This is a genomic window from Streptomyces sp. NPDC058470, from assembly GCF_042721055.1.
Classification (GTDB): domain Bacteria; phylum Actinomycetota; class Actinomycetes; order Streptomycetales; family Streptomycetaceae; genus Streptomyces.
The window spans coordinates 136783-250845 of sequence record NZ_JBHXMF010000002.1 but is presented as its reverse complement, the minus strand read 5'-3'; the positions used below and the strand labels follow the sequence as shown (position 1 = coordinate 250845).

95 protein-coding genes and 5 pseudogenes are annotated in these 114063 nt (G+C 68.8%); 55 read left to right on the top strand and 45 right to left on the bottom strand.

Going from position 1 to position 114063, the window contains the following annotated elements:
• Positions 1-22: 22 nt before the first annotated feature.
• Both ACFWP7_RS02520 and ACFWP7_RS02515 read right to left on the bottom strand, forming a co-directional pair.
• Positions 23-196 carry a hypothetical protein gene (locus ACFWP7_RS02520; protein ID WP_384374730.1) on the bottom strand — a complete coding sequence of 58 codons (174 nt, stop codon included), beginning with the start codon at positions 194-196 and terminating at the stop codon, positions 23-25.
• Positions 193-960 carry an SDR family NAD(P)-dependent oxidoreductase gene (locus tag ACFWP7_RS02515; RefSeq protein ID WP_384374728.1) on the bottom strand — a complete coding sequence of 256 codons (768 nt, stop codon included), beginning with the start codon at positions 958-960 and terminating at the stop codon, positions 193-195. The genes ACFWP7_RS02520 and ACFWP7_RS02515 overlap by 4 nt, the downstream gene beginning before the upstream one ends.
• Before the next feature lie 163 nt (positions 961-1123).
• Between ACFWP7_RS02515 and ACFWP7_RS02510 the strand changes: the two genes are divergently transcribed.
• Complete coding sequence (locus ACFWP7_RS02510) at positions 1124-1558, top strand: ester cyclase (protein WP_384374725.1); 435 nt, start codon at positions 1124-1126, stop codon at positions 1556-1558.
• Between the two features lie 29 nt (positions 1559-1587).
• Here the strand turns inward: ACFWP7_RS02510 and ACFWP7_RS02505 are convergent, their stop codons facing one another.
• Entirely contained in the window at positions 1588-1923 is a 336-nt protein-coding gene (locus ACFWP7_RS02505) for a YnfA family protein (RefSeq protein ID WP_384374722.1), read from the bottom strand.
• Between the two features lie 151 nt (positions 1924-2074).
• Between ACFWP7_RS02505 and ACFWP7_RS02500 the strand changes: the two genes are divergently transcribed.
• Positions 2075-2554, top strand: coding sequence for a hypothetical protein (locus tag ACFWP7_RS02500; protein ID WP_384374846.1), 480 nt, complete (start codon positions 2075-2077; stop codon positions 2552-2554).
• Positions 2555-2930: 376 nt separating this feature from the next.
• Here the strand turns inward: ACFWP7_RS02500 and ACFWP7_RS02495 are convergent, their stop codons facing one another.
• A complete protein-coding gene (locus ACFWP7_RS02495) occupies positions 2931-3332 on the bottom strand; it encodes a winged helix-turn-helix transcriptional regulator (RefSeq protein WP_384374719.1) in 402 nt (133 codons plus the stop codon).
• Positions 3333-3469: 137 nt separating this feature from the next.
• On the opposite strand from ACFWP7_RS02495, the gene ACFWP7_RS02490 reads away from it, so the two are divergent.
• Complete coding sequence (locus ACFWP7_RS02490; protein WP_384374716.1) at positions 3470-4360, top strand: zinc-binding dehydrogenase; 891 nt, start codon at positions 3470-3472, stop codon at positions 4358-4360.
• Between the two features lie 19 nt (positions 4361-4379).
• Here the strand turns inward: ACFWP7_RS02490 and ACFWP7_RS02485 are convergent, their stop codons facing one another.
• Entirely contained in the window at positions 4380-5186 is an 807-nt protein-coding gene (locus tag ACFWP7_RS02485; protein ID WP_384374713.1) for a DUF6597 domain-containing transcriptional factor, read from the bottom strand.
• Between the two features lie 115 nt (positions 5187-5301).
• Here ACFWP7_RS02485 and ACFWP7_RS02480 point away from each other — a divergent pair, with 115 nt between their 5' ends.
• The 4 genes from ACFWP7_RS02480 (at position 5302) to ACFWP7_RS02465 (ending at position 9462) form a co-directional block, all read left to right on the top strand.
• The gene (locus ACFWP7_RS02480; protein WP_384374710.1) at positions 5302-6390 is read left to right on the top strand and encodes an LLM class flavin-dependent oxidoreductase; all 1089 of its coding nucleotides are present in this window, start codon (positions 5302-5304) and stop codon (positions 6388-6390) included.
• A complete protein-coding gene (locus tag ACFWP7_RS02475) occupies positions 6387-7034 on the top strand; it encodes an FMN reductase (protein ID WP_384374707.1) in 648 nt (215 codons plus the stop codon). Before ACFWP7_RS02480 ends, ACFWP7_RS02475 begins: the two co-directional genes overlap by 4 nt.
• 186 nt (positions 7035-7220) lie before the next feature.
• Positions 7221-7949: a response regulator transcription factor gene (locus ACFWP7_RS02470; protein ID WP_384374843.1), complete on the top strand. Its 729-nt coding sequence runs from the start codon at positions 7221-7223 to the stop codon at positions 7947-7949.
• 1 nt (position 7950) lies between these two features.
• Entirely contained in the window at positions 7951-9462 is a 1512-nt protein-coding gene (locus ACFWP7_RS02465) for an ATP-binding protein (RefSeq protein ID WP_384374704.1), read from the top strand.
• 17 nt (positions 9463-9479) lie between these two features.
• Here the strand turns inward: ACFWP7_RS02465 and ACFWP7_RS02460 are convergent, their stop codons facing one another.
• The gene (locus ACFWP7_RS02460) at positions 9480-11441 is read right to left on the bottom strand and encodes an amino acid transporter (RefSeq protein ID WP_384374701.1); all 1962 of its coding nucleotides are present in this window, start codon (positions 11439-11441) and stop codon (positions 9480-9482) included.
• A 309-nt stretch (positions 11442-11750) separates the two neighbouring features.
• On the opposite strand from ACFWP7_RS02460, the pseudogene ACFWP7_RS02455 reads away from it, so the two are divergent.
• Positions 11751-11846, top strand: a pseudogene (locus tag ACFWP7_RS02455) (hypothetical protein); the annotation flags it as partial.
• Positions 11847-12080: 234 nt separating this feature from the next.
• On the top strand, positions 12081-12431 hold the full coding sequence (locus ACFWP7_RS02450; RefSeq protein WP_384374849.1) for a hypothetical protein: 351 nt from the start codon (positions 12081-12083) through the stop codon (positions 12429-12431).
• A 657-nt stretch (positions 12432-13088) separates the two neighbouring features.
• On the opposite strand, the gene ACFWP7_RS02445 is transcribed toward ACFWP7_RS02450, so the two are convergent.
• Positions 13089-13526, bottom strand: a complete 438-nt coding sequence (locus tag ACFWP7_RS02445; protein WP_384374699.1) for an ATP-binding protein — start codon at positions 13524-13526, stop codon at positions 13089-13091.
• On the bottom strand, positions 13523-13960 hold the full coding sequence (locus ACFWP7_RS02440; RefSeq protein WP_384374696.1) for a DUF6415 family natural product biosynthesis protein: 438 nt from the start codon (positions 13958-13960) through the stop codon (positions 13523-13525). The genes ACFWP7_RS02445 and ACFWP7_RS02440 overlap by 4 nt, the downstream gene beginning before the upstream one ends.
• A 196-nt stretch (positions 13961-14156) precedes the next feature.
• On the opposite strand from ACFWP7_RS02440, the gene ACFWP7_RS02435 reads away from it, so the two are divergent.
• The 5 genes from ACFWP7_RS02435 (at position 14157) to ACFWP7_RS02415 (ending at position 18038) form a co-directional block, all read left to right on the top strand.
• Positions 14157-15470, top strand: coding sequence for a hypothetical protein (locus ACFWP7_RS02435; RefSeq protein WP_384374693.1), 1314 nt, complete (start codon positions 14157-14159; stop codon positions 15468-15470).
• Complete coding sequence (locus ACFWP7_RS02430; RefSeq protein ID WP_384374690.1) at positions 15467-16036, top strand: GNAT family N-acetyltransferase; 570 nt, start codon at positions 15467-15469, stop codon at positions 16034-16036. Before ACFWP7_RS02435 ends, ACFWP7_RS02430 begins: the two co-directional genes overlap by 4 nt.
• 76 nt (positions 16037-16112) lie before the next feature.
• A complete protein-coding gene (locus tag ACFWP7_RS02425) occupies positions 16113-16304 on the top strand; it encodes a DUF397 domain-containing protein (RefSeq protein ID WP_384374687.1) in 192 nt (63 codons plus the stop codon).
• Positions 16305-16548: 244 nt separating this feature from the next.
• Complete coding sequence (locus ACFWP7_RS02420) at positions 16549-17400, top strand: hypothetical protein (protein WP_384374684.1); 852 nt, start codon at positions 16549-16551, stop codon at positions 17398-17400.
• A 59-nt stretch (positions 17401-17459) separates the two neighbouring features.
• Positions 17460-18038: a Uma2 family endonuclease gene (locus ACFWP7_RS02415; protein WP_384374682.1), complete on the top strand. Its 579-nt coding sequence runs from the start codon at positions 17460-17462 to the stop codon at positions 18036-18038.
• 234 nt (positions 18039-18272) lie between these two features.
• On the opposite strand, the gene ACFWP7_RS02410 is transcribed toward ACFWP7_RS02415, so the two are convergent.
• On the bottom strand, positions 18273-18764 hold the full coding sequence (locus tag ACFWP7_RS02410) for a peptidylprolyl isomerase (RefSeq protein ID WP_384374679.1): 492 nt from the start codon (positions 18762-18764) through the stop codon (positions 18273-18275).
• A 45-nt stretch (positions 18765-18809) separates the two neighbouring features.
• Complete coding sequence (locus tag ACFWP7_RS02405; protein WP_384374676.1) at positions 18810-19373, bottom strand: hypothetical protein; 564 nt, start codon at positions 19371-19373, stop codon at positions 18810-18812.
• A 611-nt stretch (positions 19374-19984) separates the two neighbouring features.
• Between ACFWP7_RS02405 and kdpF the strand changes: the two genes are divergently transcribed.
• From kdpF to ACFWP7_RS02380, 5 genes are all read left to right on the top strand, one after another.
• On the top strand, positions 19985-20074 hold the full coding sequence (gene kdpF, locus ACFWP7_RS02400; protein WP_266456782.1) for a K(+)-transporting ATPase subunit F: 90 nt from the start codon (positions 19985-19987) through the stop codon (positions 20072-20074).
• 8 nt (positions 20075-20082) lie between these two features.
• Positions 20083-21783: a potassium-transporting ATPase subunit KdpA gene (gene kdpA / locus ACFWP7_RS02395; RefSeq protein ID WP_384374673.1), complete on the top strand. Its 1701-nt coding sequence runs from the start codon at positions 20083-20085 to the stop codon at positions 21781-21783.
• A 62-nt stretch (positions 21784-21845) separates the two neighbouring features.
• Positions 21846-23942: a potassium-transporting ATPase subunit KdpB gene (gene kdpB, locus ACFWP7_RS02390; protein ID WP_384374669.1), complete on the top strand. Its 2097-nt coding sequence runs from the start codon at positions 21846-21848 to the stop codon at positions 23940-23942.
• Positions 23943-23949: 7 nt separating this feature from the next.
• Positions 23950-24660 carry a potassium-transporting ATPase subunit C gene (locus tag ACFWP7_RS02385; protein WP_384374666.1) on the top strand — a complete coding sequence of 237 codons (711 nt, stop codon included), beginning with the start codon at positions 23950-23952 and terminating at the stop codon, positions 24658-24660.
• A gap of 118 nt (positions 24661-24778) precedes the next feature.
• A complete protein-coding gene (locus ACFWP7_RS02380; RefSeq protein ID WP_384374840.1) occupies positions 24779-25462 on the top strand; it encodes a response regulator in 684 nt (227 codons plus the stop codon).
• A 67-nt stretch (positions 25463-25529) separates the two neighbouring features.
• On the opposite strand, the gene ACFWP7_RS02375 is transcribed toward ACFWP7_RS02380, so the two are convergent.
• The 4 genes from ACFWP7_RS02375 to ACFWP7_RS02360 form a co-directional block, all read right to left on the bottom strand.
• Positions 25530-26612, bottom strand: coding sequence for a protein kinase family protein (locus tag ACFWP7_RS02375; protein WP_384374663.1), 1083 nt, complete (start codon positions 26610-26612; stop codon positions 25530-25532).
• A gap of 51 nt (positions 26613-26663) precedes the next feature.
• Complete coding sequence (locus ACFWP7_RS02370; RefSeq protein ID WP_384374660.1) at positions 26664-27986, bottom strand: acyltransferase family protein; 1323 nt, start codon at positions 27984-27986, stop codon at positions 26664-26666.
• A 74-nt stretch (positions 27987-28060) separates the two neighbouring features.
• A complete protein-coding gene (locus ACFWP7_RS02365; RefSeq protein WP_384374657.1) occupies positions 28061-29626 on the bottom strand; it encodes a sensor histidine kinase in 1566 nt (521 codons plus the stop codon).
• A gap of 8 nt (positions 29627-29634) precedes the next feature.
• Complete coding sequence (locus ACFWP7_RS02360) at positions 29635-30426, bottom strand: response regulator transcription factor (protein ID WP_384374654.1); 792 nt, start codon at positions 30424-30426, stop codon at positions 29635-29637.
• Positions 30427-30723: 297 nt separating this feature from the next.
• On the opposite strand from ACFWP7_RS02360, the gene ACFWP7_RS02355 reads away from it, so the two are divergent.
• Positions 30724-31254 (top strand): GNAT family N-acetyltransferase, encoded by a 531-nt coding sequence (locus ACFWP7_RS02355; protein WP_384374651.1) that lies wholly within the window; start codon positions 30724-30726, stop codon positions 31252-31254.
• Between the two features lie 40 nt (positions 31255-31294).
• Here the strand turns inward: ACFWP7_RS02355 and ACFWP7_RS02350 are convergent, their stop codons facing one another.
• Positions 31295-31672 (bottom strand): HGxxPAAW family protein, encoded by a 378-nt coding sequence (locus tag ACFWP7_RS02350; protein WP_384374648.1) that lies wholly within the window; start codon positions 31670-31672, stop codon positions 31295-31297.
• 106 nt (positions 31673-31778) lie between these two features.
• On the opposite strand from ACFWP7_RS02350, the gene ACFWP7_RS02345 reads away from it, so the two are divergent.
• Both ACFWP7_RS02345 and ACFWP7_RS02340 read left to right on the top strand, forming a co-directional pair.
• The gene (locus tag ACFWP7_RS02345) at positions 31779-32276 is read left to right on the top strand and encodes a MarR family transcriptional regulator (RefSeq protein ID WP_384374645.1); all 498 of its coding nucleotides are present in this window, start codon (positions 31779-31781) and stop codon (positions 32274-32276) included.
• Between the two features lie 297 nt (positions 32277-32573).
• Positions 32574-34394, top strand: coding sequence for an APC family permease (locus ACFWP7_RS02340; RefSeq protein ID WP_384374642.1), 1821 nt, complete (start codon positions 32574-32576; stop codon positions 34392-34394).
• A gap of 16 nt (positions 34395-34410) precedes the next feature.
• On the opposite strand, the pseudogene ACFWP7_RS02335 reads toward ACFWP7_RS02340, so the two are convergent.
• Positions 34411-35076 (bottom strand): annotated as a pseudogene (locus ACFWP7_RS02335) (diaminopimelate decarboxylase family protein); the annotation flags it as partial.
• A gap of 291 nt (positions 35077-35367) precedes the next feature.
• Between ACFWP7_RS02335 and ACFWP7_RS02330 the strand changes: the two are divergent.
• Positions 35368-36654, top strand: a complete 1287-nt coding sequence (locus ACFWP7_RS02330) for an acyltransferase (protein ID WP_384374639.1) — start codon at positions 35368-35370, stop codon at positions 36652-36654.
• Between the two features lie 124 nt (positions 36655-36778).
• On the opposite strand, the gene ACFWP7_RS02325 is transcribed toward ACFWP7_RS02330, so the two are convergent.
• Positions 36779-38206, bottom strand: a complete 1428-nt coding sequence (locus tag ACFWP7_RS02325; RefSeq protein WP_384374636.1) for a CitMHS family transporter — start codon at positions 38204-38206, stop codon at positions 36779-36781.
• Positions 38207-38549: 343 nt separating this feature from the next.
• On the opposite strand from ACFWP7_RS02325, the gene ACFWP7_RS02320 reads away from it, so the two are divergent.
• The 7 genes from ACFWP7_RS02320 (at position 38550) to ACFWP7_RS02290 (ending at position 45294) form a co-directional block, all read left to right on the top strand.
• Entirely contained in the window at positions 38550-39257 is a 708-nt protein-coding gene (locus tag ACFWP7_RS02320; protein ID WP_384374633.1) for a GntR family transcriptional regulator, read from the top strand.
• 68 nt (positions 39258-39325) lie between these two features.
• Positions 39326-40231, top strand: a complete 906-nt coding sequence (locus ACFWP7_RS02315) for an oxaloacetate decarboxylase (protein ID WP_384374630.1) — start codon at positions 39326-39328, stop codon at positions 40229-40231.
• A gap of 212 nt (positions 40232-40443) precedes the next feature.
• On the top strand, positions 40444-41886 hold the full coding sequence (locus ACFWP7_RS02310; RefSeq protein ID WP_384374627.1) for a bifunctional 2-methylcitrate dehydratase/aconitate hydratase: 1443 nt from the start codon (positions 40444-40446) through the stop codon (positions 41884-41886).
• Between the two features lie 426 nt (positions 41887-42312).
• Positions 42313-42867 carry an HPP family protein gene (locus ACFWP7_RS02305; protein WP_384374625.1) on the top strand — a complete coding sequence of 185 codons (555 nt, stop codon included), beginning with the start codon at positions 42313-42315 and terminating at the stop codon, positions 42865-42867.
• A gap of 510 nt (positions 42868-43377) precedes the next feature.
• On the top strand, positions 43378-44223 hold the full coding sequence (locus ACFWP7_RS02300; RefSeq protein ID WP_384374622.1) for a class I SAM-dependent methyltransferase: 846 nt from the start codon (positions 43378-43380) through the stop codon (positions 44221-44223).
• 304 nt (positions 44224-44527) lie between these two features.
• Positions 44528-45064, top strand: a complete 537-nt coding sequence (locus ACFWP7_RS02295) for a hypothetical protein (RefSeq protein WP_384374619.1) — start codon at positions 44528-44530, stop codon at positions 45062-45064.
• Between the two features lie 32 nt (positions 45065-45096).
• Positions 45097-45294, top strand: coding sequence for a hypothetical protein (locus ACFWP7_RS02290; protein WP_384374616.1), 198 nt, complete (start codon positions 45097-45099; stop codon positions 45292-45294).
• Positions 45295-45514: 220 nt separating this feature from the next.
• Here the strand turns inward: ACFWP7_RS02290 and ACFWP7_RS02285 are convergent, their stop codons facing one another.
• Positions 45515-46207, bottom strand: a complete 693-nt coding sequence (locus tag ACFWP7_RS02285) for a maleylpyruvate isomerase family mycothiol-dependent enzyme (RefSeq protein WP_384374613.1) — start codon at positions 46205-46207, stop codon at positions 45515-45517.
• Between the two features lie 9 nt (positions 46208-46216).
• Positions 46217-47404: a permease gene (locus tag ACFWP7_RS02280; RefSeq protein WP_384374610.1), complete on the bottom strand. Its 1188-nt coding sequence runs from the start codon at positions 47402-47404 to the stop codon at positions 46217-46219.
• Between the two features lie 206 nt (positions 47405-47610).
• Here ACFWP7_RS02280 and ACFWP7_RS02275 point away from each other — a divergent pair, with 206 nt between their 5' ends.
• Complete coding sequence (locus ACFWP7_RS02275) at positions 47611-48186, top strand: helix-turn-helix domain-containing protein (protein ID WP_384374607.1); 576 nt, start codon at positions 47611-47613, stop codon at positions 48184-48186.
• A gap of 102 nt (positions 48187-48288) precedes the next feature.
• Positions 48289-49365, top strand: coding sequence for a threonine aldolase family protein (locus ACFWP7_RS02270; protein ID WP_384374604.1), 1077 nt, complete (start codon positions 48289-48291; stop codon positions 49363-49365).
• A gap of 168 nt (positions 49366-49533) precedes the next feature.
• On the opposite strand, the gene ACFWP7_RS02265 is transcribed toward ACFWP7_RS02270, so the two are convergent.
• The 4 genes from ACFWP7_RS02265 to ACFWP7_RS02250 form a co-directional block, all read right to left on the bottom strand.
• Positions 49534-49800 carry a hypothetical protein gene (locus ACFWP7_RS02265; protein ID WP_384374602.1) on the bottom strand — a complete coding sequence of 89 codons (267 nt, stop codon included), beginning with the start codon at positions 49798-49800 and terminating at the stop codon, positions 49534-49536.
• A 107-nt stretch (positions 49801-49907) separates the two neighbouring features.
• Positions 49908-52703, bottom strand: a complete 2796-nt coding sequence (locus ACFWP7_RS02260; protein WP_384374599.1) for an RICIN domain-containing protein — start codon at positions 52701-52703, stop codon at positions 49908-49910.
• Positions 52704-54175: 1472 nt separating this feature from the next.
• Entirely contained in the window at positions 54176-56923 is a 2748-nt protein-coding gene (locus ACFWP7_RS02255; RefSeq protein WP_384374596.1) for a caspase family protein, read from the bottom strand.
• A 13-nt stretch (positions 56924-56936) separates the two neighbouring features.
• The gene (locus tag ACFWP7_RS02250) at positions 56937-57293 is read right to left on the bottom strand and encodes a hypothetical protein (protein ID WP_384374593.1); all 357 of its coding nucleotides are present in this window, start codon (positions 57291-57293) and stop codon (positions 56937-56939) included.
• A 477-nt stretch (positions 57294-57770) separates the two neighbouring features.
• On the opposite strand from ACFWP7_RS02250, the gene ACFWP7_RS02245 reads away from it, so the two are divergent.
• Both ACFWP7_RS02245 and ACFWP7_RS02240 read left to right on the top strand, forming a co-directional pair.
• Positions 57771-58124, top strand: coding sequence for a CU044_2847 family protein (locus tag ACFWP7_RS02245; RefSeq protein ID WP_384374590.1), 354 nt, complete (start codon positions 57771-57773; stop codon positions 58122-58124).
• Positions 58096-63324 (top strand): trypsin-like peptidase domain-containing protein, encoded by a 5229-nt coding sequence (locus tag ACFWP7_RS02240; protein WP_384374587.1) that lies wholly within the window; start codon positions 58096-58098, stop codon positions 63322-63324. The genes ACFWP7_RS02245 and ACFWP7_RS02240 overlap by 29 nt, the downstream gene beginning before the upstream one ends.
• 523 nt (positions 63325-63847) lie before the next feature.
• Here the strand turns inward: ACFWP7_RS02240 and ACFWP7_RS02235 are convergent.
• From ACFWP7_RS02235 to ACFWP7_RS02225, 3 genes are all read right to left on the bottom strand, one after another.
• Positions 63848-67279: an NACHT domain-containing protein gene (locus ACFWP7_RS02235; protein ID WP_384374584.1), complete on the bottom strand. Its 3432-nt coding sequence runs from the start codon at positions 67277-67279 to the stop codon at positions 63848-63850.
• Between the two features lie 99 nt (positions 67280-67378).
• Positions 67379-67918: a GNAT family N-acetyltransferase gene (locus ACFWP7_RS02230; RefSeq protein WP_384374581.1), complete on the bottom strand. Its 540-nt coding sequence runs from the start codon at positions 67916-67918 to the stop codon at positions 67379-67381.
• Positions 67915-69195, bottom strand: a complete 1281-nt coding sequence (locus ACFWP7_RS02225; RefSeq protein WP_384374578.1) for an XRE family transcriptional regulator — start codon at positions 69193-69195, stop codon at positions 67915-67917. The genes ACFWP7_RS02230 and ACFWP7_RS02225 overlap by 4 nt, the downstream gene beginning before the upstream one ends.
• A 241-nt stretch (positions 69196-69436) precedes the next feature.
• Between ACFWP7_RS02225 and ACFWP7_RS02220 the strand changes: the two are divergent.
• The 6 genes and pseudogenes from ACFWP7_RS02220 to ACFWP7_RS02195 all read left to right on the top strand — a co-directional run bounded on the left by ACFWP7_RS02220 (position 69437) and on the right by ACFWP7_RS02195 (position 78233).
• A pseudogene (locus ACFWP7_RS02220) lies at positions 69437-69882 on the top strand (ATP-binding protein).
• A gap of 420 nt (positions 69883-70302) precedes the next feature.
• A complete protein-coding gene (locus ACFWP7_RS02215) occupies positions 70303-70482 on the top strand; it encodes an FxLD family lanthipeptide (protein WP_384374575.1) in 180 nt (59 codons plus the stop codon).
• Positions 70483-70687: 205 nt separating this feature from the next.
• Positions 70688-73654 (top strand): lantibiotic dehydratase, encoded by a 2967-nt coding sequence (locus tag ACFWP7_RS02210; RefSeq protein WP_384374572.1) that lies wholly within the window; start codon positions 70688-70690, stop codon positions 73652-73654.
• Positions 73651-74928, top strand: coding sequence for a lanthionine synthetase C family protein (locus tag ACFWP7_RS02205; protein ID WP_384374569.1), 1278 nt, complete (start codon positions 73651-73653; stop codon positions 74926-74928). Before ACFWP7_RS02210 ends, ACFWP7_RS02205 begins: the two co-directional genes overlap by 4 nt.
• Before the next feature lie 22 nt (positions 74929-74950).
• Positions 74951-77032 carry a methyltransferase, FxLD system gene (gene fxlM / locus ACFWP7_RS02200; protein WP_384374566.1) on the top strand — a complete coding sequence of 694 codons (2082 nt, stop codon included), beginning with the start codon at positions 74951-74953 and terminating at the stop codon, positions 77030-77032.
• Between the two features lie 88 nt (positions 77033-77120).
• A complete protein-coding gene (locus ACFWP7_RS02195) occupies positions 77121-78233 on the top strand; it encodes a hypothetical protein (RefSeq protein WP_384374563.1) in 1113 nt (370 codons plus the stop codon).
• 120 nt (positions 78234-78353) lie between these two features.
• Here ACFWP7_RS02195 and ACFWP7_RS02190 read toward each other — a convergent pair whose 3' ends face one another.
• The 6 genes from ACFWP7_RS02190 to ACFWP7_RS02165 all read right to left on the bottom strand — a co-directional run bounded on the left by ACFWP7_RS02190 (position 78354) and on the right by ACFWP7_RS02165 (position 84810).
• Entirely contained in the window at positions 78354-79409 is a 1056-nt protein-coding gene (locus ACFWP7_RS02190; protein ID WP_384374560.1) for a hypothetical protein, read from the bottom strand.
• Between the two features lie 204 nt (positions 79410-79613).
• Positions 79614-81317, bottom strand: a complete 1704-nt coding sequence (locus ACFWP7_RS02185; RefSeq protein ID WP_384374557.1) for a relaxase/mobilization nuclease domain-containing protein — start codon at positions 81315-81317, stop codon at positions 79614-79616.
• Positions 81314-81958: a plasmid mobilization relaxosome protein MobC gene (gene mobC, locus ACFWP7_RS02180; protein WP_384374554.1), complete on the bottom strand. Its 645-nt coding sequence runs from the start codon at positions 81956-81958 to the stop codon at positions 81314-81316. The genes ACFWP7_RS02185 and mobC overlap by 4 nt, the downstream gene beginning before the upstream one ends.
• A gap of 175 nt (positions 81959-82133) precedes the next feature.
• Positions 82134-82949 carry a DUF2637 domain-containing protein gene (locus ACFWP7_RS02175; protein WP_384374551.1) on the bottom strand — a complete coding sequence of 272 codons (816 nt, stop codon included), beginning with the start codon at positions 82947-82949 and terminating at the stop codon, positions 82134-82136.
• 205 nt (positions 82950-83154) lie between these two features.
• The gene (locus ACFWP7_RS02170; RefSeq protein WP_384374548.1) at positions 83155-84432 is read right to left on the bottom strand and encodes a DUF3631 domain-containing protein; all 1278 of its coding nucleotides are present in this window, start codon (positions 84430-84432) and stop codon (positions 83155-83157) included.
• A gap of 135 nt (positions 84433-84567) precedes the next feature.
• Positions 84568-84810, bottom strand: coding sequence for a helix-turn-helix transcriptional regulator (locus tag ACFWP7_RS02165; RefSeq protein ID WP_384374545.1), 243 nt, complete (start codon positions 84808-84810; stop codon positions 84568-84570).
• Between the two features lie 465 nt (positions 84811-85275).
• On the opposite strand from ACFWP7_RS02165, the gene ACFWP7_RS02160 reads away from it, so the two are divergent.
• Positions 85276-85590, top strand: a complete 315-nt coding sequence (locus ACFWP7_RS02160; protein WP_384374542.1) for a helix-turn-helix domain-containing protein — start codon at positions 85276-85278, stop codon at positions 85588-85590.
• A gap of 1 nt (position 85591) precedes the next feature.
• Positions 85592-86923: pseudogene (locus ACFWP7_RS02155) on the top strand (tyrosine-type recombinase/integrase).
• 73 nt (positions 86924-86996) lie between these two features.
• Here the strand turns inward: ACFWP7_RS02155 and ACFWP7_RS02150 are convergent.
• From ACFWP7_RS02150 to ACFWP7_RS02120, 7 genes are all read right to left on the bottom strand, one after another.
• The gene (locus ACFWP7_RS02150; protein ID WP_384374540.1) at positions 86997-87542 is read right to left on the bottom strand and encodes a Pycsar system effector family protein; all 546 of its coding nucleotides are present in this window, start codon (positions 87540-87542) and stop codon (positions 86997-86999) included.
• A 54-nt stretch (positions 87543-87596) separates the two neighbouring features.
• Complete coding sequence (locus ACFWP7_RS02145) at positions 87597-87980, bottom strand: hypothetical protein (protein WP_384374537.1); 384 nt, start codon at positions 87978-87980, stop codon at positions 87597-87599.
• The gene (locus tag ACFWP7_RS02140) at positions 87977-88951 is read right to left on the bottom strand and encodes a hypothetical protein (protein ID WP_384374534.1); all 975 of its coding nucleotides are present in this window, start codon (positions 88949-88951) and stop codon (positions 87977-87979) included. The genes ACFWP7_RS02145 and ACFWP7_RS02140 overlap by 4 nt, the downstream gene beginning before the upstream one ends.
• A gap of 98 nt (positions 88952-89049) precedes the next feature.
• Positions 89050-91314, bottom strand: a complete 2265-nt coding sequence (locus ACFWP7_RS02135) for a hypothetical protein (RefSeq protein ID WP_384374531.1) — start codon at positions 91312-91314, stop codon at positions 89050-89052.
• Entirely contained in the window at positions 91311-92141 is an 831-nt protein-coding gene (locus tag ACFWP7_RS02130) for a hypothetical protein (RefSeq protein ID WP_384374528.1), read from the bottom strand. The genes ACFWP7_RS02135 and ACFWP7_RS02130 overlap by 4 nt, the downstream gene beginning before the upstream one ends.
• A 171-nt stretch (positions 92142-92312) precedes the next feature.
• Complete coding sequence (locus ACFWP7_RS02125) at positions 92313-93056, bottom strand: Crp/Fnr family transcriptional regulator (protein ID WP_384374526.1); 744 nt, start codon at positions 93054-93056, stop codon at positions 92313-92315.
• A 367-nt stretch (positions 93057-93423) separates the two neighbouring features.
• Positions 93424-94038: a hypothetical protein gene (locus tag ACFWP7_RS02120; protein WP_384374837.1), complete on the bottom strand. Its 615-nt coding sequence runs from the start codon at positions 94036-94038 to the stop codon at positions 93424-93426.
• Positions 94039-94446: 408 nt separating this feature from the next.
• Here ACFWP7_RS02120 and hemL point away from each other — a divergent pair, with 408 nt between their 5' ends.
• The 9 genes from hemL to ACFWP7_RS02075 all read left to right on the top strand — a co-directional run bounded on the left by hemL (position 94447) and on the right by ACFWP7_RS02075 (position 104150).
• A complete protein-coding gene (gene hemL / locus ACFWP7_RS02115; protein ID WP_384374523.1) occupies positions 94447-95766 on the top strand; it encodes a glutamate-1-semialdehyde 2,1-aminomutase in 1320 nt (439 codons plus the stop codon).
• 80 nt (positions 95767-95846) lie between these two features.
• The gene (locus tag ACFWP7_RS02110) at positions 95847-96494 is read left to right on the top strand and encodes a histidine phosphatase family protein (protein WP_384374835.1); all 648 of its coding nucleotides are present in this window, start codon (positions 95847-95849) and stop codon (positions 96492-96494) included.
• A gap of 200 nt (positions 96495-96694) precedes the next feature.
• Complete coding sequence (locus tag ACFWP7_RS02105) at positions 96695-97972, top strand: hypothetical protein (RefSeq protein WP_384374520.1); 1278 nt, start codon at positions 96695-96697, stop codon at positions 97970-97972.
• Positions 97973-98038: 66 nt separating this feature from the next.
• On the top strand, positions 98039-98662 hold the full coding sequence (locus ACFWP7_RS02100; RefSeq protein WP_384374517.1) for a TlpA family protein disulfide reductase: 624 nt from the start codon (positions 98039-98041) through the stop codon (positions 98660-98662).
• Positions 98663-98833: 171 nt separating this feature from the next.
• Entirely contained in the window at positions 98834-99520 is a 687-nt protein-coding gene (locus tag ACFWP7_RS02095; RefSeq protein WP_384374832.1) for a cytochrome c biogenesis CcdA family protein, read from the top strand.
• Positions 99521-99523: 3 nt separating this feature from the next.
• On the top strand, positions 99524-101422 hold the full coding sequence (locus tag ACFWP7_RS02090; protein WP_384374514.1) for a cytochrome c biogenesis protein ResB: 1899 nt from the start codon (positions 99524-99526) through the stop codon (positions 101420-101422).
• Positions 101419-102513: a c-type cytochrome biogenesis protein CcsB gene (ccsB, locus tag ACFWP7_RS02085; RefSeq protein WP_384374511.1), complete on the top strand. Its 1095-nt coding sequence runs from the start codon at positions 101419-101421 to the stop codon at positions 102511-102513. Before ACFWP7_RS02090 ends, ccsB begins: the two co-directional genes overlap by 4 nt.
• Positions 102514-102630: 117 nt before the next feature.
• Positions 102631-103233, top strand: coding sequence for an RNA polymerase sigma factor (locus tag ACFWP7_RS02080; RefSeq protein ID WP_384374829.1), 603 nt, complete (start codon positions 102631-102633; stop codon positions 103231-103233).
• The gene (locus tag ACFWP7_RS02075) at positions 103230-104150 is read left to right on the top strand and encodes a CU044_5270 family protein (protein WP_384374508.1); all 921 of its coding nucleotides are present in this window, start codon (positions 103230-103232) and stop codon (positions 104148-104150) included. The genes ACFWP7_RS02080 and ACFWP7_RS02075 overlap by 4 nt, the downstream gene beginning before the upstream one ends.
• A gap of 66 nt (positions 104151-104216) precedes the next feature.
• On the opposite strand, the gene ACFWP7_RS02070 is transcribed toward ACFWP7_RS02075, so the two are convergent.
• The 4 genes from ACFWP7_RS02070 to ACFWP7_RS02055 form a co-directional block, all read right to left on the bottom strand.
• Positions 104217-105761 (bottom strand): hypothetical protein, encoded by a 1545-nt coding sequence (locus ACFWP7_RS02070; protein ID WP_384374505.1) that lies wholly within the window; start codon positions 105759-105761, stop codon positions 104217-104219.
• 72 nt (positions 105762-105833) lie between these two features.
• Positions 105834-107942, bottom strand: a complete 2109-nt coding sequence (locus ACFWP7_RS02065) for a hypothetical protein (RefSeq protein WP_384374502.1) — start codon at positions 107940-107942, stop codon at positions 105834-105836.
• Positions 107943-108070: 128 nt separating this feature from the next.
• Positions 108071-109075, bottom strand: coding sequence for an isopenicillin N synthase family dioxygenase (locus tag ACFWP7_RS02060; RefSeq protein ID WP_384374499.1), 1005 nt, complete (start codon positions 109073-109075; stop codon positions 108071-108073).
• A complete protein-coding gene (locus tag ACFWP7_RS02055) occupies positions 109068-109517 on the bottom strand; it encodes a nucleoside deaminase (RefSeq protein WP_384374826.1) in 450 nt (149 codons plus the stop codon). Before ACFWP7_RS02055 ends, ACFWP7_RS02060 begins: the two co-directional genes overlap by 8 nt.
• Before the next feature lie 383 nt (positions 109518-109900).
• Between ACFWP7_RS02055 and ACFWP7_RS02050 the strand changes: the two genes are divergently transcribed.
• Together ACFWP7_RS02050 and ACFWP7_RS02045 are read left to right on the top strand one after the other, a co-directional pair.
• The gene (locus ACFWP7_RS02050; RefSeq protein WP_384374823.1) at positions 109901-110452 is read left to right on the top strand and encodes a YciI family protein; all 552 of its coding nucleotides are present in this window, start codon (positions 109901-109903) and stop codon (positions 110450-110452) included.
• A 60-nt stretch (positions 110453-110512) separates the two neighbouring features.
• A pseudogene (locus ACFWP7_RS02045) lies at positions 110513-110767 on the top strand (aldo/keto reductase); the annotation flags it as partial.
• 99 nt (positions 110768-110866) lie between these two features.
• Here the strand turns inward: ACFWP7_RS02045 and ACFWP7_RS02040 are convergent.
• The gene (locus ACFWP7_RS02040; protein WP_384374496.1) at positions 110867-111856 is read right to left on the bottom strand and encodes a zinc-binding alcohol dehydrogenase family protein; all 990 of its coding nucleotides are present in this window, start codon (positions 111854-111856) and stop codon (positions 110867-110869) included.
• 302 nt (positions 111857-112158) lie between these two features.
• Here ACFWP7_RS02040 and ACFWP7_RS02035 point away from each other — a divergent pair, with 302 nt between their 5' ends.
• Positions 112159-112425, top strand: coding sequence for an ArsR/SmtB family transcription factor (locus ACFWP7_RS02035; protein ID WP_384374493.1), 267 nt, complete (start codon positions 112159-112161; stop codon positions 112423-112425).
• A 54-nt stretch (positions 112426-112479) separates the two neighbouring features.
• Here the strand turns inward: ACFWP7_RS02035 and ACFWP7_RS02030 are convergent, their stop codons facing one another.
• A complete protein-coding gene (locus ACFWP7_RS02030) occupies positions 112480-113124 on the bottom strand; it encodes a hypothetical protein (protein ID WP_384374490.1) in 645 nt (214 codons plus the stop codon).
• Between the two features lie 111 nt (positions 113125-113235).
• Between ACFWP7_RS02030 and ACFWP7_RS02025 the strand changes: the two genes are divergently transcribed.
• Positions 113236-114063, top strand: an 828-nt coding sequence (locus ACFWP7_RS02025; protein WP_384374487.1) for a Scr1 family TA system antitoxin-like transcriptional regulator, incomplete at its 3' end; no start/stop codon positions are given.

Genomic DNA, 114063 nt, shown 5'->3' with positions numbered 1-114063 from the left:
GTCTGCGTAGGCAGGGAGTTCGTTACTTGGCGTGCATGACCGCGTAGATCATGACGAACGCCACGATGTGGATGCCGAAGAGGAAGTACGCGAGGTACCACCAGACGTAGCGCTCGTCCTTTGTCTCCTGGGCCAGGCGGCGTTGTTCCTGTTCTTGGTTCTGCTGGCGCTCCGTGGAGGGCTCTTCCGGTGTCATAGCTCCCGGTGGACCTTCGCGTTCGATGCCTGGGCGCGGGGGCGGACCACGAGGAGGTCGATGTTGACGTGGCTGGGGCGGGTGATCGCCCAGGTGATCGTGTCGGCCACGTCCTCGGCGGTGAGGGGCTCGGCGACGCCCGCGTACACCTTGGCGGCCTTCTCCTCGTCGCCGCCGAAGCGGGTCAGTGCGAACTCGTCCGTCTTGACCATGCCGGGGGCGACCTCGATGACGCGGACCGGGGTGCCGACGATCTCCAGGCGGAGGGTCTCCGCGAGCACGTGTTCGGCGTGCTTGGCAGCGACATAGCCGCCGCCGCCCTCGTACGTGCTGAACGCGGCCGTCGAGGAGAGTACGACCACCGTTCCGTCGCCGCTCGCGGTCAGGGCGGGGAGCAGGGCCTGGGTGACGTTCAGGGTGCCGATGACGTTCGTCTCGTACATCTGGCGCCAGTCGGCCGGGTCGCCCGTCGCGACGGGGTCGGCGCCCAGTGCGCCGCCGGCGTTGTTGACCAGGACGCCGATCGTCTTGAAGGCGCCGGCGAACTCGTCCACCGCCGCGCGGTCGGTGACGTCCAGGGCGTACGCCGTCGCCTGGTGGCCCGTCGCGGTCAGCTCCTTCGCGAGCGCCTCGATGCGGTCCTTGCGGCGGGCGGTCAGGACGACGCGGTAGCCCGCGGCCGCCAGCTGCCGGGCCGTCGCGGCGCCGATGCCGCTGCTGGCACCGGTGACGACGGCGATACGGGACGCGGCGGCGGGGCTCATGCGGCTTCTCCTCGGGGCGGGACCTGGCAGGCAGGGGCGATGGTGCTGCTCTGGCAAGGATAGGCGGGGTGGGTGCGCGGGAGGTTGCCGGACTGGTCCGGGTGGCTGGGAGGGCCGTGCGTGGGACGATGGAGTGGGTGATCCCCTGTACTGGAGGTGGATCATGGGACAGGCACGTGAGGTCATGGACCGGCTCACCGAGGCGCTCACCTCGACCCCGGATCTGAAGGCCATCGCCGAGCTGTACGCGGCGGATGCCGTTGCCGTCACGCCCGATGCCGGAGAGGTCCACGGGCGCGACAACATCGTCGACTACTGGCGTCAGATGACGGACGCGGTCACGGACGCCTCGTACGAGTCGGTGTACGCGGCCGAGGTCGGCGACACCGCCATCGACGAGGGTTTCTACAGCGGGACGAACACGGGTCCGCTGCCGTTGCCCTCCGGGGAGTCGCTGCCCGCGACCGGGAAGAGCGTCAGGATTCGTGGCTGCGATTTCGCGACCGTCGAGGACGGGCGGATCGTCAGCTATCGGCTCTACTTCGACCAGATGGATTTCTTGGGGCAGTTGGGGCTGCTGCCCGAGGAGGCGCCCTGAGGTGGGCCTGGGCGACCTGAGGGGTGCCCTTAGTTGTCTCGTGGCGCGTACATGATTACCGCCATGCCTGCGAGGCAGATCAGTGCGCCCGTGATGTCCCAGCGGTCCGGGCGGTAGCCGTCCGCGACCGTTCCCCAGACGAGGGAGCCGGCGACGAAGACGCCGCCGTACGCGGCGAGGATGCGGCCGAACTCGGCGTCCGGCTGGAGCGTGGCCACGAAGCCGTACACGCCGAGGGCCATCACGCCCGCGCCGATCCACAGCCAGCCGCGGTGCTCGCGTACGCCCTGCCAGACCAGCCAGGCGCCGCCGATCTCGAAGAGGGCGGCGAGGACGAAGAGAGCGGCGGAGCGGGCGATCAGCATGCGGTCACCTTTGCATGGGGGGTCGTGGAGGTTGGGACGTGTTGGGTGCGGTCCGCTGTCACCTGATGGACGGCGCCTGGCAGGGGCCAGGGGTGGGATACATCCCGTGAGGATGACCTGCCGGTCTAGCGAAGGAAATGACCTCATGGGGATGCGGACGCTGATGCGGGTGTGGTGTGCGGTGGTTGCCGGTGCGGGGTTGGTGGTGGGGGCGGGGTCGCCTGCCGGCGCCGGCGTTCCCCTCGCTCCCGAGGCCGATCTGGCCTATCACGGGTACGTGTCCATGGCCGACGGCCGTGTCGACGTACGGCTGACTCCGCGGAACCACGGTCCGAGCGCCGTCGCGGACGCGACCGTCCGGCTGCGTTGGTCGGTTCCCCTGGCGGACCGGCAGAGTCTGCCGGGCGGGTGCGCGCGGGCGGACGTGCGGGCGGTGGTGTGCCGGACGGGGGCGCTGGCGGCGGACGGGCTGGGGGAGGAGATCACGCTGGCGGTACGGCTGCGGGGGGCGCCGGCTGAGGTGATGCTGGAGTTCGAGACGGTGTGGGGTGGTGGGGCGGTGGATGGGAACCGGGCGAATGATCGGCAGCGGGTGTTGGTGCTGGATACGGGGGACTCGTATGTCTTCTAGGGGGCGCTGCTTGCGGGGGCCTTGGGCCCCGGTTCGGTGGTCCCGACCGGTCCGGTGGGTCCTGACGGTCCGGTGGTTCCGGCCGGTCCGGTGGTTCCGGCCGGTCGGTGGGGTCGGGGCCGGGGGCCGGTACATCCGCCCGTCGCCGACGGGCACTTTGGTCTGTTGTAGGGCTTGGGGGCGGTGTGACCACGTTGGCGACGGGCATTTGATGTACCGGCCCCCGGCCCCTTCCGCCGGTGGGCGGCTGCGGGCGGTCGGAGCCCCCGCGGTGGGCGGCTGTGAGTGGTCGGAGCTCCCGCGGTGGGCGGCTGCGGGTGGCTGTGGGCGGTCGGGGTCGCCGGTGCGTGGGTGTGGGGGGGCCGGATCGGACGGGTCAGGGTGACTCGGCGTCGTAGAGGGCCCGTGCCTTGTTGACCTGTTCGATGTGTAGTTCCGCCCAGTCCTTCACTGCGGCCAGGAGGCAGCTGAGGTTGGTGCCCAGGGGGGTTAGTGCGTAGTCGACGCGGACCGGTACGGACGGGGTGACCTTGCGGGAGACGATGCCGTCGCGTTCGAGTGAGCGGAGTGTCTGGGTCAGCATTTTGGGGCTGACGCCTGCGATCTTGCGGGCGAGATCGCTGTAGCGCATCGAGCCGGTGGTGAGGGCGCAGACGACGAGGCTGACCCATTTGTCGCTGATGCGGTCGAGGAGCTGGTTGGTGGGGCAGCCCTTGATGAAGGCGTCGTACTCGATGCGTGCTTGTTCGCGCCGCTGGGCCGCGGTCGTGGTCGCCATGGCTCACCTCCGGGTGACGTACGCACCTTCAAGTGCCTACTTACCGAAGGAGAGTAACTCTTCCTAGGGTTGTTGCTGCCGGGAAGATATCTGGGTCTTCTCGGGCGAATCGGTTTCTGACTGTGGGGAGAGTTGTTGTGCGTGCAGCAGTTGTTACGGAGTTCGGTGGGCCCGAGGTTGTGGAGGTCGTGGAGGTTGGGGTGCCTGAGCCGGGAGGCCGGCAGATACGGATCAAGGTGGCGGCCGCCGCGGTGAATCCGGTCGACGTCGGGGTGCGTGTGGGCGTTTTCGGGGGTGCGGGGGAGCGGCTCGGGCTCGGCTGGGATGTGGCCGGGACCGTCGACGCGGTGGGTGCCGCGGCGGGGTGGGCGGTGGGTGAGCAGGTGGTGGCGTTGCAGTACGGGACGGTCAAGTCCCTTGGTGCGTATGCCGATTACGTTGTCGTCGACGCGGACGCGGTGGCCGTCGCGCCCGTCTCCGTCGACGCTGCGCATGCGGCGACCGTGCCGTTGAACGCCCTGGCCGCCGCGCAGGCGCTCGAACTGCTGGCGCTGGAGGCGGGGCAGAGTCTGCTGGTCACCGGGGCGGCGGGGGCGCTCGGTGGGTACGCCGTCCAGCTCGCCGTTCGTCAGGGGCTGTCGGTCGTCGGGTTGGCCCGGGAGGCCGATGAGGAGCTCGTACGGTCGTTGGGGGCGGGCCGTTTCGTGTCGGGCGAGGTCGCGCCCCGGAGTGTGGACGCGGTCCTGGATGCGGCGATCGTCGGTGAGTCGGCGCTGGAGTGGGTCCGGGACGGGGGTGCGTTCGTGGCTGTCATCCCGCATACGGAGCCGGCGCCCGTGCGGGGTGTGCGGACCGCCGCCGTCGAGGTGAGTGCCGACGGGGCTCGGCTCGCGGAGTTGGTGGCTCTGGTGGATGAGGGGGTGCTGACCGCTCGGGTGGCTCAGACGTATGCGCTGGCTGATGTGGTGAAGGCGCATGTGCGGCTGGCGGAGGGTGGGGTGCGGGGGCGGCTGGTGCTTGTGCCCTAGGGGAATGTGACGGCAGGGCCTAGTGGACTGCCCGCGCGTATGCCGTCGGTGGTACGCCGACCGTCGTCGTGAAGTCCCGGACCAGGTGGGCCTGGTCGGCGTAGCCGAGGTCGGCGGCCAGGGCTGCCCAGTCCGGGGGGTGGGTGGCTTCCGCGTGCTCCAGGGCTTCGTGGATGCGGTAGCGCAGGATGATCCACTTCGGGCCCACGCCGACGTACGCGGCGAAGAGGCGTTGCAGGCTGCGTACGGTCATGCCCTGGGCGTGGGCGAAGTCGCCCACGTGGCGGATCGTGCGGTCGGTGCGGATGCGGTCGACGAGGGTCATGGCGAGGTCGGACTGGGGGTCCGGCCGGGGGTTCAGGTTCAGGAGGAAGGTGTCCAGGGCGGTGACGCGGGTGTCCTCGTCGTCAGGGGCGAGGATCGTCGTGGGGGCGTCGGTCGCGGGGAAGACCTCGGGGAGCGGGACGCGGTGGCCGGTCCAGTCGGTCACCGGGTGGGCCGGGGCGAAGGGGCGGAAGCCGCCGGGGCGGAACTGGATGCCGCAGACCCGGCCCCTGCCGGTCAGCTTCTGGGTGAAGAGGCCGAGTCCGATGCCGGCGACCTCGGCGAAGGGGTCCTGTCTCTCGTACTGCTGGAAGACGATGTTCACGGAGGGGTGCGGGACCACGTGGGAGGCGTACGGCTGGGGCAGGTCCCAGTCGATCAGCCAGTAGTGCTCCAGGTAGGGGCGCAGGGGTGGGGCGGGTTCGCGGCGTCGGAAGCGGACCCGGGTGAAGAGTTCTGTGGCGTCGACGATGCCTCGGGTGTCACGGCGTGGGGCGGCCATGCCGGGATCGTAAGGCCGGGGACCGACAGGCGCAGGTGGTGGGGGAATAGGGAGGCGGGTGGTCTCGTTTGCGGATATAGTTGAATCGTAAACAACCTGCGGAGGGTGAGCGACCATGCAGTTCGGGATCTTCAGCGTCGGCGATGTGACACCGGACCCGACGACCGGACGGGTGCCGAGCGAGCACGAGCGCATCAAGGCCATGGTCGCCATCGCGCAGAAGGCCGAGGAGGTCGGCCTGGACGTCTTCGCCGCCGGTGAGCACCACAACCCGCCGTTCGTGCCGTCGTCCCCGACCACCATGCTCGGCTATGTCGCGGCGAGGACCGAGAAGCTGATCCTCTCCACCTCCACCACCCTGATCACCACCAACGACCCGGTGAAGATCGCCGAGGACTTCGCGATGCTCCAGCACCTCGCGGACGGCCGTGTCGACCTGATGATGGGGCGCGGCAACACCGGCCCGGTCTACCCCTGGTTCGGGCAGGACATCCGCCAGGGCATCAACCTCGCCATCGAGAACTACGCGCTGCTGCACCGGCTCTGGCGTGAGGACGTGGTGACCTGGGAGGGCAAGTTCCGTACGCCGCTGCAGTCGTTCACGTCGACGCCGCGGCCGTTGGACGGCGTGCCGCCGTTCGTCTGGCACGGGTCCATCCGGTCGCCGGAGATCGCCGAGCAGGCCGCGTACTACGGCGACGGCTTCTTCCACAACAACATCTTCTGGCCGGCCGACCACACGAAGAAGATGGTCGAGCTGTACCGGGAGCGGTACGCGCACTACGGGCACGGGAGTGCCGAGCAGGCGATCGTCGGGCTCGGCGGGCAAGTGTTCATGCGGCACAACTCGCAGGACGCCGTACGGGAGTTCCGGCCGTACTTCGACAGCGCGCCGGTGTACGGGCACGGGCCGTCCCTCGAGGACTTCACCGACCAGACGCCGTTGACGGTCGGGTCGCCGCAGCAGGTGATCGAGAAGACGCTGGCCTTCCGGGAGTACGCCGGTGACTACCAGCGGCAGTTGTTCCTGGTGGACCACGCGGGGCTGCCGCTGAAGTCCGTGCTGGAGCAGCTCGACATGCTAGGCGAGGAGGTCGTGCCGGTGCTGCGCGCGGAGTTCGCGAAGGGCCGGCCGGCCGACGTGCCGGACGCGCCCACTCACGCGGCCCAGGTGGCCGCCGCCCAGGAGGTGACCGCCGTATGAAGGTCGTCGTCATTTCGGCCGGGCTGAGTGTTCCGTCGTCCACGCGGTTGCTCGCAGACCGGCTGGCTGCCGCCACGGTCCGGGAGACTTCGTCCGCCGACGTTCAGGTGGTCGAGCTGCGCGACCTGGCCGTCGAGATCGCCCACAACTTCACGAACGGGTTTCCCGGGCGGGCGCTGGCCTCCGCGTTCGACGCGGTGTCGGCGGCGGACGGGCTGATCGTCGTCACGCCCGTCTTCTCCGCCTCCTACAGCGGGCTGTTCAAGTCCTTCTTCGACGTGCTGAGCGTCAGCGACAAGGACGCGCTCGCCGGAAAGCCGGTGCTGGTCGCGGCGACGGGGGGTTCAGCGCGGCACTCGCTCGTACTGGAGCACGCGCTTCGTCCGCTCTTCGCCCATCTGCGGGCCGTGGTCGTACCGACCGGCGTGTACGCGGCCTCGGAGGACTGGGGAGCGGAGGGGCTCGCCTCGCGCATCGACAGGGCCGCGGGGGAACTGGCGGGGCTGATGGGCGGTGTGCGGCGAGGGGACGGAGAGGCGGCGGGTGAGTCCGGGGCTGTTCCGGCGGCTGTCCGTTCCTCCGGTGCTGACGGTGGTTTCGAAGTGGTTCCCTTCGAGCAGCAACTGGCCGCGCTGCGCGCGTAGTTGAGTGGCGTCAGCTCACCTTGCGGTGGATGAGGGCGGGGCCGGGTGCGCGTCCAGACCTGGTCGGCGAGGGGCGGGGAGCCTGGCACGGTTCGCGGTGAGAGAGGGGTAAGAAGGGTAGGCGGACCCTCGTTCACCAGGTGGTAGGCGGCTGGGGCCAGGCAGACTGGTGGGGTGCCCCAGAATGTGCTGCTTGCCGAGGACGACCGTGCCATTCGTCATGCGCTGGAGAGGGCGCTGGCGCTGGAGGGCTATGAGGTGACGGCCGTCGCCGACGGGGTGGCGGCGCTGGCCCAGGCCCATCGGACGCCGCCCGACGTGCTGGTTCTTGATGTGATGATGCCCGGCATCGACGGCCTGCAGGTGTGCCGGGTGCTGCGGGCGGAGGGGAACCGGACGCCGATCCTGATGCTCACCGCGCTGGTGGAGACCGCCGACAGGATCGCGGGGCTGGACGCGGGGGCCGACGACTACGTGGTCAAGCCGTTCGACGTGGAGGAGGTCTTCGCCCGGCTGCGGGCGCTGCTGCGTCGCACGGGTGGCGGAGACGGTGCCCCCGATGACGTGGTCGACGCGGTCGAGGTGAAGGCGTCCCGCGGGCTGCCTGTTCCTGCGGGGCAGGTCGCCGCGGCCGGGGTGCGGATGGACACCCAGGCCCGGCGGGTCTGGCGTGGGAAGCGCGAGGTGGAGCTGACGCGGACCGAGTTCGAGCTGCTCGAACTGCTCGTTCGTAACGCGGGCATCGTCCTTGACCACTCCACGATCTACGACCGGATCTGGGGGTACGACTTCGGCCCCGGGTCGAAGAATCTCGCCGTGTACGTGGGGTATCTGCGGCGCAAGCTCGACGAGCCGGGGGCGTCGGGGCTGATCCATACGGTGCGGGGTGTGGGGTACGTCCTGAGGGAGGACTGAGGTGCCTCCTAGACTCCCCGAGCGATTCCCCGAAGGGCTGTCCCGATTCCCCGGGCGATTCCTGAAACGGCTGTCCCGGGTTCGGCTTCGGCGGGTTTCCTCGCTGCGGGCCACCTTCACGGTGTCCTTCGCGGCCGTCGCCGCCGTGGTCACCGTTCTCGTCGGGTTTCTGAGCTACGACGCTGCCGCCCGGCTGGTACGTGTGGACCAGCAGACCGTCTTCGCCGGGGTGGTGGAGGATCTACGGGCCGAGGTGCGGCAGCAGCAGCTGGGTCCGGCGGACTTCACCTCGTCCGACACCGACCACGGCGGGGCGCTCGACAAGATCGTGCGGCCCAGTTCTACGGACGTGCAGGTACTTGGGCCCGATGGCGTGGTCCTCGGCCCCGGGCATCCTCCGCTGCCCGTCGTCGCCGCGGACCGGCAGGCCGCGGGCGCCTCGGCGGCGGGCAGGCTGGCGGAGCACAAGGAGGTCGAGGTCGGCGACAGCCGGTTCCGGGTGGCGACCGTCGCGCTCGGTGGCGGGCGCGGGGCGGTGCAGGTCGCGCAGGAGTTCAGCGACACGGAGGACCTGCTGAACGAGCTCCAGCAGCGGACCGTGCTGCTCGTCGGGGCCGTCGTCATCGCCTCGGGGCTGTTCGGCTGGTGGCTGGCCCGGCGGATCACCCGGCGGCTGGTACGCCTCGCGGGGGCCGCGGAGGACGTCGCGCGGACCGGGCGGCTCGGGATCCAGGTGCCGGTCGCGGGGTACGACGAGGTGGCCAGGCTCGGGCGGTCCTTCGACCGGATGCTCGGGCGCCTCGCGCAGTCCGAGGAGGACCAGCGGCGGCTCGTCCAGGACGCGGGGCACGAGCTGCGTACGCCGCTGACCTCGCTGCGTACGAACATCTCCATGCTCCGGCGCATCGACGAACTGCCGCCTGCCGTGCGCGAGGAACTCGTCGCCGACCTGGCGCTGGAGTCCCGCGAACTGACCGACCTCGTCAATGAGTTGGTGGCGCTCGCGGCGGGGCGGTCCGATACCGAGCCGGTGCGGCGCGTCGATCTGGGGGAGCTTGCGGAGGATGTCGCCATCGTTGCCCGGCGGCGCAGCGGGCGGGACATCGTCGTGCGGGTGAGTGGCGACACGGAGGTCGACGGGCGGCCCACCGCGCTGCAGCGGGCGGTGTCCAATCTGGTGGAGAACGCGGTCAAGTTCGACCGGGGCGGGGAGACGCTGATCGAGGTCGTCGTGACCGGGGCCGCGCCGGGTGGCCGGCCCGGGAGTGTGCGCGTCGAGGTGCTCGACCGGGGCCCCGGGATCGCCGACGGCGATCTGGAGCGGGCCTTCGACCGTTTCTACCGGGCCGCCGACGCGCGCAGTCTGCCCGGGTCGGGGCTCGGCCTGTCCATCGTGCGGGAGGTGGCCGTGGGGCACGGGGGCGCGCCGTTCGCCTACCGGCGGGACGGGGGCGGCGTGGTGATCGGGTTCACGGTGGGGGACGAGGAGGGGGCGGAGGAGGGCGGGCGTTAGGCCGTCGTCGGCACGTTCTAGCCGACGTGCACCCGGGGGCGGCGTGCGCGGTCGGGTTCCGCCTCGCGGAGGACCTCGCGGGTCACCGGGGCCACCTCGCCCTGGCCGAAGAGGAAGAAGCGGAGGAAGTTGGTGAAGGGGTTGCCCTCGGTCCACTCGAAGTAGATGTGGGGGGTCTGGTTGGTGGTGTCGCGGACGTACAGGAGGAGGGCCGCGAGGGCGTTGGGGATGGAGGAGGACTCCAGGGTCAGGACGCGGTAGCGGCCGTGCATGACCTCGCCGCGTACGGTCACACTCGCCTCGAACTCCGAGGCGTCCAGGACGGTGACCTCGACGAAGACGAAGTCCTCCTGGACGGGGACGTCGTTGTCGGCGCGGATCTGCTCGATCTTCTCGCGGTACTCGGTGATGTCGCGGTGGTCGGGCTCGTTGGCGATGAAGCGGGCCCGACGGCTCGCGATGTCCCGTACGAACCGCTCCGCCAGGGGGTCCATGGTCAGGCTGGTGACGCGCAGCTCGAAGGCGCGGGCGAGCCGGGACAGGAGCGAGACGAGGATGATCGCGGCGATGAAGCAGGCGCCGATCTTGACGCCGTCGGGGCGCTCGATGACGTTCACGACGGTCGTGTAGAGGAACACCGCCGAGATGACGGCGAAGGCGATGGTCCAGTTGCGCTGGCCCGCCTTGCGTGCGGCGATGGTGACCGCGATGGCGGCGGAGCTGATGAGGACGAGGACACCGGTGGCGTACGCGCCGCCCTGGGAGTCGACGTCGGCGTCGAAGATCCAGGTCACCAGGAACGCGACCAGGATGAAGACGATCACCATGGGGCGGACGGCGCGGGCCCAGTGCGGGGCCATGCCGTAGCGGGGGAGGTAGCGGGGCATCAGGTTGAGCAGGCCGGCCATGGCGGAGGCGCCGGCGAACCAGAGGATCGCGATGGTCGAGGCGTCGTAGATCGTGCCGAAGGTGCTGCCCAGGTATTCGTGCGCCAGGAAGGCGAGCGCGCGGCCGTTGGCATCGCCGCCCGGTTCGAAATCCTTCTCCGGTATGAGCAGTGTGGTGATGAAGCTGGTCGCGATCAGGAACACGCTCATGATCACGGCGGCGACCGTGAGCAGCTTCTTCGTGCCCCGTATCCGGCCGGCCGGCTTCGCATCGGTGTTGCCGGGCTCGCCCGGCTCGCCTTCCACGTGCGGCATGACCGCCACGCCCGTCTCGAAGCCGGAGAGGCCGAGGGCCAGCTTCGGGAAGACCAGCAGGGCCACGCCGATCATCGCGAAGACGTTGCCGTGTTCGGCGGTCAGGGCGGTGGACCAGTCGGTGATGACATGGCCCTTGGTGATCACATGCCAGAGGCCCACGATCGTGACCACGACGTTCAGCGCCAGATAGATGCCCACCAGGACGACCGCGACGCCGATCGCCTCCAGGAAGCCCTTGAGGAACACCGCGCCGAGGAGGGCGACCAGGACGAGGGTGATGATCATCTGCTTGTCGTGCAGGGTCGCGGTGAGGTGCGGGTTCTCCACCAGGTGGGTGGAGGCGTCCGCCGCCGACAGGGTGATGGTGATCAGGAAGTCGGTCGCGGCGAAGCCGAGCAGGGTGAGGACGAACAGCTTGCCCTTCCAGAACGTCAGCAGCCGCTCCAGCATCGCGATCGAACCCTGGCCGTGGGGGCTCTCCTCGGCCACTCGGCGATAGACGGGGAGTGCACCCGCCAGGGTGACGATCACGAGCACGATGGTCGCCACGGGGGAGAGCAGACCGGCGGCCAGCGCCGCGATGCCCGGCTGGTAGCCCAGCGTGGAGAAGTAGTCGACACCGGTCAGGCACATCACCCTCCACCAGCGCTGACCTTCGTGCGAGGGGGGCGGCGGGGCGTGCGGGCCCTGCGGGGTCCTGGCCATGTCGGAGAGGCCCTGGAGCATCCACGCACGCAGACGGCTCGTGGGGGCGTCCTTGTCTGCGGTGGCCATCGGTGTGCTCCTGACGGGCTGCCGAGCGGGGGTTTCCGGCCATGACACGGACGGCCGGGCCAGCGTATGCAACCAGTGATCCACAGGCCCAGGGGCTTCCGCATGTTGAGAGGAACGTCTCCCCGACCGTCACCGCCCGTTGGCGCCGCCGGGCTTGCCCGTGCCGGACCGTCATTCGTCAAGGCAGTGTCAACTTCCTCGTGAGCGGCGCAAGGGAGGCGTCAAGATCGCTGCACGGTGGGCGGCCGCGCGCTTGGCTGGCAGGGATGAATGACGTACGGCGTACCGCGGACGAATGACGTACGGCGGATGGGTGACGTACGGCCGGGTCGGCTGAAGGTCTACCTCGGGGCCGCCCCGGGAATGGGCAAGACCTACCGCATGCTCGACGAGGCGCGGCGCAGGCCCAACTGCTGCCCGACCGCCTACCACCGCCAGTTCTCACGCGGTCGCCTGATACTGGAAGAGGCCACCCACCACCACGCGCCCGAACCCGCGGCACGGCAGCGGCGCGGCCGGGCAGCGAGCTGCCGCGGTCAGGGTGGGAGAGAGGCTGTGGGAGTTGAAGCGGGAGACAGAACGGTTCGAGAACCTCGGGACGGCTCAGTCCCCTTATTTCGCTCGGACATGGAGGAGAGCGTGAACCCGCAGACGTTCAAGGGCTTCAACGCCAAGGTCACGTTGTACGACGATCGGATCGAGATCAAGAGGGACCTGACTGCCAGGATCGGCGGCGCCAAAGGGTCCGTCGTCGCGCTGACCGATCTCGTTCGGCCGCTGTCCAAGCCGCCCACTGCGTGGGCGAACGGGTACGTGTATTTGGCGACGGACGCCGATCCGGCGCACCTGAACTACTGGGCGGACGCTCCGAAGATGAAGATCGGCGGGCAGCCGCAAGCGATCCTCTTCACGTGGTTCCAACGCTCGTACCAGGCGGCATTCCTCGCCGCCCTCGACACCGCCTGGCGCGCGGTACGCCCGGAGAGCTGAGCGCGAGGAAGGGACGCCGCCGGAATCACCGGCGGCGCCCCTTTCTGGATGCGTGGGAATAGGCCCGTGGAGGACCTCAACAAGATCATGCCGCCGCACGGGCCTGACGATCCGTCTAGAGGAAGGTGCTGGCGGCCCCCGCCGACTTGCCTCTCCGCCCGCGCCTCTTCGCCGCTGGCTCCAGGGTCACCACTCGGGTGTGCCCGTTGCGATGCGCTCCCGCCACTCGTGCCCAGCTCCCATGCCGAGCCGTCTTACCTGTGGCGCCTTGGCGGTCGTGGCCCGGGGAGACGCGCCGCGGTGTTGCCGGTTCGTTGACGTGCTGCTGCGGACGGCCCTGGCCGAAGCCGTATTGTGCGGCGCACGTTGCTTTCCGAATCGGGCAGGGCGAGAGTCTCACCGCGGGATGGAGCCAGGAAGTTCCGGCGATCCACGTCGGACCCTCCAAGCGCAAGGACCGACTTCACGATATCCGTGGTTGCCGGGACAAGCAGCATGCCCAAGTTGAGGACTTGGACGATGTACGGCAGCCAGTAGTCGGGCTTCCGCTTCAGTATGTGACCGCGATGAGCAGCACGGAGACAAGCGAACTGGCGACCAGCACCAAAAGCACAGTCTCGGCAACCAGGCTCCAGTCGGCCACGGCCCTGCGGTACTTCATGGAGTGACCTTCAACTCGGCCCATACACGTTTGCCCCACGGCTGCGAGCCGGGGCCCATGAAGTCGTAGCCCCACCGGTCGGCAATCGCCTCCACCAGGAAGAGCCCCCGGCCGGATACGCCATCCGGGTCCTGCGTGCGCACCTGCGGAAGTCGGTGCGGCGCCCGGTCGATCACGGCCAGGTACACCCGGTCGTCTGCGGGGCGGTCCACGATGATGCGCAGCGAGTGGCCGTCTGCGTGGCGGACGGCGTTCGCGACGAGTTCGGACATGGTGAGCGCCGCCGTGTCCGCGTCGTCGTCCAGTCCCCATGTCGCCAGCGCCGTGCGTGCCAGGCGCCGGGCTGCCTCCGCCGTCTCCGGGACGCGGAGCTGCGTCTGGGCGTAACCGGGGTGTCCAGTGCTGCGGGGCTGCGCTGCGGATGTGCTGGTCATGGTCGGCTCTCGGTGACGTCGTCCTCGGTGGTCGGTTCGTCGAGCGGGCCGGGGTGCTGGTGGAGGGTGAGAAGAGCCCGGCACTGCGTCGCGAGGGCGTGGACGTCGCACGGTTCATCCCCCGACGCGGTGCCTGTGCTGTCCTCAAGAAGGCGGCGGGTGCGGGTGATGACGTGTACTGCGGTGCGCTGCTGCTCCCCGCGCATACGGAGCGCGTATGCGGCGACCTCGGGGAGGAGGAGCTGCACGTGCCCACGCAGGAGGTCACCGAGCCATTCCTGTTCGGATGGAGAGCGTTGGGTGTCCCATGCCCACAGGCCGGCCTCGTACGTCCGGCGGATCGTGTCGGTGTCGACCTCGGCCTGCCCGTTCGCGGCAGCCGGTTCGTCGGGCGCGCAGATCATCGCTCTGCCCCTGCTCGATGTGTCCGCCACGGTGGCCTCCCTGATCAGTCGTTATGTCGCCGTCCACGCAAGCAGCGGTCGGTTGGCGATTGCGACGCCAGGGCGATGCAAGAACGATGAAAGTCGGCACCGGGAGGGTGAGTTGAGGCCAAGGCCGGGCAGCAAAGAAGGTGGGGTCGGTACGGTCGCTGGGCCCCGTCACGTCGGATACCGCTCCGGAGCTGGTATGGCTGACCGCCGTAAGACCCCCAACCCGCGGCTGCGCGCAGTGCATGAGGTCCAATTCCAGATGTCCCGTGGCGAGTTCGCCGCGCTTGTCGTCGTGACGGGAGGGGAGTTGGGTGAGGCGGTCGCCTGCACCGCGCGTCTGGTGGCGGCCTGGGAGGACGGGGAGGTCGAACTCCCTCGGCCGGTCTATCAGCGCATTCTCACCAGGATGACCGGGTGCACGATGGGTGACCTGGGGTTCCGCCATAGGACCCCGGTACGGTCGGCAGCATCGGCGGCTACGGTGAACGGGTCGGACGAACGGGAGGACCACGTGGAGCGCCGTGCGTTCCTGGTCGACGGTGCGGGAGTGGTTCTAGGACTCCCGTTCGGCGCCGAGGAACAGGCAGCAGGAAAGATCGGCACAGCCCAGGTGCGGGCCGTCACCAAGGCCGTGAGTACGCTCTACACGCACGATCACGATCATGGATCGGCCCCGCTGCGCAACGCGGCGTCCGAGGCCTTGCACACCGCTTACATGTGGCTGCAGTCCGGTACGTACACCAGCAGGACCGAGGCGAAGCTGCGCTCAGCGACCGGTGCCCTGTCGATCGCGGCCGGGTGGCTCTCGTTCGATTCCGGCCGCGCAGGGGACGCGCACAGCCTGTACGGCGAGGCCCTGGCTGCCGCCCGGATCGCGGACGACCCGGAGCTTGAGGCTCACGCCTTCGGCTGCCTGAGCCTGTTGGCGAAAGCGTCAGGGCGTCCGCGTGAGGCGATCTCCGCCGCGCAGGGCGCGCAGAACGCGGCCCGCTCCCTCGGTTCCCCACGGCTGCTCTCCCTGTTCCACATGCGCGAGGCCGGGGGTTGGGCGCTGATGGGCGATGCCGGCGCCACCGACCGGGCGATCGTCCGTGCCCACCGCCTCTATGCCCAAGGCCCTGGCCACAACGATCCGGCGTGGCTGGGCTTCTACGTGCCCGGCGAACTTGCGGGGCTGGAATGCCTCGCTCGCGCGGACCTCGGCCAGCACGACCGCGCCGCGTCCGGAGCCGAGCAGGCCGTCCTGCTGCACGGCGATGCGTTCGCCCGAAACCGAGCTCTGTACACGGCCGATGTCGCCATCCAACATGCGGTTAGGGACCGTCCGGAGCCTGAAGCCGCCGCCGAGGCGGCGGGAAGGGTCCTCGCGTTCCTCCCCGAGGTGCGCTCTGACCGGCTGCTGCAATCGCTGCACAACGTCGCGGGCGCACTCCAGCGGCACAACCGTGTCCCCGCGGTCGCCCACTGGATCGAGGAGTACCGCACCACCACCGGAGGAGGACGAGCGTGACCCAAAGCACCCGCACAGACGTCGTGATCCGCGCCTACGGCCCCGGCCAGGTCCCGCCGCTGCTGGAGACGATCGCCGACCTCTGGGCCGACGCGCACCCCGAACTCGTGAACACCCCGGGCGCCACCACTGACGGCCTCTCTGCCCGTGCGCTGCGCCGCCAGGTCCTCGGTCACCTCAAGCACGAGGGTTTCACCTTGGTTGCCGCATACGGGAGCGGTTCCATGGTCGGCTTCGGATACGCCTTCCCGTGTACGCCCGAGTACTGGTATGGCGACCTCCTCCCGCAGATACCCGAGCATGTCAGGGCGGGACGCCTCATGGGGCTGTGCGAGCTCGCCGTCACCCCGGCTCGGCAGTCCCAGGGCATCGGCTCCCGCCTGCACGAGGCACTGCTGAAGGCGATCGACCCGGAATGGTCGTCGCTGCTGGTCCGCCCGGACAACACCGGTGGCCGGGGCCTGTACGACCGGCTCGGCTACACGTACGCGGGCCCGTACCGCAACGCTCCCGACGGTCCCGAGTTCGACCTGCTGCTCCTCCGTGTCGGAGGCTCGGAGGAGTAGGCAGCCGGGAATGAACGCCTGCACAGGTTCGAAGTACGGAGGAGTCGGCACGGTTCATCGGAAAGGTGGCTGACGAGTGGTGAACACCGAACTCGCCTGGTTCAAGTCGAGTTACAGCGGCACTGAGGGCGGCAACTGCGTCGAGGTCGCCCTCCTTCCCCGCACCGTCCACATCCGGGACTCGAAGCTCAACCCGATCGGCGACGGCACCGAGTTGACCGTCCCCGCCTCCGCGTGGGCGGAGTTCGTCGCGCACGTCGGGACTTGAGCTTCGGGAGTCGGGATTCGAGACTCTTTTGCGAGGAATGGGTGGGTGGCTCAACCCACCCGCCCTCCCCTTGCGCCCCTTCGTGGCGGGCCCAAGTGCGGCTCGGGCCAGGGAAGATGACTTTTCGTGATCGGGTCGCGGCGGAGTGTGGCGAGCGTGTAGCGTGCGCCGAAAGAAATGACCCCCGTGGGTGTTGTCGCACCACGCGGGGGTCTGACCAACTAGATCGAGGACAAGTCGATCCATGGCTACCGCCCAGCTTAGTGCCGCCCCGCGCCCGCACGCCCACCCCATGGCCAATCCGGGGTACGGAAAGAGGTCGGCGCCCGACCAAGAGCCCCGTACCGGCCGGGACTTCGCACATCTGCCCGTGCGTGAGGCGTCCATCGCCGGCTACCTGGACCGCTTGGACGACGAGTCGGACCTCTCCATCAAGACCCTGGCCAAGCACCTCCCGTACGGCCAGTGCGCCATCGGCACCGCCCTCAACAACCTCTCCGCAGCGGGCCATCTGCGCCGCGTACGCCGTCCCGTCATCGTCGATGGCTGCCCCCGCTGGGTATGGCACACCTTCTTCTCGCGGACCGCGCGCAACGACGCATGGTGGGACACCGTCCTCGCCGGGGAAGCGCCGGTCACGCAGCCGCCGTCGCCGGAGGCGGCCCGCTCGGTCGCGTACGGCGTACTGGCCCGACTCGGCCGTATCGATCCGCGGCTCACGCTCTCGGCGGGGGAGTGCGGCGCGCTGGAGGAGCACGCGGCCGAGTGGTTCGCGCGGGGCGCGGGTGAGGCCCAGCTCGTGCAGGCGGTGACGGCGGGGCTCCCGGAGCGGGTGGCGCACGCCTACGGCTTTGTACGGGCCCGGCTCCTCGCCAAGCTGCCGCCGCCCGAGCCGCAGCCGCGGACGCCCCGTTACGAGGTGGTCTGCACGGCGTGCGGAGAGCCGGGTGGGGACAGGGCGCTGTCGGGCGGGTTGTGCGGGGGCTGCTGGGGAGGGCGGCCGGCCCTCCCGCCGGACCAGGTCCAAGCCCATGTGGGGCGGCTGAGAGCTGCCCTGCGCACCAGGGCACGTACGGAGAAGGGAGCAGGCGCATGACGACCTTGCAGCACGGTCCGCCCGTAACCGGGGCAGGATGGAGGGGAGGAGGCGACGCCATGACCCCCATGACATCCGACCGGCCCCAGATGCTCGTCGAGGAGTTCGAGGAGCTCGCCCGTCACGCGCCGGAGTCGGCGCGGCTGGAGTTCCTGAACGGAAAGATCGGGGTCAAGCCCATGCCGGACGGCAATCACGGATCGATCGTGATGTGGCTGCTCAAGCGCTGTATGCAGCTGCGGCCAGAGCTGGAGCTCTATCCGGAGCAAGGGTTGAAGGTCGAGGGGTACCGCAAAGGGCGAGCCAGGCCGGATGGGGCTTTGGTGCCTGAGGGGTACTTCGTGGGGAAAGGCGAGTGGGCCGAGCCCAATGGCGTCCTGATGGTTGTCGAGGTCACCTCCCACGACCGGGACGCGGACCAGCGTGACCGGATCGAGAAGCCAGAGGGCTACGCGGCCGCGGGCATCCCGGTCTATCTCCTCGTCGACCGGGACACGGACAGCGTGACCGTGCACGCCGACCCCGAAGGTGGCGCCTACCGCTCTCTCACCACCCGGGCGTTCGGATCGGTGATCGAGTTGCCGGATCCGGTTGGGATCACGCTGGAGACGGACAAACTCAAGGACTTCGCCGACTGAACCGCCTGAGCAGGGCGGCGCCGGTGCACCTCGGCCCGCTGCCGCACCCCTCCTCCCACGATGAGTTCGAGGTCGGGGTGGAAGCCGAGGGGGAGGATCGTGCCGCTGGTGCTGCCGGTCCGGCGTGCCCCGCCTTCCAAGCGTGAAGGCGGGGCCTCGTCGTTTCCTCCGCCTCCCGGATTCGGATCACGGTGACGACGAAGTGGCGGTCAGCGCCGGCCGGGACCGGAGAGGTTAGAGAACCCCGCTGCTCTCGATCACGACGCTGGTGCTCGGTGTGCCGCTGCGGCTGCCGTAGCCCTCGATCTTCTTGACCAGGTCGAGGCCCTCGACGACCTCGCCGAAGACCACGTGCTTGCCGTCCAGCCAGTCCGTCACGATCGTGGTGATGAAGAACTGGGAGCCGTTGGTGTTCGGTCCCGCGTTGGCCATCGACAGCAGGCCGGGCTTGGTGTGCTTGAGCTGGAAGTTCTCGTCGGCGAACTTCTCGCCGTAGATGCTCTTGCCGCCGGTGCCGTCACCCCTGGTGAAGTCACCGCCCTGGAGCATGAACTGGGGGATGATCCGGTGGAACTTGGAACCGGCGAAGCCGAAGCCCTTTTCGCCGGTCGCCAGCGCGCGGAAGTTCTCCACGGTCTTGGGAACCACGTCGTCGTACAGATCGAAGACGATCCGCCCCGCGGACTCGTTGCCGATGGTGATGTCGAAGTAAACCTTTGTCGTCATGCCATCAGTCTGGCATTTCCCATGTGGGCTGATTACCGACGGCCCCTAGTCCAGCCCCGAGACCTTGAACACGGTCATCGCAGTCTCCCGGTCGATCCGCTCCGACACGCGCCGCAGCGCAGTCGCTCCGCACGTCAGCGAGCCGCGTAGGGCGGAGACGCGGGCGTCCTCGTCGAGGCGGTGCCAGAGCGGTGGGTTGGCGACCAGGACGCGGGGGTTGATCTCGACCGAGGCGCCGGAGGTGTCGCGCAGGACAAGGCGTTGGGCGACGCCGTCGAGGCAGCGGACCGACACAAGCTGGTCGGTGCGGACACGGCGGGTGCGCAGCAGGCCACGGGAGGTCAGCCAGCCCTCGCCGGCGGTGGCGCGGGCGGGGTGGAGGACGAGGAACAGCAGCAGCGCGAGGGCGCCCCAGAGGGCGGCGCGCGGAGGTGTGAGGGTGCCTGCTCCCGCGTCGATCAGGAGGAGCAGGGCGAGGAGTACCGCGGAGCAGCGGATCGAGCTGCGCAGGTCCTGGGCCCAGCGGCGGTCGTACGCCACCTCGGCGGGGCGTGGGGCGGGTGCGGCGACCGCGGCGCGCGTGTCGTTGCGGGGTTCGCGGCGTTCCATACGGCCGACGGTAGGGACCTGGAAGGCCGGGGGCAGTACCCCTTGACGGGACTCTGATGGGTTTGACGGGACTCTGACGGGCGGGCGCGTCCAAGGGTGCCTGCGGTGAGCGCGGGCAGCGAACGTGGGCAGTGAGCGCGTGGAGTGAGCGCGTGCCGTGACTGGGCGCTGTGGCTGGCTGCTGTGGCTCCCACTCGTTCGGCTCGCCCCGAGCGCCGGGCGCTGGGACGCCCCATAGCGTTGTATGTGTCCCGTATCGCACCCGATGGGCTGAGTCGTCCCTCGGGCCCCACCCGAAACACCCCCGTAAGGGATGCGTCAAAGCCGTAGCGCGCCCCGTAAGGGACCCGTCAACGGTGGCGGAATCCGGTCAGAGAGGCGCTTTCCTCTACTAGTCCGTTCAATCCCGAACCTCATCCAGGAGCTCACGATGGCCGACGTGGTCTTCGTCGTCATCACGATCGCGGTGTTCGCGCTGGTGGCCCTCGTCGCCAAGGGGGTGACGAAGCTGTGACCGCCGAGGCTGTATTCATCGGCGGTGTCGGCTTCGTGGTGCCCGCCGCCCTGCTGGGCCATCTCCTGCTTGCCACCGGGCGCCAGGGGGTGTCGCTGTGACCGCCGAGAACATCGTCGGCCTGATCGTGGCCGTCGCCCTGCTGGGCTATCTGATTCTTGCCCTCGTCTTCCCGGAGAGGTTCTGAGCACTGTTATGGGACCCGTCCTCGCCGGCGTGCTTCAGATGGTCGCGCTCATAGCGGCCCTGGCACTCGCCTACCGTCCCCTCGGCGACTACATGGCCAAGGTCTACTCCTCCGACAAGCACTGGCGCGTCGAGAAGTGGATCTACAAGGGCATCGGCGCCAACCCGAACACCGAGATGCGCTGGCCCGCGTATCTGCGCAGCGTCCTCGCCTTCTCGGTCGTCGGCGTCCTCTTCCTCTATCTGCTGCAGCGGATCCAGGGCATCCTGCCCGGCTCGCTCGGCTTCTCCTCCATCGACCCGGACCAGGCGTTCAACACCGCCGCGTCCTTCGTGTCGAACACCAACTGGCAGTCGTACTACGGCGAGCAGGCCATGGGCCACGTCCTGCAGACCGGCGGCCTGGCGGTGCAGAACTTCGTCTCCGCCGCGGTCGGCATCGCCGTAGCCGTGGCGCTCGTACGGGGCTTCGCGCTCCCCCACTCTCGGCTTCGCTCGAGCGGGGGGACCCCCATGCGCACCGGCGAACTCGGCAACTTCTGGGCCGACATGGTGCGTGGCGTCATCCGCATCCTGCTGCCCATCGCGGTGATCGCCGCGATCGTCCTGGTCGCGTGCGGCGCCATCCAGAACTTCGCCGGTATCCACGAGGTCGGCCAGTTCATGGGCGGCTCGCAGCAGTGGAACGGCGGCGCGGTCGCCTCGCAGGAGGCCATCAAGGAGCTGGGCACCAACGGCGGCGGTTACTTCAACGCCAACTCGGCCCACCCCTTCGAGAACCCCTCCCCGTTCTCCGACCTCTTCGAGATCTTCCTGCTCCTGCTGATCCCGTTCGCGCTCACCCGGACCTTCGGCCGGATGGTCGGCTCGCTGCGGCAGGGCTACGCGATCCTCGCCACGATGGTCACCATCTGGGTCGGCTTCACGGCCCTCATGTTCTGGACCGAGTTCGCCCACCACGGCCCGGCGTTCCAGATCGCGGGCGGTGCGATGGAGGGCAAGGAGACCCGATTCGGCGTCGCCGGTTCCTCGATCTTCGCGGTGGCGACCACGCTGACCTCGACGGGTGCGGTCAACTCCTTCCACTCCTCGTTCACCGGCCTCGGCGGCGGCATCACCATGCTGGGCATGCAGCTCGGCGAGATCGCACCCGGTGGTACCGGCTCCGGCCTCTACGGCATGCTGATCATGGCGATCATCGCGGTGTTCATCGCAGGTCTGATGGTCGGCCGTACGCCCGAGTACCTGGGAAAGAAGATCGGCACCCGCGAGATCAAGCTCGCCGCCTGCTACATCCTCATCACCCCGGCGCTTGTGCTCGTCTTCGCCGCCGCGGCGATGGCCCTGCCCACCCCGGCCCACTCGATGACCAACAGCGGGGCGCACGGCTTCTCCGAGATCCTGTACGCCTACACCTCCGCGGCCAACAACAACGGCTCGGCCTACGCCGGCCTGAACGCGGACACGCAGTGGTTCAACAGCACCCTCGGACTCTGCATGCTCCTGGGCCGCTTCCTGCCGATGGTGTTCGTGCTGGCCCTGGCCGGTTCGCTCGCCGAGCAGAAGCCGGTGCCCGCGACCGCGGGCACGCTGCGCACCGAGAAGCCGCTGTTCACCGGTCTGCTGGTGGGCGCGATCCTGATCATCACCGGTCTGACCTACTTCCCGGCCCTGGCGCTGGGCCCGCTGGCCGAAGGGCTGGCGTCATGAGCACCCGGGCAGCGAAAACGCGTAAGGAATCGCGTAAGGAATCGCGTAAAGATGAGGACTCGATGTCCGCAGCCACTCCTACCCGGGCGCCGCACAGCGATGTGCCGACCGGTCACAAGGACGAAGGACGCGTCGGCGCCGGGGTGTTCGACCCGAAGCAGCTGCTCAGGTCACTGCCCGACGCGTGCCGCAAGCTCGACCCGCGGGTGATGATCAAGACGCCCGTCATGTTCGTGGTCCTCGTCGGTTCGGTGCTGACGACCGTCTTCTCCTTCACGGACCCGAGCGACTGGTTCGGCTGGGCGATCAGCGCCTGGTTGTGGCTGACGGTGATCTTCGCCAACCTGGCGGAGGCGGTGGCCGAGGGTCGAGGCAAGGCGCAGGCCGACACCCTGCGCAAGGCCAAGACCGACACGGTCGCCCGGCGCCTCGACGGCTCGGTGGAGGAGCAGGTGCCCGGCACCGAGCTGCGCGTCGGCGACCTGGTGGTCTGTGAGGCGGGCGACATCATTCCCGGCGACGGTGACGTCGTCGAGGGGGTTGCCTCGGTGGACGAGTCGGCCATCACCGGTGAGTCGGCCCCCGTCATCCGCGAGTCCGGCGGCGACCGCAGCGCCGTCACCGGCGGTACGAAGGTGCTCTCCGACCGCATCGTCATCAAGATCACGACGAAGCCGGGCGAGACCTTCATCGACCGCATGATCGCTCTGGTCGAGGGCGCCGCACGGCAGAAGACGCCCAACGAGATCGCGCTGAACATCCTGCTCGCGTCCCTCACCATCGTCTTCCTGCTCGCGGTCGCCACGCTGCCGCCGTTCGCGAGCTACGCGGGTACGCACCTCACCATGGTCGTCCTGGTGGCCCTCCTGGTCTGTCTGATCCCGACCACCATCGGCGCGCTGCTCTCCGCGATCGGCATCGCGGGCATGGACCGCCTGGTCCAGCGGAACGTACTGGCCATGTCCGGCAGGGCGGTTGAGGCCGCCGGTGACGTCTCCACCCTGCTCCTCGACAAGACCGGCACCATCACCCTCGGCAACCGCCAGGCCTCCGAGTTCGTGCCGGTGACCGGCACCACCGACGCCGAGGTCGCCGACGCCGCCCAGCTCTCCTCGCTGGCCGACGAGACACCCGAGGGCCGCTCCATCGTCGTACTGGCGAAGGAGACGTACGGACTGCGCGAGCGTCACCAGGGCGAGCTGGCCGGGGCCGAGTGGATCGCCTTCACCGCCCGGACCCGGATGTCGGGTGTGGACGTCGACGGGCGCAGGATCCGCAAGGGCGCGGCCGGTTCGGTCATCGCCTGGGTACGGGAGCAGGGCGGCGAGATCTCCGCGGACGCCGGCACGCTGGCCGACGGGATCTCCGAGGCGGGCGGTACCCCGCTGCTCGTCGCGGTCGAGGACGGCCGGGGCGCCCGCGTTCTGGGTGTCATCCACCTCAAGGACGTCGTGAAGGAAGGCATGCGCGAGCGGTTCGACGAGCTGCGCCGCATGGGCATCAAGACCGTCATGATCACGGGCGACAACCCGCTGACGGCCAAGGCCATCGCCGATGAGGCGGGCGTCGACGGCTTCCTCGCGGAGGCGACTCCCGAGGACAAGATGGCGCTCATCAAGCGGGAGCAGGCGGGCGGCAAGCTCGTCGCGATGACCGGTGACGGTACGAACGACGCTCCGGCGCTGGCGCAGGCCGACGTGGGCGTGGCCATGAACACCGGTACCTCGGCCGCCAAGGAGGCCGGGAACATGGTGGACCTGGACTCCAACCCCACCAAGCTCATCGAGATCGTCGAGATCGGCAAGCAACTCCTGATCACCCGGGGCGCGTTGACGACGTTCTCCATCGCCAACGACGTCGCCAAGTACTTCGCGATCATCCCGGCGCTGTTCGCGGCGGTCTACCCGGGCCTGGACAAGCTCAACATCATGCACCTGTCCTCGCCCGACTCGGCGATCCTGTCCGCGGTCATCTTCAACGCGCTGATCATCATCGCGCTGGTGCCGCTCGCCCTGCGGGGTGTGCAGTACCGGCCGGTGAGCGCCGACCGGATGCTCCGCCGCAACCTCGGGATCTACGGACTCGGCGGGCTCGTCGCGCCCTTCGTCGGCATCAAGATCATCGATCTGATCATCTCCCTCATCCCCGGAATCGGTTGAGCGCGCCATGAACAACTCGGTTACGAACACTGCCCGGTTGCTCTGGGCCGGCCTGCGAGCCCTGCTCGTCCTCACGGTGGTGACGGGCGTCATCTACCCGCTCGCCATCACCGGGGTCGCCCAGGGTCTGTTCAACGACAAGGCGAACGGCTCGGAGATCAAGTCGAACGGCCAGGTCGTCGGCTCCTCGCTGATCGGCCAGGCCTACAACCTGCCCGTGAAGGATGACGAGACCCCGGAGCCCGACCTCAAGTGGTTCCAGGGTCGTCCGCAGAACGGCCTCGGCACCAACAGCGTCAACACCCAGTACAGCCTGATCCTGTCCGGCGCCACCAACCGGTCCGGTGACAACGGCGCGGTCGACGGCGTCTGCCCGCCGCTCGGCAAGGTGGAGGCGAGCACCCTCTGCTACTGGGTCGAGTCGGCCAAGGCCGCGGTCATCAAGGACAACTCGGTGCCCGGCTACACGGTCAAGGCCTCCGACGTACCCGCCGACGCGGTGACGTCCTCCGGCTCAGGACTGGACCCGGCGATCTCCCCCGACTACGCCGACATCCAGGTGCACCGCGTCGCGGAGAAGAACAACCTCCCCGTCGCCGAGGTGCAGAAGCTCGTCGACGAGCACACCGACGGTCGCACGCTCGGCTTCATCGGCGAGCCCACCGTCAACGTCCTCGAACTGAACATCGCGCTCAAGGAACTTGTGGCCAAGAACTGATGGGCTCAAGTGACGCACGACGCGGGAGTTGACGCTCGGGGAAACTCTCCGGATCCGCCAACTCCCGCACCACATCCGGCACTCCTGCCCCGACGTACGACTTGAGAGGCACACACCGATGACCCGCGTGCTGGTGGTGGAGGACGACCCACAGCTCGTACGGGCGCTCGTGATCAACATGCAGGCACGCGGGTACGGGGTCGACGCGGCCCCGGACGGCGCGACGGCGCTCCGGCTCGCCGCCGCGCGCCGGCCCGACGTGGTCGTACTGGACCTGGGGCTGCCCGACATGGACGGCACGGACGTCATCAAGGCCCTGCGCGGCTGGACCCGCGTACCGATCCTGGTGCTGTCCGCGCGCCGGGCCTCCGACGAGAAGGTCGCGGCGCTGGACGCGGGCGCCGACGACTACATCACCAAACCGTTCAGCATGAACGAACTCCTGGCCCGGCTGCGCGCCGCCGTCCGCCGCACCGACTCCGTGCCGCTCGTCCCCGGGACGGCCCTCGTCACCACGGACGAGTTCACCGTGGACCTGATCGCCAAGAGGGCCGGCCGCGCGGGCCACGACGTTCGCCTCACCCCGACCGAGTGGCACCTGCTGGAGATCCTGGTCTCCAACCCGGGCCGGCTCGTCACACAGCGCCAACTCCTCCAGGAGGTCTGGGGCACCTCACACACCAACAGGACCAACTACCTGCGGGTCTACGTGGCCCAACTGCGCCGCAAACTGGAACCGGACCCGTCACACCCCCGCTACCTGATCACCGAGCCCGGGATGGGCTACCGCTTCGAGGGCTGAGAGGGCACCGACCCGCGGCTCTGCGTGGCCGTCGTCGATCGGCCGACCGGAGCGCAGCGACGGGCTCTCACTCCCCGGACGCCGATGCGCCCTCCAGGGCCCGCCGCACCTCGGCTGCGGGGAATGGCGTGCTCTTGCTCCGGGTGAGGAGACGGTGGTGGAAGTCGTCGAGCACGATTGCGTGTGGGGCGTGGCGGTCGAGGATCGCGCCGATGTCGGGCGGGACGCCGTCGGGTCGGTGGCCCTCGATCCATTGGCGCAGGAAGGTCTGGAGTTCGGTGGTGCCGAGCACGCCGTCGGGCAGGTGATGGCGGAGCAGGTGGGTCGGTGCGTAGCTGCGGTCATACACGAGATGGTCGGCAAGGAAGGCGCCCTCCTCCGCCGAGAGTTCGAAGTCGCGGCACGACGCGAGCCCGAAGTCCGCGAAGTACACCTGCCGGCCGTCGGTGAGCAGGTTGGCGAAGTGCGCGTCGAAGTGGACCAGTCCGCGTGTGCTCATGAACTCCGTCCCCCGCAGCAGCGCGTCCTCGACCCACCGGTAGGGCGATTCGTCTCCCGGCCCCCGGTAGGCGGCATCGCGGGTGTCGCCGAGCCACGCGGCGAGCGTCCGGGGCACATGCTGGAGGAAGAGAACCAGGCTGAAGGAGGACTTTCCGATGGCCTCCAGCCGGCGGCGTACGGCCGGCGAACCGTCCCAGTGCGCGACGGCCCCCTCAACGCCCCCCAAGAAGTCGGCGAAGCCGGCAGGGGGACTGTCCGGCAGAACCCGCCAGTGGTAGAGGAGCGGGAAACCGGCGTACTCGTCCTTGAGTACCCAGCCCGTGGTCATGATGTGTGCGGCCAGCTCACGCCAGGCACCGAACCCGGCCGACCCCACCCCGTACTGGTAAAAGAGGGGAAGCTCGAACAGGTTCGCCGTCGACCGCACGTGCTCCGGCTGCAACTCGAGGTCCGTCAGCGGCACCCGCTTGACGAAGACGCGTGTTCCTTCGACCTCCATCTCGGCCGACCTGCCACCGATACCGGAACCGAGACTCTGTGCGGAGGCCACCGCGTCCCCGAGCCGACGGTCGCTGAGCAGGGACAGCCGTGTTCCCACTGCCGCGTAGGCGGCCACTCGCCGGGCATGCCCCGACTCGGTCGCATGCATCGGCGGCTCCAGCCTGTCGTCAGGACGAACTGCCGTTGATCATGTCAGGAGTTACCCGGCCGGAGAAGCCGGAGAAGCGGCGGCGGTCGGAGAAGCCGGAGAAGCCGCGGCGGTCGCAGCTGTGGGAGAAGTCGCAGGGGTAGGAGAAGTCGCAGCGGTCGGCTCGGCGGCGGCAGGGGCAGCGACAGCCGTCTTCTTCTGGCCGCGGCGAAGGAAGGGGCGCTCGACGGCGTAGTACGACAGCAGGGCCATCAGAATGGTCAGGACGGCGGTGGCGGGGAGTTGCCAGGTGCCCACGCCGAGGAGGCCCAGGAGGCGGGCGATGGGGTAGTGCCAGAGGTACATGCCGTAGCTGAGGTTGCGGCCCGTCCAGGCGAGTGGGGTCAGGGACAGGAGTCTGGACAGCGTTCCGTCGGGGCGCAGTTCGAGTCCCGCGACCAGGATGGCCGACGCCACCGCCACCGCCAGGAAACCGACGGTGTACCAGGCCGGCGTCCACCAGCCCGCGCCGCCGGTGATCGGCACCTGCCAGGCGGTCAGGGCCAACGCCGCCAGGGCGGGCCAGGCCAGCCGTCCCGCCCAGACGCGCAGGCGCTCCAGCCGGGGGTCGCCCGCGGGCAGCCGGGCCAGCACCACGGCCACCAGGGCTCCGGCGAGCAGCTGGTCGGCGCGGGTGTCCGTGCCGTTGTAGATGCGGTGCGCCGCGTCCGGGGCCCACAGGGAGAGCCGCCACACCACCGGCAGGGTGCAGAGCACCGCCGTGACGATCAGCACCGTGCGGGCCCGCAGTCGTTTCAGCAGCAGGATCATCACGGGCGGCCAGACCAGGTAGAACTGCTCCTCCACCCCCAGCGACCAGGTGTGCGCCAGGGGCCCGGTTATGTCGGAGTACACACCGGGCTGCACCGCCCGCACGATGTTCACCACGAACGTCGCCGCCAGTCCGATGGCCAGGAGCGAGCCGTCGAAGCCCCGCAACGACGTGGTGAGCGCCAGCACCGCACACACCGCGCACAGGGCGAACAGCGCCGGCACCAGCCGCCGCCAGCGCCGCCGGTAGAACGCGGACATGCCGACGGTCCCGGTACGGGCGTACTCGGCGAGCAGCAGGCGGGTGATCACGAAGCCGCTGATGGTGAAGAAGACGTCGACCCCGACCGAGCCGCCCGGCAGAATGTCGGGTCGCACGTGATAGACGAGCACCATCGCCACGGCGAGGGTGCGCAGCCCGTCAAGTCCGTTCACCCGGCCGGCCCGCTGCACCGCGGAGGGGAAGCCCCGGCCCGCGGTGGTCCCGGCGCCCGCAGGATTCGCCGCACTCGCCGTACCCGTTGAACTCGTGGTACTCGCTGTACTCGTCGTGGTACTCGTCATGAAAAGGATCGCTCGTCACCTGCCGCCCGGTCTTGGAATAGCTGCGTCTGCCCTGCAATCACGATGGAAAACCCTCAAGCGCGTCCCGACCCCGGTAGCACCAGCCGGAACGTGCAGCCCTCACCGGGCGCGGTGTCCAGCTCCAGACGGCCCCCGTGCCCCTGCGCGATGGCCGCGGCGATGGCGAGTCCGAGGCCGCTTCCTCCCTGGTCGTGGGCGTGGGAGCGGGACCGGGAGCGGTCCACGCGGTAGAAGCGTTCGAAGACGCGCTGGGCTTCTTCGGGGGCCAGGCCCGGACCGGTGTCGGCGATCTCCAGGACGCCGACCGCGGTGCCGTGGGCGAGGGCCGGGGAGGCGCTGGTGCGACCGGGACGGTCCGCGCCGCCGGTTTCCGGGGCTACCCGGGCGGTGCCGACGCGTACGTGGATGGGGGTGCCCGGCGCAGTGTGGGTGCGCGCGTTGGACAGCAGGTTCTCGACGACCTGCCGCAGCCGGTGCGGGTCGCCGATGGCCTCCACCAGCTCCAGTTCCTCCGCGTCTTCCGCGTCCTCAGCGTCCTCCGAGTTCTCCGCTGCCTCGGAGTGCTCCGCCTCTTTCGGCGTGCGCAGCGGTTCCAGGTCGATCCGGCGGCCGGAGTCACCCAGCGCGGCCGCGCTCACGGCGTCGGCGGCCAGGGACAGCAGGTCGACGGGTTCACAGCCGTACGACGGCTCGTGGTCGAGTTTCGCGAGGAGCTGGAGGTCGTCGACGAGGAGGCCCATGCGTTCGGCGTTCTGGGCGATGAGCCGGTTCGCCTCGCGGCGGCCCGCGGTGGACTGCTGCTCGTGGCGCAGCGCCAGTTCGGCGAAGCCCTGGATCGCGGTGAGCGGCGTACGCAGTTCGTGGCCGGCGTCGGCGACGAAGCGGCGCAGCCGGGCCTCGGAGGTCTCGCGCTCGCGCAGGGCGCCCTGGAGCCGTTCGAGCATGGTGTTGAGGACCCGCCCGAGCCGCCCGGTCTCGGTGCGCGCTTCGGTGTCCGGCAGCCGCAGGTCGAGGTCGCCGTCGGTGATGCCCTGGGCGGTGCGTTCCATGCGGGTGAGGGGGAGCAGCCCGAGGCGTACGACCCAGCGGCCGAAGAGCACGACGCCGGTGACCGTGAGGGCGAGCACCGTGCCGTCCAGGTAGAGGATCTTGGAGGTGGCGCCGTCGATGGTGGCGAGGGGCAGCGCGACGACTGCCCGCACGCCGTCGGTGCCCTTGCGCAGGACGATCCGCCAGCGGGTGCCGCCCGAGGTGGCGGACACCGTGGCGGGACGGCCCACGGTCAGGCCGAGGTCGTCGACGGTGGACGCCAGTTCGGGTCTGGTGGCCTGGTCGCTGTCGCCGAGCGAGGCGCTCAGGAGCTGGCCGTCGGAGCCGTAGAAGTAGACGCGGAAGTCGGAGGGCAGTAGCCCGGGGGCGGTGGTGAACCTGCTGGGGAACCCCTCCTCGCTCGCCGCGTCCTGGTACGCCTTCCTGGGCATGGTGAAGTGCGCGAGCTGATCGTCGAGTCCGTCCATCAGCCAGGCCCGCAGAACGACGAAGCCGGCGACCTCCGCGGCCAGTACCGCGGTGGTGGCGACGACGGCGAGACCGAGGACGAGCCGGCCTCGCAGAGACACGGGCCGTTTCACCGTTCGGCGGCCTCGGCGCGCTCGCCGGCCTGCGGGGTGGCCTGGTCGCGCTCGTGGTCGCGCGGCAGCCGCAGCGAGTAGCCGATGCCGCGCACCGTGTGGATCAGCGGCGGCTCGACGCAGTCGATCTTCTTGCGCAGGTACTTCACGTACGTCTCGACGATGCGCACGTCACCGGCGAAGTCGTACCCCCACACGCGTTGCACGATCTGCGCCCTGGTCAGTACCCGGTTGGCGTTCTCCATCAGGTAGCGGAGCAGATGGAACTCGGTGGGCGACAGCGGCACGTAGCGCTCCGCGCGGTGCACCTCGTACGCCCGCTCGTCGAGCCGCAGGTCGGCGAAGAGCAGGATGCTCTCGTCGTCCTCGGCCGCCTCGTCGGAGGGTGTTTCCTCGCCGCCGGTGCGGCGCAGGATCGCCTGGATCCGCAGCAGCACCTCTTCGAGGCTGAAGGGCTTGGTGACGTAGTCGTCGCCGCCGGCCCGCAGTCCGTCGATGCGGTCGGACAGGTCGGTGCGCGCGGTCAGGAAGAGTACGGGGGTCTTCTTGCCGCCCGCCCGCATCGCGCGGGTCACCTCGAAGCCGTCCAGGTCCGGCAGCATCACGTCGAGCAGCACCAGATCGGGGCCGAACCTCTCGATCTCAAGCAGCGCGGCACCGCCGGACTCCGCACTGCTCACCGCGTAGCCGCTGAGTCGCAGCGTGGACTCCAGCAGGGCGCGGATGCTCGGCTCGTCCTCGACGACGAGGAGCCTGTGGGGGGCGTGGGGCTCGGGGTGCTCGGACATGGCGTCGACTCTCCCCGCTCTTTATGGGCGTGGGCTTGGCGAAAGCTGGGGGTTGGCTGAGAGGTGCCCATGATGAAAAGACCCCGGACTCCTCCACTGAGGGAGTCCGAGGCCACCTCGTGTCTGACTGAGACCCCGCTCTGAACGAGACGTGACTCCACTTGGTGCCTCGTACGTTAGGCAAGCCATGTGGGAGACCCCGGGACGACTGCTGAGAGGTCCGTGTGGACAGGACCCTGGGCGGCGTACGAGGAAAACTCTTCGCCCGTCAGCCGCGTTGCGTGAAGACTGAACCGCATGACCACTGCTGATCCCACCGCTGATCCGAGGACTCTCAAGGAACCGCCGAGCCTCGTCCCGCCGACCGCGACGGTGCGGGACTCCTATCTGGCCGGTGAGCGCGCCGACTGCGTGGCGGAAGGCCGCAGCCCGGAGTGGCTCGGCCCGGCGGGCGACGACTTCGACGCCTTCGCCGCGCAGCGCCGCGGTGTGCAGGCCCGTTGGGGGGTGCCTTCCACCCTCTTCTGGTACGTCTCCGGGGAGCACTACCTCGGCTCGCTCGTCGTCCGGCACAGCCTGACCCCCGAACTGGCGGAAGTCGGCGGCCATATCGGCTACCACGTCGTCCGACCCTGGCGCCGACAGGGTCACGCCACGCGGATGCTCGCCGCGGGGCTTGCCGAGTGCCGAGGTCTCGGCCTCAGCCGCGTCCTGCTGACCTGCGGCGTCGACAACGCTCCGTCACGCCGGGTCATCCAGGCCAACGGTGGTGTCCCCGACGGTCAGGTGGAGGGCGAGGACCGCTTCTGGATCACGGTCCGTGCCTGATCCGACGTCCGTGGCCGGCAAGGTCGAGGCGGCGTAGGAGTCAGGCCGTCTGCTTCGCGGGCGTCGCCTCGACTTGGGCCGTAGACGTAGACGTAGACGTAGCCGCCGCCGTGCCGCCCGCCCCGCGGCCGGCCAATCGGCAGCCGAGGCAGCCGGGGTGGCCCTGCCGGGCAGAGGTGTCGCGGGTGCGCCAATGATGACCGACCGGACGTGGTCTGCCGGCCTTGCCCCATCCCGCCAGGTGCAGCAGCCAGGTGGTGAGCGCGGCGAGAATGAGGACGGCTCCGCCCGACCACAGTCCGACCGGTGATCCGGTGGCCAGGGCCACGCCCAGGATCGTGCTTCCCACGGTGGCCAGGGCGGTGCCGGTCCAGCCGGCGACTGTGTGGCCCATGTCATGGTCGCCATGTGCACTCATGGTGCCCCCTCGGGGGTGCGATGGTTCATCGGCTGATGTGTACGGATGTGCGGCATCGCAAAGTATCTTACGAACTAAGTAACTTAGATCCTAAGGGGATTTTCGAGTGGAAGGCAAGGCGCGCCCCGAGGCCACGCACGATCAGGCGCTGTACGCGATGGACCGGATGATCGCGCTCGCACACTTCGGTCAGCAGGAAATCGCCGGACGGCTCGGGCTCAACGCCACCGACCTCACCTGCCTCGGCTTCGTCATCGAGGCCGCCCTTGCTGGTGAGCCGCTCGCCGCGGGTGATCTCGCCGACCGGGCTCGCCTCACCACCGGGGCGGTGACCGGCGTGATCAACCGGCTGGAGAAGGCCGGTTACGTCCATCGGCAGGCCGACCCCGGAGACCGTCGCCGAGTGCGCGTGGTGATGGGAGACACCGCCCAGGCGCGGGTTCTTGAGGTCTACGGCCCCTTCTATGAGCGCGTCTGCGCTCTGTTCGCCGACTACAGCGCGGACGAGGTCGCCGTACTCGCGGAGTGGTTCGCCCGCGCGACGACCGCGATGCAGGACTCGCTGGAGGAGATCCGCCGGGGAGGTGCGCGGGGCGGGGAGTGACTGGGCTGGGCTGGGCTGGGCCGTGGCGGTGTGGGGCCGGGGCCTGACCGCTCGGGCGGCTGTGTGCGAGGCGAGGCTCGATCTCTCAGGCGCGGGTATGCGAGCCGAGGCGTGACCCATGCTCCGCCGCGCCCGTGCGCGAGCCGGGGCCCGAATGCTTGCGCGTGCGTGTGGCCTCGGCCGTGTCGGCCAGTCTTTGCTCAAGCCCGTACCGCCTTGGCGCGTCCTTGACCCCTCCCGGTACCGCGGGCCGGTCACACTGACCCCGCCCCCGCCCCCTGCCCCGCGAGGTCCCCCATGGCGTACGGACTGGCCCGCCGCGAACTGAAGCCGAGAGTTCCCCTGCGTCACGGGGAGGGTGACAAACACCATCTGACCAGCCTCGAAGGGCTCGCCGCGCTGTCGCTGGACGCGTTGAGTTCGGTGGCGTACGGCCCCGAGGCGATCGTGCTGGTGCTGATCGCCGCCGGCACCGGGGCGCTGACCGCGACGCTCCCGGTGACGCTGGTCATCGCCGCGCTGCTGGCGGTGCTCGTGGTGTCGTACGGGCAGGTGATCGCCGTGCATCCGGACGGTGGTGGCGCGTATGCCGTGGCCAAGAAGGATCTCGGGCCCCGGATCAGTCTGCTCGCGGCGGCCAGTCTCGTCGTGGACTACGTGCTGACCGTGGCGGTCAGTCTGGCGGCGGGCGCGGCCAGTCTCGCGTCCGCGTTCCCCTCGCTCGGCTCGCATCTGCTGGAGATCTGCCTCGTCGGCCTTGCCCTGCTCACCGCCGTGAACCTGCGGGGCGTCGCGGAGAGCGCGCGGGTGCTGATGCTGCCCACCGTGCTGTTCATCGTCAGCATCTTCGGCATCATCGTGCTCGGGCTGCTGCGCGACCACCCGGCCGCGGTCGTCGGGACCACCGAACCCGTCCACGTCACCGAGGCGTTGGGAGTGGTGCTGCTCCTGAAGGCGTTCTCCTCCGGCTGCTCCGCCCTGACCGGCGTGGAGGCCATCGCCAACGGAGTCCCCGCGTTCCGTGAGCCGCGCGTGAAACGCGCCCAGCGCACCGAGTTGATGCTCGGCGGACTGCTCGGGCTGATGCTGATCGGTCTTGCCGTACTGATCCAGCGCGACGATGTGGTCCCGCGCAACGGCGTCACCGTGCTCGCGCAGCTGACGGCGGGCTCGTACGGCACGGGGTGGGCGTACTACGCGACCAACCTCATCGTCACGACGGTCCTCCTCTTCGCCGCCAACACCAGTTTCGGCGGCCTGCCGGTGCTGATGAGCCTGCTCGCCAAGGACCACCGGCTGGCGCACCTGTTCGCACTGCGCACCGAACGCCCCGTGTACCGCTGGGGAGTTGTGGCCCTCGCCCTGCTCGCCGCGCTGCTGCTGGCGGCCGTGGACGCCGACACCCACCGCCTGCTCCCGCTGTTCGCGATCGGTGTCTTCGTCGGGTTCACCATCAGCCAGACCGGGCTCGTACGGCACTGGGCGAAGGAGCGGCCGCGCGGCTGGCTGCGGCGCGCGGTGCTCAACGGGTTCGGCGCCGTGCTGACGAGCGTGGCCTGCGCGGTGCTGCTGGCCAGCAAGTTCGACGAGGGCGCCTGGGTGGTCGTCGTCGCGATTCCGCTGCTGATGCTGCTCTTCGCCCGCATCCAGCGCTACTACGCCGAAGTGGGCCGGGAGTTGGGCCTCGGCGAGATCCCGCCGCCGGTGCGCGCCATCGCCGACTCCCTCGTCATCGTGCCGGTCGGCGAGGTCAGCAGACTCGCCCAGCACGCGCTGACGGCCGCCCGCGCCCTCGGTTCCGCGGAGGTCGTCGCCGTCGCCGTACACGGAAGCCAGGAAAGGGCCCTGGCCCTGAAGGAGAGTTGGGAGCGCTGGGATCCCGGCGTACGGCTCGACATCATCGACAGCCCCAAGCGCTCCCTGGTCGAACCCATCGTCGACTACGTCCAGCGGGCGGCGGAGGGCGGACGCCAGATCGCCGTCCTCATCCCCGAGGTGGAGCCCCTCCACCGCCGCTACCAGATCCTGCAGAACCAGCGCGGGCTGCTGCTCGCGGCCGCGCTGAGAGCTCGTACCGATGTCGTCGTGTGCGTGGTGCCGTACCGGCTGCACATTTAGCCGTACGGGGTTGCCAGAGGCCGATGTCCCGGCGGCTCATTTCGTCCAGCGACTCGCGGCGTACGAGGACGCGTGCGATGCCGTCGGACGCGGCGACGACCGGGGGCCGGCCGACGAGGTTGTCACCGGAGGCCATGGACAGGTGATAGGCACCGGCCGCCGGTACGGCGAGCAGGTCGCCGGGGTGTACGTCGCCCGGGAGCGCCACCTCCTCCGCGAGGATGTCGCCCGCCTCGCAGTGCCGGCCCACGACGGTGACGAGGCGCGTCGCCGCGGCCGCCGCGCGGTCGATGAGCCGGGGTGCGTACCGGACGCCGTACAGCGCGGGTCTCGGGTTGTCGCTCATGCCGCCGTCGACGGCGACGAAGGTGTGCTCCCCTGTGCGCTTGACCGACAGGACCCGGTAGACGGCGACCCCCGCGGGACCGACCAGTGCCCGGCCGGGCTCCAAGGTGAGCCGGGGGAGGGGAAGTTGGGCGCGGGCGCAGCCGTCCGCCAGCTCGGCGCGGACGCGGGCGGCCAGGGCGGAGACGTCGAGGCTGTCCTCGCCGGGCCGGTAGGCGATGGCATGCCCGCCGCCGATGTTGAGCTGCGGCAGGGTGACACCGTGCTGGTCGCGGATCCGGGCCAGCAGCCCGACCATGCGGCGCACGGTGGCGACGTACGGCTTCACGGTGGCGACGTACGGCTTCACGGTGGCGACGTGCGCGCCGCTCTGCCGATGCGAATGCGATGCGGATGCTGGTGCGCTGCCCCGTATCGGCCGGACGCTTCCGTGACGCTATGCCCGGGTGAGGGGGTACGGAGCGGTCCGCTGACGCATGCTTGACGGCTGGGGCGGCAGCCGTAAGGCGATGCTTACGGGGATGCCGCCGAGCGGGGTTCGGCCGGGCCTACTCCTGGCGTCGCCGCCCCGGAGGTCCGACACTGGTGCCGCCATGTGCGACATGCCAGACGCCACGGGGGAGGCGGCATGACGGAGCCGGGAGTCGGGTCGGGAGCGGCGGGGCGTACGGGGCCGGGGCCGGAGGAGCGCGCAGGTGTCGCGGGCGCCGCGTTGGGAACGGGCACGGAGCCCGCGTCCGGTCGGCGCACCGAGTTGGACGCGATCCGCACCCTCGTCGTCGTCGGCCTCGTCTTCTTCCACTCGGCGCTGGTCTTCGCCACGGACACCGACTTCTACGTCAAGAACCGGGACACCACCGACGCGATCCTGGTCATCGCGGGGTTCGGTGTGGTGTGGGCGATGCCGATGCTGTTCTTCGTCGCGGGCCTCGGCTCCTGGCACTCGCTGCGCCGCCGCGGCCCCGGCGGCTTCGCCACGGAACGGCTGCTGCGGCTCGGCGTACCGCTGCTCTTCGCGACGGCCGCTCTGCTGCCGCTGCCGCAGTGGCTGCGCGAGCGGGCCGCCGACCCCGGCTACGACGAGTCCTACCTCCGCTTCCTGCCCCGCTTCTTCGACGTCCACCTGGACCTCTCCGCGTTCCCGTTCGTCGTGCAGGGCGAGTACTTCGAGACGGGCCACCTGTGGTTCGTGGTGCTGCTGCTCACGTTCTCGCTGTTCCTGGTGCCGCTGGCCCGGTGGTTTCCCGTGCCGCGCACCCAGCGGCTCCGCGACGCGCTCGCCAGGGCGTGCGAGCGGCGTGGCGTGGTGTTGCTCCCCGCCCTGCCGCTCGCCGTGATGAGCGCGCTGACCGGCCTGGAGGAGGACTACGGAGGCTGGGGCCGGTGGGCGTACCTCCTCTTCTTCCTCTACGGCTTCGTCGTGGCCACCGACGACCGTCTCCGCAGGGCGATGCGCCGTGACGCGGCGGTGGCGGCCGTCCTCGGCCCCCTCCTCTTCGCCGCCTGCGCGCCCGGCTTCATGACGGCGGACGACGCCTTCACGGACCCGACCGCCCTCGCGACGGTCTCGCGCGCGCTGTACGGGGCGGCCGGCTGGTGCTGGATCGTGGGCATCGTGGGGCTGCTGGACCGCCGCGGCCGGCCGCCGACCGCGGCATCGGTCGGTGGTCGCCGTCGCCTGTTCGGCTATCTGGCCGTCGGCGCACTGCCGTTGTACGTCCTGCACCAGCCGATCGTCGTGGCGGTCGCGTACGCGGTGGTCGGCCTGCACGCCCCGATCCCGGTCAGGTACGTCCTGATCGTGGCCGCTTCACTGTTCCTGACCCTGGCCGCGTACGAACTCCTCGTACGCCGGACGAGATTGACCCGTTTTCTGTTCGGGATGCGTCCGAGCAGAGCGCAGGCCAGGCCCTAGTTCTGGACGCCGTCGGTCAACTCCCGTGTGTCGAGGGGCAGTCGCAGACCGACTCGGCGGTGAACGACGAGGTCAGTGAGATCTCTGGGCCAGGTTCAGCGGTGGCATGCGGCACGTGGTCGTGTCAGCCGAGGGGGACGGCTGTGGTCACGATGGCCACGGTGAGCATGACCAGCGAGACGACGACGGCGCGCCAGAGGGCAATCCTGTGGTGGTCGCCCAGGTTGACCTTGCTGAGGGAGACGAGCAGGAGCAGCGCCGGAACCAGGGGGCTCTGCAGGTGGACGGGCTGCCCGATGACTGAGGCGCGTGCCATGTCCACGGCGGGGACACCGTAGGTACCGGCGGTCTCCGTGAGGACGGGCAGGACGCCGAAGTAGAAGGCGTCGTTGCTCATGAAGAAGGTCATGGGCATGCTGAGCAGTCCGGTGATCACGGGCAGGTGCGGACCCATGCTGGCGGGGATGATCTCCACGAGGCCCTTCGATATCGCGTCGACCATTCCGGTCCCGTCGAGGACGCCGGTGAGGACCCCGGCCGCCATCACCATGGCGGTCACCGCGACGACGCTGGAGGCGTGCGCGCCGATCTGCCGCACCTGGTCCTCGGTCTTGCGGAAGTTCACCACGAGGGCGATGGCGCAGCCGATGATGAACAGGGCCGCGGCCGGGACGATGTCGGCGGTGAGCAGGCCCATGATGGTTGCGGTGAGGGCGAGGTTGAACCAGACCAGGCGGGGCCGCAGGGTGGCGCGGTCGGGGTCGAGTGCGGTGTGGGCGAGGTCGGGTACGGACTCTGGTTCGGACTCTGGTTCGGACTTGGAGGCCTGATCCGTGCCGGATCCGTCTCCCCGGGGGATCGCGCCCGGTCCTGCGGGGATCGCGCCCGGCCCCGCGGAGACCGAGGTGAGGCCCGCGGGGACCAGGGCGAGGTCCAGGGTGTGCAGTCGTCGGCGTTCACGCAGGCCGAGCATCCAGGCGAGAGTGAGGACGGCTGCCAGTCCGGCGATCATCGCGGGGATCATGGGCACGAAGATGTCGGTCGGGTCCAGATGGAGGGCGCTGGCGGCACGGACCGTGGGCCCGCCCCAGGGAACGACGTTGAGCGCGCCGTTGGCCAGGGCCGCGACGCAGGTGAGGATCACGGGACTCAGGCCCAGCCGGAGGTAGACGGGGAGCAGGGCCGCGGTCGTGACGATGAAGGTGGTCGAACCGTCGCCGTCGAGGGAGACGGCACCGGCCAGGACGGCCGTGCCCAGGACCACCTTGGCGGGGTCGTTGCCGACCCTGCGCAGGATCCACCTGATCAGCGGGTCGAAGAGGCCGACGTCGATCATGATGCCGAAGTAGATGATGGCGAACATCAGCAGCGCGGCCGTGGGCGCCAGGTTCCCGATGGCCTTCATGATCATGTCGCCGAGTCCCATGCCGGCGCCGGCGAGCAGCCCGAAGGCCGTGGGCACCAGGATCAGCGCGGGTACGGGGGTGAGCCGCTTACTCATGATCAGGAACATGAACGTCGCGATCATGAGCAGCCCAAGGGCGAAGAGCATCGTTGGTCTCCTGTCCTGCACACCCTGAAACGGGGTGTGTGTATCCGTTAGTGGATACAGCCGTGGATACATCGGTTATGTGCCGCGCACCATACAGTCGTCCGAGGTGCCCCCCGCAAGAGGGAGGACGTAGCTTCTTTGACACGTCCTGGTGCGAAGGGTGGGTCAACCAACGGCACGTAACCGCCCAACTTGGCAATAAATGCCTCTTGTGGTTCGCGGCTTCAGTGAGATGTTGATGGGTGTGCGTATACCCAGAAGGCATGGCTGTGTATACGATGATGTGGAGCCGGTTCGGTTCTACGGCAAGTCATCGGCAGGAACAGGGGCGTGATTCGGGACCATGCGGCAGAGCACACGGGTGTACGAACTGGTTCGGGAGGAGATCCTCGACTGGCGGCTCGCCCCGGGCACCGTACTGACGGAGACCGATGTAGCCGAACGCGTCGGCGCGTCACGCACGCCCAGCCGTGAGGCACTGGCCCGGCTGGCCCGTGAGGGTCTGGTGCGGACGCTGCCGGGCCGCGGTGTCATGGTCACCGAGGTCACCGTCGACGGTGTGGCGCAGTTGTTCCAGATGCGCGAGGCCCTGGAGACCTACGCCGCCAGGCTGGCCGCCCGCAACGGCGATCCGGTGGTGTTCGGCGACCTCCTGACACGACTGCGGGCGGCGCGGGCCGACATGGAGGCCCGCTCCCGGCCCGATGACGACTTCGCGGCCTACTACCTGCTCATCCAGGAGTTCGACGCCGCGGTCGAGCAGGCCACGGGCAACACGTATATGCGGGACGCACTGCACGACGTACGCGGCCACCTGGTGCGGCTCCGCCGGCTGGCACGGCGCAGTCCCGCACGGATGCTGCAGGCCGCGGGCGAACATCTGGCGATCTGCGCGGCGATCCGGGACCGCGACGAGACCCTGGCGGTCCAGGCCGTGGCGGTGCACATCCACAACAGTCTGGACAACATCCTGACCGCACTCGTCTCCGAGGTCGCCGGCTCCGCCCTCATGGGCGCCTCGATCCCTCCCGGCAGCTCCTCGAACCTGTGATCGACACATTCAGCAGTCCCGGCAGTCCCGGCGATACGACCGCCGAGACCAACAGAAGCGGAGTTCCTGTGAGCGTCACCGACCACGTCGTGACCACCACGACCCGGGCGTTGCGCACGCGGCTCGCCGAAGGACCCCTGCTGGTGGTCCCCGGGGCGGCCAACGCACTGGCCGCCCGGGTCATCGAGGACACCGGCTTCGAGGCGGTGTACGTCACCGGCGCCGGGATCGCCAACAGCTTCCTCGGTATACCGGATATCGGCATGGTCACCCTGACCGAACTGGCCGCCCACGTCGAGGCGATCCGTGACGCCGTGGCACTGCCGCTGATAGTGGACGCCGACACCGGATTCGGCAACGCGCTGAACGTTCGGCGCACGATCACGGTGCTGGAGCGGGCCGGCGCCGACGCCGTACAGCTGGAGGACCAGGTCTCCCCCAAGAAGTGCGGCCACTTTGAGGGGAAACAGATCATCCCCGCAGCGGAGATGGTCCAGAAGATCCACGCGGCCGTGGACGCCCGTACCAACAAGGACCTGGTGATCATCGCCCGCACCGACGCACGTGCGGTCGAGGGGTTCGAGGCAGCCGTCGACCGGGCGCGCCTCTACGCCGAAGCCGGCGCCGACGTCACGTTCCTCGAAGCTCCTCAGACCAGACAGGAAGTGCTGGCGGTACCGGGACTGCTGAACGTCCCGCAGGTCATCAACCTGGTCGAGGGCGGCAGAACACCTCAGTTGTCGCTGGAGGAACTGTCCCGGTTCCGCATCGCGCTCTTCGCCAATGTGGCACTTCAGGCATCGATCAAGGGGATGCAGCGGGCGCTGGGCGCGCTGCGGCAGACGGGAACCCTGGCCGCGGCCGCCGACGACATCGCTCCTTGGACCGAACGCCAGCGCATCGTCCGCAAACCGGCCCACGACGCCCTCGAAGCCCGCTACTCCCCCGAGAGCCCCGAGGTTCCGGCCTCCTAGGCCTCTCCTAGGCCTTGTCGTCAAATTCCCGTCGTCGCCCGCGGGGCAGACGGGAATTTGACGACAGGGCCCAGAGCCCCCGTCTCATCGGCGTCAGCCCGAGCCGCGCCACCCGTACGAACGGCGCACCGACGACGCCTGTCGACGGAAACCGGGGCCGTTCACGTCCCGCCCCCTACTCCGACCGTCCCCCGAGCACAAAGGACACGGCCATGACCGCCGAGGCGAACGCCCGTCCCGACTACGACCACTTGCTCACCGAGATCGCCGACTACGCCCACGGCGCAGTTATCGACCGTGAGGACGCCCTGCGCACCGCGCACCTCAGCCTCATCGACGCGCTCGGCTGCGGCATGCTCGCGCTGCGCCACCCCGAGTGCGTCAAGCTGCTCGGGCCGATCGTGCCGGGCACCTTCGTACCCGGCGGCATCCCGGTTCCCGGCACGGCGCACGTCCTCGACCCGGTCAAAGCCGCCTTCGACATCGGCACGATGGTGCGCTGGCTCGACTACAACGACACCTGGCTCGCCGCGGAATGGGGTCACCCTTCCGACAACGTCGGCGCGATCCTCGCCGCCGCCGCTCACGCCGCCACCCGCCGTGAGGCGGCGGGACAGCCTCCGCTCACCGTGGGCGACGTCCTGGCCGCCATGGTGAAGGCGCACGAGATCCAGGGCGTCCTCGCCTTGACGAACTCGTTCAACCGGGTCGGCCTCGACCACGTGCTGCTGGTCCGAGTGGCCTCGGCTGCTGTGGCCACCGCCCTCCTCGGCGGCGATCGCGACCAGGTCCGCGACGCCGTCTCCCACGCCTGGCTCGACGGGGGCGCACTGCGCACCTACCGGCACGCTCCCAACACCGGTCCGCGCAAGTCCTGGGCAGCTGGCGATGCCACCTCCCGCGGACTGCGCCTCGCGCTGATCGTGCTGGCCGGCGAGCCAGGCTATCCCTCAGCGCTCTCCGCACCGGTCTGGGGTTTCCACGACGTCCTGTTCGACGGCCGGCCCCTCACCTTGGAGAGGCCGCTCGGCTCCTACGTCATGGAAAACGTCCTGTTCAAGATCTCCTTCCCCGCGGAGTTCCACGCACAGACCGCCGCCGAGGCCGCCGTCCGACTGCACCCGCAGGTGGCGCACCGCATCGAGGAGATCGACCGGATCGAGATCACCACCCACGAGTCCGCGATCCGCATCATCAGCAAGGCCGGTCCCCTGCACAACCCCGCAGACCGCGACCACTGTCTCCAGTACATCGCCGCCATCGCCCTCCTGCGGGGAGGGCTGACCGCCGACGACTACGAGGACGACGTGGCAGCGGACCCCCGCATCGACATGCTGCGGGCGAAGACCGTCGTCCGCGAGGACCCCCGCTACAGCGCCGACTACCTGGACCCCGAGCACCGCTCGATCGCCAACGCCGTCCAGGTGTTCTTCACTGACGACACCTCCACCGAACGCGTCGAAGTGCACTACCCGCTCGGCCACCCAGCCCGCCGCTCCGAAGGCATCCCCCTGCTGAAGGAAAAGTTCACCGCCAACCTGCACGCGGTATACCCACAACGGCGCGCCGAGCAGCTCAACACCCTGCTCACCGACTACCCGGCCATCACAGCACTGCCCGTCTCCGCATTCCTCGGGACACTCGCCACGCCCTGAACCACGCGAGAGCGTTCGCTCACCACCACGCTGCCGTCTCTCGTCTTTCCGCGCCGGCCGGCGCCAGATCAGCGACGAGCATTCTCATGCCATCGGTCATGCCATCGGTCAACTCCCGTGCCCAGGGGCAGTCGCATGCTGATCCGTCGATACACCGAGCCAAGAAGCACGCTCTGGGTACAAGCGGTTTCGATAGAGGCCCTCGATCGGGCGATAGGGAGGCGGTCTTGGACGGGCGCCGCTCGGCAAGGTCACGATGCCGTGGATGATCCCCGTCTTCACGGACGACGAGCCGCCGTGGGCCGGAAGCGGGGACCCTCAGAGGAGTTCCCGTGCTGCTTCCGTGCGCCCTGAAGGTGTGCGACCCGCCCGAGCTGGTCCGCTCTGCCGCCGTCAACCGCACCTCCCGAGCTGAATCTCGCATTCATGGCATCTGACGCGCCCGAGATGCCGGAGGTCGTGGAGGTGCAGGGCCATCCGGCGGAGCCGCCCGCGAACCGCTGGTGGAAGCCCGACGAGCCCCGGCCGCCCCAGCGGACCGTCGCGTCGTCGACCGTCACCACGACGATCGGGCTGGCCGCACTGGCGGCCGTGGGGGCACTCACCCACCAGACGGCGCTGGTCCCGCCGCTTGCCGCCACGATGGCCATCGTCACCGCGACCCCCCAATCACCTCTCGCACAGCCCCGCCACGTCATCGGCGGCCACATGCTGTCCTGCCTGGTCGCCTTCGTGATACTCGCCCTCGGCTGGCACGGTCCCTGGGCCGCCGCCGTGGCCGCCGGCATCGCCTGCGGCCTCGTACTCCTCCTCAAAGCGGCCCACCCACCGGCCATGGCCACCGCCGTCATGATCATGCTCACCCGCCCCCCGGCCACCCATTTCGTCCCCCTCCTCGCCCTCGGCGCGGCACTGCTCATCGCGGTACAGATGGTCTCGGCCCGCCTTCAGCGGCAGGTGTATCCCACGTCCTGGTGGTGAGCAGTGGTCACGGCCAGGTGCGGTCGAGGCCGCCCTGCCGTACGGCGTGGGCGGCAGTCCGCCTCTCTCGACACGTGTCCTGATGCGGCCGTCCTGCCTTGACCGAGACACGGTTGGTGGCGATGGCGGGAAGCCCGTGGCCGAACCGCGGGTCGATGACGACAGGAACCGATTGCTGCGGTGAAGGGTTTTCAACTCGCCTATGAACAGGGCCCAGGAGGCGGCGGCGAAGGCCGGCAACGGGCCGTCGGGGGCTTTGCTGTCACGAGCGGGGGGCGAGGTCTGGGAGTCCGGCCGCCATTTCCGCGTGATGCGTCCCGGGCGTGGTGGCGTGCAGGCGGCTGTGATGCTGGCGTGTCTGGCCGTTTTGGAGGATCCCGATGGCGAGCAGATCGTGGCTGCCAGGCGATCTGGCTATGGCCGTCAGGGCCCTTCACGCGCATCCTGTGAAGTGCGCGGAGTGGGCGGGCGTGGCCAGCATGCCGGGTTCTGGCCGGCGAGGAGGAATGCATGGAAAGCGCGCCGAGCAGGACGGCAATGTTTGCGGCCGTGTCGCGTGGATTGTTTCGCCTGGAGACGGCGTCGCCGTGGGTACTGGACGATGTGCTGGCCCTGGTGCTTGTCGGCCCGGTATGGCAGCAGTTGCGAGACCAGTTCGATCCGCTGTTCCCCGGCCCGGTCGGCCGCGAGTCCCGTGCGGCTGTCTGCACCCGCAGCCGGTACGCCGAGGACCGGCTGGCTGCTGGTGCCTTCACGCAGTACGTGATTCTTGGCGCGGGGCTTGACTCGTTCGCGTGGCGGCGGCCGGATCTGCTCGGCTCGCTGACGGTGTTCGAGGTTGATCACCCTGCCTCCCAGGCCTGGAAGCTCGAGCGGGTCAGGGAGCTCGGCCTGCCGCTCAGCGACTCGCAGGTATTCGTGCCGGTTGATTTCGAGGCCGGACCGGTTCAGGATGCTCTGGGCCCGGCCGGGTTCGACTGGGCGCAGCCGGCGATGTTCTGCTGGACGGGCGTCGCCCCCTATCTGACGGCACAGGCGATCGAGTCGACGTTGCGCACGATCGCGGCGGCTGCTCCCGGGTCTGAGGTGGTGTTCTCCTATCGGGCCGAGGACGGTGCGCTCGACGACGCGGGGACGGAATTCGCCCGTATCTACACGCCGATCGCGGCTGCTGCCGGCGAGCCTCTTCAGCCTGGCTGGCCGGCATCCGAGATCGAGAGGCTGATCAGCCGGTGCGGGCTGAAGGTCGTGGACCACCCCGCACGTGCAGACCTCCAGCAGCGGTACTTCGCCGACCGTACCGATGGCCTGCGGCCCTATACCTTCGAGACCCTGGTGGCCGCGCGGGTCACCTGAGCGAACGCAGGCCACGTCGGCAACTTCACCGTCTGCGAGGGCCAGGCGGTGACGGTACGGCAGAGGAGTACCGCGACCTCCAGGGCTTCGGTGCAGCCGCGTCGTGCCCGTTTTGCTCATGCTGGGCGCAGTCCGAGGGCTTGGGGGGTCCGGGTGCCGTCCCGGGCGTGGTGCCTGCAGGCGGAGGCATAGTGCCCGTCAGGGCGGGCAAGCTCCCGACGCGGAAGCCGACAAGAAGAGCAAGGCGGTTCGCATTGCCGTCATTGGTGCGATAGGGGCCATCCTCGCCACAACCATCCCGGTATTGCTGACGCTGGACGACGAAAAGACGTCTTCACTCGGCGACCCATGCGATCTCGATCGACTGGAGGCGGCGGGAGAATTGTGGGTACGTCCACCCGCTCAGCGTTCCAATTCAAAACTGTTCGCCGACAAGAAGCCGCGAGTGCTCACCAAGGTGAGCCAGGATCAGAATCCCGCAATCAGCGTTCGAGGCCAGGTGAGCCTGACCATTCCGGCAGGTCAAGTCCTGTACCTGGTCAGGCAGCCGGACAGGAACACCAAGGACCAGTTCGGCAACCCAGGCTCGAACCAATACTATCCAGCCACTACCGTCACTCCGGATTCGGACGGCTGCTGGGAGGACAACAATCGATCCCTTGGCTACGACGGGCAGAAGGGAATCACCGAGGTGTATTACCTCTCCCTGGTTGGTCAAACGCAAGCGGACAAATTCGCGAAGGACCGCGAGGTCGATGAATGGGACGGCTACAACAACGCCCAATGGCAGGACGTGGGAGTGATCGACGTACTCGAATTCAGGGTTCCCACGGTGACCTAGCCCTTCGCCGGGTCGCCGCGAACGAGGGCCCGGTGGATCTGGGGCGCTGTCCGGAGCCGTCCGGCAGTTCCAAGATGGTCGGCGACCCACCCATCACGTCGTACTCGCGGATGGCGGCCGCCCTCTCCGAGAGCGCCATGAACGCCCGTGCCCAGTCCGGAAACGCCTCGGCCGGGTGCCCGGACGGGACTTCCACCTCCGGCTCACCATGGACGTACGAACTCGGCTGATCCGTATCGAGGTTGGGGACGCGTCCACGCGCCAACCCCGGTTCGGTTCGGAGACGGTTGTGAGGTTGGAGGACGAGTCCGGGCGGGGCCTGGTCCTGGTGGCGATGCTCGCCGTGCGCTGGGGGACGGTGCCCCGTACGCCCGTCGGGAGGACGGTGTGGGCGGAGTTCGTGGCGGAGCCGCCGGAAGTCGGATGGCACCGCCCGGTGCGGTTGGGACGTCAGGGGACCAGCGGACCGTCCAACACCCGCTGCCCCGCCTGCCGATCGCCCTCCCACGAAAGTGCGTCATCGGTACGCGGCAGCCGCCCCCACAGCGTCAGCAGCAGATTCTCCGCTGTGCCGGAGAGCACGGCGACCGGGTCTCCCGGGCCGTACGTCCAGGTCGACCCGGTGTCCGTGGCGTCGAGTTGGAGCGCGACCGCGGGCGGGACCGCCCGGCCGCGCGCGATCATCCGCAGGGCCATGGTGTCGAAGACCTCGGACACCCCGTCGTCGACCAGTTCGGCGTTGAGCGGCCCGGGTGCTCCGAGGGCGTTCTCGGCGTCCCACCGGTGCACGAGCGTCTCCATGCAACGCCGTCGTTGCCAGAACCCGACCGTGTGCGGCGGATGCAACGTCCAGGCCGGGGTGGACGGATCGGCGTCCAGGGCCGCGAGCAGGGTCTCGGACGTGTCGTCGAACCACCGCCCCAGCGCCGCCGGTTCCCGAGGCGCCGCAGCCGCTCTGAGGTCACCGTGCCCCTCGGTGACACCGGCGGCCGCCCAGAGGTTCCCCCTGCCCAGATGGTCCGCCAGGTCGTACAGCGTCCAGTCCCCGCAGTGCTCGACCCGCGCGGCCGAATCGCCGTCCAGACAGACCCGGAAACCGTCCAACTCGCGGCGCAGATGGAGGAGTAGAGAAGCGGAATCCATAGGGCGAACCTATCCCGAGCGATCGGGGTGGTGAGAGTGGTCCGGCTGATCTGGCTGATCCGGCTTGTCGGGTGTGCCGCCCATCATTCGCATCATCGCCGGGCCTCCGGTGCGCCAGAACCGTACGAGCAGGGACGCCGCCAGCAGCAGGAAGACGATGTTGAGCCAGGTCGTGTAGTTCCAGGTGATCCCTTCCTCCGGGATCGTGGCGTCGGCCTGGTCCGGAATCAGTCCCAGGCCGCCGAAGGCGAACTCGACGACGTACCCGGCGACGGCCATGGCTGTGAAGAACGTGACCAACAGGAAGGCCGCCATGCGGGCGCCGTAGTACTTCCGGTAGATGTTCAGGATCGGGAGGATCAGAAGGTCGGCGTAGATGAAGGCGATCACCCCGCCGAAGCTGATCCCGCCCTTCCACAGCACCACCGCGAGCGGCACGTTGCCGATGGAGCAGACGAACGTCGCGATCGCCACCAGCGGCCCGATGAGCGGCCCGATCAGTTTGGCCGCGAGCGGATGGTCCGCCAGGAAGAACGCCTGCCAGAAGTCGTCCGGCACCCAGGCGGCGATCGCCCCGGCGATCAGCAGCCCGGCCACCAGGTCGCGCAGGATCGCCGCCCACTCCATGACGAAGATGTGCGACACGGACGTAAAACCGTCCCGCGAGAACAGCCGGCGCGCGAAGCCGCCCTCACCTCCCACGGACATGTCCATCGCCGCGTGGCCCTCCATGGACCCGGCCAGCCCGCGCTCGGCCTGCTCGCGGGCCTGGCGCAGGAGCCGCTCGCGCAGGAAGACCCGGAACAGCACGGCGAGTACGACGATCATGATCGGGCCGCCGACGAACTCGGCCGCCGTGAACTGCCAGCCCATCAACAGGGCCAGGATCACGCCGAGTTCGATCACCAGGTTGGTGGAGGCGATCTCGAAGGCCATCGCCGCCGTGAAGTCCGCGCCCTTGCGGAAGAGCGAGCGGGCGAGGGCCACGGCGGCGTATGAGCAGGAGGACGAGGCCGCGCCGAGCCCGGCGGCCACGGCGAGGGTGCGCGGCCGGTCGTCGCCGAGGAGCCGTACGACGGTGGATCGGCGCACCACCGCCTGCACGACGGCGGACAGCGTGAAGCCGAGGATCAGCGCCCAGGTGACCTCCCAGGTCATCGACCCGGCGATGGACAAGGCGTGCCCGATGGCGTCCACGGTGATGCACCCTTCCGGAGATGACGGTTGCCTCCGGTGAGTATTCCCCTAGGGGGTATGTCTGGCAGGGAGGCGGCGTTCATTAAAACGAACGAGAGGTTGCTGTCTCCGGCAGTTCGATATAGTGAACGCATGGTTCGCTCAATCAAGAGATCTCGGCAGGTCGGCGTCTACATGTCCTGCACCGCAACGCACAGGAGCCGTTGATGACGCCCCCGCCGTCCGGCCGTCAGCCGGTGAGCAGTACCGCGGCCGCGGTCGGCGCGAAGATCCGCCTGCGCCGCCAGCAACGCGGCATGAGCGCCGCCGAGATGGCCCGGCGCGCCGGGCTGAGCAAGGCCACGCTGTCCCAGCTGGAGGCAGGCAACGGCAATCCGACGATCGACACCCTGGACGCGATCGCGATCGCCCTGCGCATCCCGATCGCCGACCTGCTGGCGCGTGACGCCGACACCGGGCCGGTCTTCCGGCCCGGCACGGACGTCGAGCCCGGCGAGGTCTCCCGCGAACTGCTGCGCCGCATCAGCAGCGGCAACAGCCTGGAGATCTGGCGGCTGCGCATCCCGCCCGAGACGGAGCTGCCCGGCGTCCCGCACGCCACCGGCACGATCGAGCATCTGATCGTCGCCACCGGGCACTTCACCGCCGGCCCTGTCGACGCCCCGCAGGAGCTGGGCCCCGGCGACATGCTCGCCTTCGCCGGTGACGCCCCGCACTTCTACCGCACCGGCGCCGAGGAAGTGGACGTCACGGTCGTCTTCGCTTCGCCTATCAGCACCTGAGGCCCGCGTCAGTGTCCGAGGCCCACATCAGCGATTGAGATCCGGCGTCTTAGGCCCATACCGGTGCCTGAGACCCAGCCCCTGAGACGAGGAAGCCCTCTCATGAGCACCACCATCGCCACCAGCGCTATCGCCACCACCCCCTCCAGCCGCGCCTTCATCAGCGACAACATGGCCGGAGCCTCCCCGCAGATAGCCCAGGCAGTCGCCGACGCGACCGCCGGGCAGGTCCTGCCGTACGGCAACGACCCCTTCACCGACAGCGCCCGCCGCAGGCTCGGCGAGATCTTCGAGCGGGACGTCGAGCTCTTCCCGGTCTCCACCGGGTCCGCCGCCAACGGCCTGAGCCTGGCCGTCCTCACCCCACCGTGGGGCAGCGTGCTCTCGCACCCCGGTAGCCACGTCAACACCGACGAATGCGGCGCTCCGGAGTTCTTCACAGGCGGCGCCAAACTCGTCGGTGTCCCGGGCCCCGACAGCAAGATGGACCCCGAAGCGCTGCGGGCGGCGGTGCGCCGCCGGGCCGGTGACGTGCACAGCGTGCAGCCGTCCGTGGTGAGCATCAGCCAGGCCACCGAGAGCGGCAGCGTCTACACCCTGGACGAGATCCGCCGCCTGTCCGCCATAGCCAAGGAGGCGGGGCTGCGCGTCCACATGGACGGTGCGCGCTTCGCCAACGCCCTGGTCCATCTCGGCGTCAGCGCGGCCGAGATGACCTGGAAGGCGGGCATCGACGTCCTGTCCTTCGGCGCCACCAAGAACGGCGCGATGACCGCCGACGCCATCGTCTCCTTCGACCCCGCACTCGCCACCGAGCTCGCCTTCCGCGCCAAGCGCGCCGGCCAGCTCGCCTCCAAGATGCGCTTCCACACGGCGCAGATCGACGCGTACCTCACCGACAACCTGTGGCTGCACAACGCCCGCCGGGCCAACGCCATGGCCACCCGGCTCGGCGACGGCCTCAAGGCCATCCCCGGCACCGGCCTGCTGGCCATCCCGCAGGCCAACATCCTCTTCTGCCGCCTGCCCCAGCAGACCACCGAAGGACTCCTCGCCGAGGGCTACGCCTTCTACCACGACCGCTGGGAGCCGGGAATCGTCCGGTTCGTCACCGCCTTCTCCCACAGCACCGACGACATCGACCAACTCCTCGACGCGGTACGCCGCCACACGCGCTGATCTGGACGTGCCGGGCCGCGCACACGCGCTGATCTGGACGTGCCGGGCCGCGCACACGCGCTGATCTCGACGTGTCGGTCCGCGCACACGCCCTGACCTCGACGTGCCGGGCGACGGGGACCGGGCGCGCCACATGAATGCTGCAGTGCACCCGGCCACTGTTGTCTGCTACGCGTCTGGCCCGAGTGAGGTCAGGCCGAAGGCGTTGCTGATTGTGCTGTAGCCGTCGGTGGTCAGGTTGAGGTGGTCGCCGGCGACGATGTCCTCCAGGCCCTGCGTGACGACGACGGTCTTGATGCCCGGGATGGACAGGACGTCCCGGTCGAGGCGGGTCAGTGCGGCGCGGCCACCGGCGCCCTGGTCGGTACCGAGGTAGTTGTTCTCGATACCGGAGGCCGTGACACCGTAGACCGGTACGCCTTCGGTGTTGGTCATCAAGTGCTTCGCCAGATGCTGCTTGAAGCGGGGGGTGTTGTAGCCCGCCGTGTTGCCCGTGGTGCGGGCCCACAGCGGGGTTCGGGCATCGCGTTGCCGTGCTGGGATCAGGACGTTTGCGGGGACAGGAAGAAGGACTGCGCGGTGCTGCCGTTGCAGGTGGTGACCTGGAACTGGGCGCCGTTGGCGGTATTGGGCGCGGTCAGGCACAGGCCGTTGTTGCGGGCGACGAGCGTGAAGGTGCCGCCGGTCTTGGCGACGGCCTGCCACTGCTGGTTGGTTTCCGCGTGGTAGGACCAGGTCTGGAGCTTGGCTCCGGAAGTGGCCGCGGCGCCGCCGATGACGTCCCATGCCTGGGTCTGGGCCGCGGCGTTGCGGTTCAGCACCTCGGAGTAGCCGGAGCCGGCGGAGGCGAACTGCCATTCCTGGTTCGCGACGGCGGCGACGCAGGTGTACTGCTGGACGACGGTGCCGTCGGCGGTGCCGGCGCCGGTGGCGTCCACGCACTTGCCGCTGCTCTGGTTGACGACCTCGTACCAGGTCGAGGAGTTGACGGCGGACGCGCTCTTGTCGGCGAAGGAGAGGGAGTTGATGTTCCAGCCGGCCTTGTCCTCGTTGAGGGTCAGGACCTGCTGGCCCGCCGGGAGGGTGACACTCGCGGTGACCGTGGTCCACTTCTGGTAGTCGCCGGTGGCGGGGATGTCGACCGCGCCGCTGAGGTTGGTGCCCGACGCGTTGGACAGGTGCAGGGCGCCGGTCACGGCGGAGGGTGCCGCCACGCGGAAGCTCACCGTGTACGTACCGGCCGCCAGCGGCTTGACGGTGTAGCGGAACCACTGGGAACTCGCCGTGAAGCCCAGGTTGTAGCCGCCGCCGGTGTCGGTGGTCGTCATGACGTCGACGCCGTCGGAGCGGTAGGTCTCGCTGTTGTTGACGGAGGAGACGCTGTAGCCGACGCCCTGACCTCCGGTGTCGTAGTTCTCCGCCTGTACGGTGCCGGGCAGCGCGGCGGCGGTGCCACCGTACGGCGCCTCAGTGGTGGGGGTGGCGCCGGTGCCTCCCTGCCAGCTGTTGTTGGTCACCGTGGCGGTGAAGGTGCTGGAGTTCTTCTGGTACGCCGTCATACCGGACTTGAGCCCGCTGACGGTGTTGCTGGTGATCGTCGCCGATCCGATGGGCGCGGGGAAGTTCGGCGGTGCGATCACGATGCCGTTGCGTCCGGGGTTGTTGATCGTGTTGTTCTGCAGCTTCGAGTTGGTCGAGTTGGTGAAGCCGATCGCGTCGAAGAGCGAATCGGAGATGGTGTTGCCGGTCATGGTGATGTTGCTGATGGCTCCGTTGTTCACGCCGGCGGCGCCGTCGCCGATGATCACCGCGGGCGTTCCCTGGCCCCAGGAATTGCCGCCGGACCGGACAATGACGTTGTCCGTGATCGTCGCGGAGGTCAGGTCGCTGCCGTTGTCGCTGAACACGCCGGCGTTCAGGGCCATCATCCGCCCGGAGTCGGCGAGGTAGTTGTCGCTGATGACGTGGCCGCCACCGCCGTAGATCCCGATGCCGTGGGCACCCCAGGGGGCGATCGCAGTGTTGTGGGTCATGGTGACGTTCGACATCGGCGGGTAGGTCTGCGACGGGTCGCTGGCCTTGAAGGCGACGGAGTTGATCGCCAGCTCGTCGTCACCGGTGCCGCGGATGTAGTTGTTGGTCACCGTCAGGTTGGACCCGGTGAACGTGTTGAGCGCCTGGTTGTTCACGTTGATGCCGTCGGCCCAGATGGAGGTCAGCCGGTTGTTCTGTATCGTGCCGCCGGTGCCCGAGGCCCAGAAGCCGGACATGGTGTGCTGCGACCACAGGCCGCTGGCGGACCAGTCGGTGCCGGTGGTGTCCATCGCGCCGCCGTCACCGTTGTGGCGGCTGGTGGAGTTGGAGTCGATGTGGAAGTTCTGCACGGTGCACGAGGTCACCGAGAACAGCGCGCTCATGCCACCGGTAAAGGGCAGGGGCACGTCGCGGTAGATGTTGCTGTACCACTGCCCGGCGCCGGCGATCGTGATCCCCTTGGCGGTCAGCCCCGTGGTGCCCTTGACATAGAAGGTGCCCTGGGGGATCCAGAGGATCTTCTTCTCTGTCTGCGCCTGGTTGATGCAGGTCTGGATCGCGGCGCGGCTGTCCACCGACCCGCTGGCGGCCGAGCCGTTGGTCGGGACATTGCTGGCGACCGCGCCGCAACTGGTGATGGAGATGGAGTTGTCCGGCTGCGCGATGGGCGCGGGCGGGTTCTCTACGTCGATCACGTCGATGTTGTAGTAAGACGCCGTGTTCGTCGAGCTCTTCTTGAGCTGGATGGTGCTGCCGGCCGCGATGGGAGTACCGGTGACGAATGTACGCGACTCGTCCCAGAAGACCCGGGGGTCGCCGTTGGCGGGATTCTCGTCGGTGCTGCTGTTGTACGCGCTGCCTTCGTATATCCAGGTTTGCTTGGAGTTGAGGTTCAGCGCCTGCCGGAACGTGCCGTTGACGTACAGGTCGAGGGTCGCGGTGGTTCCGGTGCCGTCGGAGGAGTCCGGGATGCTGGCGCGGACGTTGAGATAACTGACCGGCTTGCCGGTGTTGTTCGTCCACTGCACCGACTGATTGGTCGCGGCGAGGTGCGCGTAGGCGAGCCCGGATGCCTCCAGGGCGGCACTGGAGTACTTGCTGGTGGGTGCGGAGGTGACCGCCACTTTTGTCGCACCGCCGGCCAGGGTGCCGTCTTCAGCCTCGTAGCTGGTGAAGGCGGTGGTGGCGCCGGCCGCGGTGGCCGTGGTGGTCGCCGCGCCGGCTTCGGGGGCGGCACTTGACGGGCCGAAGGTCATCCACGCCAGGCCGCCCACAGCGACGGCGGCGGCAGTGGCCACTGTCATCACGCGGCGCCTGGAGCGCGACAGACGGCGTAGACCTTTCGACCTTCCGAAGCGTTTTGGACGTGCCGGGGCCTCATGCACAAGAAACTCCTCGAAAGTGGGGGGGAAGGACGGGCACGGCGATCCGCCGAAATCCGAATGAGCGCCCAGGACATGGGAGTCGCCCGGTGCCCGGACGCCCCGAACCTATAGAGCGCCCGGACGCGGGCACAAACTCTCAACCGGCGGCGCGACGGGAAAGCACGGATAACGAAAAGCGGCCAAGAAAAGGAGCGTGGCTGGGGAGGCTCTGACCTGAGATGCTTTCACCGAGCGCCGATCTATCACTTATTTGATGTGACTTGATTCACTTCGGCGCGAGGTGTGACCGCGCCTGTTCGTGTCTCACCCCGGCAGCTCGGCCACTCCACTCAGCGGTGGTCCGGGCCTGCAGCAGGCTGGGGGGTCGGTGCCGGAGAAGTACGCCCCGCCGGCCCAGCTCAGGGGCCGGCCTCCTGGATGTCTCCACAGAAACGGCGCCTTGGACCCACGCATTGCGATGCGTAGCCCGTACGTTGTCCGATCGGCCCGGATTCCAAGGTCAGCAGAGAACAAGAAACCCCAGGTCACGGCGAGTGAGTCCGGGGGTTCCGCAGAGCTGACCATCAACCCTGCCCGGAGTTCGGTTCCGGCCCGAGGCGATATTCAGGTGCGGCTGTGCGTCACCGCCGCCAGACCGACCACGACGCCCCCACGGCTCAGGACCCGCGTTCTGCTCGCCGCCGATCATGCCCTCGTACTCGCCGGTTCGGTACGGGGGACATCCCGGCTGTCGAGTGTGGAGCGTGGCGCCGACGGGACCCCGTCGAGCGCCTGGGCAGGAAGGGGCCCCAGTGAAATCAATGGGCCCTGGCCGCCTGACGGCCCCTCCAGGCACATGAAAAAGGCGAGGCCCGAAGACCCCGCCCGCTACCGCCAAATCCCCAACTCACGGCCAAACAAGGCAATAAGGCTGATGCCCCGCCTCATGCAGCCGATGGCTGAAGTCCTGCCACTCGTGCAGCGAATGGGAGGGGCGGGGTGGTGACCTGGGGTTTCTCGCAGAAATGTGTGTTGACCTGTGAGAATAGATCTCCGTAGTTCTCGCGAGTCAACGCTGTTTCCCAGGCTCATGTGCCCTGGATGTGCCCTCCAGGGTGCGTCAACTACCGAGGCCACCCAGCCGGAAGAAGCACACCTAGACCCCCTCCCTACGGTGAACGCGGTCCCCGGCCTCAACGCGTCTACCTCGAGCCAGCCCGGACCGTGAAGAACCTGGTCATCGCGGCTGGCCGGAAGGCCGCCAGACCGGTGCGGTGGCGGGAAGGCTCCCGACCGGGCAGCGGCCGTAGCTGTTTGGGTCGCCAGGATGGTGTTCAAGTCGTCCCAGGTGATCACTCAGGCCGCGGATCAGCCGAAGCGCCGAGCCAGGGGAGAACGGGAGGCTCCATCTCTCATCCACCTCGGGCGAGGCGGTGCACGATGTCCCAGCCCTTGTGTGTGATGCGTGGATCGTTGTTGGGGGTGGGGGGCTGGCCCAGGAGGTGCTCCCGGTTTAGTCTGGCGACCGCCTGGCAGGTCTTGGGGCCGTAGTGATCGCTCTCGACAACGAGCTGGTCGAGGTATCCGGCCCGCTTCAAGAGACTCTGCAACTGCTCGACGTCCGGGTGGACGCGGCCGGGCGCCAGGCGCCGCGTGAACGGCGGGAGCATGAAGCGCCTGCGATCGGACTGGAGAGGGATGCTCAGAGCCTGCCCCTCGTAGATGGTGTACGGGGCCCGGAGATCGTTCTCGTCGATGATGCCTGCCTGGCGCACGCCGTAGCGTTTTGCAATGTCGTGGATCGTTTCGCTGGATTTGACGAGGTACATCACGTGTGTGTGCGGTGATGGCTGGTAAGCGAAGCGCTGTCGCGGCCACCACGGCCACCAGGGCTCTGCGGCCTTGGCCTGAGTGCGTGCTGTGCGCAGGGTGTCGGCGAAGCCCTTCGCACGGGAGGCACGTTCTTCCAGGTACCGGGCACAACCGGTCTGTGAACGTTCCTCCAGTGCGATGACGAGCTGTGCCTGCGCCGCCATGTCCCACTTGGCGACGACCGCCCTAAGTACCTTGTTGGACAGGGTGTTGGCCTCCGCCTTCTCCAGGCTGTCTACCGTCGTGGCCACCTGGTGGACGGGGCGTTCGGTGATGCTAAGCAGTAGTTCCGACTTATGCGGAAGAGAGCGCTCCAATCCCACAGCGAGCCGGGCGAGATCACTGGGCGGGCGCGTCTGCCATAGTCCGGACAGCTCGGTGTCGCTGAGGAACCGTGACCCCGCGTGGTCCAAGTGGCGGAGCATCCCGGCCGCGTGGCCCACGGGCCGGTGGAGGCTGAGCCAGAAGATGCGGTCCGCCGGTCCGTCCTGGCCTGCAGCATCGAGCCTGGTCAGCAGGTAGGCCGCCTGGCTGGGCGAACACGCTCGGGCAGCGTCGTCCAGCAGCTCTTTCATCGCCTGGTCGGCGATCAGTTCGGTGAGATGCGAGGTGATGGAGGCGAACTCCTCGAGCGTCCGTTCCCGCGCTGTGTCCACGGCGGCCTCCAGCGCGTGCTGGTGCTGGCCGACCGCCAGCAGGTGCGCGATGAATTGAGAGATGTCCTCTGTGGGCCAGTGCAGCACCGCCAGGAACCGGGCCGTGGCCGCAGCGTCGACCAGCTTGCTCGATTGCAAGGCCGCGACTAGCTCCGCGAGGTAGTGGGGGCCGCGTTGGCTCATGCCGACCGCGAAGATCTGCTGCGCTTCGTGTTCGTACCCCTCCCGCACGAGTACGGAGATCATCTCGGCGGCGTCGATCGCGGTACGACTCTCTGCGACGACCTGAGAGAGAAGGGCGGCGGTGTCCTGCATGCCGTTCGCGCACAGAGGCAGGAACAACGCCGTGACGTCGGAGACCGTACGGCTCTCGGCGACGGACCGCGCCACCTCGGAGAGCAAATGGGTCAGCTCGCCATGGGCTAGCTCATACATCAACTGGACGACCTCCGCCACGTCCCTGGTTAGCGCGAAACCCGTGAGGAGCGCCCGCGCGTGTTCGGCGAGGCCCACCCGGCACAGAGCCGCGGCCAACTGGACGGCTTGCTGCGTCGGCTGCAACCGTACGGAAAGCTGCAGCAGGCTGACGAGGCACTCGTCCGCGGACATTGCGTGCAGCAGGTCCGCCAGATGCGCCGTCTCCTCCACGGGCCGCGTCAAGAACAGGGTCGGCAGCGCGGCCTCGGCTGGGGCACGATGGCCGGCCTCGAAAAGAGCGGCCAGGAACGGGGCGAGTTCGGTGACCGCTCGTACTTGGAGAGCCGTACGGACGAGGTCGCCGGCGGTGGCCGAGCGGTTCTCGCTCAGCAGGCCCACCCACGTGACCAACTGGGAGACCGCTGCGGTGCGCGGCGTCGACTCCAGGACATGCAGCATGTCGGGGTGGGCACCGGCCGGGGGCGCAGCAGGCACGTAGGCGCTGTTGCGTATGAAGGGGGTGGCACCCAAGCCGTTGCGGTCCAAGTCCAACGGCGTGGGCCGGCTCCGGGCTTTCAGCCGTCCCCGTACATGGCGGAAGATGACATTGAGGTCGAGTAGTTCGCCCGCGCCCGGCACGCCGCCGCTCAAGGTCTCGATGAGTTCGGCAGTGAAGGCGGTGAAGGTCTCCCCAGGTGGAGAGAGAGCTACGGCCGTTTCCCTTGCTGCGGCCATGACGTAGGTGCCGTCTACTTCCGCGAGGTCGATGACCGACTCGGACTGGACACCGAACGCCCGTGCGCCGTAGCAGCAGTCCAGGATGACGATTCGGCGAGCCGCTCCGGTCGACTCGATGGGGCGCCTGATCCAGTCGTAGGGGACAGCCGTGTCGTAGACGGAAGCATTGTCGCTTTGCGGGACGGCCAGGTGCAGGTCACCCTTGTCGTCGAGTAGACCGTGCCCCGCGTAGTAGATGAGCAGCGTGTCGGTCGCCTCGCGCGCCGCCTTTTGCACCGCCTTCGACACCTCGACGGTGGTGGCCGGGTCGACCAGGGCGACGCAGTTCTCCGTGTTGAAGGGTGCGTCGGGCCCGCACAGCAGCGCCCGCAGCGCGGGCACGTTGGCTTGTACGGCGGGCAGATCGTCTAAGTGGAAGTATCTGCTGGCACCGATGAGCACCGCCTGTGAACGTTCCGGGCAGGGGAGGTGGTCCACGGCTCGGCCGCGCCTATTCGAGCCCGAGCCGTTCGAGGAGGGCGCGTGCTTCCTCTAGCGAGCCGGTATTGATCTCGACGGCTGTTCCGTCGGGTCGGCGAACCGTCAGGATGGACTGTTGCGGTCGTGTGGCGCGCCAGCTAATGAGGCTCAGAGCCAATGACGCGGCGTTGAAGGCTGAACCGAGCACAAGTGAGAGGACGTCGATCACCGACCCCTGGGCGCCTGGTACGGGTGGGCCCACCGCCTCTAACTGCGGAGCCGCGAGGCGCATCGTCTGCCGGTCCGATTTAAGCCAACCGTGCAGCGATCTCAACTCGGCTTCATTCTCACGGTCATTCGCGCCTTCAACACTGACCTGAACCTGCATGATCACTCCTTTTCTGCCCCAGTGTTCATGGTCCACAGACGTCGGCGCTGACGTGATGGTTCCCGGCGTAGGGCTTCGGCGTATTCGCTCCGTCTGCAAAGTCGACCCACCACGGCTCTGGCCCTCGTCGGCTCCGGAGATCCGCAGCGGCCTCTACCCTTCTCCCACGCGCACGCGTTGCTCGCACAGTGTGTCCGGCGTCCTCGCCAGTGAAACACCTACGGGCTCTCAGAGGGTCTCCAGCAGACGGCCGACTTTCCGCTAGGTCGTCGTTGAGCAAGGCCAGCCGCCCGAAGTGGCTCTGATACCCGGGCTTGAGGGCAAGCCTCTGTCAGCGACTCAAGGCCGTCGATCAACTTCTCGCACCGACGTCGGGACGGCTCGCCCTTGGAGGTACGAGGTCTCTGTTTGCCTTTTGGTGGCCAACCAGGCGCGCAGCCGCCAAACTTGCTGCACACGCTGGCGAGAGGGCACGGAGTGGGCGAAGAGAAAACGGTGGACGTCACGCTTCCCAACGGGAAGTCGATGATGGCCAGGGTCCAGCAACTGGACGCGACCCTTCCAGGAGGGCCACAGGATGTCGGGCTTGACCGGCTGCTGTCCTTCGACGTTGTTGGCGAGGCGTTGCAGGGCGTGGGCACGGTGATCGTCGATAGTCTGGCGAGGATCAAGCCCTCCAAGGCCACGGTCGAGTTCGGTCTTGAGCTGGGGGTGAAGGGGGGCAGCCTGGTGAGTGTCTTCGTGGACAGCGGGAGCAAGGCATCTTTGAAGGTCACGCTGGAGTGGGAAAGTGGCGCCAGGAATGCCGGGGATCAGACGACTTCTGGCTGACTGCCTGGTCCGGATCAGCGGTTCCGGGGTGGCGGGCGGCACCGGTTTCTTTGTGGCTCCTGGCACGGTGTTGACCTGTGCCCACGTCGTGAGCGGCGCGGAAGCCGGGCAACCGCTGAGAGCAGAGTGGCAAGGAGGCGGAGCGCAAGCCCGGCTCATTGCCGTACATCCAGCTCCCAGTGGTCGGTCTGCCCCCGGCCCCTACCCCTATCCGGACTTGGCCGTTCTGGAAGTCGAGCGCAGCGGTCACCCTTGCGTGCGGCTCGATTTCGACGAACCGCGCTGGGAGGACCGTGTGCACGGGTGTGGATACACCCGTACCTGGTCTCGGGATGACGCGCAAGTGGAACCGGTCACCTTCACCTACGAAGGCATCCATGAGGTGGGCGGCGGCCTGCTCAAGCTCGCGGGTGGTCAGGCGGTTCCGGGCATGAGTGGGGGCCCACTGCTCAATCTGCGCACCATGGGTGTGTGCGGAGTGCTCAAGACGACGCGTGACCCCGCCCTGCCGACCGGTGGTTGGGGAGTGCCCGTTGGACTGCTGCGTGAGCTCCACCCGGAAGTGGTGGCCGCGCACGACGCCTTCCACCGTGGGGACCGTCGCTGGCGGGAAGCCGCAGACGGGGTGTCCCCGCTGCTCGCCGGGCTGACGGCGTTCAGCGCCAGTTACGCCGGCCGGATCGAGAACTTCCTGGTGGAGTATCTGGGCCGGGACGGCGCCCCCGTGCCTTTCGGCGGCCGGGACCCGCAGATGAACATGCTCACCGCATGGCTAACTGATTCGCAGGCGGCGCCCTACGCACTGGTTGCGGCAGAGGCTGGCCGCGGCAAGTCGGCGCTGCTGGTGCGCTGGGCCCAGGAGGTGATGCGCCAGGAACGGGCGCACGTGGTTATCGTCCCGGTGAGTATCCGCTTCAACACGGCCCAAGCAGGCGTGGTGTTTCCGGCGTTGGCGACCAGGCTGGGCGAGGTGTACGGAGAGCCGCCCGGCGCCACAGATATGTCGGCTGAGCAGTGGAAGGAGACCTGCCTCGGCTACCTACGACGCCCGTCTCCCGACGAGCGTCCCCTGCTGGTCGTAATGGATGGCCTTGACGAGGCGACCGATTGGCAGCCGGGTCCCGACCTCTTTCCCGCTGTTCCCGGGCGAGGCGTACGGGTGCTGGCGTCGGCCCGCCATCTGGCCGGTGATACGGACGATAGGGGCTGGCTGACCCGCCTGAACTGGGACTCCCTGGCCGTCAACCTGCCCCTGCCTCCCATGGACCGGGACGGCGTCCGCCAGGTACTGCACGCTATGGGCGACCCCCTCGCCGACCTGGCGACCAAGGTGGACGTCGTCAGCGAGCTTTACCGCCTTAGCGAGGGCGACCCTCTGCTCGTCCGGCTCTACGTCGAGGCGCTGTTGCCCTACGGCGAGCGTGCCGCGGCAATCAACGCGGCCGAACTACCGTCGATCAGCACGGGGCTGGAGGGGTACTTCAGCCGCTGGTGGGATGAGCAGGAACGGCAGTGGCGGGACCGGAACCGGAACCCGACCGCCGAACGGCAGGATCTCGAGGACTTCTTGAATGTCCTGGCATGCGCGCTCGGCCCGCTCGGCCACGACGACCTAGCGGGCATCATGCCCAGGCCGTTGTCGTGGCTGAGGCTGCGCGCCCTGACTACGGAGGTGGGACGCTTCGTCATCGGCGACGGCAGGGACACGGGCTTCGTATACTCCCACCCCCGACTCGGCATGTACTTCCGGGAGTTGATGGGACAGGCCGAACGAGATGTTTGGGACGAACGTTTTATCGCTCACGGTAGGCGCGCGTTGACGCAGGCCCGGGAGGGAACGACCGCCGTCCCGCCGTACGCTGTCCGTTTTCACGGTGCGCACCTTGAACGAGCACAGGGTCCCGACGAAGACCTCTACGCACTCGTTGACGGCGGCTGGTTGCGCGCCTGCCAGGCGTTGGAGGGCGGCGACAGCACATTCTTGAACGACAGTGAGCGGGCCTGGCGGCGCGCTGAAGCACGGTGTGACGAGCGGGCGTTTGAGGTGCGCTTCCTCAGCGCCCTCGCCCGTGCGAGCGTCGCAGCTCAAAGCGACGCAATTCCCGTGGCCCTGTTGGACTCTGCTGCGCGGGCGGGCATTCTTCCGCCTGCGCAGGCGCTGGCGCTGTGCCGCCGAATGACCTATGAGCATCGGCGCTCCGCTGCGGTGGTGCGGCTGGCTGCAGTCGTCGGCCCCGAGTGGCTCGACGAGTGCGTAGCTATCGCAGCCACCGTGCGAGCCACTGCCCGCCGCTCTGCCACTCTGGCAGGGCTGAGCCCCCACCTGCAAGAGCAGTCAGCCCGGCGTGCCGTGACCGTCGCGCGGTCGTTGGAGGCTCCTTGCCCGCGGGCGATCGCTCTGGCGGCCCTGAGCGTCCGTTTGCCGCCGGACGAACGGCTGGCCCTGGCACATGAGGCCCTTGACTCGTGCGCCGCCGACGAGGACGGCGTGCGGCGCGGTCGTGCGTTGGTGCTGATGGCCAGCCATCTGCCAGAGAACCTGCTGCCACGGGCGGTTCGGCTGGCGCGACGGACTCCGGATCCCCTGATCGCGATCCGGTCTCTCTGCGCCCTCGCCCGTCACCTTCCGAAGGCAGAGGCACGGGCGGCGGTCGAGGAAGCGCGCGGCCGACAGGGGGAAGTAGCGAGCGTCAGTCACACCGTGCGGGCACGGTTCGCTCTGGCGGAGTTCGCTGCTGCGGAGGAGCGTGACGAACTGGTGTCGATGCTCGTACACGTGACTCCGCAGGTCCGGCACCGGCTACTCATTGATGCCCAGACTTGGCTTGAGAGGTCCGGCGCGCCCCTGCCGCCTGCTGTTTACGACGATTTGCGGAACACACCGCCGACGGACTCGGAAGAGCTCGTAGCCGCTCTTCCCGGACCGGTCCGACGGCGCTTGTGTGGCGAGCTGGAGAGGCCGGGAGGCGACGCCCGGATTGAGTCATTGCTGTTCCATGCCTACTTGCTTGCTGCGGAAGGGCACGGTGACACCTCGGACGCCGTCCTGCGACTCCTGCGACGCGCACGCAACCTTGACCGGCCTGCCAGGGCCGCAGCCCTTGCCGCCCTGGCCGCCTGCCATCGCGGCGAGGCTGCCGACGTCTTGCTGCGCGAGGCGCTGGATTGCGCCCAGTTGATCGACGATGCACGCGCCAGGGTCGAGTTGCTGAGCGACGTGGTCACAAACGCCTCAGAGCAGATCCTGGCGGATCTCGAGTGCGATCTCGTGTTCCATCCGGGTCGGCTCAGCGACGGCGAAGTACTGTCCTTTCTGGGCGGAAATGTACCCCTAGCGGATGCGGCGGTTGAGGGCGCAAAGGCGCGGGTGGCACGCATTGCGGATGATGACATCAGACTGCAGGCCCTCATGATTTGCGTTCCGCGGGCGCCGGAGCGGCACCGTGGCGAGCTGGGACGGTACGCGCTGACGGAGGCACTCGCCCAGCAGAACGCCAAGGTCCGTGCCGCCGCCCTGCAACGACTGGCACAGCTCTCGCTCCCGCTCGAATTGCGGCAACAGGTTGACATCGAGCAGCGCAGAACCCTGGAGCGGATCACGCGCGTCGAGTACCGACTGGCCGTGCTTGGCGGAGACGGCGTATTGGCCGGCATGCTGGCAACAGCCGTAGACAAAGAGCGCGTGATCCGCGAGTGCGTCGTTCCGTTGTTGATCGCCATCGTCGAGGATCCGCTATTCAGCGGCCGGCCAGCTGCGGTGGAGGGATTGCTCGGTAGCCTTCCGCACCGCCTTTCTGAGGACCTTGCCGCGCTGTTGTGGAACATCGCGGACCAAGCCCAACCGTGGCTTCGGCCCTGGTTGCTGGCCCGCCTGGTGTCCCGATTCCCAGCAGGGCGGGTTGTGGACGCGGTGAACCAGGTGCGGGGACTTGAGATCGACCCTCCCGAGGACGCGAATCGATTTCAGCACGTCTTGGCCGAGGAAGTGGCCAAAGTGTTCCCCCTGCTGGCGCTGCAGGCACAGGCTTTGTTGCTGGACGACGCACTCGGTCGCAACCCCACCCTGGCCAGGATCCGGGCACTGATGCCCGTGGTTGGAGCTGACCAGGTCGAGGACGTCCTGCGCCACGCACAGGAGTTGCCCTTCCCTGCCCGCGTTGCCGCCGCTCCGGCGGTGCGCCAGCATGTCGACAACGAGCGCTTTAAGTCCTTCTTGAAGCCGTTGACGGACACCGCCCTGGCGGGCGGCCCGGGGGTGGGGCCAGCCCCACTCATCGACCTGGCTCGGCTCGTGAACGACGACGATCGTGATCACCTGCTCGACGCGGCCGCAGTGGCGCTCGCGCACCGAAAGCCGTCAGAGCGGCGCAAGGTTCTGGAGCGGCTGTCGACCCGGGATCGGGGCAGGATCGTGCGCTTGCTGCTTCAGCGGACGGCTTTGGAGCCGGAGGAGTTGACACCGCTCATCATGGATCTGCCCACGGAACTCCTTGGAGCCGCAGAGCAGATGGTCCTCAGCATCGAGTCCCCCCAGCACCGGCTCACCGCACTCGGGTCGCTGATCACAGCGGCCGGGCGGCCCACGCCCGAGCGGCTGTGGACGGAGGTGCTGCGAGCGGTGCGAGCGGATCTTGCGCTGCGGGATGCGACCGACGGATTGCTCGGCCTGCTCCGGCGCAACCTGCCGGATGTGGACGACCTCAGAGTTTCCCAGCTCCGCACCTTGGTGGAAGCGGCGGATGATCCCGAAACACGGATCACCTTGCTGTGCGCCCTCGCCCGTCATGCCCGCGCCCCGCTGCGCGGTGCCCTCCTCGCCTCCGCCCTAGACGCGGCAGAGACGATCGTGCAGGACCCACACCGTGCGGCCGCCCTTGTGCCCATCGCACAGAGTGCCGTGGGGTGGCCCGACGCAGTGGTAGGGACGCTGGATGCAATCGTCGGAATCCGTCCACCGGACGGGCGTCAGCGGGTTCTGCGGGCGCACGTGCCGGCCCTGCGAGATGGGATCGCGTCTGGCACCGTAGATGTGACGGTCCTGGACCGGGCCCTTCGGGAGCTGTCCCGGATGCCCCGGCCGCTCGTCGTTAGGGACATGGCACTGTTGGCAACCGCGGGGTCTGCGCTCCTTACGGACAACGGCGGCGTACCCCGGGCGTTCCTAAAGGCGATGCATACCGTTGGCGGTTGGTGGAACTGAACCTCACAGTCTGCAAGGGCTCGTCTCAAGGTAGCCGTTGGACCTCTCGATCAAGCCCCTTCGCTTCTGGATCACGAGGCCAGCAGAGGAAGATCCTGACTGTGAGGAGTCTGACGAAGGCGGCGAAGTCGCCTGTGACGACCTTGGGCTGGGTGCGTGCGCCCGAGGCGTCGATGTGAGTGTTCCTGCCCTGCATCTGGCCGCCGGACGAGCGGACCTGCGCGCCTGACCGGTCCACACGGTGGGAGGTCGGAATTGCCTATGATGCCAGCGGACAGGAGATCGCCGCGGAGTGTCGGCTGCTATCGGAGGAGGGATTGGAGGTCGCAGCTACGCCAGGCCCCGAGAACTCGACACTACCTCGACGTGGGGATCTGCGCCTGGATGATCATACCCACCGAATCCTGGTTTCTGGCTTGTGCGGGACAGTTGAGTGCGAGCGGCACCTCGACCCAAACCAGCGGGAGCCAGCCCTTCCGTGAGCTAGTTGGTGTGGGTGGTGCTTGCCGCTTGGAGGAGGGGGTCACAGAAAGCGCAAGTTCATCCAGGATGGCAAAGCACCAGCACCCCGAATGCGATCAGTTCCCGTGGCGATGTAGAGATCTCGCAGATCGTGCAGTTGGGTCAACGGTGCAATGTCGATGTCGCCTTCCGCAGTCATGTCTCCCGTGAATTCGCATGATAGCAACCGGGGAAATGCTTCGGACAGTCGATTGACCGCCGCTTGGACTACTCGTTCCCCGCCGCCACCGCTGAGAGACAGGCTGGTGACGTTCGACAGAACCGCGGTTTGCGGAAGGGTCTCGAGTGACGTGGCGCTCGCGCTGAGGCCAGTTAGCGCTGGTAGGCCGCAGATCTCCTGCCAGTCATCGGCTGAAGCCGGGCTGGACGCTTTATTGAGTCCGAGATCCGTGAGTTGGGAAAAGCCGCTGAGCCCTTGGAGTCCGCGCAGCGGCCTCGCCCCGTCCGACACACGCAGGCTGTATAGCGGAGCGCGGCTCGGAAGATATTCCGGGGACCAGCCCAGGCTGGACGGGCCGCTGATCACCAGTGATTCCAGGACCGGCAATTGGGATACCGGGCGCAAGTTGATATCGGAACCGGTGGTGGTGATGTTCAGGTGCTGAATGGGGAGTCCGCTGATGGCGGAAAGATCCTTGAGATTCGGGCAATCATCGATAACGAGTGATGTCAATGTCATTTGCTCGACGAGGAATCCCAAGTCGGATGTCTCGGTGTTCGACAGTGTGAGTTGCGCGAACGTGTTCTGGGAAGCATACGAGACTAGCGCTCCCAGGGACACACCTCCCCTGATATCCAGAATCTCTGGCTGAAGTTCCAGGCGCCTCAGGTGATGCAGTTGTTCGTCGGACTGGATGGTGTAAGTGAGGGCGCTCGCGTCGAGGTGCGCGATGACCTCCTCGGCGTACCGAGCGCTGTTGAAGCGCGGCCAGGCCCACAGAAGCTGGGCACGGACCGGAAGAAAGGGATGACGGACGAACTGGGACAGAAAAGCGATGGCAGCCTCAGACTTGACGTTGGAAGCTGCGATGGTCACGTGATAGGCAGCCACTCCGTCATCGAGTTCCTCTGGGCCCGGGAGGAGACGGAGGACCAAGGGCCCGACTTCCGCTAGGGCGTGTGCCTCTTCCTCGTTTCCCGGGGGAATCAGGGTGGCGGTGCGTTGCTCGACTTCCTCGCGTACGGAAGGTTCGAGGGACGTCGCGTATTCCAGGCAGGCCGTGGCGAGCAGGTAGACGCGGGCCTGGACGCGCTTGTCGGAGATGCGGTCCCCCACGGCCACGAGTTCCTGGAAGATCGAGACACGTTCCCGGGGGCGGGCAAGAGCGACCGCCATACGGATGACGTCCTCCCACTGGTCGTCCGCTGCATGCCCGACAAGGAGTCCGAAGTCGGCTTCCTCGACGGCGGCTCGAGCGCCGAGGAAGTCCTGGAAGGTGCGGTGGATGAAGTCGACTGTATCGGGAGCGGGTTCACGGAGGAGGCCGCTCCGCTGGAGGAAGTGTTCGAAGACGGTTGGCGCATCACCCAAGGCAGCCACCTCGGGGACCGAAGGGAGAGCCCGAGCGATGATGCCCTCCGCGCGGGAACGGTCCATCTCGGTACGGCCGTTCTTGATCAGCCAGTAGGCGAGCCGTTGGAGCAGATCGAGCTGGGGCTCCTCGCGGAGCCCGGGGCTCACCATGTCCCGTTCCCGGTCGCGTCGGCTGAGCAGCATCGAGAGCGCGGCCTCGTAGAGGTCCTTACGGCCATGGGGGAGATAACCTCGCCGGTCGCGATGGAGGGCGCAGATGAGCCCGCACATCAAAGGGTTGGTGGCCAGGCGGCCGAGGTCGGACTCGGTTCGGACTGCGGCGAGGAGCTGACGCTCGTACTCGTCGAGGTCGGCAGCGTCGTCGGCATCGATTCGTGCGGCAGCGTGCCACTGAGTGATGAAGGTGGCGATGTCCGGGGGCTTCATAGGAGACAGCGTCAGCTCGGTGAAGTCGTCTTCGGTGAGCCAGTCCTGGCCCACGGCCGATGGGCGGGAGGTAACCAGCCATCGGTTGTCACGGTCGTATGTTTCGATCAACTCCAGCAGCCACCTCCGGGTCCGCTCGCGCTCGTGGTCGGGAATCTCGTCGATGCCGTCGATGAGGATCAGGCCGCGCCCGGCGCCGAGGACCCGGTTCTCCCAGCCGTCAGGCTGAGTGCCGGTGAGCGGGCAGCCAATGGCAGAGAGAAAGTCCTTGGGGGCCGGGAGGCGCTCGCCATGGCGCGTGAGTGTGCGCAGCGGTAGAACGAAGGGGATGCGGTCGTAGAGGTACTCGATGCGATCGGGGAGGTCCTGGCCAGCAGCGGCGACAGCCAGCCACTGGACGAGTGTGGTCTTGCCCGAGCCGGCTTCGCCGCGTAGTAGGACTCGGTGGTTGGCTGCCAGGGTTTGGTCCGCGGGCTGGGCTGCGAGCGGATCGCGGATCAATCGAGCGGCGTCGTAGGTGCGCCACACCTTGGCGGCATGCATTTCGTCACCCTGGTGGGGCCTGGCCTGTTCCTCGAACGGGAGGAGGCTGTCCAGGTTTTCAGGAGATTCCTCGGCTCCGGGCTGACGGAGATCGTCCAATGTGCCTTGCGTCGACAGCGCAGCGTAGAAGGAGTGACGGTGCGACGGGGTGAGAGTCGAGAGATCCTCATCGTGTAGAAGGCCGGCGCGGAACATTGTCCGGAGCCCTTGCCAGTGCCCCGACAACGGTGAAGCCTCTAGATTCAGATACGCCACGTTCAGCGGCCACCGTCTCGGGGAATTGTTGAGATCGATCCCATAGATCGTGAGCTTTCCGTGTTTCTTGGACACGTGCTCCAGGTATGCCTGCTCGAATGCGGCGTCCTCGCCACCGGCCAGCGGATTGCGGCGGATCAACTCGTCGACCTTCGCGATGAGCTCGTCGACCGCTCGGGCCTGTACGACCAGGGTGCGGGCGACGAAGGTCGAGCGTTGCGTGAAGAAGTTGAGGATGTGGAGGCATGCGGTTTCGAGTAGGCCCTCGTAGAAGTACGTGGCGTCGGCTGTGAGGTGACGCTCGGGACTGCCGCTCGCGCGACGCAGTTCGCGGGCCAATGCCGAGTGGCCAAGGCGTACGGCTTCGAGGTCGGTGAGGGTCAGGTCACCGAGTGCGTGGAGGGTGCTGGCGAGGGCATCGGTGACGGCTTGCTGCTCGTCATTGAGGAAAGGGCGTTCACCGGAGCGCAGGGCTTGTCCCACCAGCTTGGCGGCGAGATCGCGCACGTCGGACTCGGTCAGGGTGCGCTTCTCGCCCTTGAAGGATACGTAGCTGGAGATGCGGATCGGCTTGTCGACAAGGCCGGCCCCGGGACCTCCGGTGATGAAGAGTTTTTTGACGAGAGGTCCAATTACGGCCGAGGCGAGTCGGGTGCCGATGGCTGTGGGTTCCACGCTTACCCCCGTAGACGTACCGATGCCCTCGGATCCTAAAGCGCCCGGGGCCCCGATCTGCCCAACTGCTTGAAGACGGCGGGCTGTCGTGGGCGCTGGTCAGCGGATGGCGCGGATCATCACGGTGAGTACCGGCGAGGCCGGTGACGGCTGGCTCTGTCCGATGTCCTCGTACCCCCACGACTCGTAGAGCGCGTGGACCTTTCCGTCGCCGGCGGCCGGGTTGACCATGAGCGTGATGTACGGCTCGTCGCGTGTGGCGAGGAGGGCGTCGTGGATGCGGCGGGCGGTGCCGGTCTTCCGCCAGTTCGGGCGGACGCCGATCTCCTTCAGGGCCACGGCCGGGCGCTCGGTGTACTTGTTCCCCGGCGCCGGGCTGGTGCGCTGCCAGTAGCGGTCGCCGTGCTCGATGGTGTTGCCGTAGGCGTAGCCGACCGGATGCCCGTCTGCGTATGCGAGGACGGCTGTGAACCCCGGCTCGGTGTTGTGTCGGTCCAGGCGCTCGCCGAAGGCGGTGACCGCGTAGTTCGGCAGGTGGAGGAGTGGGGCGCGCACGTCGGCGTACACGTCGAGGAGGTCGCCGCGGGCAGTGTCGAGCGTGGTGAAGGTACGCAGGTCGATGGCGGGTGCCGTGGTCATGCGGCCATCCTCCAGGCGGCGGCGTGCTCGGTCCAGGTCTGGGCGCTGGGGCTGCCCGGCGCGGTGGCACGCAGCGCGGCCCCGAACTCCTGCAGCATGCGCGTCACCCGGGCGTGCTGGGTAGCGGCGTCGGCGGGGACCTTCATCGCGGTGGCCGTGGCGGCTTCGGGGGCGCCCTGTGCGAGCTGGGCGTGTGCGAGCCGGGTCGTGGTGATGGCCCGGGACCTGAGCATGTGGGGTCGGAGGGCGTACAGGCAGCGGTGGGCGTGGTACTCGGCTGTCGAGTAGTCGCCGAGCTCCATGTGCGCTGACAGGGCCAGGGAGTCCAGCTCAGCCTGGTCGTAGAAGGCGAGCATCCATACCGGCCGGTAGTCGGCGGGGTCAGCGCGCAGCATCGCGTCCTGCGCCTGCTCGAACGCCCGGCGGGTGCCGGTACGGTCCTGTGCCGCGCCGTGGATCGCCCCTTGGCGGGCCAGGCCGAGGGACGCGAACAGGGGGTCCCTGCGTGTGAGGTGCAGGTTGCGGGCGACGTCGTTGGCGGCGAACGCGTCGGCGGGGCGGCCCATGTGGCGGTACATAGTGCCCGCGTGGCTCCAGATGCGGAACTTGATCTCCTGGTCGCCGGACATCTCGGCGAGCGCCTGCGCCTCACGCATGTGCGCCTTGGCGATGTCGTAGCGCCGGCCGTCGATGGCGGCCCACATCGCCGAGGAGCGGAACGCTGCTGCGGAGGCGTAGAGGCTGCTCCGTACGCGCTGGCTGGCGCTGCCGGCGTTCTGGAGGTTCAGGGCCTCGTCGGCGAGCGCGGCGGCCCGTTGCTCGATGCCGAGTTGGCCGCCGTGGCGGTGATCGCTGGCGATGATCTCGGCGAAGCGCTTCTGTAGACGGTCGACGTCGCTCATGCCGATCCGGCGCGTTGCGGTGCCGGGCGCGGCTGCTGCGGCGGCAGCCGCCGCGATCCCGCCGACGAGGGTACGGCGCTTCATGTCGGGATCCTCCTGCTGCGGTGGGGCCGGGGTGGACGGAGTCCGTCCCCGTGGCACGAACCCTAGAGCGATGGCGGGCAGACCGCTGATGTCCGCAAGTGCCTTGCGGGTAGCCGATTTGGGCCATGTGACCCGGCCTGCTTTCCAGTCCCGGACCGATGAGCCGTCGAGACCGCCATGCCGCCCGGTCAACTGCTCTAAAGCCCTGTTCACAGCATCAGCAAGGCTGTTGGAGCTGTAGCCGTGTTCGGCCATCCACGCCTCAAGAACGGTGTTGCGCGTGGTGTCCATACCCGCACGGTAGCTCTCCCGCCCCCTCACCGGCCAGGTAAATGGGAGGTCAAATCGCCCTAGGGCCTTCCGTGGGACAGACAGTTGATCGCCCTAATCGCCCTGTCCCGAAAGGGAGTTGTCTTGTTGTCGGTCGCTCGCCACGCCCCACCGTGCGGACGGCTGTTGACGGCCCAGCCCGCCCCTGAGGTTCCCCCGCAGGGGTGGGCCGGGCGCCGAGACAACCCGAAGGCTCCCCCGAATGACGAGTCTCACTACGCAAGTTCACGTCGCCTCTGTCGGGCACCCCGCCTATAGCCAGACCTTCCCCTGCGAGCCGTCCACGGCCGAGATCGGCCGCCGGCTCCTCCGGGACGTCCTCGGCATATGGCGCCTCGACAGCCTTGCCGACCACGCCGAGCTGATCATCACGGAGCTGATCGCGAACGCGGCCAGGCACACCCGTGCCAGGAGATCCGCCTGTTGGTCGAGCGGCCGAGCGCGACTCGGCTACGTGTCGGGGTGTTGGACCGGGCGCCGGCGTGCTTGCCGGCGCTCAGCCAGGCCGATGCCGATGACGAGTCGGGCCGCGGGCTGCTCCTCATCGACGCAGTCGCCGACCGCTGGGGATACGACCTGCACGGCTCGGACAGGCGGCCGTGGGGCAAAGAAGTTTGGGCCGAACTCCGTATCACGGACGGCGCGTGAAGACCCCGGCCGCAGCGAGCCCGCCGCCGCTCCCGCACGTCGCCCTTCTCCGCTCCGTCGGCAGACGGCCATGGATCGCGCCCTGTGCGCCCGCTCGCTGGGAGCAGGCGGCCGGTTGCAGTGGGATGGGCAACACACCCCCTTCTACGCGCGCGAGCCGCGCCTCGACCGCCTCAAGGCTCAGGCACTCGGCTCCTTCACGGGGCGGCGACAGGCGTCTGCTTGATCAGATTTCCGCCACACGACTTCCCGGTACGAGGCAGGCAGCCCGCGAGGAATTCCTATGCGGGTCACGTCCTCTCGTGCCGGGTGGGCCAGGAACCGTCCGGGGAGCAGGCCGTCCGGCAGCGCTCCGCGCGATGGGGCCTGGTGAGCACCACAGAGTCCAGCAACACGCCAACGAATAAAAGGAGTTGGAGCATGACCCGTAACCGCGTAGTTCCCAGCCGTACCGAAGTGCACCCGCAGACCCCGGGAACATCGGACGGCTTCGATCTGGACGTTTCTCTCGTCGAGATCGCCGACCCGGCGGGCCTGGTCAATCTGACCGACGACGGCTGCGGCTCCACCTGTGGAGCCTGCACCACCAACGTCGCCTGACCGGACCTCAGGTCACTCCGGGCTGGTGCCGCCGCGCCCCGGCGTGGCGGCACCAGCCGCCCATCCCCACGCCCCACGGAGGTAGTTGGTGATTGCTCTGCCCGCAGCGTTCCGAACCGGCACAACAGCTCTCTTGCGCGCCGTAGCCCGGCCGTCGCTGCCGGTTCCTCCGTGCCCTGACCTCGATGACCGCTCGCCCAGCAGCTTGGCGGCCTGTGTTACGTGGCTGCGGGCGGTCTGGGCGAACCAGGATGTCGCCGAGGCACTGCAACACTCCAGCCCGGTCCTGGCCGCGCAATTACAGGCGCTGTGCAAGGCCGAGCGGCCTCCTGTGCGGGACATACGGCGCGCGGCGCGGTCCGTAGCCCGTTATCTGCTGCGGGCCGAGCACCGGGCTACGCCTTTCGGCCTGTTCGCCGGCGTGACCACCGCAGGGTTCGGTCCGCAGGCGGGTTCGGGATGGGGCGCAGAGCATGTGGCCGTCGGCCGCGCCGGGGCTGAGTGGCTGGCCGCCGTGCTCGACCGGCTGGAGTCCTGCCCGGACCTCCTCGAACGGCTGCCCGTCGTCGTCAACAACACCGTGACCAGCCGGGGAGACCGGCTCATCGTGCCGTTCCAGCCCGACGTCCAGGACGACCGGACTCGCGCGGTCGAGACGTCCCTGGCCCTGACCGCACCGGTGCGCGCGGTCCTCGCCGTGGCCCGGGCGCCGATCCAGGTCGGAATGCTCGTGGACAAGCTCCGGGCGGAGTTCCCCGAGGCAGGGGCGGAGAGGGCGCGTCATCTGCTGGCGGAGCTGATCCGGAGGCGGGTGCTGATCACGAGCTTGCACGCGCCGAGCACCGAGACCGACGCCCTCGGCTATCTGCTCGGCCAACTCGACGCGATCGATGCCGGAACCCTCGCTCCGGTCACAGAGACGGTGCGCGAGCTTCGCGCGGTCTGGGCGGCCCTGGGGGAGTGCGCCACGCGCGGTGGCCGGGACAGCGTCGCAGCACGGATGCGGGCCCTCGTGCCCGGCCTGCGCAGACACCCCCTCGCGCTCGACCTGCGCCTGGACGCGCAGATTGTTCTGCCGGACGAAGTGGCCCGGGAGGTCGAGTGTGCGGCGCTCATCCTGACCCGGGTGAGCACCCGCCCGTACGGGACCGCGGCGTGGGGCGAGTACCACCAGCGGTTCTATGAGCGGTACGGCATCGGCACGATGGTGCCGCTCCAGGAGGTCGTGGCGTACAGCGGCACCGGATATCCCGACGGCTACCCGGGCAGTGCGGCCGGCGCGCGTCGGCCTCGCCTCTCCGCCCGGGACGACGTCCTCGTACGACTGGCGCAGGCCGCCGTACTCGACGGCCGCGACGAGGTGCTACTCACCGACGACTTGGTTGCGGCCCTGGACGTGGGGCCGGACGAGCCTCGGGTCCCACCGCACTTGGAGGTGGGTGTGAGGGTGCACGCGGCCAGCCTGGCAGAGTTGCAGAGCGGGCGATTCCGGCTGGAGGTCGTAAGCGTGTCCCGAGGCGTCGGCGTCTCCACGGGCCGGTTCCTCAGTGTGCTGACCCCCGTCGGCTGTGAGGCCCTGACCACAGAACTCGCCGACCTCCCGACTGCGGACAGCGACACCGTTCCCGCGCAGCTCTCGTTCCCGCCCCTGCTCCCTGGGAGCGCCCACGTCACCCGCGCCCTGCAGGTCCTGCCCACTGTGATCAGCCTCCAGGAACACCGCGCTTCGAAGGACGGCGTCCTCACTCCGGAGGACTTGGCGGTCGGGTGCGACGGCCGCCGCATGTATCTGGCCGCCCCCGACCGCGGCCACCGTGTCGAGGCCGTCGGGGTGCACGCGTTGAACCTGCTCACCCACACTCCGCCGCTGGTGCGATTCCTGACCGAGCTGTCCCGCGCCCAGTGCGCGCAGGTCACCGTGTTCGACTGGGGCGCCGCCTCGGCGATGCTGTTTCTTCCACGCCTGCGGTACGGGCGCACGGTGTTGGCCCCGGCAAGCTGGCGGCTGGATGCGTTCGAGCTGCCCGGCCGCGCCCGTCCTCGGGCCGAGTGGGACGCCGCGCTCACCGACTGGCGGGCCCGGCGGCGGCTGCCTCGCCGCGTCCACCTCGTGGAGGACGACCGACGCCTCTTCCTCGACCTCGACGAGGCCGGCCACCGGACGCTGCTGCGCCAGCACCTGGACCGTACGAGCCTGGCCGTGATCGTCGAGGCCCCGGAACCGGAGGCGTACGGCTGGTGCGACGGGCGAGCTCACGAGGTTGTAGTGCCCCTCAAGGCGACCCGGCCGCCGACGTGGCCACCCCTGCCCGCCCCAACCCAGGCCCGTATTCTCCGCCCGGCCCAGATCCAGACGCCCGCTTCCTCCCCCGTACTCCTGGCCGCTCTGTACGGAGACGCCCGCCGCCAAGACACCCTGCTTTCCCGGCACTTGCCTATCCTTCTCGAACAACTCGGCAGCCCGCCGTGGTGGTTCATCCGCTTCCGCGACCCGGACCAACACCTTCGCGTACGCATCGCACTCCCCGACCCAGACGCCTTCGCTGACACGGCCTGCACGGTGAGCGCCTGGGCTGACGAGCTGCGCGGCGTCGGCCTGCTGGCCGATCTGCGGTACTCCACCTCGTACCGCGAGATGGGCCGTTGGGGCTCCGGCGCCGCATGGGAGGCAGCCGAGGGGGTGTTCCGGGCGGATTCACGCGCTGTCCTGACTCAGCTCGCGCAGCCGCAGCGCCCCGGCCCGCGCGCGATGGTGGCGGCCCATATCGTCGCCGTCGCGTCCGCGTTCCTCGGTAGCGCCGAAGCCGGGATGAAGTGGCTGATCGACCACATTCCGCCGACAGCGCCCGAGCCCGTTCCGCGCCCGCAGTTCACCGAGGCCGTACGGCTCGCCAACCCGTCCGACGACTGGGCAGCGCTACGCCGTGTCCCAGGCGGAGACGCCATCGTGTCGGGATGGGTAGACCGGGATACGGCGCTCTCCGGGTACCGACCGCACCTGCCGGGCCCGGACACCCAGGGCATCGACGTCGACGACGTCCTGACCTCCCTGCTGCACGTCCACTTCGTGCGGCACGTCGCCGTGAACTTCCCCGAGGAAGAAGTGTGCCTCTACCTGGCGCGCGCCGCGGCTCTGGCCTGGACCGCCCGCACCGCCGGGAGGACCTCATGACCGCCCACCCTGCGCTCGGCCTGGTCGACGCCGTCGCTTTCCAGCTCGCCGACCCCTACAGGGCACCCTTCGGACCCCGGGCAACGTCCTCGGACCGGCAGCACCTCGCATACGGCCCTCCCGGTATCGCGCTCCTGCACATCGAGCGGGCCGCGAACGGCCTGGGACCGTGGCAGCGCGCCCACGACTGGCTGGCCGCCGCCTCGCGGGAGCCGTTCACCAGCGGTCCCGACAGTCATCCCTTCTACGGGGCGCCCGCCTTCGCCCATGCCCTGGCCTGCGCCGCCGACCACCTGCCCGGCTCCTACCGGCGCGCCCTGAACGCGATGGACCGGCAGATCGAGATCGACGCCGGACGCCGTCTCGACGCCGCACATCGTCGCATCGATGCCGGACGCCTGCCGGAGCTCGCCGAGTTCGACGCTATCCGGGGCCTCACCGGATACGGGGCCTATCTCCTGCGCCGTGACCCCGGCAGCTCCAAGATGCGCGCCGTCCTCGACTACTGCGTGCGCCTCACCGAACCGATCACACGCCAAGGCGAGACCCTGCCCGGCTGGTGGACGCAGACGGGCCCCTCGGGCAGCCCGGACGACGACCGATTCCCCGGCGGGCACGCCAACACCGGCATGGCACACGGCGTCGGCGGCGTGCTCGCCCTCCTGTCCCTCGCCGCCCGGAACGGCACCCTCGCCGAAGGACACCACGCAGCACTGCGCACCATCCTGGCGTGGCTGGACCGCTGGCAGCAGGAGACCAGCAGCGGACCGGCCTGGCCGTACTGGATCACCCAGGACGAGCTCCGTACCGGGCGCCTCGCCCCCTCCACGCCCCGGCGGCCCTCCTGGTGCTACGGCACCGCCGGCCTCGCCCGCGCCCAACAACTCGCCGCACTCGCCCTCGACGACACCGACCGCCAGATCGACGCAGAGAACGCGCTCGTGGCAGCCCTCACCGCTCCCGACCAGCTCAAGGCCACCACGGACAACGGCCTGTGCCACGGCTTCGCCGGTCTCGCCCACATCGCCGCCCGTACGGCCGACGACGCTCACCCCTCGACCGTGGGCCAACTCCGCGCCGCAATCCCGGCACTCCTGGCTGCGGTCCATCCGCCGGGCACCGACCCCGAACTCACTGCCACGGCGCTCATTCGGGACGAGGAACGGGGCCCTGGTCTGCTCGACGGCGCCGCCGGTACAGCCCTGGCCCTCATCGCGCTCAGCACCGCCGCACCGCCCCGGTCCGCCTGGGACGCCTGCCTGCTCATCGCCTGATCCGTCGACCGAAGGACCCCCCATGCCCTCCGACCGCTGGCAGCAGCACAACATCACCTTCGTCGACCGTGAGAGCGCCCGGCGCGTCATCGCCGAACGCATCGGCCCGGCCCTGATCACGGCTGAGGCCGACGGGCAGCTCACTGGCTGGTGGTTCATGAACAAGCAGCCCTGGCCGCTGCGTTACCTCGCTGAGCAGCCCTCACCGGTCATCGAGTCGCTGCTGAGCGATCTCGTCGGCGACGGTACGACCGTGTCATGGCTGCCGTACACCTACGAACCCGAGACCGACACGTTCGGTGGCCCGGCAGCCATGGACGCCGCCCACAAGCTGTTCCACAGCGACTCCCGTCACCTGATCACTTACCGGCCGAGCCCGGAGCACCTGGGACGCCGGGAGACCGCCACCCTCCTCGCGAGCGCCATGATGCGTGGTGCCGGACTCGACTGGTTCGAACAGGGCGACGTGTGGGCGAAGGCCGCCTCCCTCCGGCCGTCCACCTCCCCACTGCCACCCGAACGAGCCGCCGAACTTACCTCGGCCATGCGGAAGTTGATGACCGCCGATGCCCACGGCCTCTGCCGTCCGGACGGCCCGCTCCACACGCACGACGAATGGGTGACCGCCTTCGAACGGGCGGGAGCCACGCTCGCTGACCTCGCCAACCGCGGCGCTCTCACCCGCGGTCTGCGCGCCGTCATTGCCCATCACGTGATCTTCCACGCCAATCGCGCCGGTCTCCTCAGGGACGACCAAAGCGCCTTGTCCAACATCGCACGAGAGGTAGTCATGGGAACGAGCGACAACACCGCATCGCCCGCCGAAACCACGGTCGGCGCCGATAGCGTCAGCGCGGTGAACACTGACACAATCGCCACCCCCACAGCGGACGCCGAGCGCCTCCGCAACGCCTTGGTCGACCAGCTTCGCGCGGAAGGGCACGCCCGTACGATCGCCGTCGAGACCGCGTTGCGCACTGTGCCCCGCCACGTGTTCGTGCCCGAAGCGTCACTCGAAGACGCCTACGCCAACGCACCGGTGCACATCAAGTACGACGCCGACGGCACGTCCATCTCCTGCGCCTCCCAGCCGGGCGTCGTCGCCCTCATGCTGGACCAGCTCGACGCCCGGCCCGGCGGGCGCGTTCTCGAACTCGGCGCCGGCACTGGCTACAACGCCGCTTTGCTGGCCCACCTGGTCGGCGAGAGCGGGCACGTGACCACTCTGGACGTCGACGACGACCTCGTGGAGGGTGCCCGCGCGCACCTCGCTGCCGCTGGGATCACCAACGTCGAGGCAGTGACCCGCGATGGGGCCCTTGGCTACGCCGAAGGAGCGCCGTACGACCGGATCATCGCCACCGTGGGTGCGCACGGCGTGCCGCACTGCTGGCTGCAGCAACTCGCCCCCGGCGGACGGCTCCTCGTTCCCCAGCGTCTCAAGGGCAGCGTCTCCCGGTCCATCGCCTACGAGCAGCGCGACGGCCGATGGGTGTCCCTCGGGAGCGAGATGAACACCTTCATGCCGCTCCGGCGCGGCATCGCCGACGACGACCGCCGAGTCGTCCCGCTCAGCGCGGATGGCACCGTCCGGCTCCAGGCCCCCGCCGGGCAGAACATCGACGCCGACGCCCTCGCTGGTGTCCTGGACCAGCCGCGCACCGAGGAGTGGACCGGCATGACGGTCCGCGCCATGGAGTCGCCGGAGTGGATGGAACTGTTCCTCACCTGCTCCCTTCCCTCCGGCCTGATCCGGATGCTGTTCCCCCAGAGCGCCAAGGGCGGTCTGCTCACCGGGGACCCCTACCCCTCCTCAACCGCAGCCGTCGACAAGGGCGCTGTCACCTACCTGGCGCGGCGCCTGTCGGAGGAGAAGACCCCCGAGGGCGGCAAGCTCTGGGAGTTCGGCGTCATCGGCCACGGCCCCGGCAGCGACGAACTGGCCGCGAAGGTCGCCGCCGCCATCCGCACCTGGGACCGCGACTACCGCAGCCGTGAGGCCACGTTCGAGATCCAGACCCTCGACGCCTCTGCCATCGAGCAGCGCCCCGGCCTCTTCGCTCTCGACACCCCACTGAACCGCATCGTCGTCGACTGGCAGTGACACCCCATACGTAGCGGACGGTGCCCGCCGACGTGCGGCCGGCGGGCACCGTCGCCTCCGCTGCTCTCACCCACGCCCCGGGGGATCCATGGACCCGCACGGACCCGTAGCCCAGCGCTTCCCGCTCGTCGCCCGATTCCGGCCCGCCTGTCTGCCCCTGCCCGATCGCGTGCGCGCGCTCGTCGACCTGGCCGACACCGCCGTGAAGAAGACCGACCAGGGGCGTGCATCGGCCGTTTACAACCAGGCCGCGCTCATCGCCTCCGATCTCGGCCTTCCCGACCTCGCACGCGAGATGTGCCACCAGCACGCCGCCGTCTACCTCCACGCCTGCCCCCTGCCCGGCATGAGCGCGATCCGGGGACTGGAACCGGTCGTCAACCTGGCCCGCCTCCGGATCCGCGCCGGCCACGCCGATGACGGACGTCAGCGACTGCTCGACCTGTACGAGGCCGTCGAGGCAGGCACGGCTGCTCGATTCGACGGTGTCGCGGTACCGGCAGACCTCACCGCGACCGACGAAGACGGCCACGAGGTCCGCGCGTGGCTGTGGCGCGTGCTCCTCGCCGACGGCACGCGCACGCTCACCACCGAGGGACGTTGGGCCGAGGCCAAAGCACACATCGAAGCTCACCGCGGCGTGGGCAAGCGGATGCTCGACGGGCGCCAAGTCGCGGTACTCGCCGCTCTCGTCGCGGGTGACACTGCAGGGGCCACTGTCCTCCTCACCGATACGATGCCCGGCGATCCGTGGGAGCAAGCCGTCACGGCATGCCTGACCGTCCTGTGCCGCCGCGACGCCGGGCATCCGGTCGACGGCCACCTCACGGACCTGGTGACGACTTACTTGGAGAGGAAGACCGAACCCGGGATGACCGTCTTCGATATCCGGCTCGGACTTACCATCCTCGACGCGATCGGTTCCGCCGAGGCGCCCGGCGCGCGCCGCATCGTCGAGGAACTGCACCGCAGGACGACGGAGGCCGAAGACGGCTACGCGGCCCGCGAGAACCTGGCGCACCCTCTGTTCGCCGCACTCGCCACGGACCGGCGAGCACAGGAGTGCCGCGCTCTGGTGCGTGGCTGCGCCCTTGGGGCGGGGATCATCCCCGCCGAGCTGCAAGAAGAACTAACGGCCGCTTTACGCTGCAGCGACAGCGTGATCCGAAGAGACCTCGCGTGCTCCTCCGTGACCGGATAACAAGCTCCTGTAGAGAGATCTTGACGGACGCGCACACCTGGAAGGGCGTCCTGCCAGAGTTCGGCGCGACTCACCTTGCAATCGGACGTTGGCGCACGGCGCGGCCTCTGACATAAAAGATCAGCCGCCCGTCGGTCGAGTACTGTCCCGGCTTGTTGCAGTCTGAAGGCTTCGGTCCCAGGAGGCAGCCACAACAGCAGCGACGGCCGTAACGATGGCGATGCCCAGAGCTGATGACGCCAATGTGAAGACGGCTCCGATCCCGGCGGCACAGACAGTGAAGGCCACCAGGCGTAGTACTTGCCGCCGCCGCGCTTGCCGTTGTTGGCGGCGCTCCAAAAGAACCTCAGAAGCGACATGGTCCGGGGCGAAATCCCGCATACGGCCGTCGGCAAGGATCTTGAGGATTCGCTCCATTTCGAGCAAGGCTCGCTTCCCCTCGTCCGGCCGATCGAGTTCGACGCCGTCGCGCAGTTCGCGGACGAAGGCCGCTGCTGATGAGTAGTGAGCTACGACCTGCGGCATGGGAGTACGGCCGTCTGGCAGAGCGCGCTGCAAGGCGTACTGCTCCAACGCAATGGCGAAGCCCTCCAATGCCTGGACAGCCGAAACCTGCGGGGCACGAAAGGAGAGCTCGCCCGGTGGCTCGCACCCGGGCACGGCAAGCGGTTTGAGCAGAGCTTCGTACGCCCCACGGGCTCTGGCTGTCACGATGTCGGTCGTCCACCGCTGCATACCTTGATTAGCCACAAGCTGCATGACCACCATCGTGAGCACGATGGGCCAAAGCAGGACGCCCACGATGAAAGCTTCTTGCCATTCATGTGACTTGCCGCTGGCTACGGCGACTGCAAGGACCACGCCCGCAGGGACAGATGTTGCGGCTGGAACGCGCAGCTTCGCGCGGAACGTCCTCTGTGATGCCTGAAATAGAACGTCGTCTCGCTGCAAGTAGTTCAGAGTGGGCGGATCTGGGAGCGTGGCGTGGTCACTCGTATCAATCTTCCGTTCAAGATCGGCACGTCGTTCTTCCGCGCGGTTGATAGCCCACTTCCACCACAAGCGCTCCAGCAGGGTCCGGTTACTGTTGCTCTGGGACGTCGCGGTCGTTACTAGCAACAAGATCGACAGTGTCCAGACGGCGACGACGAGCCCGCCGAAATCCCCCTTGGTCAACCCTCTCCCTCTCTGCGACTTCACACCCGTCCCGGGCCAACTGCCATCACAAGTCCCTATGCCCCCGAGGACTTCGTCAACGCCTCAAGCCGAACGAACATCAACTCACGAACCACCCTCAGAGCTCGTCGAGAGTTGCCGGAGTGGCTGAACGCGAGAACCAGGTGTCCGGTGGCAACGCGAAGAGGCTATCCATACCCTCGATCAGCGCCGCCGTACTCGTGGCGGCTGCAAGGCCGGGATGGCCGCTCCGGTGTGGACCTGAGCCTCGGTGTGTGGCGCGGCGACGCTGCGGGCCAATGCTGCGCGCGCTCGTGCGCTGAGTGCTGGCCTTGCGCTGAGGCGTTGGATTCGCCAGGTCAGGACCCGCGCGGGGGAGTCTGCGTCGCCCAAGGCGCGCTGGTCGGCGACCTGCTGGAGAAGCCGCTCCGGGTCGTGTCCGGCTGCTTCTGCCTCGGCGAGGGCGGTGGTGAGGGCCGTGAAGGCGGGGTCTGCGATGACCTGCTCGGCGTGGTCGGGAACGACCTGGCGTAGGCGGCGGATCTGCCGCTCCACGGCCTGCTGGGGCGGTTGGCGCTGGGCGAGGGCGGCCAGCGGCGCGGCGGCGGCGTGGCCGTAGGCGGCCTGGAGGTGGAGCAGGGTCTGGTGGGCGGCGGTGACTTGCTGGTCGTGGCGGTGGAGTTGGTGCCAGCGGGCGGCGGCGATGACGACGAGGATCGCGGCGTCGAGGAACATCGCCACGACAGCTCCGTCCATGAAAGCGGGCTCGCGGACCATGGCTCGCACGGCGCCGCGAAGAGCACGGGCGTGGTGGTGTTCGGCCCGGATGCGGGAGCGGGTGGCACGCTCGAACGCGGTGGCTGCCTCTCGGAGTTGGGGCCGAAGGGTCTGGGGTACGAGGAGAGGAAGCGCGTCGAGGGCTTCGCCGAAGGCGGCGAGATGGGCCTGGGACGCTTCGTCGTCAGCCTGGTCGAGGCGGTGAGGGATGCGTTCGGCGGTGGCCGTGGCCTGGTGCCAGGGGTTGGACCTGCGTCGGCCGGGCTGATTGGTCGGCTGCGGCTCGATGTTCTCCAGGCGTTCCTGGATCCTGGGGAAGGACAGGTCCGGGGCGAGTTCGGAGCCGGAGAACCAGACGGGCTCCTTGTCGGCAGTGGCGGTGTCCTGGCTGGCGAACTTGTAGCCGCGTACGTCGCCGGAGGGGAAGTGGACGACCTCGACGAGCACGCCGTCGGTGTGGTTGAGCAGGTGGATGAACTCCTCGGTGCTGGTGGCGGCAGCCACGGCGGCGCGGATGGTGGCACGCAGGCGTTCGCGGGCGGGCTTGTCGTGGCCGGAGCGGCGGGCCTTCTCCTGCTCGGCGCGGGTGGGGCGCTTGGCGGCGGTGCGGTCTCCGCGTACGACTTGGAAGAGGCCGTATTCCTTCTCGATGACGGCGAGTTCGCGGTCGGCGGTGAGGTAGTCGTTCCAGTGGCGGGCGGCGCTCAGGTCGGCGCGGACCTTGGTGGCGGCGATGTGGATGTGGTCGGGGGCATGGCGGACGGCCACCCAGCGGCAACCGTCCGGATCGCCTTCGGGTGCGATGCCGGTGGCGGCCACGATGCGGCGCGCGATGTCGGCCCACTCCTCGTCGCTGAGTTGGCGGTCGGTTGTGGCGGCGCGGATGGAGCAGTGCCACGTGTGCTTCTCGGGGGCACGGCCGAGCCGCCGGGCCTGCTTGACGTGCAGGTTGAGGTCAGCCACGAGGAGCTTCTTGGTGACGTCGAAGTCGTCGGTGCGGCCGGGGTCGGGGGCGAAGCCGTCCCAGGAGGCGACGAGGTGGGGGTCGGTGTGGTCCTTGGCCTTCTTCGTGTCGAAGAGGTACCGGACCAGGCCCGCGGTGTCTTGGCCGCTGCTGATCTTCGCGATCATCGGGCCGCCTTCTTGCTGACGGCGTGGTTCGCGGCTGCTGCGATGTCCCTCACGGTCGTACCGACCGCGCCCAAGGTACGCCCGGCCTGGTTCAGGACGGCGGTGTCCCCAGAGTGTGGACGGTCACCGGAGTTGAGCTTCTTGGCGATCTGGTTGATGTTGTGGCCGATCTTGGCGACCTCGCTGCGCAGCGCGGTGAGTTCGTCGATGTAGTCGTCGAGCGGGGTGCGCTGGCCTGGCAGGGCGAGGTCGCCGTGGATGTGAGCCATGACGACGGCGCCGACGTAGTGGGCGCCTGCGATGTTCAGCGACCGGGCCTTGCGCAGGATCGTGGTCTTCTCGTCGACGCTGTAGCGCACGTCGACGCGCTCTTTGCGCTGCACGGCTTCGCGCTTACGGCGGCGGGCGACACGGTGCAGCGCGGCGGCGTCAGCGGCTCGCGACAGCGGAACGGCAGCGGTGTCGACGGGCTGTTCCCTCTCGGGCACCCCCTGGTGCCCGAGCACCTCCGCCACCCCCGGGGCGGAGGCTTCCCCGTTGGGCCGACCCTTGGACGGTCCAGCGGGATACCTTGCTGCGCTGTTAGGGGTGATGGTCATCTCCTGTTGGGTGGTGGGCAGTTCGTGGTGTGGGTCGTGCATGGGGCGGCTCTCCGTGATGCGTGGGGATCGGGATGGGGAGCGTTTCGGCGCGTCTGGGCCTTGGAGGCGGCTGACCGCGGTGTTCTGGCTGCCGTACGTGAAGGAGCAGGGTGCGGTGGCCCGCCGGAAGTCCGGAAGTAGTTCCGGACTTCCGGTAGGCCGGGCTGCGGGGACGTCAGGCGGAAGGCAGGAGCGAGGATGATGCCGCTTCGTGCTCCTCCGCGAGGAGCGCGGTCACCTTCGTCAGGCGCCCGTTGGGGACCTTGCGTCCGTGCACGTCCCGGATCTCCTCCGCGATCGCGTCACGGTCGACCTCGCCCATGCGCTCGACCACAGGGCGGGCCATGGCCAGCAACTCTTCGAGCGACGCATTTGGTGGCCGACCGGTACGCCGGGGTGTCGGAGCGGTCTGCGCCGGAACCTCATCGCCGGAATCCGGCGAGGGGGCAGCGAACATGCCGGGGTGGTCTTCGACAGGAGTCGAGGGCTGGACGCTGTCCCTGCCGTTGTGGCGGTGGGCGGGGGCTTCCTGGCGGTTGCCGGTGTTGGCCTCCTGGGGGTGGGGAGCGGGCTGGCGTCGGATGACGATGTAGAAGTGGACGGCGCCGGCCAAGGCGAGCGGGGGGATCGCGGACAGGACGCCCACGGTGACGTCGTCGAGGCGGAGGCCGTCGCTTGCGCGGGTCTGTTGGTTGAGGCGGACGGCGTGCAGGGCGTTGGCCCAGATGCTCGTCGCCGTAGCCAGGCCAACGAGCGCCCACACGTACGCGCGTGAGAGCCGTGGTGCGTTGCCCAGCATGAGCAGGGCGGCGACGCCGATGGCGATGAACCCGTCGATCACGAGTGGAAAGGCGTAGGTGAGCAGCCCGCGGATGTGGATGGCGACGGCCATCTGCCGCAGGGCGTCGTAGGAGAGAGCGAAGGCGAACGCGGCGAGCAGGGCGATGCCGACGCGGATCGCGGAGTGCGCGGTGACGGTGGGGAAGGCCAAGCGGAGGTACTCCAGGTGAGGCTGGGCGGCGGCTGTCGGCGCGGGCAGGGGAGGCCGCCGTGAGGTGTGGTGTCTCGTACCACTCGTCGCATGCCTGGTCAGAGCAGGTACGAGTGGCGTGGTGATGTCGAGACGACTCGTTGCGGGCTTGTCACTCGTCCCCGCGCTGACCTGGGCGGGGACGAGTGCGACGAGACAAGTCGGGTCAGGCCGCGCTGTCAGGAAGTGGCTCGGCTTCTGGTCGGGTGGGCTCGGCCGCAGGCCCCGGTTCGGGGCAGTAGCGGGCCCAGGTGTCGAGGAATTGGTTGCGGGCGAAGCCCTTGGCCTGGATGCCGTCGGGGAAGCGGCGGTTGGCCGAGCCGATGCCGTAGGGCTGCAGAAGCAGTTGCAGGCCGCGCGGCGTCAGGCCGTTGGCGCCGTACTCCGCCCACGGTGCTTCCTTGTCCGCGTTGAGGTGTTCCAGCAGGCGCCTGGTGCCCAGCACCGCCGGGTCGTTCTCGGCGGCGAAGGCCCGGCGGATGCCGACCAGAAGGCGGGTGCGCAGACCGCCCTCCTCGTCCTGCCCCGCCTCGTAGTCGGTCATGACGCGGCAGGCGGTGCGGGCGAGCGCGGGCCATTCGCCTCCGGCGAGATCGGCGATGACCACCAGGGGTTCCCAGGTGTCGGCCGCGCGGTTCTCGACTGGCATGAGCGGCTCCATCTCCAGCGCCCACTGGTACAGCGGCTGGAGCCAGGCAGAGAGCCGGTCGCGGATCGCGTGCAGGGCGGGGGTGTCGCGGTGGGTGCGGAAGTACGCCACTTTCTCGCCTCCCGCCCGGCGCCGCATCCGGATGACCACCGACCGGTCCATCACCGTGTCGGGCAGATCACCGATCCCGGCAAGCGCCGCCATGGCGAACGTAGGGAAAGCGGTGGGCTTGTGCTCGGGCCCGGTCACCCGGAGCGTGGGCCGGTTGCGCTGGTGACCGGCGTTGATCAGGCCGCGCACCTCCTCGTTCTTCTCCGCCGCCTTGACGGTGCCGAAGAGAGTGTCGGCCTCGTCCACCAGGAGGCTCGGCGGGTCCTCGTCGTCGATCGAGCGGAAGATCGCCGCCGGGCTGGCGTTGACCGTGATCAACGGGTTGCACACGGTCTCGGTCAGCATGTCCAGCAGCCGTGACTTGCCGCACCGCTTCTCCGGAGCCACGATCGCCAGACGTGGTGCGTGCTGCCACGCGCGCTGCAGGTGCGTCGCCGCGATCCACAACGTGACCGCAGTGAGGGCTTCCTCGCTCGGCATCACCACATACCGCTTGATCTGCACCCGCAGATCAGCCAGGATCTGCGCGCCCTCGGGCAGCGGCCCTGCTGAGGACGCGTCGTCCCGGTCCCCGTCTGCGGGAGGTGCAGCGGGGATGGCCAGCTGGCCGGCGATGGCGACGACGGGTGGCAAGCCGGGCGTCGAGGATGAGGTGGGGGCGGTGGAGGACGTAGGTTCGTCCACAGGCGTTCCTCCCTGGTGGGCCGGACGGGCAAGCCCGGCCCACCGGATCGATCATTCATGGGTGATGGGGCAGGGACTCTGCGGCTCTCGGCGCTGGCTCGCCGAGGGCCGTTTCGTTGTCCCGGAAAGGTGACTTCAGACGGCGAGGCGGTACGCGGACTGGGAGTTCACCCAGGCGTCCACCTCGGACCAGCGGTAGGGCAGGTGACGGCCGACCTTGTGGACGTTGGGGCCGATGCCCCGGTACTTCCACTGGTAGAGGGTCTTCACGGGCACGCCGAGGTAGACGGCGACCTCGGCCGGGCTGGCGAGCGGGCCGCGCCTGGCAGCCTCGGCGATGGCAGGGGCGTTGGTATTGCGGGAGGAGGTATTCGGCACAGGGCTCCTTTTCGGTCTTGGACATCGGGCCTGGACAACACAGCCACACCCCAGGCGGAAAAGTCCAGAGTTGGTTCTTAAACTCTCCAGCACTTCTCTGTGTTACCGGTGATTCCAAAACAGCAAGTGCGGATCCCCGGTTGCCGAAATCGCTCCAGCGGATGCAGAAATTTTCTGCGGCGAACCGACCGCCGGAAGGGTCGGAATCCGGTACCTCCGCAGCTCAGATGTTATGACTGGCAGTCGTAGGTGACACGGCCAGCCCACCAGGCATCGCGTCCGAAAATAGTTCAAATCGCCCAAATCTGGGATGTGGAGGGAAGATAGCACGGCTTTCCAAGTGAAAAGGCTCGCGATGTACCGGAATTCAATGAGACGAACACCACTTTGCCCCGGAACGACTTTTGGAGAGTTTGAGAACTAACTCTTGCCATAACGCCAGGCCGCAAGTTACAGCTATCTGTCATGGCATCCCGACCTGTCGAAATAGGCCCCGCCGGCCTCCACTCCGCCCGCGCTATCGAGTGCATACGCCTCGCGCGCGGCCTGACCCAGCACCAGCTCGCCGCCCGCTGCACCGCAATGGGCCGCCCGATGACCAACACCGCCCTCAGTCGTACCGAACGCGCCCGCCGCCGCTGCGACATCGACGACCTCGTCACGATCGCTGCGGCTCTCGGTATCGCGCCGGTGGCCTTGCTGCCGCTGTGGACCGTTCACGGTCCCGTGTCCCGCTTCGGTGGGTCCCTCGACGACGTCCAGGGGGCCCTTCTTGGCTGACGTGTACGACCGTTGGCACAAGTCCCACCCCAAGCCGACCGAGGCCGAGTGCGGCGAACACAAGAGCCGCACCAAGCTGATGGTCCCCACCGCCGACCACGGCATCGGCAAGCGCTGGCAGGTCCGCTACCGCGACCTGGACGGCCGCCAACGCAAGGAGAACTTCTACACGAAGGCGGAGGCGGACAACCGCGCCGCCGAGGTCGACGTCGAGATTCGTCGCGGCTCCTACGTCGTCCCTGCCGAGACGAAGCAGACGCTCGGCGCCTACGCGCAGAAGTGGCTCGACGCGAACTCCGTCGGCCCGACGACCGCCCTCCGCTACGAGGCGACCGTCCGCAACCACATCGTCGTGCAGCTCGGACAGCGCGAGCTGCGGTCCCTCAACCAGCCCTCGATCATCCAGGGTTGGATCCGGACGCTCCAGGACAGCGGCCTTGAAGTGTCCACGATCGAGGGCATCTTCGACATCCTCTCCAGCATCCTCGGCGCGGCCGTGGAGGACGGGTTGCTGCCGAAGAACCCCTGCAAGGCGAAGTCGGTCAAGCTGCCGACGGCGACCAAGAAGAAGGTCATCCCTTGGTCGTTGGAGCGCGTACGCGCCGTCATCGCCGGGCTACCGAAGCGCTTCCAGGCAGGCGGCAAGCTCGCCTTCGGCTGCGGCCTGCGCCAGGGCGAGGTGTTCGGCTTCGCCGTCGAGGACATCGACTTCAAGGGCGGCTGGATCCACGTCAACCGCCAGGTGCGGCTCGTCGGCACGAAGGCCGTCTTCGCCCTGCCCAAAGGCAACAAGATCCGGTCAGTGCCCCTGCCGGCTCAACTTGCCGCCGCCTTGAAGGCCCACATGAAGGAGTTCCCGCCCGTCGCCGTCACCCTGCCCTGGGCCAAGCCGGACGGTGAACCGAAGACCTTCCGCCTCCTCTTCGTCGACGAGAAGAGCCGGGCCTACAACCGCAGCGTCTTCAACATGGGCGCCTGAAAGCTCGCCCTGGCCGCCGCCGGCGTGATCCCTCCCTGTGAACGCGGCGCGAGGTACCTCCAGGCAGCCCCGGAAGACGGCATGCACGCCCTCCGGCACGCGTACGCCTCCGTGCTCCTGGACGCGGGGGAGAGCATCAAGGCGCTCTCCGAGTTCCTGGGCCACTCGGACCCCGGCTTCACGCTGCGCACGTACACGCACCTGTTGCCGTCCAGCGAGACCCGCACCCGCAAGGCGATCGACGACGCCCTCACCGAGGCCAACGCTGAAGACCGAGGCGGCACTTCCGGTGGTCAGGGCGCATCCGCGCCTACGCCGAAACCAACGTGCCCGCGTTGCGCACTGGCCGCCTGACGGCCTCTTCCGGCACATGACGAGGGTGGGGCTGTGAGTGGGACGGCACGCATCGACTGGCCGTGTTCACCACTCAGACTGCTGCCAGCACGCTCCCCCCAAGGGCAATCGTTCCGAAGAGGAAGCAGACCAGTCCTGTCCTGATCCACCGGTGCTTGGCCGCGGCGATGTCGCTCGTGTTGCGGAGTGCGATCACCAGGCCGGACATCTGCTCCTCTTCGGTGGTGCGCAGAGCGTCGGTGAGTACCCCGGAACCTGCGGCTCGACGGATGTCGAGGAAATACGTCAGGGGACTGCCGGTCTGCCACTGGCTCGCCCGGTAGCGGGGAGCTGTCGCGAACAGTAGAAAGCCCAGTGCAAGAGCCCAGGTCAGGCCACTGGCTACGCCCAGGGGCCGGCTGAAGCCCGTGGCCGGCATCCTGCTCCAGTACGTGCTCAGGACGACTCCGGCACACACTCCCAGCGCGCCGATGAGAACGGATGCTTTGGTGTCGGCACGACCGATTTCGGCTCGTACCTCGGCCAGCAGGCGTTCCGCTGCATGTACCCCCGCGGGATCGGAAATGAGCCGTGGTGTGGGCTCGTGAGAGGAGGACGTCGTGCTCGTGACACCTGTCATCTTCGGTACTCCTGACATTGGTTCCGGAAGGAGACAGCTCCTGCCGCCGTCAGATCACGGCAAGCTGGACCACAGCAGCGCACCGGCCCCCAACAGGCCGCCCCACAGCGCGCCGCGGTGACCGAGCCGGCCTACTGCCTCTCGCAGCGCCGACAGCACCGTGCTCACGCAGCGGTGCCCGGCGCTTGCGACGGCGCACACCGCGTCTCCGTAGGTGTAGGCGAAGGGGGCGGCATGACCGGAAACACGGCGCTGCGCCCGGGTCCAGCAGTATTCGGGCAACAGGAGTCCGACGACCATGACGTTCACCGCATACTCCATGCCAGTCTCCAGGTGGGTCAGCAGCGGCACGGCAGCCCATCGGAGCAGCACGTAGCAGGCGACGCCGACGATGAGAGCAGGCACGAGGGCCCGCACGACGTCCGAGGGCGTGGTCACCGTCCGTCTCCGGACGCGTCCGGTTGCTCGTCCTGGCCGCTGGGCCCCCGCTCCAGCTGTTCCCGGTAGAGGGGGTGTTTGCGCGTCCGTCCCCGGCCGGCGTCGTTGAGTCGCTCCTTCACAGCCGCCAGAGCCGCCCGCGAGGCATCCTCCAGCATATGATCCTCAACTGCTCCGGAGTCGAGGACCCGCTCGATGACGCGGATCTGGTTGACGCTGGCCTCGCGCTCGTCATCGCGAATGGATTCGATCGCGAGCGGGATGTCCCCCGGGTTCTGTGCCAGGTGCGCGCCCCAGCGCTCGAACTCGCCCTGGGACAGCAGCCGAGCGTAGAAGGAACTGCTTTCCTCCATGACTTCCTGTTCGTTGTGGGTGCGCAGCCGGGTCAGTTCGTGCTCGCTCCGCGTCCGCTGTTTGGTGTAGTCGAGGGAGCGCAGCGAGGACAGTTGACCGATCGCCTCTTCGTCGAGGCTGAGCCGCACTTCGCATTGGATGTCCAGCCCCTTGTCGGCGGCCAAGGGTGCGGCGGCCAGCGCCTCTATCACCGCGATCTCGGCCGCGGCACTCTCCTCGATGGCGTACCGGCGACTTTCCCGGCGCATCTGGGTCAGCAGGCGGGGCTCCAGCAGCGCGCGAACGTCACGGATCTGCTGCTCCACGACCTTGGCGGGGTCGACGACCCGCCAGGTCAGATCAGTCTCCGCGGAGAAGAACGCGGCATCGCCGTCGCTCGGGAGCCGGTGTTCCAGAGACATGTGCTGAATGCCCATGTCCACTTCGTACAACGTGCGGAAGTTGCTGGTCACCAGCTCTCCGCGGGTGGGCTGTTGATGCGGGAGATACGTCTGGGGTCGTCCTCCGGACGTCAGGAATACCAGTGCGCGTTCCGCGTAGGTCGGTGGCCGGTTGCGTACGTATTCGAATCGGCCCAGGCTTCGTACCTGGCGGACAGGGTCGTTGACGAGTGCCATGCGTTCTCCTGCTTTCGGGACACCGCATACGAGGCGGTGATTTGCGTGAGGCGGCGGTTTGTCTGCTCCGGGAGGAATCGGTGATGACGGATGTGCTGTCACAGAGGACGGGGCAGTGCCGCGGGGTCGGAGAGAGCGGCATGAAGCCGGGCGGCGGTGGAGCCCCGGACTCCGCTCGGGGCGTCGAGCCGGCGCAGGAGGAAGTCCAATCGCTCCCAGTCGTTCTGGGTTTCGACCAGCAGAGGAAGCAGCCCGCCCAGCGCCGATTCGACGTCCGACACAGTGTCGTATCGCTCCGTCTCGTCGAATGGCGCCGCGTCCGTGAACGTGCGGTGCTGTGCCGCTTTTACGGACGCGCGGTCCGCGACCCGGACCCAGCGAACCAGTTCGGCACGTGCCGCTTCGCGATGGGAACGATTGCCCAGCAACGCCCGCCACATCACGACGACGTACCGCCGGGCGCGGGCGTCGTGGTCTGCCAGCCACAGCAGCCTCGGCCACGCGGTCGCCTCGGCATCCACGGCCCAATGACGCCTGCGCGCCCCCCGCAGAAATCCTGCTGCCGCCAGTTCCTGCAGGGGACCTCGGCTTGCGTGCCACTGCACGAGCCGCTCCAGGACGATGACGGCTGCGGGCCCCTGGAGCAACGCCTCCAGGGCCTGCTCGAGCGCTGACTGCAGCGCGCTGTCCGGCGCCGGTCCGGTCGCGGCCATCCGTCCGATGTCCCGGAGTGCGCTGGTCGCCGTGGCGCCGCCCAGCAGGGCGTAGGAGCGGGTGGCCGTCCATCTCCGTGCCGAGTCATGCCGCTTGCTCCAGTTGGAAAGCAGGCGCCTGACCGCAGTGTCCATACCGTGTTCGGCGGCGGTGTACAGCGCCCATGCGGCGAGCTGTCGCTGCATCGGCCGCGACGAAGAACCCCACTGGTTGAGGAAGTTGTCGAAGGCGTAACTGAAGTCCGCGGCTGCCAGCACCCCCGATGCCACCGCGGCTCGGAGCCGTACGAAGACCCGTCGGTCCGTCACGAGGGTGTCGAGCCAGGCCAGCAGGGGCTTTCTCACGGCTGGGTGGCTGGTCCAGACGTGGCGCAGGACGGTGCTCCAGAGGGAGCCGTTCCGGAATGCGACGACCCGATCGGGCAGGGGTCCCCATGCAGTGTCGGTCTCATCGTCGTATTCCTGGGCCCTGGCTAACGTCAACCGGTCCGCCGGGGATGAACCGAAGACGGGATATCCAGCGGTGCGATCGGGTTCCTCGACGGTGCGTAGCCGTATGTAGAGGAGGTCTCCGAGTTCGGCCACCAACGGATATGGCAATCCGTCGAATACGGCGAGCGAGATCAGAAACGCCTTGTCGCGCAGTGTCGCTCCGCCTGATTTGTCGCCTTCGCCGAACCACCTGCTGGTGATCTCCTCGGCCGATGTACGGCCGTACCCAGACAGCTCTTCGTCGTCGCAGCGGCCCGCTGCGTACTCCACGAGAAGCCGGGCGAAGCCCGCGGCCTCCCCGGGCGACGGGCCGACGCTCAAGTACCGTACCGTCGGCTCCAGTTCGAGCAGACGCCGGGCCGTGTCGGCCGCCACGGCGCCATCGGACGGCCCGTCTGTCGCCGAGTGCCGGATCGCGTGCAGCAGGTGGGCTCGTGTGATGTCGGCGGCCGGAGGCGGTTCCCAATCATGCGCCGTCACGTCCTCCATGGCCGTGCCGTGCGCTGCGACGACGACGAAGAGTCCGTCGTCCCCGAGACGGCGGCGGACAGCGTTCAGATGGATGTCCCGCAACGGACTGTCCTGGCTGGTGATCGGATCCACCACCACATGGACCCCGCCGGGCTGGACATGGTCGGCGAAATCCGCCGACTCTGTACCAGGATCCAGCGCAATCACCTCACCTGCCTTCGGGCCGGCCTGCATGAGCATGCGCAGGGCTGCGGTCCTGCGGCCGGTGCCGGGCCGCCCGCGCAAAACGAGGATGCGATGGGCGGTGAGTTCCGAACACAGCTCGTCATACCGCCGATTCGGTGCGAACGTCTCGGCCAGGTAGTCGAGTTCCGCCGCTGGCAGGGGACCGACGGTGTGCAACCGAGGCAGAGGGTTTTCGTGCAGGTGCACATCGACGCGCTTGTCGCCTGCGACGACATCGCCGGACACCCGGGTGTCTCCCATGACATTGGCTCGCCCCGACTGCAGATGCGGAGCAAGAACGAAGAGCTGCTCGATGGCCTCCCATGACTCCGGGGCGGGGTCCTCGTCCGGTGGCGGTGCCCCCACGTCCCCGGTATCGGCGGGCCGCCCGGGATCTTTCTCTGCCTCGGGTCCGGCGCCGACGTCCTCGGGGTCTAAGGGGGCTTCCACGTGCTGGTTCACTGTCCGCTTCCTTCCACGCCACGCTGCCGGGCCGACTCGGCGGGGCCGGTACCAACGCGCTTGTCACCCGCAATGGCGTCCCCGGCGATGCTCGCGGTCCCGAAGAAGAAGTTGCCGGTGCGCGTGTGCAGCGCCGGAACCCGAGCCGCATCGGCCGAGTACTCGGACTTGGGTACCGGCGCGTCCGCCTGAGCGGGGACGGACGATGCGGTCGATTCGGCGGCGGGCTGCTCCAACCGAGCGGTGCGGGTGTGCCGCCGCGAGTTGTCGTGATACCAGCCTGTCAGCGTGGCACCTTCTTTACTGTCGACGGTCAGCGGGTGGAAGTACTCGGGCCGGACACCGGGATGCGCATGACGCACCACACCCTGATATACGGCGTCGGACACGCACAGGACACCCGGCTCTGACGTCGCGGCCAACTCCTTTCGCAGCGCTGGTGCGTCCAAGAGCCGGAAGGCGTGGACGAGGTCCGCGCCGACCGCACCGAACTCGTCCAGTGCCACCTCGCCGGTGTGGACGACGATCCGCAGCCTGATCCGAGCGCCCTCGGCGGCCAGCCGGTTGGTGCTGACGAGTTGCTCAGGTGTCGCCGTCAGCAAGGCCCTGAGCAGCGCGGGCTTTGGCACGGCCGGATCGATGAGGACGAAGACGCCGTCGCCGCGGTCCTCGCTGCGGTACTCGGTCGGCTCGATGGCAGCAGCCGACAGGGTCTCGTGGAGGACCGTGTACAACATGCGGTGAATGACGGCTTGTTCGCTGTCACGTCGCCGCCCTGATCCCTCCATGTCCATGAGCAGGATCGTCTTGTTGCTGGGTTCCGCCATGCGTGTCTCCTCGGGTGTGCGCGACCGTCGCGTCAGGTCAAAAGCGAAGTGCGAGAGTGGGGAATCAACTACCGGCCCGACCGCCCTGGCTGGTCCGAACCGCTCCATGCCCAGGCTTCAGCAGCGCGTCGTGTGCCGCGAGGACCGTTGCCGCACGGTTGATGTGACGGATTACGCAGAGCCGCCGATCCGCCGCAGCATTTCCGGCCTGACCACCACCAGGGCCTGACGGCGAGTGGTGATATATCCGCGCTCCCGTAGTTCGCGCAGAAGCCGGGTGACCGACTCACGGGACGAACCCACGGCCCCGGCGAGCTCCTGCTGAGTGAGCGGCACCTTGACGAGAACGCCCTCCGGTACCGGTTCGCCGTGGTGCTGGGCCAGCTCCAGCAGCAGGCGCGCCAGTCTCTCCTTGACACCGCAGACTGCTAGTTCCAACCGCTTGCGATCCGCGGCACGCATCCGGTCAGTGACCAGGGCCATGAGCTGACGCGTCGCGATCGGATGCTCGTCCAGGAATGCCCTGAAGCGGTCCGAGGAGATGACCACGGCTCTGATCGGCTCCAGCGTGGTCACCGAAGCGGACCGTGATGTGTCCTGCAGTGCGGCGCTTTCGCCGATGACGTCCCCCGGTCCACGCAGAGCCAACAGCGCCTCGTGTCCGCCGGGGGAGCCGTCAGTCACCTTCAGCCAGCCCTCCAGGACCAGCAGGACGTGGGAGGACGGCTCGCCCTTCATGAGCACGACCGTACGGGCCGGATAACGCAGTTCGACTCCGGCTGCGATCAACGCCGCCGAGGCCGCCTCCGGGAGCCGGGCGAGGTAAGGGACGCGGTCGTCGGTCAGAAGAGGTATGGCGGCCTCGGCCGAAGCGCGTAAGGCTCCCGGCTTCGCGCTTCCAGTGGCGCTGTCCACAGCAGTGTCCTTCCCACAACGGAACTCTTGCGCCGCCAACGCCGCCCGTCGAGCGGGCACCCATACAGTTTGCGGGAGCCTGCGGGATCGTCTGCGGCACGAGGTCCTCTCAAGTGCCCGACGATTCTGGCGCATGCCTCTGACAATGGGCAATGTTGTATGAACAACGCGTCACTGGCAGCCCATCGAGCCACGTGCAGCACTGGCACGGGCCGAGCACTAGCTGCGGGGGAATGGTCCAGGCGCAAGTCAGTGCCCTGATCGCAACCCATGTGCCCTCAATATGCCCTGGCCGTCTGACGGCCCCTCCGGGGACATGAAAAAGGCGAGGTCCGAAGACCTCGCCCGCCACCAGTGAAACCCCAGGTCAGGGCCACACCAAGCAGTACGGCTGATGCCCCGCCTCATGCAACCGATGGCTGAAGTCCTGCCACTCGTGCAGCAGTTGATACACGTTGTACGCGTCCCGCGGTCCGCCCCGGTCCGGGACCGTCGACCAGATGAAGGCCGCCGCGCCGACCTGCTCCTCGCCTATGCCACGGAGGGGGTCGACGACGGTCATGGGGAGCTTGACGACGGCGTAGTCGGGGTGGAGGACGACGAGTTCGAGCGGGGGGACCTTGTGGAGGGGGACGCCTTCTATGCCGGTGAGGACCATGGCGGCCATGGTTTCCGGCTTGATCTTGGTGAACATGCCGTTCATTCCGAGTTCGTCGCCGCCGAGTTCTTCGGGGCGCATCGAGATCGGGACCCGGGCTGCCGTCGCGCCGTCGGGCGCGCCGAAGTATTTGTACGTCACCCCCACCCGGCCACCATTCCCGCTCCCTGCCGCCAGCCGCTCGATCCTGCGGTCGGCACGCTCGGGGTCCCCTCCGGCTCTGGCCCCGGCCGCTTCCTCCGCCTCGCGTCGGTGCTTTCCCCCGCGGGCACGCCGAGGACCGAGGTCATCGGTCCCCTCGCCCAGTCCGCCACCGCGATGCATATTCTCCACCCGACTGCTTTTCCAAGGCGCGCGACCCCCGCCACGCAACCCGATCATCGTGACAGTGACCTCCCCCACGGCCGCACGCCGAAACGTGCGCTGAAACACCTGTCCGCAGGATCTTCGCGGCCTCTGAACACCATCGTTCATGTGAGCTGTCCGTACCAGGTCCCAGTTTCGCAGATGGCCGGCGGCCGCAGCCCGTTTGTCGTATCGAGCATGGGCCCGTTGGCTGTGCGATGGCTGGGATCTTCCGTACGTGGAACGGGGCGCCCGCGTTCACGACACCTCCACTCAGGTGACCACCGCGTGCCCGCGACGGCGCGTTCTCGTGCCCGCGGCGGCCGGAAGCAGCTGGCCTACCCTGAGTAGGTCACTAGCCCCCCGGAGTCGGAGACGTCGCAGGTCATGACCGAACTGCCTTATCCCTATGAAGCCCCAGCCTCGCAGTCTCTATTCGACCGTGCGGGCGTTGTCACGCCAGGTGGCGTGAACTCTCCTGTGCGCGCGTTCCGTGCCGTGGGCGGTACGCCCCGGTTCATGGTGTCCGGTAACGGTCCCTACCTCACCGACGCCGACGGGAGGGAGTATGTCGACCTCGTCTGTTCCTGGGGACCGATGATTCTCGGGCATTCTCAGCCCGATGTCATCGCCGCGATCCAGGACGCCGTCTCCCGCGGTACGTCCTTCGGTACGCCCGGCGAGGGCGAGGTCGTCCTCGCCGAGGAGATCGTCGCCCGGGTCGGGCCCGTCGAGCAGGTCCGGCTGGTCTCCAGTGGGACCGAGGCGACCATGTCGGCCATCCGTCTCGCGCGCGGGTTCACCCGGCGGGCGAAGGTGATCAAGTTCGCCGGGTGTTATCACGGTCACGTCGACTCGCTGCTCGCGGCGGCGGGGAGCGGGGTGGCGACCTTCGCGCTGCCCGACACCCCCGGCGTCACCGGGGCCCAGGCCGCCGACACCATCGTCCTCCCCTACAACGACCTCGAAGCCGTGCACGCCGCCTTCCACGCGCATCCCGGCGAGATCGCCTGCGTGATCACCGAAGCCTCGCCCGGGAACATGGGCGTCGTGCCGCCGCGGCCCGGGTTCAACCAGGGACTCAAGGACGCCTGCGCGAAGAACGGTGCCCTCTTCGTCTCCGACGAGGTCATGACCGGGTTCCGCACCAGCAAGGCCGGCTGGTACGGCATCGACGGGGTCAAGCCCGACCTCATGACCTTCGGCAAGGTCATGGGCGGTGGCTTCCCGGCCGCCGCCTTCGGTGGACGGGCCGATGTCATGGGCCACCTGGCGCCGGCCGGCCCGGTGTACCAGGCGGGCACGCTGTCCGGGAACCCGGTGGCCACCGCCGCCGGGCTCGCGCAGCTGCGACTGCTCGACGACGCCGCGTACGAGAAGATCGACGCGGTGAGCGAGCAGATCCGCACCCTCGTCACCGAAGCGCTCAGCAAGGAGGGCGTGACCCACCGGCTGCAGAACGCCTCCAACATGTTCTCCGTCTTCTTCACCGGGTGTGAGGTGCGCGACTACGAGGACGCGAAGGCGCAGGAGTCCTTCCGGTTCACCGCGTTCTTCCAGTCGATGCTGGCGCAGGGCGTGTATCTGCCGCCCTCGTCGTTCGAGTCCTGGTTCGTCTCCACCGCGCACGACGACCGGGCCATTCAGCGGATCGCCGACGCCCTTCCGGCGGCGGCACGGGCAGCAGCGGAGGCCACGGCGGCATGAGCTACGACAACGACAACGGCAACGGCACCCGCGGCGGCGGTGCCTCCGACAAGACCGACGACATCACCGTCGTACACCTGATGCGGCACGGTGAGGTCGCCAACCCGGACGGCATCCTCTACGGGCGGCTTGCCGGGTACCACCTCTCCGAGCTAGGGCGGCAGATGGCCGACCGGGTCGCCGAGCACCTCTCGTCGCGGGACGTCACGCATGTCGTCGCCTCGCCGCTGGAGCGGGCGCAGGAGACCGCGACGCCCATCGCCAAGGCGCACGGACTCGACCTGTCGACCGACGGGCGCCTCATCGAGGCCGAGAACATCTTCCAGGGCAAGACCTTCGGCGTCGGGGACGGCGCCCTGCGGCGGCCGGAGAACTGGAAGTACCTCGTCAACCCCCTCAAGCCGTCCTGGGGCGAGCCGTACGTGGATCAGGTCGTACGGATGATGGGGGCGCTGGACGCCGCCAAGGACGCGGCCCGTGGACATGAAGCGGTGTGTGTCTCGCACCAGTTGCCCATCTGGATCGTGCGCTCCTACGTGGAGCGGCGGCGGCTGTGGCACGACCCGCGCAAGCGGCAGTGCACGCTGGCGTCCCTGACGACCTTCACCTACCGCGGCGACAAGATCGTCTCCGTCGGCTACACCGAGCCCGCGCGCGACCTAGTCCCCGCCCACCTCCTCGCGGGCGCCAAGCCGGTGAAGGGGAAGGACAAGGCGTTCGGCGCGTGAGTGCTCGTACGGGGGGAGTGTCCGCTTGTCCCCGCAGGGCGTACGCCCCGTCACACAGCGTAGGGAATCCTGCCATCTGAGCGTATCTTCGTAAAAACAGCTAAATGTGCGCGAGTTTGGCGGAACCCCCGTCTTTCTCGCGCCCTCTCATGGGATGTCGGCCGGAGCCGGCCGAGAGGGCGCGAGGAGACGGGGACGGAATGCGGGACATCAGTCGCAGGGGAATGATCGGCCTGGGCGCCGGTGTCACGGCCGCGCTGGGGCTCGCGGCCTGCGGTACCGCACCGCAAGAGGGTGCGGGACAGGGGGGCGGTTCCGGGAGTGGGCGGCCGAGGGCTCCGAAGAACCCCGTGCGACCCCTCGGTGACGGGTCCACCGCCTTTACCGGCAAGCAGCCGGGGCGGCCCGCGCAGCCGGTGCCGCTCGAGGCCGGCGAGACCCCGCCGCAGTTCGTGATCTTCTCCTGGGACGGTGCGGGAGAGGTCGGGACCGGACTCTTCTCCCGCTTCCTCGATCTCGCCAAGGACCACGACGCCCACATGACGTTCTTTCTCTCCGGGCTGTATCTGCTCCCCGAGTCGAAAAAGCGCATGTACGCGCCGCCCAACAATCCCAAGGGCGCCTCCGACATCGGTTATCTCACCGACGACCACATCAGGACGACCCTGAAACTCGTCCGGCAGGCCTGGCTCGAAGGCCATGAGATCGGCACGCACTTCAACGGCCACTTCTGCGCCGGCACCGGAACCGTCGCCGACTGGACGTCCGCGCAGTGGCGCAGCGAGATCGACCAGGCGAAGTCCTTCGTCAAGGAGTGGCGGACCAACAGCGGCTGGACCGACCTGCCCGCGCTGCCCTTCGACTACGAGAGGGAACTCATCGGCGGCCGCACCCCGTGCCTGCTCGGCCAGAGCAATCTGCTGCCCACCGCCAGGCAACTCGGCTGGCGCTACGACGCCTCCTCGCCCGGCGGCGTCCAGCGCTGGCCGCGGAAGAACCAGGGCCTGTGGGATCTGCCACTGCAGGCGATGCCCTTCCCGGGGCACAGCTTCGAAGTGCTCTCGATGGACTACAACATCCTCGCCAACCAGTCGGTCAACACGACCAGGGCGCCCGCCTACAACTACCCGGCCTGGCGCACCCAGGCGACCCGGTCCTACATCGCCGGATTCAAGCGGGCATACGAGACGAACCGCGCCCCCTTCTTCATCGGCAACCACTTCGAGGAGTGGAACGGCGGCATCTATATGGACGCCGTCGAGAACGCCTTCACGCACATCGCGCGGGAGAAGGAGAAAGGCGAGGACGTACGCCTCGTCTCCTTCCGGGAGTTCGTGGACTGGCTGGACGTGCAGCGGCCCGAGGTACTGGCCGGCCTTCAGTCGCTGGACGTGGGGCAGGAGCCGGCCGGCGGCTGGAAGGCCCTCCGCGGCGATGTCGGGACACAGTCCTCCAAGGGGTCCGAAAAGGCCGCCTGAAATGCGGGTTTCCGCCCGCAAGGGGGGCGCGCAAGATCCCCGGAACGGACATGCGAAACTTTTCACATGAGTGCTGCCTGCCGCGCCGACCAGCGTTCGAACCGCACCCGCAGTCGTGCCGCCCTGCTGACCGCGGGGGCCGCTGCCGCGGCTCTCGCGCTGTCCGCGTGCAGTTCCGGGGGTACTTCGGGCGGCTCGGGCAACACCAACTTCGTCGCAGGCGAGGACGGCATCTCCACCGTCGCCAAGGGCGAGCGGAGCGCCGCGCCCGACCTCTCCGGCGAGACCGTCGACGGCAAGCAGCTCGATGTCGCCGACTACAAGGGCAAGGTCGTCGTCCTCAACGTGTGGGGCTCCTGGTGCCCGCCGTGCCGCGCCGAGGCCCCGAACTTCGTCAAGGTCGCCAAGGACACCGCGGCCCAGGGCGTGCAGTTCGTCGGCATCAACACCCGTGACCCCAGCACCGGTCCGGCCAAGGCCTTCGAGGACGAGCAGGGCATCACGTACCCCAGTCTGTACGACCCCACGGGCAAGCTGATGCTCCGCTTCAAGAAGGGCACGCTGAACCCGCAGGCGATCCCCTCCACGCTCATCATCGACCGGGACGGGAACATCGCCGCCCGCACGCTGCAGGCCCTCAGCGAGGACAAGCTGCGCGAGATGCTCGCTCCCGTCCTCGCGGAGAAGTGACCTGACGTGTCCCTTCTCGCCGCCTCCACGGATCTCGCGACGTCCGCGCACCTCGCCGCGTCCGCGCATCCCGGGGCAGCCTCCGGCCTCGGCACGACCCTCGCCGAGGGGGTGACCGGCAAGAACGAGACGGTCTACAGCGGGGCTCTGCTGCTCGCCCTGCCGATCGCCATGCTCGGCGGACTCGTCTCCTTCTTCTCGCCGTGCGTACTGCCGCTCGTGCCCGGCTATCTGTCGTACGTCACAGGGGTCGGCGGCGCGGATCTGGCGGAGGCCAGACGGGGGCGGATGGCGGCGGGCGCGGGTCTGTTCGTGCTCGGCTTCACCGCCGTGTTCGTCTCCGGCGGCGCGCTGTTCGGTTTCTTCGGCGCGACCCTCTACGAGAGCTCGGGCACGCTGTCCAAGGTGCTCGGCGTCCTCATGGTCCTCATGGGTGTCTTCTTCCTGGGGATGATGCCCTGGCTCACCCAGCGCGAATTCCGTTTCCACAAGCGGCCGGTGGCCGGTCTGGTGGGCGCTCCGGTACTCGGCGCGCTCTTCGGGATCGGCTGGACCCCGTGCATCGGCCCGACCCTCGCCTCCGTGCAGCTTCTGTCGATGGAGCAGGCGAGCGCCGGCCGGGGGGCCATACTGACCGTCGCGTACTGCGTCGGTCTCGGCGTGCCCTTCGTCCTCGCCGCGGTCGCCTTCCGCAAGGCGCTCGGCGCCTTCGGCTGGGTCAAGGCCCACTACGCGTGGGTGATGCGCATCGGCGGCGGCATGATGATCGTGACCGGCCTCCTTCTGCTGACGGGCGCGTGGGACAGCCTCGTGCAGCAGATGCAGGTCTGGTCCGAAGGCTTCACGGTAGGGATCTGATCCATGAGCACCACTGACACCGGCAAGACGGCGACGGACGGCACCGGCGAGGCCCCACAGAACACCGATGAGGCGCCGGATCCGGTGCCCGCAAGCCGGCACGTCGGTGTGAGCGCCGACGGGGAGCTCGGTGCGGCCGGATCCCAGCTGTCCACCGCCCCGGTCGACACCGTCGTCCCCGGCTCCTTCGGCGGCGTACGCAAGGCGGGCGCCGTCGGATGGCTGGCGTGGACCGGGCGCGAGATCTTCGGCTGGGCACGTTGGTTCTGGCGGCAGTTGACCTCCATGCGGGTCGCGCTGCTCCTGCTGTTCATGCTGTCGCTGGGGGCGATCCCCGGCTCGCTGATCCCGCAGTCCGGGACCGACGCGGTGAAGGTGCAGGACTTCAAGGACGCGCACAGCCTGCTCGGGTCCCTCTACGACAAGCTCGGGCTGTTCCACGTCTACAGCTCGGTGTGGTTCTCGGCGATCTACCTCCTTCTCTTCGTCTCGCTCATCGGCTGCATCGTGCCGCGCACCTGGCAGTTCGTCGGGCAGCTGCGCGGCCGTCCGCCCGGCGCGCCCAAGCGGCTGAACCGGCTGCCCGCGTACGCGACCTGGCGCACCGACGCCGAGCCGGAGCAGGTGCGCGAGCTTGCCCTCACGGTGCTGAAGAAGCGGCGCTTCCGGGCGCACCTCGCCGGGGACGCCGTCGCCGCCGAGAAGGGCTATCTGCGCGAGACCGGCAACCTGCTCTTCCACATCGCGCTGGTCGTGATGCTGGTCGCCTTCGCCTGGGGCCAGCTCTTCAAGTCCGAGGGCAACAAGCTGATCGTCGAGGGCGACGGCTTCTCCAACACGCTCCTGTCGTACGACGACTTCAAGTCCGGCAACCTCTTCTCCACCGACGACCTCACGCCGTTCAGCTTCGAACTGAAGAAGTTCACCGGCACCTACGAGGAGACCGGCCCCAACAAGGGCACCCCTCGCACCTACCAGGCGGACATCACCTACAGCGTGGGCGCCGAGGGCAAGGAGCAGAAGACCACGGTCAAGGTCAACGAGCCGCTGGAGATCGGCGACTCGAAGGTCTACCTCGTCAGCCACGGCTACGCGCCCGTCGTCACCGTCCGGGACGGCAAGGGCAAGGTCGTCTACTCCGAGCCCGTGCCGATGCTGCCGCTCGACTCGAACGTCACCTCGCAGGGCGCGATCAAGGTCATGGACGGCTACCGGAACGCGAAGGGCGAGAAGGAGCAGCTCGGCTTCGCGGCGTTCTTCGTGCCGACCTTCGCGGGCGCGGGTGCGGGCGACATGTTCTCCCAGTTCCCCGCGCTCAAGGACCCCGTGCTCGCGCTGAGCGGCTATCACGGCAGCCTGGGGGTCGACTCGGGCCTTCCGCAGAACGTGTACCAACTGGACACCTCCCAGATGAAGCAGTTCAAGGACTCGAAGGGCGAGATCCTCAAGTCGAGGCTGGCGCCCGGCGAGACCATGACGCTGCCGAACGGCGCCGGCTCGATCACCTTCGAGAAGGACATCAAGGAGTGGGCCGGCTTCCAGGTCACCCAGCAGCCCGGCAGTGACTGGGCGCTGGCCGGAGCCTTCACCGCGATCTTCGGTCTCGCCGGGTCGCTCTTCATCCAGCGCCGCCGCGTCTGGGTGCGGGCCGTCAGGGGCGCCGACGGTGTCACCCTCGTCGAGATGGCGGGCCTGGGCCGGAGCGAGTCCACGAAGCTCCCCGAGGAACTCGGCGACCTGGCCGCACTCGTGCACGACCAGGCGCCCACCAAGCCCCACGCAGACGCAGCCGCAGCCGAAGCCGAAGCCGCACACGCAGACGAAGCCGCACACGCAGACCACCCCGATCCAGACGCCGCCGAACCCCCCGTACCTGCCGCCGGAAAGGCTGAGAAGCAATGACTCTCGCCACCGCCACCACTCTGGCCACGGCCACCAACGAGCACCTCGCCAACATCAGCAACACGCTGATCTACTCCGCGATGGCCGTCTACACACTGGCCTTCTTCACCTACATCGCCGAGTGGATCTTCGGCAGCCGCAGCAAGGTCGGCCGCACGGCCGCCGCGCTGACCTCCCCGCGGAAGGCGGGGGCTCCCGCGGTCACGGTGAAGCAGGCGGGCGGCACCGCGGTCCTGGAGCGGCCCCAGGTCGTCACCCGGTCCGCGGCCGGCGCCCGTGACGTGCCCGACGGTCCGGGCGCGCACGGCGGGGACGAACAGGGCGACCTCTACGGACGTATCGCGGTGTCTCTCACCGTGGTCGCCTGGGCCGTCGAGACGGCCGGCGTCGTCGCCCGCGCTCTGTCGGTGCAGCGGGCGCCGTGGGGCAACATGTACGAGTTCAACATCACCTTCTCCACCGTCGCCGTCACGGTGTACCTGGTGATGCTCGCGCTGAAGAAGAACGTCCGCTGGCTCGGCCTTCCGCTGGTCACCACGGTCCTCCTCGATCTCGGTCTCGCCGTCACTGTCTTGTACACCGCCAGTGACCAATTGGTTCCCGCGCTCCACTCGTACTGGCTGTACATCCACGTCTCGACCGCGATCCTCTGCGGCGCCGTGTTCTACGTGGGCGCGGTCGGTGCCCTGATGTACCTCTTCAAGGACAGCTACGAGAACAAGCTGGCCACCGGGGGCAGGCCGGGCCGTTTCGCGACCTCCGTCATGGAGCGGCTGCCCGCGTCGGCCTCGCTCGACAAGTTCTCCTACCGCGTGAACGCGGCCGTCTTCCCGCTGTGGACCTTCACGATCATCGCGGGCGCGATCTGGGCGGGCGACGCCTGGGGCCGCTACTGGGGCTGGGACCCGAAGGAGACCTGGGCGTTCATCACCTGGGTCGCCTACGCCTGCTATCTGCACGCCCGCGCCACGGCCGGCTGGAAGGGCCGCAAGGCCGCGTACATCGCGCTGATCGCCTTCGCCTGCTTCCTCTTCAACTACTACGGCGTCAACATCTTCGTCACCGGCAAGCACTCGTACGCCGGCGTGTAAGCCCCTTGCGGGCGTCCAAGTCCCTTGCGGCGAAGGCCGGTTCCTGTGACATGGGTCACGGGAACCGGCCTTTGTCGTACGGACAGGTAGGTGGGTGTGGATACGAACCTGAGGCATCTGAGGAGACGCATCCGCGCGGGGGACCACGACGCCTTCGGCGAGCTCTTCGACGCGTACGCGCGTTCCGTCTACAACCACGCCTTCCGGCTCACCGGGGACTGGGTGCAGTCGCAGGACGTCGTCTCGCTGACCTTCCTGGACGCCTGGCGCCTGCGCGACAAGCTCGACGAGGAGGGTGGTTCGGTGCGGCCCTGGCTGCTCGGGATCGCCACCAACGTCACGCGCAACACGCGCCGCGCGGCCCGAAGACACGCGGCCGCCGTCGCCCGGCTGCCCCGCGACGAGGCCGTACGCGACTTCGCCGACGAGCTCGCGGGGCGCCTCGACGACGCGGCGCAACTGGACCTCGTACGGACAGCCCTTCGCCAACTGCGGCGCCCCGAGCGGGAAGTACTGGCCCTGTGTGTCTGGTCGGGGCTCGACTACGCGGCCGCGGCCGAGGCGTTGGGGGTGCCCGTCGGCACCGTACGGTCACGGCTCTCCCGCGCCAGAACAAAACTCGCGAAACATCTGAAAACCACGGAACTCCCCGCAGTACGCGGACAGATGAGAGGTGACCGCATCACCGCGGTCGGGCCCCTGAGGGAGGGAAACCAATGAACCAGCTTCCCGAGCAAGACCTTCCGCCGGGCCGTCACCAACTCCTCAAGGAGCATCTGATGACCGAGATCCGTCGCGAAGACCCGACACCGGCCCGTAGCGGCAGCAAGTGGCTGCGGCCCGCGATCGTCGCGGGGGCCGTCGCAACCGCGGCGGCCGTGACCTTTGTGCTCCTTCCGGCGGGCGGGACGGCCGCACCGGGCGCGGCCCCGGCCGCCTCCCAGAGCGCCGTGGAGCTCCTGGGCGACATCGCGCTCGCGGCCGAGCACCAGAGGGTGCCGGACGGCATCCGCGACGGCCAGTTCCTCTACGTCGAGAGCAAGGTCGGCTACTCCACACAGGGGGGCGGCAAGTCCGCCACCGTCGACCCGGTTCACCAGCGGGAAATCTGGTTGTCGGTCGACGGTACGCGCTGGGGTCTCCTGGAGGAGGACCGCCTGGTCAACCAGCACGTGAAGCTGGAACCGTCCACCCCGGGCAACCCCACCAACACCAACTACCGCAATCTTCAGACCCTGCCGACCGACCCCGACACGATGCTGGACTGGCTGTACGAGAACAGTGAAGGCCACAAGAACGAGGACCAGAGTGCCTTCGCGATCGTCGGAGACCTGGTGCGTGAATCACTGCTGCCGCCGGACGTCGCCGCGGCCCTGTTCCGGGCGGCCGCGAAGATCCCCGGAGTCGTCGTCGTTCCGGACGCTGTGGACGCCGCGGGTCGGCATGGCGTGGCCGTCGCACGGGTGGACAACGGGCAGCGCCAGGGGCTGATCTTCGATGAGAAGACGTTCGAGTACCTCGGCGAGCGGACGGTCGCGGTCGAGGATCTGGACAACGGCCTGAAGAAGGGGCAGACCATCGGGACCAGCGCCATCCTCAAGCGGGAGATCGTCGACAAGCCGGGGCAGCGCCCCTGACGGATGCGGGCGGGCAGGTTGTGAGCGGCTGCTCCTGGTCCTGGTCCTGGTCCTGGTCCTCGGCGGCTAGGCAGGCGGCAGGCACTCCTTCGACGGGGGCTTCCCCTCCGGCCAGGCGATCTCGACGAAGCGGGCCTTGCCCTCGGGGGTCAGTTCCACGATGGGGACGGCCTTGTCGTACGGGTTGCCGTGGACGTCCAGGCAGATCCAGCCGCTCGCGCCGCTCACCCGCTGGGAACCCTTCGTCAGCGTCCACTGGTTGGCGACGTCGGCGATGGGCGGGACCGTCTTTCCGTCGGCCGTGGCCTCGCGGATGCCCTGGACGGCGAGGGTCATGGCGTCGTACGCGATGATCGTCTGCCCGTCTTCGAGGGAGACGTCGCCAATGGGACCGACCGGCTTCCGCTCGCCGGCGGCGAGCAGTTCGTCGAGCACCTTCGCGTCGGCGGCGCTTCCCCCGCTCTTCGGCGCGTCCTTGGCGAGCCAGGCGTCCGGGTGGGCGAGTGCCGTGTAGCGCACGGAAATGCGGTGCGTGAGGGCCGTGCGGTCGAGGTCCTTGTCGCCGGTGAGGTAGGAGCCCTCGTCGCCGGTGAGGAGGGTGAAGCTGCGGTCCTGGCAACCGCGGTCGCCCAAGGCGTTGATGAATTGGCGCAGTTGGGTGTGCCGGCCGGCGAACAGGATGGTGTCGGTGGCGGGCGCCGTGTCGCACACGAGGTGGGTGATCTGCCGGAAGGTGTTGGCGGTGGTGCCCTCCTCGCTGCGGTCGGCGGGCGGGGTGAACGGCTGCGGCTGGTACGGCGAGCCCTCCAGCAGCCTCTCGAAGGACTGCTGGAGCGTGCGCGAGTACGGGTCGCCCGGCTTGTCGTAGACCAGGAGCGCCTTGCCGGGCGAGACGTCGGCGAAGGAGGCGAGGGCGCGGGCCTCGTCGGTGTTGGTGGGGGAGACCCGGGCGAGCCCGGGGTAAGGGTCCTTGCCGTCCTGCCCGTTGGCGAGGTCGTCGGCCGTGATGGAGGAGCCGATCACCGGGATGCCGAGCCGGGTGAGCTCCTTGACGGCCTTCTTGTTGTTCTCGGTGCTCAGGCCGACGCCGGTCACCGCGCGCAGCCGGTCGGGCCCGGTGGTCATCCCCGCCAGCTGGTCGACCGTGTGCTGCCACTGCTCGCCGGTGGTACCGGGGTTGGCGAGCACGAGCCGGATCTTCGGAGTCTGGTCGTTCGAGTCGTGGTTGGCCCGGTACTGCGCGAGATAGGCGCCCTGAAGCTCGTGCAGCGCGTCTCCAAGGTTGTCCGCGTCGGTCGCCGTGAAGGGTTCGAACAGGGCGACGGTGACCCAACTGCCGGGCTTGAGCCTCTTGTTCTCCGCGTCGATCGCCCGTACGGCCTCGGTGAACTGGGCGCGGCCCCAGTTGTACGCGCTTGCCGAGACGCCCACGCACTCGTCACTGCCCTCGGCACGCTCGACGCCGGGGGCACAGGAACGGTCCTCCTGCGCCAGTGTCGTACCGCCCCAGACGCCGAAGGCGACGAGGACGGCCGCCAGCAGCAGGGCGATGTACCGCCGGAACCTGATCTCCCAGACGTCCTCGCGCAACCACACCCACCAGCGCGCCATTTATCCGCCCCCGTCCTGAGTCATGAGTTGGCCCCGCCGTCCCGCGTCACGAGTCGGCTTCGCCGTCCTGAGTCATGAGTTGGCTCCGCCTTCGTCGTCCTCGTCGCCCGGGACACGGAAGGGCCGGCCCGCGAGCGCGTCCGCCGGCCAGTCCCTGGAGGCCCGCCACAGCAGGGCGTTGCCCGCGGGCCGCAGATTCGACAGCTGCTCCAACTCGAACCGCAGCCGCTCGGTCACCTTCGGGTCCGGCAGCACCAGCGGGTCGGTCAACTGCCAGACGGCGTGCAGGAGTCGGCGTACCCGCAGATGCAGTACGGCGTCCACGTCGTCCGGCGGGGACTGCGCGGCGTCCGTGCGGCCGAGCGCGACGGCTGCCCGGTTGTCGTGGCCGTCGAAGTCGTGGCCGTCCGGATCGTGTGCGTGGTAGTAGGGCGCGGAGGCGATGAACACCAGCGCCGACAGCCAGCCGCGCGTGTCGACGCGGTGGAAGGTGTCGCGAAGGTAGGCGACCGCGAAGTCCGGTTTCCCCAGGGCGAGTTCGTGGTGCAGCCGGTACTGGGCGCGGCCGGGGTTGTCGCCGCTTCCGGGTACGTCCGTGTAGTGGTCGATGAGGGTGCGGTGCGCGGCCCGCCACTGCTCGTGGCCGGGGTCGCGGTGGTGCAGGCGCAACAGCAGCAGGGCGCGCAGGAACGGGTCGCCGACGAACTGGTCCGCCGCCACCGGCCAGCCCTCCCCGGCGAGCCGCGCCTCCAGGCCCAGCACGCCCGACACGCCGAAGTCGTCCGGAAGTTGGGCCTGAGCCAGTGCGCGCGCCGAGTCGGGGTCGTGGGCGGCGGCGAGCACGGTCAGCTCGTCCAGGCTGTCGCCGGGCACCAGCCTGTCCAGGAGCTCCTGGTAGGCGGCCCGTCCGTCGCGGTCGTCCAACAGGGCGACCTCGGTGGTGAGCAGCGCGCCCAGGGTGGCGGCCTCCGGAAGGTTCTGGTGGGCGGACTCGGCGAGCAGGGCGATGCCGAGCGGATTGCCGCCGGTCAACCGGTGCGTGGCGTGCGGAAGTTGGGGCGGGACCGGGACGTCGAGGCAGGTGGCGCCCACGATGTGCAGGGTGTCGTCCGGGGTCAGCGGCGGCAGCGACACGAGCAGCGCGCGCGAGGAGGGCGAGGTGTCCGGCGTCCAGTCGCTGCGCCGGGCGACGTCGGGCAGGGTGCGGCGGACGGCGTTGCGGAGCGCCGGATGACTGTATCCCCGTAGCGAGGCGAAGAAGACGACCTGGTCGGCGATGCCGTCGGCGCGGTCCCGCAGCACCGACTCCATGAGGCCCAGGCCCGCGGGTGCCTGCACGTTGTCGACGAGCACGACGGGGCGGCCGAGCCGATGCGAGCGCTGCAAGGCCCCCGTGTACGCGTCGTCGAGGTCCGCCAGCAGGGCTCGTACGAGATAACGCTCCGCGTGGGTACGGGAGTTGCCGCCCGCTCGGAAATGCCGGGAGAGGAGAATCAGCCCCAGCTTCGGGTTGCCGCCCGCGTTCGGGTAGTCGCGGTACCAGGCCGCCGCCCTGCGCAGCCGGTGGTGGGTGGGGGAGACGCCCTCCGAGAACGCCTCCAGGGTCGCTTCGATGATCGGCTCAAGCACCGGTCCCGTACCGGACATGGAGGCGATCAGCTTGGCGACGACCTTGTTCACCCAGCGGTTCGCGAAGCCGGAGAGCCAGGAACCGGACTCGTTCAGGAGCAGGATCCGTTCCGCCTCCTGCCGGATGCGCGGCAGGTCACGGTCGCTCCAGCCGCTCGCCGCGACGGCCAGCAGCCCGGCCGCGAGCCGCGGGAAACTGATCCGCTTGGCCCCCGTCACCGGCTCCGCGAGCTGCTCGGCGATCGTGGTGAGCGCCTGCGCGAGGGGCGACCAGGACTCGGCGGGACGCTCCTGCGGCGGCCCCGCGAACTGCGCCTCCTCGCCGTCGATCAGCGCGACCGGCGTATGCCCCTTGCACGCGTTGCGCAGCTCGGCGAGCAGCGCGCTCTTGCCGAGGCCACGACCGCCCGCGAACACCACGAAGGGCAGTTCCTTCGGGTGTTCCTGCGGCGTCGAGCGGTGCTGGTACGGACGCAGGCCGACGAGCCGTGGAGCGAGACCGGGCGGATCGCTGTCGAACAGCGCCCCTCGGCCGTGCAGCCCTCTGTGCACCGCAACTCCCCCCGGGGCGGTCCGATCCGATGTGCTGCTGTGAGGTGTATCAACACCAGTGTAAAAAGGGGGACTTGGTTCGGGATAGGGCGCCTGGTGACCGTTGGGTTACGAAAGTTCGCTGTCTGTCAGTGGACTGTGATCGAGTCGAGCTTCTCCCGCAGGTAGACATGAGAGTCCACGGGCGGGTACGCGACCCGGCCCACCGGCGCCGGTACGGACTCCACGAGCGTCCCCGGTGTGCACTCGCCGAAGTAGACCAGCGACATCAGCTCCTCGGCGGGCACGTCGGCCGGCGGAGGCAGCACCCGGTGCCGGCCCGAGCGCCACCTGTCGCCCGTCCAACGGGCCATCAGATCCCCGATGTTGATGGTGAACGCCGCCGGATCGAAGGGCGCGTCCTCCCAGCCGCCCTCGTCCGTGAAGACCTGGAGCCCGCCCTTGCCGGCCTGCCGGTCGAGGATCGTGACGGTCCCGAAGTCGGTGTGCGGGCCGATGCGGAACTGGTTCTCCTGCGGCTCGCCGATGATCTCCGTACCCGGATACCAGTTGATGTTGAAGCCGTACGTCGGGTGGTCCATGTGCTGCGTGAAGAAGTCCGGCTCCAGACCGAGGGCCTCGCCGAGCAGCGCGAGCAGATGGTTCTCCAGCTCGCCCATCCGCGTCAGGTACTCCTCGCACAGCTTCTGCAGCTCCGGCGCCTCGGCGGGCCAGACGTTCGGCGCGTACCACTCCGCGTTGGTCTCCGGGTCCTCGAACGCCTCGTGCGTCGCGAAGGTCAGCGACTCCTTGAGGTCCGGCGGGGTCTGCGTACCCTCCGAGTACCCGTTCGCCTCGGCCCCCGGACCGAGCCAGCCACGGCCGCCGACCCGGGCGGTGTACGGCTCCTTCGCCGCGGCGGGCAGGACGAAGAAGCGGCGGGCCGCCTCACGGATGTCGCTGCGCAGCGACGGGGCCACGCCGTGTCCCGTGACGAGCAGGAAACCGGCGGTCCGGAGGGCCTGGTCGACGGTGCGGGCGATGTCGGCGCGGGCGTCCGGGTCGCCGGAGAGCCAGGGGCGCAGGTCGATGGTGGGGATGCGGGGGGTGGTGGGGGCTCCGGGGTGGGCCTCGGGAGTGGGGGCTTCAGTCACCAATGTCCTCGTTCCAAAGGGCGGGGTGGTTCTTGATGAAGTCGCGCATCAGGGCGGTGCACTCAGGGTCGTCGAGGACCACGATCTCAACGCCGTTTTCGGCGAGCCAGTCGTGTCCACCGTGGAATGTGGCGGCCTCGCCGACCACCACCCGTGAGATGCCGAACTGCCTGACCAGACCGCTGCAGTACCAGCAGGGGGAGAGGGTGGTCACCATCGTCGTACCGCGGTACGAGCGCTGCCGTCCCGCGTCCCGGAAGGCCGCCGTCTCCGCGTGCATCGACGGGTCGCCGTCCTGGACGCGGCGGTTGTGGCCGCGGCCGAGGAGGGTGCCGTCCGGGCCGTACAGCGCGGCCCCGATGGGGACACCGCCCTCGGCGAGCCCGGCGCGGGCCTCGGCGAGAGCGGTGGCCAGCCAGGCGCGGGCCTGGGCGTGGGCCATGGGCTGATCGGGGTCCATGGGTGGATGCATGCCTCCACTGTCCGGTGGCGCAAACCCCGGGGCAACGTCTGGGCCCCTCGGCCAGGTCAGCAGCCGCGGCCGCCCGCCCGTACTGCGTTCTCACTGTTTCTGACCGGTCGACGATCAAGGTGAAGGTGAGGGGGCACGACGCAACCCTGGAGAGACTCCGCGTCGACCGGCAGTTCTAAGAGGCCGGAGTCAAAAGCCCCGACCCTCTCCACCTCGCGGAGGTCTTCGGGCTCGACGAGAAGACCGCGATGCGCTCCGAGGACTTCGCACGTGCCCTGCTGGAGCACGCCGCCGAGTGGCCATCGCAGTGAAACCCGCTCGACCTGGTTACCTCCGTGAAGCGATCCTTGGGCATGGAGTTCCTCTGTTACCACCGCGACCGGCCCGACTCCCTGCCGCTGCGCGACGAGCTGCTGGAAGAGCATTGGTCCTATATGGACCGGTACGCGAAGGAGTTGATCGCCCGGGGCCCGACTCTCGCCGACGACGGCGACACACCCACCGGCAGTGTGCACATCCTCGACCTGCCCGACCCCGTCGCCGCCCGCGCGTTCGCCTTCGAGGAGCCCGGCTACCAGGCCGGCGTCTACCGGGACGTGCTGCTGCGGCGGTGGCGCAACACGCTCGGGCGCACCATGTGGGACTTCCCCGGCGGCCGGACCGGTGGCAGCCGGTACCTGGTGCTCGGCCTCGGCATGGGGCAGGCCGCCGACCTCGCGGTGCCGCCCGACCGGGAGGAGTTGATCGCCTACGGGCCGCTGCTGTCCGACAACGGTGCCACCTGGCTGGGCACGGCGGCGTTGCTCCGGGCGCCGGACCCAGACACGGCACGCGCCATCCTGACCCCGGACTGGTACGCCGACATCGAGGTACACAACTGGCAGTTCGGCGGGCGGCCGTCATGACCCGAGGGCGTCCAGGCCGACGGCACCGCCGAAGCCCTTCGGCTCGCTCAGCATCCCGACAAGGGCATCGCCTACGTGCCCTTCTCCCCGCTCGGCGGCTTCACCCCGCTGCAGTCCACGGCGCTTTCCGCCGTGGCTACCTGGCTGGATGCGACGCCGATGTCGGTCGCCCTGGCCTGGCTGCGTCGGCGGTCACCGAACATCCTGCTCATTCCCGGTACCTCGTCGGTGGCGCACCTGAGCGAGAACGTCGTCGGCGCGGGACTCTCGCTCTCCGACGAGGAACTCGCCGAGTTGGACAAGATCGGCTACTAGGGGAGACGAGGGCTTGGCGCACGATCTGGCATGGATGTTCCTCAACTCCTGATGAGCGTGCTGGTCGGATGAGCGTGTGCAGGTCGGACAGGCGGGGTCTCAGCCCTCAGTGCCGGCCGCCCCCACCCGCAACAGCAACTTCCCCGTACTGGTCCGCGCCCCCATCAGCCGATGAGCCTCCCAGGCCTCCGCGAGGCCGAACTCCGCGGTCACCGGCAGGACCACCGCCCCCTCGGCTACCGTCCGAAACGCCCGCCCGGCGATCTCGCGCAGCTCGCCGGGCGCCGTTGCGGCCAGGCTGAGGATGGAGAACCCGGCGACGGAGAGACCCGTGGGGTACAACTCCGGCTGACCCACCCGCCAGGGCTCGGCCGAGCTCGCGTTGCCGAAGGAGACGAGGCGTCCGAAGGGGGCCAGGGAGGCGAGGCTGCCGCGCAGGGTCTCGCCGCCGACCGGGTCCAGGGCCAGGTCGACCCCGCGGCCGTCCGTCGCGCCGCGCACCTCGTCCGTGAAGGTCCCGACGAAGACCTCGTCGTAGCCGTGGTCGAGGGCGTACTTCGCCTTGGCGGCGCCCGACACGACCCCGTACACGGCCCCGGCACCGGCGGCCTTCGCCAACTGACCCGCCACCGTGCCGACTCCACCGGCCGCCCCCTGCACGAGGACCGTCTCACCGGTCTTGAGACGTCCCACGGTGTGGATCAGCGCGTACGCCGTCGGCAGCACCGTCGGGAGTGTGGCGCCGGTGCGCAGATCGATGCCGTCCGGGAGCGGGAACACGGTCAACGCGTCCGCCACGGCCACCTCGGCGTACGCGCCTCCCGCGGTCAGAGCGGCGACCTCCTGGCCAGGGCGCAGTCCCTCGACGCCGGTGCCGATCGCCCGTACCCGGCCCGAGACCTCAAGTCCCGGACGGAAAGGGAGACTTGGGACCCGGTAACCGTCCGAGCGTGCCTTCAGGTCCGCGAAGTTCACACCGGCGTAGGCGACGTCGATGCTCACCTGGCCCGGACCCGGTTCCGGTACCTCCGCCTCGACGACCTCCAGGACCTCGGGACCGCCGTACCCCCTGAGTTCGACCGCACGCATGGCACACCCCTCGTAAGCACTCGACAGCAACCCGACAGATACCGACTGTTCAACGAAAGTCGAACACTCCAGAGTGTATGGTTTTCATCGAACACTCGGCAAGGCGGCACGGCAGCAGGGCTGCAAGGTCGCAGTGTGGAATGGCGGCAGGCCGAGGAGGGGAGGCGGACATGGCGGATCGCACCAATCACCCTGCGACTACCAATCACTCTGCGACTACCGGCCACCCTGCGACTACCGGTCAGCGGGCGGCCACCAGCCATCGAGCGGCCCCCGAGCACACCCACCCCGACGAGGTCCCGGTGCAGACCGCCCTCGCCGCCCTCGCGGATCCGGTACGCCTCACGCTCGTACGGGAACTGGCCGGATCCCCCGTCTGGACCCGCAGTTGCGGCAGCTTCGACGTGCCCGTCGGCAAGGCGGCCCTCAGCCACCACTTCACGGTCCTGCGCGGCGCGGGCCTCGTCGAGCAGCGCGACGAGGGCCCCAAGCGCGTCAACCGCCTCCGCCGCGAGGAGTTCGACACCCGCTTCCCGGGACTCCTCGCGCTCGTGCTGCGTGAGACGTAGGCCGCTCGTGCCGCCTGAGACGTAGGCCACTCGTGCTGCGCGAGATCCGGGCGCTCAACAGCCGTCCGCCGGCTCCATGACCGCGTAGTCCGCGAAGTTGCGGCGGTACCTGGAGTGCCGGGTCTGCTGGGTGTGTCTGCGCTGCCACTCCTCGACCTCCGCCGGGCCCCGGCAGGGGCCGGACGCGGCGCCGCAGTCGGCCTCGTCGCCCGAGACGCACCGTGCCTCGTACTCGGGTTCCGCTGTCGCGTCCTGCACGATCGAGTACGGCACGTAGCGGAAGATCCGACGGTGGCTGCTGCCTGGCACCTCGTGGCCTGTCCGTAGATGACGGCGCAGCAGCACGTTGGCGTCGGTCTCCTCGGTGCCGTCGCAGCGGGCGCGGGCTTCGTCACGCCGTACGGCGAGGTCCTCGCACGTCGCGCAACCGGCGAGGGGCTCGGGCGGGCGGCTCACGTCATCGCCCTGGAGCGACGCCACCCCACCCGCCCGCCCGGAACGGCTGTTGGCGGCCCGCACTCCCGCGCTGAGCCGTTCCTCCGCCGTGGCCCGACGGATCAACGCCGGGTCGGCCTGCCACTCCCGGCCGCCGCCGACGGGGCGCAGCATCGCGTACCGGCCTGCCGCGTCCCGGTACTCGCCGACCTTGTCCGTCCGCGGGTCGTAGACCAACGTCCCCTTCTCCCACTGCTCCGCCATGCTCACTCCGTACGTTCGTCATCACTCTGGGTGTATCGAGCGTGGCTCAGGGGAACGGTCGGTATCAATGGCGGACGCGTGACAGTGGTCCACTGTCACGGAGGGGGTGCGGTGAGCCGACGTAATGCCGACGGGGGAGCGGCCGTCACGACCGCCGCCGTGTTCGGGGAGGTGTTGAAGCACTACCGCGAGGCGCATGTCCTGACGCAGGAGGATCTCGCGCGCCGGATCCCGTGCGACCGCTCTCAGGTGGCCCGCGTGGAGGCGGGGGCGCGGGTACCCCAGGACACCTTCGCGAAGACCTGCGACGAACTGCTCGATACCGGCGGGGTGTTGCTGCGGCTGTGGAGCAGGATCGACTGGTATCCGCAGGTGGAGCATCCGGACTGGTTCCGGCGGCGGGCCGAGATGGACGCGGTGGCGGTGGCTCTGCGGGAGTATCAAGAGCGGGTTGTCCCGGGCCTGTTGCAGACAGAGGACTACGCGCGAGCGCTGTTCGGTCGCCGACTGTCCAACCCCGAAGAGGTGGAGGAGCGGGTCCGGGCCCGACTGAGCCGACAGCAGCGATTCCTGGAGCCTGACGGCCCGTTCTACGCTGCCGTGCTGGACGAGAGCTGTTTGCGTAACGCGGTGGGGAGCCCGGCTGTCATGCGTGACCAGTGTGCGCATCTGCTGCGTGTCGCCCGGCACGCCAATATCCACATCCAGCTCACCCCGGCCGACCTCTTCGGGCTCGACCGCCCCAGCGGCTCCATCTCGTTGATCACGCTGCCGGACGGGCATCAGTGGGTCTACTCGGAAGCGCTGGACCGCGGCCATTTCAACGACGATCCGGCCGTCTACGCTCGCCACAGCCATACCTATGATGTGCTCAGGGCGGACGGTCCGTCAGCCTACGAGTCCGCCGCTCTGATCAGCGACGTGATGGAGGGGTACGAG

Excerpts from the sequence above, each read along its gene's own strand:
- ACFWP7_RS02460 (WP_384374701.1), bottom strand. The coding sequence starts at position 11,441 with ATGGCCACCGCAGACAAGGACGCCCCCACGAGCCGTCTGCGTGCGTGG.
- ACFWP7_RS02420 (WP_384374684.1), top strand. The coding sequence starts at position 16,549 with ATGGCTACCGCCCAGCTTAGTGCCGCCCCGCGCCCGCACGCCCACCCC.
- ACFWP7_RS02225 (WP_384374578.1), bottom strand. The coding sequence starts at position 69,195 with ATGGACACCACGCGCAACACCGTTCTTGAGGCGTGGATGGCCGAACAC.
- ACFWP7_RS02435 (WP_384374693.1), top strand. The coding sequence starts at position 14,157 with ATGGCTGACCGCCGTAAGACCCCCAACCCGCGGCTGCGCGCAGTGCAT.
- ACFWP7_RS02305 (WP_384374625.1), top strand. The coding sequence starts at position 42,313 with ATGGCATCTGACGCGCCCGAGATGCCGGAGGTCGTGGAGGTGCAGGGC.
- ACFWP7_RS02040 (WP_384374496.1), bottom strand. The coding sequence starts at position 111,856 with ATGCGTGCGGTCGAACTCAGGGGGTACGGCGGTCCCGAGGTCCTGGAG.
- ACFWP7_RS02195 (WP_384374563.1), top strand. The coding sequence starts at position 77,121 with ATGGACCCGCACGGACCCGTAGCCCAGCGCTTCCCGCTCGTCGCCCGA.
- ACFWP7_RS02230 (WP_384374581.1), bottom strand. The coding sequence starts at position 67,918 with ATGACCACGGCACCCGCCATCGACCTGCGTACCTTCACCACGCTCGAC.
- ACFWP7_RS02405 (WP_384374676.1), bottom strand. The coding sequence starts at position 19,373 with ATGGAACGCCGCGAACCCCGCAACGACACGCGCGCCGCGGTCGCCGCA.
- ACFWP7_RS02385 (WP_384374666.1), top strand. The coding sequence starts at position 23,950 with ATGAACAACTCGGTTACGAACACTGCCCGGTTGCTCTGGGCCGGCCTG.
- ACFWP7_RS02410 (WP_384374679.1), bottom strand. The coding sequence starts at position 18,764 with ATGACGACAAAGGTTTACTTCGACATCACCATCGGCAACGAGTCCGCG.
- ccsB (WP_384374511.1), top strand. The coding sequence starts at position 101,419 with ATGACTCTCGCCACCGCCACCACTCTGGCCACGGCCACCAACGAGCAC.
- ACFWP7_RS02275 (WP_384374607.1), top strand. The coding sequence starts at position 47,611 with ATGACGCCCCCGCCGTCCGGCCGTCAGCCGGTGAGCAGTACCGCGGCC.
- ACFWP7_RS02130 (WP_384374528.1), bottom strand. The coding sequence starts at position 92,141 with ATGGCGGAACCCAGCAACAAGACGATCCTGCTCATGGACATGGAGGGA.
- ACFWP7_RS02445 (WP_384374699.1), bottom strand. The coding sequence starts at position 13,526 with ATGACCAGCACATCCGCAGCGCAGCCCCGCAGCACTGGACACCCCGGT.
- ACFWP7_RS02350 (WP_384374648.1), bottom strand. The coding sequence starts at position 31,672 with ATGAGTGCACATGGCGACCATGACATGGGCCACACAGTCGCCGGCTGG.
- ACFWP7_RS02480 (WP_384374710.1), top strand. The coding sequence starts at position 5,302 with ATGCAGTTCGGGATCTTCAGCGTCGGCGATGTGACACCGGACCCGACG.
- ACFWP7_RS02330 (WP_384374639.1), top strand. The coding sequence starts at position 35,368 with ATGACGGAGCCGGGAGTCGGGTCGGGAGCGGCGGGGCGTACGGGGCCG.
- ACFWP7_RS02515 (WP_384374728.1), bottom strand. The coding sequence starts at position 960 with ATGAGCCCCGCCGCCGCGTCCCGTATCGCCGTCGTCACCGGTGCCAGC.
- ACFWP7_RS02360 (WP_384374654.1), bottom strand. The coding sequence starts at position 30,426 with ATGTCCGAGCACCCCGAGCCCCACGCCCCCCACAGGCTCCTCGTCGTC.
- ACFWP7_RS02265 (WP_384374602.1), bottom strand. The coding sequence starts at position 49,800 with ATGACCAACACCGAAGGCGTACCGGTCTACGGTGTCACGGCCTCCGGT.
- ACFWP7_RS02240 (WP_384374587.1), top strand. The coding sequence starts at position 58,096 with ATGCCGGGGATCAGACGACTTCTGGCTGACTGCCTGGTCCGGATCAGC.
- ACFWP7_RS02310 (WP_384374627.1), top strand. The coding sequence starts at position 40,444 with ATGACCGCCGAGGCGAACGCCCGTCCCGACTACGACCACTTGCTCACC.
- ACFWP7_RS02325 (WP_384374636.1), bottom strand. The coding sequence starts at position 38,206 with ATGCTCTTCGCCCTTGGGCTGCTCATGATCGCGACGTTCATGTTCCTG.
- ACFWP7_RS02205 (WP_384374569.1), top strand. The coding sequence starts at position 73,651 with ATGACCGCCCACCCTGCGCTCGGCCTGGTCGACGCCGTCGCTTTCCAG.
- ACFWP7_RS02110 (WP_384374835.1), top strand. The coding sequence starts at position 95,847 with ATGCGGCACGGTGAGGTCGCCAACCCGGACGGCATCCTCTACGGGCGG.
- ACFWP7_RS02270 (WP_384374604.1), top strand. The coding sequence starts at position 48,289 with ATGAGCACCACCATCGCCACCAGCGCTATCGCCACCACCCCCTCCAGC.
- ACFWP7_RS02095 (WP_384374832.1), top strand. The coding sequence starts at position 98,834 with ATGCTCGGCGGACTCGTCTCCTTCTTCTCGCCGTGCGTACTGCCGCTC.
- ACFWP7_RS02495 (WP_384374719.1), bottom strand. The coding sequence starts at position 3,332 with ATGGCGACCACGACCGCGGCCCAGCGGCGCGAACAAGCACGCATCGAG.
- ACFWP7_RS02105 (WP_384374520.1), top strand. The coding sequence starts at position 96,695 with ATGCGGGACATCAGTCGCAGGGGAATGATCGGCCTGGGCGCCGGTGTC.
- ACFWP7_RS02075 (WP_384374508.1), top strand. The coding sequence starts at position 103,230 with ATGAACCAGCTTCCCGAGCAAGACCTTCCGCCGGGCCGTCACCAACTC.
- kdpA (WP_384374673.1), top strand. The coding sequence starts at position 20,083 with ATGGGACCCGTCCTCGCCGGCGTGCTTCAGATGGTCGCGCTCATAGCG.
- ACFWP7_RS02340 (WP_384374642.1), top strand. The coding sequence starts at position 32,574 with ATGGCGTACGGACTGGCCCGCCGCGAACTGAAGCCGAGAGTTCCCCTG.
- mobC (WP_384374554.1), bottom strand. The coding sequence starts at position 81,958 with ATGCACGACCCACACCACGAACTGCCCACCACCCAACAGGAGATGACC.
- ACFWP7_RS02375 (WP_384374663.1), bottom strand. The coding sequence starts at position 26,612 with ATGCATGCGACCGAGTCGGGGCATGCCCGGCGAGTGGCCGCCTACGCG.
- ACFWP7_RS02370 (WP_384374660.1), bottom strand. The coding sequence starts at position 27,986 with ATGACGAGTACCACGACGAGTACAGCGAGTACCACGAGTTCAACGGGT.
- fxlM (WP_384374566.1), top strand. The coding sequence starts at position 74,951 with ATGCCCTCCGACCGCTGGCAGCAGCACAACATCACCTTCGTCGACCGT.
- ACFWP7_RS02140 (WP_384374534.1), bottom strand. The coding sequence starts at position 88,951 with ATGGCACTCGTCAACGACCCTGTCCGCCAGGTACGAAGCCTGGGCCGA.
- ACFWP7_RS02510 (WP_384374725.1), top strand. The coding sequence starts at position 1,124 with ATGGGACAGGCACGTGAGGTCATGGACCGGCTCACCGAGGCGCTCACC.
- ACFWP7_RS02070 (WP_384374505.1), bottom strand. The coding sequence starts at position 105,761 with ATGGCGCGCTGGTGGGTGTGGTTGCGCGAGGACGTCTGGGAGATCAGG.
- ACFWP7_RS02285 (WP_384374613.1), bottom strand. The coding sequence starts at position 46,207 with ATGGATTCCGCTTCTCTACTCCTCCATCTGCGCCGCGAGTTGGACGGT.
- ACFWP7_RS02300 (WP_384374622.1), top strand. The coding sequence starts at position 43,378 with ATGGAAAGCGCGCCGAGCAGGACGGCAATGTTTGCGGCCGTGTCGCGT.
- ACFWP7_RS02090 (WP_384374514.1), top strand. The coding sequence starts at position 99,524 with ATGAGCACCACTGACACCGGCAAGACGGCGACGGACGGCACCGGCGAG.
- ACFWP7_RS02520 (WP_384374730.1), bottom strand. The coding sequence starts at position 196 with ATGACACCGGAAGAGCCCTCCACGGAGCGCCAGCAGAACCAAGAACAG.
- ACFWP7_RS02260 (WP_384374599.1), bottom strand. The coding sequence starts at position 52,703 with ATGACAGTGGCCACTGCCGCCGCCGTCGCTGTGGGCGGCCTGGCGTGG.
- hemL (WP_384374523.1), top strand. The coding sequence starts at position 94,447 with ATGACCGAACTGCCTTATCCCTATGAAGCCCCAGCCTCGCAGTCTCTA.
- ACFWP7_RS02050 (WP_384374823.1), top strand. The coding sequence starts at position 109,901 with ATGGAGTTCCTCTGTTACCACCGCGACCGGCCCGACTCCCTGCCGCTG.
- ACFWP7_RS02320 (WP_384374633.1), top strand. The coding sequence starts at position 38,550 with ATGCGGCAGAGCACACGGGTGTACGAACTGGTTCGGGAGGAGATCCTC.
- ACFWP7_RS02185 (WP_384374557.1), bottom strand. The coding sequence starts at position 81,317 with ATGATCGCGAAGATCAGCAGCGGCCAAGACACCGCGGGCCTGGTCCGG.
- ACFWP7_RS02380 (WP_384374840.1), top strand. The coding sequence starts at position 24,779 with ATGACCCGCGTGCTGGTGGTGGAGGACGACCCACAGCTCGTACGGGCG.
- ACFWP7_RS02505 (WP_384374722.1), bottom strand. The coding sequence starts at position 1,923 with ATGCTGATCGCCCGCTCCGCCGCTCTCTTCGTCCTCGCCGCCCTCTTC.
- ACFWP7_RS02055 (WP_384374826.1), bottom strand. The coding sequence starts at position 109,517 with ATGGCCCACGCCCAGGCCCGCGCCTGGCTGGCCACCGCTCTCGCCGAG.
- kdpB (WP_384374669.1), top strand. The coding sequence starts at position 21,846 with ATGTCCGCAGCCACTCCTACCCGGGCGCCGCACAGCGATGTGCCGACC.
- ACFWP7_RS02160 (WP_384374542.1), top strand. The coding sequence starts at position 85,276 with ATGGCATCCCGACCTGTCGAAATAGGCCCCGCCGGCCTCCACTCCGCC.
- ACFWP7_RS02415 (WP_384374682.1), top strand. The coding sequence starts at position 17,460 with ATGACCCCCATGACATCCGACCGGCCCCAGATGCTCGTCGAGGAGTTC.
- ACFWP7_RS02355 (WP_384374651.1), top strand. The coding sequence starts at position 30,724 with ATGACCACTGCTGATCCCACCGCTGATCCGAGGACTCTCAAGGAACCG.
- ACFWP7_RS02120 (WP_384374837.1), bottom strand. The coding sequence starts at position 94,038 with ATGCATCGCGGTGGCGGACTGGGCGAGGGGACCGATGACCTCGGTCCT.
- ACFWP7_RS02030 (WP_384374490.1), bottom strand. The coding sequence starts at position 113,124 with ATGGCGGAGCAGTGGGAGAAGGGGACGTTGGTCTACGACCCGCGGACG.
- ACFWP7_RS02250 (WP_384374593.1), bottom strand. The coding sequence starts at position 57,293 with ATGCAGGTTCAGGTCAGTGTTGAAGGCGCGAATGACCGTGAGAATGAA.
- ACFWP7_RS02500 (WP_384374846.1), top strand. The coding sequence starts at position 2,075 with ATGCGGACGCTGATGCGGGTGTGGTGTGCGGTGGTTGCCGGTGCGGGG.
- ACFWP7_RS02485 (WP_384374713.1), bottom strand. The coding sequence starts at position 5,186 with ATGGCCGCCCCACGCCGTGACACCCGAGGCATCGTCGACGCCACAGAA.
- ACFWP7_RS02215 (WP_384374575.1), top strand. The coding sequence starts at position 70,303 with ATGACCCGTAACCGCGTAGTTCCCAGCCGTACCGAAGTGCACCCGCAG.
- ACFWP7_RS02100 (WP_384374517.1), top strand. The coding sequence starts at position 98,039 with ATGAGTGCTGCCTGCCGCGCCGACCAGCGTTCGAACCGCACCCGCAGT.
- ACFWP7_RS02150 (WP_384374540.1), bottom strand. The coding sequence starts at position 87,542 with ATGACAGGTGTCACGAGCACGACGTCCTCCTCTCACGAGCCCACACCA.
- ACFWP7_RS02475 (WP_384374707.1), top strand. The coding sequence starts at position 6,387 with ATGAAGGTCGTCGTCATTTCGGCCGGGCTGAGTGTTCCGTCGTCCACG.